This is a genomic window from Pyrodictium brockii (genome assembly GCF_055379715.1).
The window spans coordinates 952221-1065259 of record NZ_AP042401.1; the positions used below are offsets into that span (position 1 = coordinate 952221).

General features: G+C 60.3%; 119 protein-coding genes and 6 tRNA genes (2 of these 125 cut by a window edge). 60 read left to right on the forward strand and 65 right to left on the reverse strand.

The window, feature by feature from the left end:
• The 8 genes from ACZ42Y_RS05210 to ACZ42Y_RS05245 all read right to left on the reverse strand — a co-directional run.
• On the reverse strand, positions 1–385 hold the 5' portion of the coding sequence (locus ACZ42Y_RS05210) for a hypothetical protein (protein WP_464735213.1). Its footprint begins 200 nt before the window's first position; 385 of the gene's 585 nt are visible here — the first part of the coding sequence; its start codon is at positions 383–385; the stop codon falls past the left edge of the window.
• Positions 378–692 carry a hypothetical protein gene (locus ACZ42Y_RS05215; protein WP_058370951.1) on the reverse strand — a complete coding sequence of 105 codons (315 nt, stop codon included), beginning with the start codon at positions 690–692 and terminating at the stop codon, positions 378–380. The genes ACZ42Y_RS05210 and ACZ42Y_RS05215 overlap by 8 nt, the downstream gene beginning before the upstream one ends.
• 109 nt (positions 693–801) lie before the next feature.
• Positions 802–1209 (reverse strand): hypothetical protein, encoded by a 408-nt coding sequence (locus ACZ42Y_RS05220; RefSeq protein WP_058370950.1) that lies wholly within the window; start codon positions 1207–1209, stop codon positions 802–804.
• Between the two features lie 4 nt (positions 1210–1213).
• Positions 1214–1453 carry a hypothetical protein gene (locus ACZ42Y_RS05225; RefSeq protein ID WP_168371309.1) on the reverse strand — a complete coding sequence of 80 codons (240 nt, stop codon included), beginning with the start codon at positions 1451–1453 and terminating at the stop codon, positions 1214–1216.
• Between the two features lie 34 nt (positions 1454–1487).
• Complete coding sequence (locus ACZ42Y_RS05230) at positions 1488–1811, reverse strand: transcriptional regulator (protein WP_168371308.1); 324 nt, start codon at positions 1809–1811, stop codon at positions 1488–1490.
• Between the two features lie 68 nt (positions 1812–1879).
• Entirely contained in the window at positions 1880–2365 is a 486-nt protein-coding gene (locus ACZ42Y_RS05235) for a hypothetical protein (RefSeq protein ID WP_058370948.1), read from the reverse strand.
• Positions 2366–2486: 121 nt separating this feature from the next.
• The gene (locus tag ACZ42Y_RS05240; protein ID WP_464735214.1) at positions 2487–4760 is read right to left on the reverse strand and encodes an STT3 domain-containing protein; all 2274 of its coding nucleotides are present in this window, start codon (positions 4758–4760) and stop codon (positions 2487–2489) included.
• A gap of 5 nt (positions 4761–4765) precedes the next feature.
• Complete coding sequence (locus ACZ42Y_RS05245; protein ID WP_201783090.1) at positions 4766–5029, reverse strand: hypothetical protein; 264 nt, start codon at positions 5027–5029, stop codon at positions 4766–4768.
• 85 nt (positions 5030–5114) lie between these two features.
• Here ACZ42Y_RS05245 and ACZ42Y_RS05250 point away from each other — a divergent pair, with 85 nt between their 5' ends.
• Positions 5115–5468, forward strand: coding sequence for a hypothetical protein (locus ACZ42Y_RS05250; protein ID WP_058370946.1), 354 nt, complete (start codon positions 5115–5117; stop codon positions 5466–5468).
• Between the two features lie 5 nt (positions 5469–5473).
• Here the strand turns inward: ACZ42Y_RS05250 and argF are convergent, their stop codons facing one another.
• Positions 5474–6418, reverse strand: a complete 945-nt coding sequence (gene argF, locus ACZ42Y_RS05255) for an ornithine carbamoyltransferase (protein ID WP_058370945.1) — start codon at positions 6416–6418, stop codon at positions 5474–5476.
• A 159-nt stretch (positions 6419–6577) separates the two neighbouring features.
• Positions 6578–6913 (reverse strand): hypothetical protein, encoded by a 336-nt coding sequence (locus ACZ42Y_RS05260; RefSeq protein WP_168371307.1) that lies wholly within the window; start codon positions 6911–6913, stop codon positions 6578–6580.
• Between the two features lie 199 nt (positions 6914–7112).
• On the opposite strand from ACZ42Y_RS05260, the gene cyoE reads away from it, so the two are divergent.
• The gene (cyoE, locus tag ACZ42Y_RS05265) at positions 7113–8036 is read left to right on the forward strand and encodes a heme o synthase (protein WP_070807831.1); all 924 of its coding nucleotides are present in this window, start codon (positions 7113–7115) and stop codon (positions 8034–8036) included.
• Between the two features lie 35 nt (positions 8037–8071).
• Here cyoE and moaA read toward each other — a convergent pair whose 3' ends face one another.
• On the reverse strand, positions 8072–9184 hold the full coding sequence (gene moaA, locus ACZ42Y_RS05270; protein WP_464735215.1) for a GTP 3',8-cyclase MoaA: 1113 nt from the start codon (positions 9182–9184) through the stop codon (positions 8072–8074).
• A 247-nt stretch (positions 9185–9431) separates the two neighbouring features.
• Here moaA and ACZ42Y_RS05275 point away from each other — a divergent pair, with 247 nt between their 5' ends.
• The 3 genes from ACZ42Y_RS05275 (at position 9432) to ACZ42Y_RS05285 (ending at position 11943) form a co-directional block, all read left to right on the forward strand.
• A complete protein-coding gene (locus ACZ42Y_RS05275) occupies positions 9432–9641 on the forward strand; it encodes a hypothetical protein (protein WP_058370941.1) in 210 nt (69 codons plus the stop codon).
• 132 nt (positions 9642–9773) lie between these two features.
• Complete coding sequence (locus ACZ42Y_RS05280; RefSeq protein WP_464735216.1) at positions 9774–10394, forward strand: VIT1/CCC1 transporter family protein; 621 nt, start codon at positions 9774–9776, stop codon at positions 10392–10394.
• A gap of 265 nt (positions 10395–10659) precedes the next feature.
• A complete protein-coding gene (locus tag ACZ42Y_RS05285) occupies positions 10660–11943 on the forward strand; it encodes an alkaline phosphatase family protein (protein WP_058370939.1) in 1284 nt (427 codons plus the stop codon).
• Positions 11944–12197: 254 nt separating this feature from the next.
• Here ACZ42Y_RS05285 and ACZ42Y_RS05290 read toward each other — a convergent pair whose 3' ends face one another.
• Both ACZ42Y_RS05290 and glnA read right to left on the reverse strand, forming a co-directional pair.
• Positions 12198–12944 carry a hypothetical protein gene (locus ACZ42Y_RS05290; RefSeq protein WP_058370938.1) on the reverse strand — a complete coding sequence of 249 codons (747 nt, stop codon included), beginning with the start codon at positions 12942–12944 and terminating at the stop codon, positions 12198–12200.
• A 104-nt stretch (positions 12945–13048) separates the two neighbouring features.
• The gene (gene glnA / locus ACZ42Y_RS05295) at positions 13049–14440 is read right to left on the reverse strand and encodes a type I glutamate--ammonia ligase (RefSeq protein ID WP_058370937.1); all 1392 of its coding nucleotides are present in this window, start codon (positions 14438–14440) and stop codon (positions 13049–13051) included.
• Between the two features lie 116 nt (positions 14441–14556).
• Here glnA and ACZ42Y_RS05300 point away from each other — a divergent pair, with 116 nt between their 5' ends.
• Positions 14557–15579, forward strand: a complete 1023-nt coding sequence (locus tag ACZ42Y_RS05300) for a hypothetical protein (protein WP_168371305.1) — start codon at positions 14557–14559, stop codon at positions 15577–15579.
• Here the strand turns inward: ACZ42Y_RS05300 and ACZ42Y_RS05305 are convergent.
• From ACZ42Y_RS05305 to ACZ42Y_RS05325, 5 genes are all read right to left on the reverse strand, one after another.
• Entirely contained in the window at positions 15563–18313 is a 2751-nt protein-coding gene (locus ACZ42Y_RS05305) for an AAA family ATPase (protein ID WP_058370935.1), read from the reverse strand. The genes ACZ42Y_RS05300 and ACZ42Y_RS05305 overlap by 17 nt on opposite strands.
• Positions 18314–18316: 3 nt before the next feature.
• Positions 18317–19504 carry a metallophosphoesterase family protein gene (locus ACZ42Y_RS05310; protein WP_464735217.1) on the reverse strand — a complete coding sequence of 396 codons (1188 nt, stop codon included), beginning with the start codon at positions 19502–19504 and terminating at the stop codon, positions 18317–18319.
• 91 nt (positions 19505–19595) lie between these two features.
• The gene (locus ACZ42Y_RS05315; protein WP_464735218.1) at positions 19596–21137 is read right to left on the reverse strand and encodes a helicase HerA domain-containing protein; all 1542 of its coding nucleotides are present in this window, start codon (positions 21135–21137) and stop codon (positions 19596–19598) included.
• 86 nt (positions 21138–21223) lie between these two features.
• Positions 21224–21796, reverse strand: coding sequence for a THUMP domain-containing protein (locus tag ACZ42Y_RS05320; RefSeq protein ID WP_058370932.1), 573 nt, complete (start codon positions 21794–21796; stop codon positions 21224–21226).
• A gap of 96 nt (positions 21797–21892) precedes the next feature.
• Positions 21893–23041, reverse strand: a complete 1149-nt coding sequence (locus tag ACZ42Y_RS05325; protein ID WP_464735219.1) for a radical SAM protein — start codon at positions 23039–23041, stop codon at positions 21893–21895.
• A gap of 67 nt (positions 23042–23108) precedes the next feature.
• Here ACZ42Y_RS05325 and cysS point away from each other — a divergent pair, with 67 nt between their 5' ends.
• Positions 23109–24590 carry a cysteine--tRNA ligase gene (gene cysS, locus ACZ42Y_RS05330; RefSeq protein ID WP_464735220.1) on the forward strand — a complete coding sequence of 494 codons (1482 nt, stop codon included), beginning with the start codon at positions 23109–23111 and terminating at the stop codon, positions 24588–24590.
• Here the strand turns inward: cysS and ACZ42Y_RS05335 are convergent.
• The gene (locus tag ACZ42Y_RS05335) at positions 24587–25153 is read right to left on the reverse strand and encodes a class I SAM-dependent methyltransferase (protein ID WP_070807921.1); all 567 of its coding nucleotides are present in this window, start codon (positions 25151–25153) and stop codon (positions 24587–24589) included. The two genes, cysS and ACZ42Y_RS05335, sit on opposite strands and share 4 nt — an antisense overlap.
• A gap of 197 nt (positions 25154–25350) precedes the next feature.
• On the opposite strand from ACZ42Y_RS05335, the gene ACZ42Y_RS05340 reads away from it, so the two are divergent.
• From ACZ42Y_RS05340 to speD, 5 genes are all read left to right on the forward strand, one after another.
• Positions 25351–25653, forward strand: coding sequence for a TIGR00304 family membrane protein (locus tag ACZ42Y_RS05340; protein ID WP_058370930.1), 303 nt, complete (start codon positions 25351–25353; stop codon positions 25651–25653).
• Between the two features lie 38 nt (positions 25654–25691).
• The gene (locus tag ACZ42Y_RS05345) at positions 25692–26240 is read left to right on the forward strand and encodes a hypothetical protein (protein WP_464735221.1); all 549 of its coding nucleotides are present in this window, start codon (positions 25692–25694) and stop codon (positions 26238–26240) included.
• Positions 26241–26417: 177 nt separating this feature from the next.
• On the forward strand, positions 26418–26819 hold the full coding sequence (locus ACZ42Y_RS05350; protein ID WP_464735222.1) for a hypothetical protein: 402 nt from the start codon (positions 26418–26420) through the stop codon (positions 26817–26819).
• A gap of 111 nt (positions 26820–26930) precedes the next feature.
• Positions 26931–27152, forward strand: coding sequence for a hypothetical protein (locus tag ACZ42Y_RS05355; RefSeq protein WP_058370928.1), 222 nt, complete (start codon positions 26931–26933; stop codon positions 27150–27152).
• Positions 27153–27285: 133 nt separating this feature from the next.
• Positions 27286–27711: an adenosylmethionine decarboxylase gene (gene speD, locus ACZ42Y_RS05360; protein WP_058370927.1), complete on the forward strand. Its 426-nt coding sequence runs from the start codon at positions 27286–27288 to the stop codon at positions 27709–27711.
• Between the two features lie 216 nt (positions 27712–27927).
• Here speD and ACZ42Y_RS05365 read toward each other — a convergent pair whose 3' ends face one another.
• On the reverse strand, positions 27928–28155 hold the full coding sequence (locus tag ACZ42Y_RS05365) for a DUF2283 domain-containing protein (RefSeq protein WP_058370926.1): 228 nt from the start codon (positions 28153–28155) through the stop codon (positions 27928–27930).
• Between the two features lie 90 nt (positions 28156–28245).
• Positions 28246–29040, reverse strand: coding sequence for a CBS domain-containing protein (locus tag ACZ42Y_RS05370; protein WP_058370925.1), 795 nt, complete (start codon positions 29038–29040; stop codon positions 28246–28248).
• Positions 29041–29144: 104 nt separating this feature from the next.
• Between ACZ42Y_RS05370 and ACZ42Y_RS05375 the strand changes: the two genes are divergently transcribed.
• The 3 genes from ACZ42Y_RS05375 (at position 29145) to ACZ42Y_RS05385 (ending at position 31650) form a co-directional block, all read left to right on the forward strand.
• Positions 29145–29492 carry a DUF167 domain-containing protein gene (locus ACZ42Y_RS05375; protein ID WP_464735223.1) on the forward strand — a complete coding sequence of 116 codons (348 nt, stop codon included), beginning with the start codon at positions 29145–29147 and terminating at the stop codon, positions 29490–29492.
• A 53-nt stretch (positions 29493–29545) separates the two neighbouring features.
• A complete protein-coding gene (locus tag ACZ42Y_RS05380) occupies positions 29546–31543 on the forward strand; it encodes an arginine--tRNA ligase (RefSeq protein ID WP_464735224.1) in 1998 nt (665 codons plus the stop codon).
• Positions 31544–31572: 29 nt separating this feature from the next.
• Positions 31573–31650, forward strand: a tRNA-Arg gene (locus ACZ42Y_RS05385).
• A gap of 288 nt (positions 31651–31938) precedes the next feature.
• On the opposite strand, the gene ACZ42Y_RS05390 is transcribed toward ACZ42Y_RS05385, so the two are convergent.
• Positions 31939–32103, reverse strand: coding sequence for a hypothetical protein (locus ACZ42Y_RS05390; RefSeq protein ID WP_464735225.1), 165 nt, complete (start codon positions 32101–32103; stop codon positions 31939–31941).
• A 351-nt stretch (positions 32104–32454) separates the two neighbouring features.
• Between ACZ42Y_RS05390 and ACZ42Y_RS05395 the strand changes: the two genes are divergently transcribed.
• Positions 32455–33162 (forward strand): choice-of-anchor V domain-containing protein, encoded by a 708-nt coding sequence (locus ACZ42Y_RS05395; RefSeq protein ID WP_464735226.1) that lies wholly within the window; start codon positions 32455–32457, stop codon positions 33160–33162.
• Between the two features lie 238 nt (positions 33163–33400).
• Positions 33401–34396 (forward strand): ATP-binding protein, encoded by a 996-nt coding sequence (locus ACZ42Y_RS05400; RefSeq protein ID WP_464735227.1) that lies wholly within the window; start codon positions 33401–33403, stop codon positions 34394–34396.
• Here the strand turns inward: ACZ42Y_RS05400 and ACZ42Y_RS05405 are convergent.
• Positions 34393–35364, reverse strand: a complete 972-nt coding sequence (locus ACZ42Y_RS05405; RefSeq protein WP_464735228.1) for a hypothetical protein — start codon at positions 35362–35364, stop codon at positions 34393–34395. The two genes, ACZ42Y_RS05400 and ACZ42Y_RS05405, sit on opposite strands and share 4 nt — an antisense overlap.
• A 177-nt stretch (positions 35365–35541) precedes the next feature.
• Between ACZ42Y_RS05405 and ACZ42Y_RS05410 the strand changes: the two genes are divergently transcribed.
• The 5 genes from ACZ42Y_RS05410 (at position 35542) to ACZ42Y_RS05430 (ending at position 43651) form a co-directional block, all read left to right on the forward strand.
• Positions 35542–39288: a molybdopterin oxidoreductase family protein gene (locus tag ACZ42Y_RS05410; RefSeq protein ID WP_464735229.1), complete on the forward strand. Its 3747-nt coding sequence runs from the start codon at positions 35542–35544 to the stop codon at positions 39286–39288.
• Positions 39289–39477: 189 nt separating this feature from the next.
• Positions 39478–40467: a 4Fe-4S dicluster domain-containing protein gene (locus ACZ42Y_RS05415; RefSeq protein WP_464735230.1), complete on the forward strand. Its 990-nt coding sequence runs from the start codon at positions 39478–39480 to the stop codon at positions 40465–40467.
• Positions 40468–40502: 35 nt separating this feature from the next.
• Complete coding sequence (locus ACZ42Y_RS05420; protein ID WP_464735231.1) at positions 40503–41471, forward strand: 4Fe-4S binding protein; 969 nt, start codon at positions 40503–40505, stop codon at positions 41469–41471.
• 70 nt (positions 41472–41541) lie between these two features.
• Positions 41542–41907 carry a hypothetical protein gene (locus ACZ42Y_RS05425; RefSeq protein ID WP_464735232.1) on the forward strand — a complete coding sequence of 122 codons (366 nt, stop codon included), beginning with the start codon at positions 41542–41544 and terminating at the stop codon, positions 41905–41907.
• 73 nt (positions 41908–41980) lie between these two features.
• Positions 41981–43651 (forward strand): M28 family peptidase, encoded by a 1671-nt coding sequence (locus tag ACZ42Y_RS05430; protein WP_464735233.1) that lies wholly within the window; start codon positions 41981–41983, stop codon positions 43649–43651.
• Here ACZ42Y_RS05430 and ACZ42Y_RS05435 read toward each other — a convergent pair.
• From ACZ42Y_RS05435 to nucS, 4 genes are all read right to left on the reverse strand, one after another.
• A complete protein-coding gene (locus ACZ42Y_RS05435; protein WP_464735234.1) occupies positions 43648–44382 on the reverse strand; it encodes a polysaccharide deacetylase family protein in 735 nt (244 codons plus the stop codon). The two genes, ACZ42Y_RS05430 and ACZ42Y_RS05435, sit on opposite strands and share 4 nt — an antisense overlap.
• Positions 44379–45593 (reverse strand): glycosyltransferase family 4 protein, encoded by a 1215-nt coding sequence (locus ACZ42Y_RS05440; RefSeq protein ID WP_464735235.1) that lies wholly within the window; start codon positions 45591–45593, stop codon positions 44379–44381. Before ACZ42Y_RS05440 ends, ACZ42Y_RS05435 begins: the two co-directional genes overlap by 4 nt.
• The gene (locus ACZ42Y_RS05445; RefSeq protein ID WP_464735787.1) at positions 45533–46465 is read right to left on the reverse strand and encodes a lysylphosphatidylglycerol synthase transmembrane domain-containing protein; all 933 of its coding nucleotides are present in this window, start codon (positions 46463–46465) and stop codon (positions 45533–45535) included. Before ACZ42Y_RS05445 ends, ACZ42Y_RS05440 begins: the two co-directional genes overlap by 61 nt.
• 62 nt (positions 46466–46527) lie before the next feature.
• Positions 46528–47322, reverse strand: a complete 795-nt coding sequence (nucS, locus tag ACZ42Y_RS05450) for an endonuclease NucS (RefSeq protein WP_464735236.1) — start codon at positions 47320–47322, stop codon at positions 46528–46530.
• Positions 47323–47505: 183 nt separating this feature from the next.
• Here nucS and ACZ42Y_RS05455 point away from each other — a divergent pair, with 183 nt between their 5' ends.
• Positions 47506–48642 carry a hypothetical protein gene (locus ACZ42Y_RS05455; RefSeq protein ID WP_464735237.1) on the forward strand — a complete coding sequence of 379 codons (1137 nt, stop codon included), beginning with the start codon at positions 47506–47508 and terminating at the stop codon, positions 48640–48642.
• A 108-nt stretch (positions 48643–48750) separates the two neighbouring features.
• A complete protein-coding gene (locus tag ACZ42Y_RS05460; protein WP_058370917.1) occupies positions 48751–48999 on the forward strand; it encodes a winged helix-turn-helix transcriptional regulator in 249 nt (82 codons plus the stop codon).
• A 53-nt stretch (positions 49000–49052) separates the two neighbouring features.
• Here ACZ42Y_RS05460 and ACZ42Y_RS05465 read toward each other — a convergent pair whose 3' ends face one another.
• The gene (locus ACZ42Y_RS05465; protein WP_058370916.1) at positions 49053–49289 is read right to left on the reverse strand and encodes a 30S ribosomal protein S25e; all 237 of its coding nucleotides are present in this window, start codon (positions 49287–49289) and stop codon (positions 49053–49055) included.
• Positions 49290–49428: 139 nt separating this feature from the next.
• Here ACZ42Y_RS05465 and rqcH point away from each other — a divergent pair, with 139 nt between their 5' ends.
• Positions 49429–51456: a ribosome rescue protein RqcH gene (gene rqcH / locus ACZ42Y_RS05470; protein ID WP_464735238.1), complete on the forward strand. Its 2028-nt coding sequence runs from the start codon at positions 49429–49431 to the stop codon at positions 51454–51456.
• On the forward strand, positions 51401–51691 hold the full coding sequence (locus tag ACZ42Y_RS05475) for a hypothetical protein (protein ID WP_058370914.1): 291 nt from the start codon (positions 51401–51403) through the stop codon (positions 51689–51691). The genes rqcH and ACZ42Y_RS05475 overlap by 56 nt, the downstream gene beginning before the upstream one ends.
• Here ACZ42Y_RS05475 and ACZ42Y_RS05480 read toward each other — a convergent pair.
• From ACZ42Y_RS05480 to metG, 4 genes are all read right to left on the reverse strand, one after another.
• The gene (locus ACZ42Y_RS05480; RefSeq protein WP_083494524.1) at positions 51656–52357 is read right to left on the reverse strand and encodes an SAM-dependent methyltransferase; all 702 of its coding nucleotides are present in this window, start codon (positions 52355–52357) and stop codon (positions 51656–51658) included. The two genes, ACZ42Y_RS05475 and ACZ42Y_RS05480, sit on opposite strands and share 36 nt — an antisense overlap.
• Positions 52281–53183 (reverse strand): MBL fold metallo-hydrolase, encoded by a 903-nt coding sequence (locus tag ACZ42Y_RS05485; RefSeq protein WP_236698153.1) that lies wholly within the window; start codon positions 53181–53183, stop codon positions 52281–52283. The genes ACZ42Y_RS05480 and ACZ42Y_RS05485 overlap by 77 nt, the downstream gene beginning before the upstream one ends.
• Before the next feature lie 179 nt (positions 53184–53362).
• Positions 53363–53785 carry a UBP family nucleoid-associated protein gene (gene ubp, locus ACZ42Y_RS05490; RefSeq protein WP_070807829.1) on the reverse strand — a complete coding sequence of 141 codons (423 nt, stop codon included), beginning with the start codon at positions 53783–53785 and terminating at the stop codon, positions 53363–53365.
• 21 nt (positions 53786–53806) lie between these two features.
• A complete protein-coding gene (gene metG / locus ACZ42Y_RS05495) occupies positions 53807–55525 on the reverse strand; it encodes a methionine--tRNA ligase (protein ID WP_058371415.1) in 1719 nt (572 codons plus the stop codon).
• Positions 55526–55629: 104 nt separating this feature from the next.
• On the opposite strand from metG, the gene ACZ42Y_RS05500 reads away from it, so the two are divergent.
• Positions 55630–56586 (forward strand): PfkB family carbohydrate kinase, encoded by a 957-nt coding sequence (locus ACZ42Y_RS05500; RefSeq protein ID WP_058370911.1) that lies wholly within the window; start codon positions 55630–55632, stop codon positions 56584–56586.
• Complete coding sequence (locus ACZ42Y_RS05505; protein ID WP_058370910.1) at positions 56555–56962, forward strand: YkgJ family cysteine cluster protein; 408 nt, start codon at positions 56555–56557, stop codon at positions 56960–56962. Before ACZ42Y_RS05500 ends, ACZ42Y_RS05505 begins: the two co-directional genes overlap by 32 nt.
• On the opposite strand, the gene gcvPB is transcribed toward ACZ42Y_RS05505, so the two are convergent.
• From gcvPB to ACZ42Y_RS05535, 6 genes are all read right to left on the reverse strand, one after another.
• A complete protein-coding gene (gcvPB, locus tag ACZ42Y_RS05510; protein ID WP_058370909.1) occupies positions 56917–58515 on the reverse strand; it encodes an aminomethyl-transferring glycine dehydrogenase subunit GcvPB in 1599 nt (532 codons plus the stop codon). The two genes, ACZ42Y_RS05505 and gcvPB, sit on opposite strands and share 46 nt — an antisense overlap.
• Positions 58512–59894: an aminomethyl-transferring glycine dehydrogenase subunit GcvPA gene (gene gcvPA / locus ACZ42Y_RS05515; RefSeq protein ID WP_464735239.1), complete on the reverse strand. Its 1383-nt coding sequence runs from the start codon at positions 59892–59894 to the stop codon at positions 58512–58514. The genes gcvPB and gcvPA overlap by 4 nt, the downstream gene beginning before the upstream one ends.
• 307 nt (positions 59895–60201) lie before the next feature.
• Positions 60202–60501, reverse strand: coding sequence for a helicase HerA domain-containing protein (locus tag ACZ42Y_RS05520; protein WP_083494522.1), 300 nt, complete (start codon positions 60499–60501; stop codon positions 60202–60204).
• Positions 60502–60819: 318 nt separating this feature from the next.
• The gene (locus ACZ42Y_RS05525; protein WP_168371300.1) at positions 60820–61737 is read right to left on the reverse strand and encodes a hypothetical protein; all 918 of its coding nucleotides are present in this window, start codon (positions 61735–61737) and stop codon (positions 60820–60822) included.
• Positions 61738–61878: 141 nt separating this feature from the next.
• Positions 61879–62118, reverse strand: coding sequence for a hypothetical protein (locus tag ACZ42Y_RS05530; protein WP_236698150.1), 240 nt, complete (start codon positions 62116–62118; stop codon positions 61879–61881).
• Positions 62093–62248 carry an AbrB/MazE/SpoVT family DNA-binding domain-containing protein gene (locus ACZ42Y_RS05535; protein WP_168371299.1) on the reverse strand — a complete coding sequence of 52 codons (156 nt, stop codon included), beginning with the start codon at positions 62246–62248 and terminating at the stop codon, positions 62093–62095. Before ACZ42Y_RS05535 ends, ACZ42Y_RS05530 begins: the two co-directional genes overlap by 26 nt.
• A gap of 415 nt (positions 62249–62663) precedes the next feature.
• Between ACZ42Y_RS05535 and ACZ42Y_RS05540 the strand changes: the two genes are divergently transcribed.
• The gene (locus tag ACZ42Y_RS05540) at positions 62664–63749 is read left to right on the forward strand and encodes a hypothetical protein (RefSeq protein WP_464735240.1); all 1086 of its coding nucleotides are present in this window, start codon (positions 62664–62666) and stop codon (positions 63747–63749) included.
• Positions 63750–63921: 172 nt separating this feature from the next.
• Positions 63922–64236 (forward strand): TrbC/VirB2 family protein, encoded by a 315-nt coding sequence (locus ACZ42Y_RS05545; protein ID WP_058370906.1) that lies wholly within the window; start codon positions 63922–63924, stop codon positions 64234–64236.
• A gap of 612 nt (positions 64237–64848) precedes the next feature.
• Here ACZ42Y_RS05545 and ACZ42Y_RS05550 read toward each other — a convergent pair.
• Positions 64849–64960 (reverse strand) — tRNA-Thr (locus ACZ42Y_RS05550).
• 447 nt (positions 64961–65407) lie between these two features.
• Here ACZ42Y_RS05550 and ACZ42Y_RS05555 point away from each other — a divergent pair.
• Positions 65408–66154: a DUF2208 family protein gene (locus ACZ42Y_RS05555; RefSeq protein ID WP_464735241.1), complete on the forward strand. Its 747-nt coding sequence runs from the start codon at positions 65408–65410 to the stop codon at positions 66152–66154.
• Positions 66155–66174: 20 nt separating this feature from the next.
• Here ACZ42Y_RS05555 and twy1 read toward each other — a convergent pair whose 3' ends face one another.
• Both twy1 and ACZ42Y_RS05565 read right to left on the reverse strand, forming a co-directional pair.
• Positions 66175–67326 (reverse strand): 4-demethylwyosine synthase TYW1, encoded by a 1152-nt coding sequence (twy1, locus tag ACZ42Y_RS05560; RefSeq protein WP_464735242.1) that lies wholly within the window; start codon positions 67324–67326, stop codon positions 66175–66177.
• A gap of 391 nt (positions 67327–67717) precedes the next feature.
• Complete coding sequence (locus tag ACZ42Y_RS05565; protein ID WP_464735243.1) at positions 67718–68080, reverse strand: MGMT family protein; 363 nt, start codon at positions 68078–68080, stop codon at positions 67718–67720.
• 152 nt (positions 68081–68232) lie between these two features.
• Here ACZ42Y_RS05565 and ACZ42Y_RS05570 point away from each other — a divergent pair.
• Together ACZ42Y_RS05570 and ACZ42Y_RS05575 are read left to right on the forward strand one after the other, a co-directional pair.
• Positions 68233–68309: transfer RNA gene (locus tag ACZ42Y_RS05570), tRNA-Met, on the forward strand.
• A gap of 114 nt (positions 68310–68423) precedes the next feature.
• Positions 68424–70589 carry a hypothetical protein gene (locus tag ACZ42Y_RS05575; protein WP_464735244.1) on the forward strand — a complete coding sequence of 722 codons (2166 nt, stop codon included), beginning with the start codon at positions 68424–68426 and terminating at the stop codon, positions 70587–70589.
• Here the strand turns inward: ACZ42Y_RS05575 and ACZ42Y_RS05580 are convergent.
• Positions 70530–71747, reverse strand: coding sequence for a nicotinate phosphoribosyltransferase (locus ACZ42Y_RS05580; protein ID WP_464735245.1), 1218 nt, complete (start codon positions 71745–71747; stop codon positions 70530–70532). The two genes, ACZ42Y_RS05575 and ACZ42Y_RS05580, sit on opposite strands and share 60 nt — an antisense overlap.
• Before the next feature lie 5 nt (positions 71748–71752).
• A complete protein-coding gene (locus ACZ42Y_RS05585) occupies positions 71753–72163 on the reverse strand; it encodes a secondary thiamine-phosphate synthase enzyme YjbQ (RefSeq protein ID WP_058370900.1) in 411 nt (136 codons plus the stop codon).
• A gap of 138 nt (positions 72164–72301) precedes the next feature.
• On the opposite strand from ACZ42Y_RS05585, the gene ACZ42Y_RS05590 reads away from it, so the two are divergent.
• The 3 genes from ACZ42Y_RS05590 to ACZ42Y_RS05600 all read left to right on the forward strand — a co-directional run bounded on the left by ACZ42Y_RS05590 (position 72302) and on the right by ACZ42Y_RS05600 (position 74675).
• Positions 72302–72730, forward strand: coding sequence for a thioredoxin family protein (locus ACZ42Y_RS05590; RefSeq protein WP_464735246.1), 429 nt, complete (start codon positions 72302–72304; stop codon positions 72728–72730).
• Between the two features lie 238 nt (positions 72731–72968).
• Positions 72969–73805 carry a BtpA/SgcQ family protein gene (locus tag ACZ42Y_RS05595; protein WP_058370898.1) on the forward strand — a complete coding sequence of 279 codons (837 nt, stop codon included), beginning with the start codon at positions 72969–72971 and terminating at the stop codon, positions 73803–73805.
• Positions 73806–73937: 132 nt separating this feature from the next.
• The gene (locus ACZ42Y_RS05600) at positions 73938–74675 is read left to right on the forward strand and encodes a methylenetetrahydrofolate reductase (protein WP_058370897.1); all 738 of its coding nucleotides are present in this window, start codon (positions 73938–73940) and stop codon (positions 74673–74675) included.
• A gap of 6 nt (positions 74676–74681) precedes the next feature.
• Here ACZ42Y_RS05600 and gatC read toward each other — a convergent pair whose 3' ends face one another.
• The 10 genes from gatC to ACZ42Y_RS05650 all read right to left on the reverse strand — a co-directional run bounded on the left by gatC (position 74682) and on the right by ACZ42Y_RS05650 (position 82752).
• Positions 74682–74972, reverse strand: coding sequence for an Asp-tRNA(Asn)/Glu-tRNA(Gln) amidotransferase subunit GatC (gatC, locus tag ACZ42Y_RS05605; RefSeq protein WP_058370896.1), 291 nt, complete (start codon positions 74970–74972; stop codon positions 74682–74684).
• Positions 74962–76005 carry an MBL fold metallo-hydrolase gene (locus ACZ42Y_RS05610; protein WP_236698148.1) on the reverse strand — a complete coding sequence of 348 codons (1044 nt, stop codon included), beginning with the start codon at positions 76003–76005 and terminating at the stop codon, positions 74962–74964. Before ACZ42Y_RS05610 ends, gatC begins: the two co-directional genes overlap by 11 nt.
• A 183-nt stretch (positions 76006–76188) precedes the next feature.
• Positions 76189–77178: a hypothetical protein gene (locus tag ACZ42Y_RS05615; RefSeq protein WP_464735247.1), complete on the reverse strand. Its 990-nt coding sequence runs from the start codon at positions 77176–77178 to the stop codon at positions 76189–76191.
• A gap of 240 nt (positions 77179–77418) precedes the next feature.
• On the reverse strand, positions 77419–78246 hold the full coding sequence (locus tag ACZ42Y_RS05620) for a protein-tyrosine phosphatase family protein (RefSeq protein ID WP_464735248.1): 828 nt from the start codon (positions 78244–78246) through the stop codon (positions 77419–77421).
• Positions 78247–78251: 5 nt separating this feature from the next.
• Positions 78252–79448 (reverse strand): lactate utilization protein B, encoded by a 1197-nt coding sequence (locus ACZ42Y_RS05625; RefSeq protein WP_236698146.1) that lies wholly within the window; start codon positions 79446–79448, stop codon positions 78252–78254.
• Positions 79441–80418 carry a (Fe-S)-binding protein gene (locus tag ACZ42Y_RS05630; protein WP_464735249.1) on the reverse strand — a complete coding sequence of 326 codons (978 nt, stop codon included), beginning with the start codon at positions 80416–80418 and terminating at the stop codon, positions 79441–79443. The genes ACZ42Y_RS05625 and ACZ42Y_RS05630 overlap by 8 nt, the downstream gene beginning before the upstream one ends.
• A gap of 9 nt (positions 80419–80427) precedes the next feature.
• The gene (locus ACZ42Y_RS05635) at positions 80428–80766 is read right to left on the reverse strand and encodes a 4Fe-4S dicluster domain-containing protein (protein ID WP_236698145.1); all 339 of its coding nucleotides are present in this window, start codon (positions 80764–80766) and stop codon (positions 80428–80430) included.
• 2 nt (positions 80767–80768) lie between these two features.
• Positions 80769–82184, reverse strand: a complete 1416-nt coding sequence (locus ACZ42Y_RS05640) for an FAD-binding oxidoreductase (protein WP_464735250.1) — start codon at positions 82182–82184, stop codon at positions 80769–80771.
• Between the two features lie 232 nt (positions 82185–82416).
• Positions 82417–82492: transfer RNA gene (locus tag ACZ42Y_RS05645), tRNA-Asn, on the reverse strand.
• 183 nt (positions 82493–82675) lie between these two features.
• Positions 82676–82752: transfer RNA gene (locus tag ACZ42Y_RS05650), tRNA-Ile, on the reverse strand.
• 284 nt (positions 82753–83036) lie between these two features.
• On the opposite strand from ACZ42Y_RS05650, the gene ACZ42Y_RS05655 reads away from it, so the two are divergent.
• From ACZ42Y_RS05655 to ACZ42Y_RS05685, 7 genes are all read left to right on the forward strand, one after another.
• Positions 83037–83225 carry a chromatin protein Cren7 gene (locus tag ACZ42Y_RS05655; protein WP_058370641.1) on the forward strand — a complete coding sequence of 63 codons (189 nt, stop codon included), beginning with the start codon at positions 83037–83039 and terminating at the stop codon, positions 83223–83225.
• A gap of 191 nt (positions 83226–83416) precedes the next feature.
• Entirely contained in the window at positions 83417–83908 is a 492-nt protein-coding gene (locus ACZ42Y_RS05660; RefSeq protein WP_058370890.1) for a hypothetical protein, read from the forward strand.
• A gap of 105 nt (positions 83909–84013) precedes the next feature.
• Positions 84014–84149, forward strand: a tRNA-Trp gene (locus tag ACZ42Y_RS05665).
• Positions 84150–84347: 198 nt separating this feature from the next.
• Complete coding sequence (ahcY, locus tag ACZ42Y_RS05670; RefSeq protein ID WP_464735788.1) at positions 84348–85559, forward strand: adenosylhomocysteinase; 1212 nt, start codon at positions 84348–84350, stop codon at positions 85557–85559.
• A gap of 33 nt (positions 85560–85592) precedes the next feature.
• The gene (locus tag ACZ42Y_RS05675) at positions 85593–86195 is read left to right on the forward strand and encodes a MarC family protein (protein WP_464735251.1); all 603 of its coding nucleotides are present in this window, start codon (positions 85593–85595) and stop codon (positions 86193–86195) included.
• Between the two features lie 92 nt (positions 86196–86287).
• Positions 86288–86869, forward strand: coding sequence for an aldo/keto reductase (locus ACZ42Y_RS05680; protein ID WP_464735252.1), 582 nt, complete (start codon positions 86288–86290; stop codon positions 86867–86869).
• Between the two features lies 1 nt (position 86870).
• Positions 86871–87116 carry an aldo/keto reductase gene (locus ACZ42Y_RS05685; protein WP_464735253.1) on the forward strand — a complete coding sequence of 82 codons (246 nt, stop codon included), beginning with the start codon at positions 86871–86873 and terminating at the stop codon, positions 87114–87116.
• A gap of 48 nt (positions 87117–87164) precedes the next feature.
• Here ACZ42Y_RS05685 and ACZ42Y_RS05690 read toward each other — a convergent pair whose 3' ends face one another.
• Together ACZ42Y_RS05690 and ACZ42Y_RS05695 are read right to left on the reverse strand one after the other, a co-directional pair.
• On the reverse strand, positions 87165–87995 hold the full coding sequence (locus ACZ42Y_RS05690; protein WP_058370887.1) for a Snf7 family protein: 831 nt from the start codon (positions 87993–87995) through the stop codon (positions 87165–87167).
• A gap of 404 nt (positions 87996–88399) precedes the next feature.
• Positions 88400–89122, reverse strand: coding sequence for a CdvA-like protein (locus ACZ42Y_RS05695; RefSeq protein WP_058370886.1), 723 nt, complete (start codon positions 89120–89122; stop codon positions 88400–88402).
• A gap of 107 nt (positions 89123–89229) precedes the next feature.
• On the opposite strand from ACZ42Y_RS05695, the gene ACZ42Y_RS05700 reads away from it, so the two are divergent.
• The 3 genes from ACZ42Y_RS05700 to ACZ42Y_RS05710 all read left to right on the forward strand — a co-directional run bounded on the left by ACZ42Y_RS05700 (position 89230) and on the right by ACZ42Y_RS05710 (position 92215).
• Positions 89230–90174: a hypothetical protein gene (locus ACZ42Y_RS05700; RefSeq protein ID WP_464735254.1), complete on the forward strand. Its 945-nt coding sequence runs from the start codon at positions 89230–89232 to the stop codon at positions 90172–90174.
• Positions 90175–90282: 108 nt separating this feature from the next.
• Positions 90283–91158: an inositol monophosphatase family protein gene (locus ACZ42Y_RS05705; RefSeq protein ID WP_464735255.1), complete on the forward strand. Its 876-nt coding sequence runs from the start codon at positions 90283–90285 to the stop codon at positions 91156–91158.
• A 19-nt stretch (positions 91159–91177) separates the two neighbouring features.
• Positions 91178–92215 (forward strand): thiamine-phosphate kinase, encoded by a 1038-nt coding sequence (locus tag ACZ42Y_RS05710; protein ID WP_464735256.1) that lies wholly within the window; start codon positions 91178–91180, stop codon positions 92213–92215.
• A 163-nt stretch (positions 92216–92378) separates the two neighbouring features.
• Here the strand turns inward: ACZ42Y_RS05710 and ACZ42Y_RS05715 are convergent, their stop codons facing one another.
• The gene (locus tag ACZ42Y_RS05715; RefSeq protein WP_058370881.1) at positions 92379–92735 is read right to left on the reverse strand and encodes a hypothetical protein; all 357 of its coding nucleotides are present in this window, start codon (positions 92733–92735) and stop codon (positions 92379–92381) included.
• Positions 92736–93096: 361 nt separating this feature from the next.
• On the opposite strand from ACZ42Y_RS05715, the gene ACZ42Y_RS05720 reads away from it, so the two are divergent.
• Positions 93097–93708 carry a class II aldolase/adducin family protein gene (locus ACZ42Y_RS05720; protein WP_464735789.1) on the forward strand — a complete coding sequence of 204 codons (612 nt, stop codon included), beginning with the start codon at positions 93097–93099 and terminating at the stop codon, positions 93706–93708.
• On the opposite strand, the gene ACZ42Y_RS05725 is transcribed toward ACZ42Y_RS05720, so the two are convergent.
• The 5 genes from ACZ42Y_RS05725 to ACZ42Y_RS05745 all read right to left on the reverse strand — a co-directional run bounded on the left by ACZ42Y_RS05725 (position 93671) and on the right by ACZ42Y_RS05745 (position 98352).
• A complete protein-coding gene (locus ACZ42Y_RS05725; protein ID WP_058370879.1) occupies positions 93671–94606 on the reverse strand; it encodes a DMT family transporter in 936 nt (311 codons plus the stop codon). The two genes, ACZ42Y_RS05720 and ACZ42Y_RS05725, sit on opposite strands and share 38 nt — an antisense overlap.
• A gap of 108 nt (positions 94607–94714) precedes the next feature.
• Positions 94715–94981: a 4Fe-4S dicluster domain-containing protein gene (locus ACZ42Y_RS05730; RefSeq protein ID WP_058370878.1), complete on the reverse strand. Its 267-nt coding sequence runs from the start codon at positions 94979–94981 to the stop codon at positions 94715–94717.
• A gap of 32 nt (positions 94982–95013) precedes the next feature.
• A complete protein-coding gene (locus tag ACZ42Y_RS05735; protein ID WP_236698199.1) occupies positions 95014–96468 on the reverse strand; it encodes a Ni/Fe hydrogenase subunit alpha in 1455 nt (484 codons plus the stop codon).
• Positions 96455–97477, reverse strand: coding sequence for an NADH-quinone oxidoreductase subunit B family protein (locus tag ACZ42Y_RS05740; protein WP_058370876.1), 1023 nt, complete (start codon positions 97475–97477; stop codon positions 96455–96457). The genes ACZ42Y_RS05735 and ACZ42Y_RS05740 overlap by 14 nt, the downstream gene beginning before the upstream one ends.
• Positions 97474–98352, reverse strand: coding sequence for a hypothetical protein (locus ACZ42Y_RS05745; protein ID WP_058370875.1), 879 nt, complete (start codon positions 98350–98352; stop codon positions 97474–97476). The genes ACZ42Y_RS05740 and ACZ42Y_RS05745 overlap by 4 nt, the downstream gene beginning before the upstream one ends.
• A gap of 366 nt (positions 98353–98718) precedes the next feature.
• Here ACZ42Y_RS05745 and tatA (ACZ42Y_RS05750) point away from each other — a divergent pair, with 366 nt between their 5' ends.
• The 9 genes from tatA (ACZ42Y_RS05750) (at position 98719) to ACZ42Y_RS05790 (ending at position 108134) form a co-directional block, all read left to right on the forward strand.
• Complete coding sequence (tatA, locus tag ACZ42Y_RS05750; protein ID WP_058370874.1) at positions 98719–99072, forward strand: twin-arginine translocase TatA/TatE family subunit; 354 nt, start codon at positions 98719–98721, stop codon at positions 99070–99072.
• A gap of 191 nt (positions 99073–99263) precedes the next feature.
• On the forward strand, positions 99264–100124 hold the full coding sequence (tatC, locus tag ACZ42Y_RS05755; RefSeq protein ID WP_058370873.1) for a twin-arginine translocase subunit TatC: 861 nt from the start codon (positions 99264–99266) through the stop codon (positions 100122–100124).
• Positions 100125–100244: 120 nt separating this feature from the next.
• The gene (locus ACZ42Y_RS05760; RefSeq protein WP_464735257.1) at positions 100245–101390 is read left to right on the forward strand and encodes an MFS transporter; all 1146 of its coding nucleotides are present in this window, start codon (positions 100245–100247) and stop codon (positions 101388–101390) included.
• 107 nt (positions 101391–101497) lie between these two features.
• Positions 101498–102598, forward strand: coding sequence for a zinc metalloprotease HtpX (locus tag ACZ42Y_RS05765; protein WP_464735258.1), 1101 nt, complete (start codon positions 101498–101500; stop codon positions 102596–102598).
• Between the two features lie 240 nt (positions 102599–102838).
• Positions 102839–104200, forward strand: coding sequence for an ABC transporter substrate-binding protein (locus ACZ42Y_RS05770; protein WP_464735259.1), 1362 nt, complete (start codon positions 102839–102841; stop codon positions 104198–104200).
• Between the two features lie 309 nt (positions 104201–104509).
• Entirely contained in the window at positions 104510–105280 is a 771-nt protein-coding gene (locus tag ACZ42Y_RS05775; RefSeq protein ID WP_058370869.1) for an ABC transporter ATP-binding protein, read from the forward strand.
• Between the two features lie 13 nt (positions 105281–105293).
• Positions 105294–106025 carry an ABC transporter ATP-binding protein gene (locus tag ACZ42Y_RS05780; protein WP_464735260.1) on the forward strand — a complete coding sequence of 244 codons (732 nt, stop codon included), beginning with the start codon at positions 105294–105296 and terminating at the stop codon, positions 106023–106025.
• A gap of 12 nt (positions 106026–106037) precedes the next feature.
• Positions 106038–106982, forward strand: coding sequence for a branched-chain amino acid ABC transporter permease (locus tag ACZ42Y_RS05785; RefSeq protein WP_464735261.1), 945 nt, complete (start codon positions 106038–106040; stop codon positions 106980–106982).
• 3 nt (positions 106983–106985) lie between these two features.
• Positions 106986–108134: a branched-chain amino acid ABC transporter permease gene (locus ACZ42Y_RS05790; protein ID WP_464735262.1), complete on the forward strand. Its 1149-nt coding sequence runs from the start codon at positions 106986–106988 to the stop codon at positions 108132–108134.
• A 53-nt stretch (positions 108135–108187) separates the two neighbouring features.
• Here ACZ42Y_RS05790 and tatA (ACZ42Y_RS05795) read toward each other — a convergent pair whose 3' ends face one another.
• On the reverse strand, positions 108188–108580 hold the full coding sequence (tatA, locus tag ACZ42Y_RS05795) for a twin-arginine translocase TatA/TatE family subunit (protein ID WP_058370860.1): 393 nt from the start codon (positions 108578–108580) through the stop codon (positions 108188–108190).
• A gap of 325 nt (positions 108581–108905) precedes the next feature.
• On the opposite strand from tatA (ACZ42Y_RS05795), the gene ACZ42Y_RS05800 reads away from it, so the two are divergent.
• A complete protein-coding gene (locus ACZ42Y_RS05800) occupies positions 108906–109196 on the forward strand; it encodes a hypothetical protein (protein ID WP_168371293.1) in 291 nt (96 codons plus the stop codon).
• On the opposite strand, the gene ACZ42Y_RS05805 is transcribed toward ACZ42Y_RS05800, so the two are convergent.
• Entirely contained in the window at positions 109193–110725 is a 1533-nt protein-coding gene (locus ACZ42Y_RS05805) for an HD domain-containing protein (protein ID WP_058370858.1), read from the reverse strand. The genes ACZ42Y_RS05800 and ACZ42Y_RS05805 overlap by 4 nt on opposite strands.
• Positions 110726–110812: 87 nt before the next feature.
• Between ACZ42Y_RS05805 and ACZ42Y_RS05810 the strand changes: the two genes are divergently transcribed.
• Complete coding sequence (locus ACZ42Y_RS05810) at positions 110813–111103, forward strand: 30S ribosomal protein S26e (RefSeq protein ID WP_058370857.1); 291 nt, start codon at positions 110813–110815, stop codon at positions 111101–111103.
• A gap of 104 nt (positions 111104–111207) precedes the next feature.
• On the forward strand, positions 111208–111807 hold the full coding sequence (locus tag ACZ42Y_RS05815; protein ID WP_058370856.1) for a hypothetical protein: 600 nt from the start codon (positions 111208–111210) through the stop codon (positions 111805–111807).
• On the opposite strand, the gene ACZ42Y_RS05820 is transcribed toward ACZ42Y_RS05815, so the two are convergent.
• Positions 111797–112423 (reverse strand): class I SAM-dependent methyltransferase, encoded by a 627-nt coding sequence (locus tag ACZ42Y_RS05820; protein WP_464735263.1) that lies wholly within the window; start codon positions 112421–112423, stop codon positions 111797–111799. The genes ACZ42Y_RS05815 and ACZ42Y_RS05820 overlap by 11 nt on opposite strands.
• Before the next feature lie 275 nt (positions 112424–112698).
• Between ACZ42Y_RS05820 and ACZ42Y_RS05825 the strand changes: the two genes are divergently transcribed.
• Positions 112699–112911, forward strand: coding sequence for a hypothetical protein (locus ACZ42Y_RS05825; protein WP_168371292.1), 213 nt, complete (start codon positions 112699–112701; stop codon positions 112909–112911).
• Here ACZ42Y_RS05825 and proS read toward each other — a convergent pair.
• A protein-coding gene (gene proS / locus ACZ42Y_RS05830; RefSeq protein ID WP_058370854.1) for a proline--tRNA ligase crosses the window boundary here: on the reverse strand, positions 112841–113039 show its 3' end. 1253 nt of this gene lie beyond the right edge of the window; 199 of the gene's 1452 nt are visible here — the last part of the coding sequence; its start codon lies off the right edge, out of view; the stop codon is at positions 112841–112843. The two genes, ACZ42Y_RS05825 and proS, sit on opposite strands and share 71 nt — an antisense overlap.

A 113039-nucleotide genomic window follows, 5' to 3' on the forward strand; every position in this document is an offset into this window, starting at 1 on the left:
GGATGCGGGGCTCGGAGAGCGTTATCACTATTGCATCCCTTAAGGGGATTACAGACCTCTCTACATGCTCGCGGCTAACGTCGCTACAGGGGACTACAGCTATGGTGAAGCCATTCCTCCATAGACACCGGATGCCCCGGAGCAGCCTCCAGGCCTCCCCCGTCAGCCGAGCCCCAGCCCGGCTCACATCGACGAGCCCAGCTTCTCTCAGCTTCGCTACAATGTTTCTAGCGCGTTTGTCGCCGATACCTAGTATACGTGATATACTAGGCCTCCCTATGGGCTCCTCGTCAGCTATAAGGAGGAGCGCCGACAGCGCATCCAGGAGTGTCTGTGGGTCCCCGCTGCTTAGGCTCGCGGACAGCTCCCTAGCCTCTCTACACATCCTCCTCCCCTGAGGGGAGCCTTGGAACCTCGATGCCGACGCTATGGCTCTTAACTACTCTTATCCACTCCTTCTCATCTACCTTAATGCCCTCGGAGAGTAGGTACGCTGCAAGCTCCTGAGCTGTTACATCGTCGTTGTAGAGGATCTTCCGTTCGAGATCCCTCCAGCTGGGCTGGGCGCGTATGCCGGCTGCCTCGTAGAGCCAGCTGGCAAGCTGTGCTGGCTCCATGCCCGCCTCGCGGGCCCTGCGCAGAAGCATCTCCTTAAGCTTCCTCTCCACAAGCCTTCTACGCACGTAAGCCAAGGAGCGGCCTCCCCCGGTCCGTGAAGTCTACATCCCCCTAGAGCCCTATCTGGGGTTAGCCTGAGGCCCCGGTCATCGGCCGCGCGTCATCTACAGGGTTCCAGGGGCGTTAAGATGCCTCGCCGCCTAGATTCATGTTCTTGACGGGAAGCCGTAGGTAGTCGACCACCCCCTGCACTATCCAGGCGTAGCGTGGGTCGCCCCGGCTGTACCGGAGTTTGAGCCGGCGGTACACCGCGCGGTATAAGAGCTGGGCGTCATGGGAGTAGACCTCTATGTAGCCCTTCACGTGGCCCCTTAGGTTCTTCACGAGGTAGATGTAGACGAGGTACCAGCCAGGCGGCACAGCCACCGAGGCTATGTAGGCCGAGCCCCTACTGTAGAGCGGCCTCTCCTCCCTCACCATGCGGGGCCTCGGCTCTACTATCTGGCCGTCCTCTGATACCAGGAGGGCGAGGCTCCTAGCAGCATGCTTACCGCTACGGCTCTTGCTCCTCTCCATCCTGACATTAAGCAAGGTTTCATCCCCTGTAAGCCGGGGCTATTACAAGCAGTGCTCCCTGCTTAGAAGCCTTTGTCTCGCCATCGATCACGTACACTGCTATGCCTCCGTGGATTCCCGCGGGCAGCCTAGCCCTGGAACCGTCTATGACAACTGTCTTAATGCCGTCAAACACGTCTTCGGACACCCTTCTACCGTGATCATCGTAGACCACGCGTTTAACCTTCCTCTCAGCGCGTAGATGGAAGACCACGGTCACTGCCACGGCAGGGCCCCCGGGGGATTCACAGCCATCAGTCCACCTCTATATAGAACCTTGGCGGCTCTATGCGCTGGCTCCTGCACCTAGGACAGCGGCTAGGCTTCCTGGGCTCTCTCAGGTCCCGGAACACGTAGCCGCAGTCCCTGCACCTAGGAGGAATCATGTAGAGCACAGCCCTGCCGCCATAGGCGCGGCGGAGGGTCTTGGCGATATGTCTTAGATGCTCGTATACCTCACGCTCCCCCGTGACTGGGTCCAGGCCTACAAGCTCCGCTATCTCCCTGGCGGTGAGAGGCCCACGGCTCTCCATGAGCAGCCTTATAATACGCTTCCTGACCGTGTCCTCTACGTACAAGGCGTGGGCTATCCCAGTACCGGGAGCATGCACTACAACCCTAATAACAGGCTCCAGTCCCTGGGGAGTTACGCCGGCTTCTCGACAATCTCGGAGAGCCTCTGTTCGGCGACTACCGCGGCCTCCTCCATTATCCTCTTCACATGCTCATTTACAGTGGGGCTCTCCGCTAGCGGGAGCTCCATGCCAGTAATAGAGGCTATCGAGGACACCATGTTCTCGAGGTCGCTAAGCATGCTAGCAACCCCGGGGGCCACCATCCCGTAGGCTTGCCTAGCCTCGCCGATAACCCGCCGTATTATGGAGAGATCTTCTGCGCTGAAAGCACCTATATCAGCCATAGTCTCCAGCCGGACTGAGAGAACCTCCAGCACCGCCTGCAGGCGGAGAATGCTACGCAGCATAGTAAGGAGGGACCTGTCGTGGGTCCTCTCATAGCTACTCCTGAGCCTGGCGGCTAGCAGCCCAAGCCTGGATACTGCGTAGCGCGTGGCGACAGCGAGCTCGAGAAGCTTTATCCTCGGAGAGGAGGATTTACGCCGCCTGAACAGCATGATGCTTCGAGCCCCCAGGCAGCCCTAAGTGCACTCTTCGGGCCCCTTCCGGGCTTCTTAGCCCAGCGCCTCCATCGCGTGGGTTGAAGGCGTATGTGTGGGAAAGAAAAGCCCTGGGGCACTAGCCGGCCCACTCGTAGAGTATCAGCACTTGTACAAAGTAGTACGTGTGGCCGCCTGCAGCGAAGGCTAGCGGCCTCCCCCGGCTATCCATGTATAAGCCGAGTATTACTCGGTAGGGTTTGAAGTGCTTGAAGCTGTAGGGGCTGGTTTTCTCTCCAAACAGCTCTACGCTAGTTATGCGCTTGCCCTTCACATGTATGAGGTTTTGTGGGTATATCTCGCCCACCTTATCGAAATGGTAGGGTGCACTAGCGAACATTTTATATATGAGCGTCTGTCTATACTTGCTATTGCCTACTTCGAAGCCTTGTTCATCCTTCCCAGCTATATGAAGCATGGCCCACGACTTTGCTATATCTATGGAGGGCAGCCTTGCATCAATACTGTATACCAGGGACCCTGTTGCAGGATCGTACAGCGCGTTGTCGTGCACGAATATCAGGGTCTTGCCGGGCTTGAGGTGGAGCGCCTTGAGTATATTGACTGCCTCGTCTTCACTCGTTGAGGTGAAGAACTCGGCTAGCAGTCTTATCTGTGTGGCGTTTGTAGTGGCTCCGTCTGCCAGCGTTGGACGGTGAGCACCCACGCTAATCCAGTACCCGTAATCCCACCAGGCCACTATCACGGTGTCCTTGGAAGTAGCGTTCTCTATCTCCTTGAGCATGTGGAGCCAGTCATACTGCTGGACGTTGACGCTGTACCCCGTAATGCTTGCTATATGGCTTCTCATCATTGCATAGGCGGTCTTGGCGCCTACCACGGCTGCTGCGAGAACTATGATCACAAGTATAATCGTGGCTGCTAGCCTTAGCTCGTAACTACTCCTCTCCAAGCGCTTGGAGCGCGCCAGGCGCTTGGGGACACTGCGGCCTGACGGCGCCAGCATGCCCACAAGCGCTGCCACCGAGAGTATACCTACCACCGAGGAGGCTTGGAGGAAGTAGAGCATGCCCAGTACCGCGTAGTAGAGCCCTAGCGCTGCCAGTGAGAGTGGAAGGTGTTCTGGCTCCCTTCTCCGCAGTGACCGGTAGAGTAGGTAGAGTGAAGCCACGGGGGCTAGTAGGGCTGCTATGTTGCCCTCCCGGACGAATGTGAGGAAAAGCCCCCTGCTCATGAGCGGCGAGGAGTGCTCTGCCACGGTTTCCGCCAGCCTTGATAGGTGGATCTCGCCGGCGAGACGGAGAGGCCATGCCATGGCGAATAGGGCTCTACCTCTCACCCCTAATGCGGGTGCTGCAGCAATTCCCAGCACTAGGAGTGCAATGGCTACAATCCTGTATATAGCCTCGGGCCTCCTCCATGCTACTCCATGTACTTTTCTTCGCCCGGCTATTTCAAGTAGCTCAACCACTATGTAGGGTATCAGGGTGCCCAGGAGTACGGCTTCACCATACTTTATTGACGCGGGCCCATACCTTGATGCTACTGCGAGGATTGCTAGAAAGCCTATGCCCACCGCCACCCCGGCTCTTGCTATAGCCGGTGCATGCCTCCACTCTACTGCTGTGGGGGCAAGGAGCGAGGTAATAGCTATGAGTATTGCCGCTATCGCGTAGCCTCCCCAGATGAAGCCTATGAAACCCATAGCTATGCCGGCGGCGAATGCTACCGGCAGGCTACGCCGGCGTAGAGCCTCGCTGTAGAGCGCTAGCCCGGCTATGAAGAATGGCATAGCTATACCAATCTTCTCCACGAAACCGGCGAACGTCCTGCTGCATGATGCGGGGAGTATTGCTAGGAGAAGCGCGGCTGTAAGCCCGGCGAGCTCGCCGTAGAACCTTCTGATGTAGATATACGCTATAGGTACCATTAGCGCGCCGAAGATCGGGGGGATTAGCGAGATCCATCTTGCCGTGTCAAGCCCCCCGGGCGCTAAGGCCCCTACTACTGGGATGAAGGGGAACTCATCGTGGCTGAAGTCCCTGCCCCATGGATACCAGAATATGTGCGTATCCGGGTTATCCGTCGTAAGCCTCGTCCAGGACCCTATGCCGTGGCTCCTAAGGTATGATGCCAGCCAGTACTCTATCCAGGGGTCGTTGGCGTCTATAAACGCGAACTTGGCCTTGTCGCCTAGGCCCAGGCTGAGCGCCCTATGGTAGATGAGATTGTAGTTCTGGTATGGCAGCGCCCTGATGTAGAACGCTAGTATGGTGAGCAGCGCCACGATAGACGCTGCTGCTACCGCGAGGAACACCCGGTTCCCGAACAGCCTTGAGAGTAGCGGCTCTCTCCTCTCGGCCTTTCCGGCGCCCCTGACTGCTTTGGCCAATGTCTCTACTTCACCCCCGGCCTCTGGCTTGCCTCCGCCCTCAGCTTCAAGGCTCTAGCTATATTCGCTAATGCAAGTGCGGAGGCGAGGGCGTTGAGTAGGGTGAATATAGGGTCGCGTATTACAAAGGCGTAGATCGTGAGCAGGAGGCTTCCTATGAAGTAGAGGACGCTCAGCCGTAGCGGGGGTGTAGCCTGGAGTGAGGCAGCCCACCCGGCTATTATGAATAGCATGCCTGCTATGCCTATGGCGGCCTCCGCGCCGGCCACCAGGGCATCCTTGGAGGGCCCGCTTCTCTGTGAAGCAATAAAAAGGCTGGTCGCGGCGCCGGCTCCTCCGGGGTGCAGGGACGCCTTGACCCTGGCGGAGATAGTGTTCCAGAAGAGGAAGCTCGAGGAGAAGTACGGCATAGAGGGCAGGGTTGCCGGCCTGTACGTTGAGGCAGGCTACAGTGTCAGGATGTGGTTTAACACTGCTAAGGGCAGGCTGTCCTTCGTTGCCAGGAAGGAGGGCCGCGTGCTGGCGGTCGACGTGGTGGCGGAGTCCAAGATCCTCGGGCGCGAGGCTGTGGAGGCTCTCTCGGAGAAGGCTAGGTCGATAAACGCCTCGCCGGTGCTTGTGCTCTACGGGTCTGGGCCGAGGCTCTCCGAGGAGGCTAAAAAGGCGGCTCAGGAGCTGGGCGTGTCAGTCCGCCGGGTTAGGCCTTGAGGGCGCTAGGGGGAGAGTAGCAGGGCTAGCACGGCTTTTTGTACATGCAGCCTATTCTCAGCCTGGTCCCATACAATGCTCCAGGGGCCCTCTATTACCTCCTCCGTTACCTCCTCCCCACGGTGGGCTGGCAAGCAGTGCATGAACACTGCCCTGCTCGACGCTAGAGACATGAGCTGCTCGTTGACCTGGTAGCCTCTCAGCATCCTGCGTCTCTGCTCGGCCTCTCCCTCCTCCCCCATGCTTACCCATACGTCCGTGTATACTACATCAGCCCCTCGCACGGCCTCCCTGGGGTCCTCGAGGATCTCTATAGTTGCTCCGCTCTCCTCCGCGGCGGCCTGTGCAGCCTCCACCACGTCGCTGCGGGGCTGCAGCCCGGGCGGGGACGCTATAGCTATGTGGCCTCCCAGCTTCGCTACTACGAGCAGCAGGCTGTGGGCAACGTTGTTGCGCCCATCACCCACATAGGCAACCTTCACGCCCTTGACGCTGCCGAAGCGCTCCTCGATTGTGAGCGCGTCGGCCAGCGCCTGCAGAGGGTGCTCCAGATCACTCAGCATGTTTATCACTGGGACTGTGGAGTATGCTGCCAGCTCCTCTAGGCTCTTGTGGCTATACACCCTAGCCGCTATAGCGTCAACATAGCGCGAAAGAACCCTAGCAGTATCCTTGATGGGCTCTCCCCTGCTGAGTTGGGTCTCGCCCTTCCGGAGCACCAGCGGGTAGGCGCCGAGCTGGACCGCCGCAACCTCCATGCTGACCCGGGTTCGCGTACTGGGCTTCTCGAAGAGGAGCGCTATAGTCTTACCCTTGAGTACGGGTATCACACGCTCGCCGGCATAGTAGCGCTGCTTGAGCTGCTTAGCCGTGTCTAGTATTAGGCGGATCTCCTCGCGCGAGAGGTCGCGTATGGATAGGAGATCCCTCCCCTGGAGAGTGCCCGGCAAAACATATACACCCTGGCCTACCCCATGACAAAAGCCAGGGATAATAGGGTTCCCTTGTCGTAGAGGCGGGGAACGCCAGGGCTTCTAGCACGCTCAGCCCATGGGAGTGTCTTCATCCCCCCGGGGGGTCTGAGACCGCTAGTCCACATCACCGTCCTCCTAGGTGAGCATCAGCCCAACACCCCGGCACTCTGAGGCCAGGCTTTCCAGAAGCATCACAGACTCCACAACATCAGATGGCTCGCTGCATTCAACGACCACGCCGGCTTCATAGGAGGCGGGTATAGCGTGAAGCCCGGCACTAACCGGTTTCGGGGGCTTCATAGTGACGAGGCATGTCTTCCTGCTTGCTACGAGCCAGCCCGCCTTGGATCCCGGTGCGCAGTTGGACTCCTTGCACAGCTTCTCGCCGGCCCGTAGGAGGCACTCGAAAAGCAGTGAGGCATCCGGGGACACCAGCCTAAGGTCAACCCTGTGTACACAATACCCCGGCATAGACGCCCCGCGCCCTCCCGAAAGGCTGTAGCCCGCCGCGGCCCGAGTGTGCCGTCAGCCGGTCCCGGCGGGGGCATCTTATATTCCCGAGCGCCGCTGGGCTAGAATACTCGGGTTGAACACTCTAAACAGTGACCTACACGGTCTATCATGCCCAGGCTTATCCGCGGCTAGAACGGCTATCGGGGAATGATACGGGATGGCGGAACGCGGTCCAGGACTTAGGGCCCAGTACGCTGGGCGTTCAGGCGGACTCAGCAAGCTGGTAGCGGACATAGCTGCGCTCATAAAGCTGCGCCAGACGACGCTTCTAGCGTTCTCCATGTATACAGCCTTTATCCTTGGCGGGGGGTTCCATAAGCCTCTGCTGTTTCACTTGTTAGTAGTAGTGCTTGGCTACATCTCTATAGCGGCAGTCACAGCGCTAAACATGTACTTCGACCGCGACATAGACGCTGCAATGCCTAGGACCAAGGATAGGCCCCTGGCCGCTGGCAGGATGAACCCCCGCAGTGTACTTGCCGGTTCAAGCATACTACTCGCAGCATCCCTAGTAATAGCAGCTCTACACATAAACGTGTATTATAGCGTTGCAATATTGATCGGCTTCCTCTTCGACATAGTGGCCTACACTATCCTGTTAAAGCGTAAGACCCCGCTAAGCATTATAGCCGGAGCCATTGCCGGCGGCGCCCCCGCCCTAGGCGGATGGGCGGCCGCAACCGGGGTCATAGATGTAAACGGTCTTCTACTATCGCTGCTCGTGGTAGCCTGGGTGCCGGCCCACATATGGTTCCTGGCAACCTTCTACCGCGAGGACTATAGGAAGGCTAACGTTCCAATGCTGCCCGTCATAGCGGATCCCAACGTGACGGCCATGGGGATAGGCTTTGGGGCTATCGTTATGGGCTACGTGGTTGTGGGCCTATGGCTCAACGGTGCAATAGGCTTAGCCTCGCTAGCCTACGGGCTGTTGGCCTCAATACACGTATTCTCTATGGCAGTCAAGTACAGCATAATGAGCGGTGACGAGATCTACGCCAAGAGGGCCTTCAAGGTGACCAACATGCACCTGGGCATGCTCTACCTAGTAATGATACTGGAAAAGCTGGTCCTCCATTAACGCTGGCAGAGGGGAAGACGGCTCGTAGCCGGCAGTTATTTCAAGGCTGTGTAGTCTCCCCACTCCGCCAGCATTTTTCTAAGCAGCTGATCGCTACGCGGCCCCGTGAAGTGCAGTGAGCCACCCCTCTTGGGCAGCCCTATCCTAGCGGTCCGCCAGCGCCTCCGGGGCGGGACAAGCTTTGAGCCCAGAGGATAGAGGACATAGGGAGCCCGCAGCATGTTAGCCTCCTTTATAGCAGATATAACGGCCTCAACCTTCTCCTCGAAGCCCTTTAGGCCCTGGAGCCTGGGCCTCACCTCTACCGGCTTACCCCGCCAGTTAAGGCATGGAAGGAGCTTGAAGTCATAGGTTACCCTGATTCTCGTACAGCCAGCACAGAAGATGAAGTTACCGACAGGCCCCACCAGCTCTACCTTGACCCCATTGTCCAGTATTAGTACCGGCCGGTTGTGCAGGCCTATACGGTATTTTATCTCGGCCACCCTTCCCTCAAGCTTCTCCAGCACACGCCACCTTGGCAGATAGTGTTCATTGAACCTCCTTGCTGCCTTGCCTACCGGGTGAAGCTCTATGAACTGTACGCTTGCACCCATCTTGGCGGCTAGGTCTATCACCCCTGTTATGTCGTTCTCGTTTAGCCCTCGGAGTATCACGAAGTTTATTTTAACCGGTATACCATAGTCGTGGAGCAGTTTGAGGTTGCTGAGAACTCTCTCAAGCATGTTGGAGCCGGTTATGGCTTTGAACTTGCTAGCTGAGAGGGAGTGGAGGCTCACGTTCACATGATCTACTCCAGCGTCTGCTAGGCCGGGCATATGGTGGTGTATAAGCGACCCGTTAGTCGTTATAGAGACGTATGCCTTGCCCCTGCTCTTCAGTATTGATACTATCCTAGCGAGGTCCCTCCGGAGTGTTGGCTCGCCTCCGGTGAGCTTGAAGGCCCTAATATCGAGCCTGCGGGCGGCCTCGGCTATGAGCTCTATCTCGTCAAGCCTTAGCTCCTTCTCCTCCAGCTCCTGCTCCCTATAGCCCTCCATGTGGCAGAAGAAGCAGGAAAAGTTACACCGGCCCGTAACCATGATGCGGAGGTTTGTGAGAGGCCTACCGTAACGATCTATGAGTGGCGTAGTGAGGTCACCCGTCACTACGTGCCCTATAGTATCTGGCAGGTATTATACTGTGGCGTCGGCCACTATCCCCAACATCTAGATGGCCCCTCAGTGCGCGAGCTTAAATTATTACCCCGGGAGGCCGGTAACCCACCATCCTCGGGACTAGATGGAGACTATTATGCACAGGCTCGATGCTGGCAGCTAAACGCGATCACGATGCGGAGGTATCCCGGCCTTGGAGCCCTCTCGCGAGAGGACATGTCCAAGGTGTCGTACGCGCATGGAGTATCGCGTTGAGATAGAGTTCGGCAGCGACGGCGCCAAGAGGATAAGATACTACTACCGATGCCCGAGGTGCGGCTACCGCCTCCCGGACATGACTATAATAGTCAGGCCCGGCAGCAATGGGGGTATGGTAATTGAGACCGAGGAGTATAGGGAGAGGAGGCTGGCTGCTAGCAGAGTGGAGGCGAGAGCGGCTAGGGGCTGAAGGCGGCGGCCCGTTTTTAAGCCCATACGGCCTGGGCGGGCCCTCTCGGCTGCTGGGGCCCCTCTCTATGGAGGAGTTGAATCTACCTACTCAGCCTTCATCCCGGTGATGGGGGCCTGTGCAGCGGCCTTGTTGGGCAGGCTCCTCGGTCGAATCGCCAGGCTTTATCGCGATATAAAAGGGTATGTTAGGATCCTGGATGCAAAGAGCATTGCCAGGAGGATGTTTGTCACCAATAGCTTTGATGGACTGCTCTCAGCACTTGGCATCGTGCTGGGAAGCTTTATTGGAGGCGTTACAAACCCCATCAGTTATGTTGGTAGTGTAGTGGGAGCTTCATTCTCTATGGGGTTCTTCAGCGGGTTCGTAGCCACATACCTCTCCGAGCGTGCTGAGAGGCTTCGAGAGCTCCGCAAGACCGAGAGGGTGATGGCTCACCCGCTGCGTGGGAGCGTGTACGAGAAGGCTGCGAAAATGGTGCCGCTGTACGTGGCGCTCTGGAGCGGTATTGGTGCAATAGCCCTCCCAACAATAGGTATTTCTCCCTTCATTGTTGCAGCGTTCGCGGGTATAAAGGCCCCCATACCTATGCTTGTCTACGCGTCTGCAGCTATAATGGTGGCTGAGCTATTCATGCTGGGCGTGTACCTGGGGAAGGTGAGCGGCGAGAATGTATTGGTAAGCGGCGCCAGGCTGGCTCTGATAGGCCTCGCTGCAGTGGCGTTCTTCACCCTGGTATCGCTAGTCAGGTAGGAGGGCAGTGGGCAGGGGCCTCGGGACAGCGAAGAGGTCATCAACGCGGGCGGGTCTAGGAGAGGCCCCTGGTAGGGCCTCAGCTCCGCCGGAATACCTCATCGGTGCTCCTGGGTGTCGTGTAAGCTGCTGCTAGAGAATAAGCGTTGCACCGAGGCACTTGGAGCTGTGGATAAGTCTTTTCCCTCCACCGCGGGTCAGAGCCCAGCGGTGCATCCCAACCGGGCTAGGGCCCGGGCACAGGGGGCGGCATGGTGAATGCGGCGTGGCGCCGAGGCTCATACTGCTCATACTCGATGGTGCGGCCGATAGGCCGGTGGATGGTGTGACTCCTCTCTCCGAGGCGAGGACTCCGGGCCTAGATGCTCTGGCCGAGCATGCTGTCTGCGGCTTCCACTATCCCGTAGCTCCTGGAATAGCGCCGGAAAGCGATCTCGCAACTCTATCCCTGCTCGGCTACGAGCCCGAGAAGTACTATACTGGGAGGGGGCCGCTCGAGGCCCTGGGGATAGGTCTCAGCATAAAGGCCGGCTACGAGGTTGCCTTTAGAGCGAACTTCGCGACAATAGATCCTGCCACTAGGAGGATAATCGACCGCAGGGTCGGCAGGAGCCTTGGAAGCGAGGAGGCGAGAAGTCTTGCAGCAGCCCTCGACGGCATGGAGCTAGGCGAGAACGGCTACGCCCTGGTCAGGGCCACCGTGGGGCACCGCGCAGTAGTGGTCATAGGGAGCAGGGAAAGCCGTCTCAGCGCCGCCGTCTCCAATATAGATCCCGCCTACGTGAGGAAGGGCCTCATCTCGGAGGCTGTGAGCAGCCCAGAGATGATTCTCCCCAGGTGCAAGCCTCTAGAGGACACGGAGGAAGCTCGTCGCACCTGCAGGCTGGTAGACGAGTTCGTCGACAAGTCTATAGAGATTCTCGAGAACCACCCTGTCAACGCCGAGAGGGCTAGAAGGGGCCTGCTAAAGGCTAATGCAATGCTCCTGCGTGATGCCGGCGACAGGATACCCGAGATGCCCCCTATTACCAGCAGGTTCGGCTTCTCCAGTGCGGCCTCCGTAGCCGAGATGCCGGTAGAGATAGGCATAGCTAGAGCCGCTGGGATGAGGGCTTACAGGGTGTCTCCCCCCTCCGGTGACCTTGCCCGCGACCTGCCGGAGCGCCTGGAGGCTGCGGTAAAGGCTCTCGAGGAGGGCAGCCAATTCCTCTACGTCCATCTAAAAGGCCCCGACGAGCCAGGCCACGACGGCGACTTCGAGAGAAAGAAGAATGCTATAGAGCTTATAGACGAGTACTTTGTAAGGCCCTTGATAGAGAGGATAGACCTAGACGATGTAGCGGTGCTAGTGACTTCGGACCACGCGACGCCCTGGAGCCTCCGGAGCCACAGCGGCGACCCGGTACCCTGGATGCTATCCTGGCGCAGACTCCCCGGGGGCCCCGGCGAGTTCAACGAGATCGTCTGTGGGAAGCGCGGCTCCAAGACCTTAGAGCATGGCTGGCTCCTGCTGCCATACGTGGTCGACACAATCAGGAGGGCTCAGTAGCGCCCGAAGCATCATCACTTAGAGGAGCCCCTCTCCGCGTGTCTGGGGCTCCGAGGAATCAGCTCCGGTCCACCTCAGCACGGCCCCGGGGGGTAGCCACGTATACACCCAGGGAGGATTTAGGCTTCCCGTCTGGAAACCCTCCTAGCCCTCCAGGGGCTCTAGGGGCCGTGAAGAACCCGAAGATAGGGGAGGCCCCGCCCCCGAGCCGATGGCCTAGGCCTTCCTAGCGGAGCCCTCACGCCTCCCGAGTACTAGAGCACCTCAAAGGCCACGGTGCGCAGCCCGTTGAGGGCAGCCAGGCACTCCAGGTAGTCCTCGCTCTCCCTGGACCCCTTAACGCAGCCCGATACGCGCCTCAGCGTCCAATAGTCTTCCTCGCTGAGCGGGGCCAGGAGCCTCAGCGAGGACGTGCAGCTACGCGATACCAGGAACTCTGCCAGGCCTCCGGCTGCCAGGAAGTCGGCGGCGGAGCTAAGGTCCTGCGCAGAAGGGTAGCAGGAGAGACCCGGATGAGTGTGGGCGAACGCCACAGCAGGGATGAGGGGGAGGCGTATCTCGTACTCGCCCCCACGGCCATAGGCTATCTCGCCGTTCCAGCCTATGACGACGAAGTACTCTCTGCCGGTTACAGAGGCCTCCGAGAGCGGCTTATAGAACGTGTTGCTGAAGAGCCTTACAATCATGCTTGTTACTTGTGAGAACCCCGGGTACTCTCCCCCGAAGCCCTCAACACACTCCAAGGTGTAGCCCATGATGGGGGCGCCGAGTATCCTTGGAAGAGACCTCTTCAGCGCTTCGAGCGTGTCATCCACGCAGCTGGCAGCATGGATGACTATGCGCGGCTCCCCGCTGCAGAGGGGCTCCACGCCCGCATCGACGCCGGTGTCCTCGACGTAGTAGGAGAGGACGTGGAAGGAGAGACCGAGGCACGCTATCCGCCTGGCCGCCTCCCTCGCCTCCCTGGACTCAAGGGCTTCTAGCGGGCCTCGGGCCGGCATCCCCTTTTCCTCACTCGGCTCCTCGGAAAAGCCCGGAGCCCTCCTCACGGGCCGGGAGCGGGGGGAGAGAGGGCACAGGGGAGAAAAGAGCGTTGCAGGGCGCGCTAGAGGTTGAAGTACATGTAGACCTCCACCGGGTTGGGGTACTGGCGTAGCTCCATAGCCTCGCGGCGCTTCACATCAATGTAGGCCTCTAGGATATCCCTCGTGAATATCGGCTTTAGGAACTCGTTATCGCTCTCCAGCTCGTCCAGGGCCTCGTCGAGGCTACGCGGCAGCTGCTTTATACCAAGCCTCCGCCTCTCCTCCTCACCCATCTCGTAGACGTTGCGGTCCACGGGGTCGCCTGGCTCGATCTTCTTCTTAATCCCGTCAAGGCCGGCGGCCAGTATGGCCGCGAACGCCAGATACGGGTTGGCGGTTGGATCCGGGCTCCGGAACTCTATCCTCTTAGCCTTCTCTACACCCTTCTCGTAGAATGGTATACGTATCGCAGCGCTGCGGTTTGCCTTACCCCAGACCAGGTAGACCGGCGCCTCGTAGCCGGGTACCAGCCTACGGTAACTATTCACTGTGGGGGCAACGATGGCCGCCAGCGCCCTCCCGTGCTCCAGTATCCCGCCTATGAAGTACCTGGCTGTCTGGCTCAGCTCTGCGTACTCGTCGCTGGGGTCGTAGAAGAGGTTCCTACCGCTACTCCTATCCCAGAGGCTTACGTGGACGTGCATGCCGTTACCGTTGTCGCCGGCTACCAGCTTGGGCATGAAAGTAGCGGCCATGCCGTGCTTTGCCGCCACGTTGCGGGCAACGTACTTTAGGGTGACCACGCGGTCGGCGGTTGTCTTTAGATCGCCGAACCTAAAGTCTATCTCCACCTGGCCTAGTGCAGCAACCTCGTGGTGGTGGGACTCGACCCTAAAGCCAAAGTAGTCCTCCAGCACGCTGGCTATCTCATACCTTACAGCAGCCACCTTGTCTATGGGGGACGGGGTGTGGTAGGCCTTCTTAGTCCTCTGGAAACCTAGCTCCTCCTCATAGTCCATGTACTCGCGGGATACAACACGGTAGCCCAGCCCCTTTGTAGGCGTCTCAACGTCGAGGAAGAGGCCGTCCACTAGCATGAACTCTACCTCTGGGCCGAAGTAGGCTTCAAGACCCTGGGAGGCGAGGTACTCCATAGCACGGTCAGCTATGTAGCGGGGGTCCTTGGGGAATCTGCCCTCGGTGGAGTAGACGTCGGATATCATCCTACCGGTGTCCTTGGCCCAGGGGATCACGGCGAACGTCGACGGATCGGGGCGGAGACGGTAATCACTCTCATGTATGCCGGCGAAGCCCTCTACACTGCTCCCGTCGAGCAGGTTGAGCCCCTGCTTGAACGCCTTATCGTCAACCTCCCTGGAGGGCACTGCTACGCTGCGGAGGTGGCCGGCCACGTCCACGAAGTGGAGCTCCACCCAGCGTACCTTCTTGAGCTGCTCTCCTGCGGACTGCACAAGCGTTCACCGAGCCGGCGGAATCCCCGAACATGTAACTAAGTATTTCCACCATGAAGTGTGAACGCTGTTCAAGAGTTACATCTAATCTGTAGTTATGAAAGGAGAACGTGCTCTTGGAGGCCTCCCCTGGCCTAGCCGCTAGTAGTGTAGTTAAATCTTGTGGCCTCCTCCGGGTGCTGCCCGGGCGATTGCTGGTGGTGTGCAGCGTTAACGTATATGTAGACGCTACAGGGCCTGCGCCTATAGCCTCCTACGAGGCCACGTGCAGCATCCTCTACGTCTGCGGCGAGGTGCGGGTAGAGCCCGCTGAGAGTGCTGAGGTGGAGGTGCTAGGGGACACCGGGTGCTTTGTGGCCAGGAACAGGGGAGGGAGAATGAGCCTGCGGCTGGAGTACCGCAGCCTCCCAGAAACCATCCCGTCAAGGCCGGCACTGCCCCAGCCCTACCCTCCCTTCAGCGTCGTGGATGCATTCGTCGTGGTTGACTCCAGGCCGGGTCTGGAGCTCTACGGGCTCCCCTTCCGCAGGTCTGCAGTGGTTACGCTCACCCAGCGCACCCTCCTCGAGGGCCGTTCACCCCTCCAGCTGGTCGTGGTGGACGAGGCGCTCGACGAGCTGCACGGCCTATCAACTAGGCTGGGCCCCCTGGAAACCCTCTACCCGGTCCTATCCGGCGACGAGCAGGTAGACGGGATAAAGCTCTGCGAGGCTGCCCGCGGCTATGGACTCCAGGTATGGGGCGAGTGCGTGAACAAGCTAGGAGGAGTCAGGGTGTCCCCCTACCTCCAGCTGCTCCGTAGCACCCGCGCCCGGAGGCCAGTCTTCGAGGCGGTGGCTGCACGGCTCTACGCTGGCACGGCTGTCAACTCCCTCCTCGACCCGGCAGAGCTTGCCAGGAAGCTGTACGACATGGGGCTAGACACTCCCGTCTGGGCCCGCAGGAGTGGAGGCGGCTTGCGGCTTGAGGGCATAGAGGGGATTAGGGTATGGCTCCGGAGCCTGGTAGACGGGGTCGAGAAGATAGAGGGGCTCCGGATGGGCCGGGGGCCGGCCGTCCTCAGCGGGGAGTATAGCGAGATAGCCCTGGCCTGCAGGCAGTGCTGGGAGCCACTGGACTTCTTCATCCAGCAGGGCTAGCTGCCAGGCCGGCCTCCAGGGCGGTGCTCTCCCCGGGCGCCCGTATCCTCACAGTGCTCGCCCCGTCGATCTTAACGACCTCCACCACCTTGTCAGCCGCCTCCTCAACCTCCCTGTCGTGGGTAACCACTATGAGCTGTGCAAGCCCGCTTGCCTCCAGCCCATACCTTATAATGTCTACGAGCTCGCGCCTCTTCTCCTCGTCGAGGTGGATAGTAGGCTCATCCATTATCATCGACTCTATTTTCTCGCCCACCACGCGGGCGAGCGCAATCCTGTAAGCTATAGCCAGCGCTATCCTCTCGCCACCGCTTAGCATAGACACCGTCTTCTCGCCCTCGCGTGTTACAAGGACTACGCTGTAGTCGTCCTCGAGCCTTACATCGAGGAAGTCTATGTTGAACCTCATGAGCGTGTCGCGTAGATGGTACTCTAGTATATTCTTCAAGGCGTGCCTTATAGCGCGTGGCACGCCGTTAGGGCTCAGTGCGCGTCTTATCTTCTCTAGAGCAGCTATGGCGTTGCCGTAGCGCTGCAGCTCCTCCTGCAGCCTTTCAACCCTGCCGCGTAGCACCTCGATCTTCGACACTATAGCCTCGAGCTTTTCTTTTGCACCTTCCAGCCTAGCCACCTGGCTCCTCAGGTCCTTAAGCCTCTCCTCAAGCTCGCGCAGCCTTGTCTCAGCCTCTTGAAGCTCGGCCTCAACACTAGAAGCCTCCTCTACCTCCTTTCTGGTCTTCTCCAGCTCGGCCTCGAGCCTTGAGATCTCTGCTTCAAGCCTCTTCAGCCTGGCCTCCGCCTTGGGGAGCCTCTCAGCCTCACTCTTTAGCCCGGCGAGGTACTCGCGGTAGTGGCTAACCCTCTCTGCCGCCTCCCTCAATTCGTCCATACTCATATTCAGCTCGTCTAGAATCTCCGCCAGCCTCCTCTCATGCTCGGCAAGCCTTGACACTATCTCCTCCTCCTGCCGTTTCAGCTCCTCGTACTGCTCGGCTAGCGCCTGAAGCCTCTGGTACCTACTTACCAGCGGCTCCAGCTCCCGGAGCCGGTGGCGGGCCTCCTCGTACTCCTGGCGCTTCGCGAATAACTCCAGGTACTTTCTCTGCAGCTCTTCTATCTGCTTCTCCGCCTCCTCGGCCTCCTTTATCATGGTCTCAATGCTCTTTGCCTCCCCCTGCACCGTCCTGGCAAGCCTCTCCAGCAGCTTCTTCTTGTACTCCAGCTCGCTGTACTCGCGGCGCAGCATCACGGCCTGCGACTCGATCCTCCTAAGCTCTGCCTCTAGCCTCCTCTTCTGCTGCCTAAGCCTCGATATCAGCTGTATCCTATGCTCCTCGGTGAGGGGTCTGCCGCATAGCGGGCAGCGGCCCTGGGCCTCCGTAAGCTTCATCAGCTTCTCCTCTAAGTCGCGTATCTCGGAGCTCTTAGCTCCAGCCTCCTCTTTCAGCCTCTCGAGCTTAAGCCTTGTAGACTCCACGGCCTTGTCGAGGCTTGCTATTATAGACTCGAGCTTCTCCACTATCTTAGCGGGCTCCTTGGGGAGCTCCAGGGGTATGTCTGACCTAAGCCTGTCCATAAGCCTCCTCATCTTGGTATCAACTTCTTTTCTCAGCCTCTTAGCCCTAGCCTCAAGCTGCTCAATCCGGGTTCTAACCTCGTGGTAGCGCTTGTTATCCTCCTCCAGCTTCTCCACCTGTCTCCTGAGCCTCTCATACTCCTCCCAGGCTTGCCTAGCCTCCGGCAGCCCCTCCAGCTCCTTCTCGATCTTCTCTCTATTGTGGCGTAGTGCCTCCAGTACCTCCCTATTCTTATCAAGCTCCTCCAGGATCCTCGACGCCTCCTCTATAAGCTCTATGCTCTTCTCAATCCACCGGAGGCTCTCCAACTCCTCCTTAGCGTTCTTGGCCCGCGTGTACTCGGAGCGAGCCTCATCGTACTCCTCGCGGAGCTTCTGGAGGCTGCGTTCCAGCTCAGCCATCCTGGCTTTCAGGGCCTCCAGCCGCTGCGTGCGGGCCCGCAGCTCCTCTACCTTCTCCCTCAGCTCCTCATACTCCTTCTCCGTAGCTGCTAGGAGCGGCCGCAGCTCCTCCAGCTTCTTGGCCACCTTGTCGTATTCTTTGGCGCTCTCCTCCGCCTCTCTCAGCCTGGCCTCCTCGCTCCGGTACTGCTCCTCGAGCATTGTCTTCTTCGTCCGGAGGAGCCGTAGTATGGAGGCTAGGCGGTCATAGGTCTTCTCGATGGCTTTTAGCCTGAGTATAGTGTTTATTGTATCTATGCGCTTCTCCTTATCCACTAGTATCCTGTCTATCTCGCCCTGCCTGGTCACGAGGAGGAGGTCTGCGAGCGAGGGGTCTATGCCGAGTATCCTCCGCAGCTCTGCCTTCACGCTCTCCACTCCGCGGGCGATTAGCTTTGGGGAGCCGTCATCGAGCTGGTAGAGGAGCGCTTGCGTAGCGCCGGTGCGCTGTACCACCTTCTGGAGCCTATACCGGTTGCCTCCGGAGCTGAACTCTACAGCTATACGGGCTATATGGGCGCCGAGCCTTATCAGGTCGTGTTTACGGCTGCGTGTGCCGCGGCTATGTGAGCCGAACATGGCGTATGTTATAGCGTCTATTATGCTGCTCTTGCCGGCGCCGTTGGGCCCCACTATTGCTATAATGCCGCGGCCGAAGTCTATTCTCGTCCTTCTGTGGCTCAGCACGTTCTCCAGCTCGACACGCTCCACTATCACGGCTCAACGCCTCTCATTGAGCTTGAAGGCCTCTTCTATGATACGTATAGCCTCTGCCTCGGCGTGGCTCTGGGGGTCGGCCCCGAGAACGTCTATGAGCTTCGAGGCCAGCTCTGCCAGCTTCTCGTCGCCGAGAAAGTCCTTTAGAAGCCCTTCGAGCTTTATACTGGAGGATGCTTTCTGCACCGAGGGCGGGAGCTTAGACTCAACAGTGTCGACCCTCAGCCGGTAGGAGAGCACGTACCCCGACAGAACAGTCTCGACAGTCTTGTAGACGTTGGCCTTAGCGCTCCTCGGCACGTTGGATACGGTCAGGTGCAGGATGGGCTTCCGGCTCTCCGGGTAGCGGGCTAGACGGTCACGGAGCCTCAGCAGGGCGGAGCGGAGGGCGTCAAGCGAGTCAAATACTATCTCCTCAACTATCTGCGGCCTCGGAGTCTCTAGTGCAATCTTGTCTACCGACACGGTGCGGCCGGGGGCAAGCTCCACTAGGGATACGTAGCGCCGCGGCTGCGCGGATGCCTCGTCTACACGAAGAGCCTCTATCGAGCCAGGATAGACCGCCAGCGAGTCTCCAATAGCAAACCGGCGGTAGAGGTGTATGTGGCCTAGCGCATAGTACGAGTAGCCCTGGGGCAGCTCGCCCAGCTCAAGCTCATACTCGGGCGCCACCTCGTGGAGCGACTGGTGGAGCAGCAGCACGGAGGGCTCCCTCGGAGCCTTCGGGAGCCTAGCTAGGTGCTCTAGCAGCCTCTGCCTGGCCCCAACCCCCTTCTCGTTGCGCACCCCTGCAACAAGCAGCTCGCCGCTCCGCGTCCTAAGCCTATGGTGCTCCGGGCCCCGGAGCCCCAGCACGTGAACGTCCTCGAGCACCTCCTCGAGAATGAGGAGGGGCGGGAGCATTCTCCGCCGCGGCAGGTCATGATCCCCGGGTATCACTATGAATGGTATACCTGCCGTGTTGAGCCTCCGCAGTGACCTTATGGCACGGTGTATGGCTTGTGGCGGGGGCCGTGTTGTGTCGAAGAAGTCGCCTGCGTGAACCACTGCATCAACCTTCTCACGGATAGCAGTATCTATAATCTCGTCGAAGACGCGGTAGATATCCATCTCCCTCTCTATCAAGCCATATTGTCTATACCCGAGATGCGTGTCAGACACGTGTAGTACCCGTAGGTTATCCCCGGGCATTGCCAAGCACCTTTCACGCCTGCCTTCTCATGCTCGCAAGAGCCCGATAGAGTATGCGTGCCCCGCCCGGCCTCCTTCTCCCTCGGGCGTGTTACTGCATGAAGTCTGAGGTCAGCTCGTCCACTCCCCCGGCTTCAGCCTCCAGCCATGACATGCTCCTCCACTCGGCGACAACATCTATATCGGATCCGCCGAGCTTGCCGGGATACTTGTCTATTCTAACGAGGGCCGGTATCCGTATAAAGGGGCCTACCACCACGGCCTCCCCCGTGTTGAGCGAAGGTAGGTGGGCCACGAGATCATCGCTGAGGCTCTCGCTGGCAGCCTGCACGTAGCGTTGATCGCTCGGCTCGACGATCCGCAGCACGATCATGTTGTTGGCCTGGCTCAGTATCTCCGGGTCAAGCCCCTTGGGCCTCTGGCTCACAAGCATGAGGCCTAGGCCGAACTTGCGGCCCTCGCGAGCTATCCTTGTGAGCCAGTACTTGGAGAGGGTCTCCTCATCCCTTGGGGCCAGTATGTGGGCTTCCTCGACCACTACTAGCACGGGGTATGGCACCTGGCTCGAGCCGGTCAGCCGGTGCCGCTTCCTCTCGGCAAGGAGTATTCGGAGCACATGGCTGGCCACGGCGTCGGCCGCGTCGCGGTCAACACGGCTTAGATCAATTACATTGGCGTAGCCAGGCCTGATCCTTGAGACCGGGTCGACGGCATCGTCGCGTATAATGTCGCCGTACCGCTCCTGGAGCGACTCTATCTTGTTAACCACAGCTGCCGCCGCGCTAGTATCCTCGTTACGGCGCCGGCTCACGTGCTCAACTGCCCGGGCCAGTGTTTCTAGGAAGCCTCCCCGCTCCTCTTCACCGGTCTCCTGTACCTGCTTGAGGGCGCGGCGGAGGATACGCTCCTGCTTATAGTAGCGCTGCTCGACGCCCAGTAGCACCATAAGCTCCGAGGTGCTCAGCAGTCTGGGGTTGAGCACAGGCTCTATAATGTTGACGCGGCCTCCCAGGCTGGAGCCAAGGTACTCCCCGTGGAAGTCGAATATTACGACGGTACCGCCTATTCGGACGAGCCTGTCAACTACTACAGCCACAGTGTTGCTCTTACCCGCGCCGGTGACAGCCAGTATGGCTGTATGCCTGGTGACAAGCTTGTTTACATCAACGTAGACCGGCACATCGGGCCGGGAGGCTAGCACGCCCAGGCGGAGCCGGTAGGGCTCCTTTCCCCCGAACACGCGTTGAAGGAGCTCGCTGGGGGCCTGGTAGACACGGGCCCCGGGCAGTGGGGGGAGCCTGGGCATGCGGAGAGTGTCCACGTCTCCAAGCAGCCTGGCAGTGCACTCGAAGAACACGTCGTCCTCGCTCATCTCGCCGCTAAGCTTCTCGACAATAGCAGGGTCGTAAATCCCGGGCAGCGCGTTGAGAGTGATACTCCTCGTGCCCACCTGCTCAACCAGGCCCAGTAGGGCGCCGCCAGGATACTCTATAAGGACATAGTCGCCGACGGGGGGCGGGTTGGAGGAGACAAAGCGGGCCACGATGGGGGTGGAGTTGTCCACCACGAAGCCCAGCAGCCTGCCCGGGGCCGGCCTGCCGCGCTCCTCGTGCAGGGTCTTGCTTTCCTGCATAGCGGCTGCAGCCTCCGGGGGAGAGAAGGCCGCCCCTCTCTGAGAGCCGGGGCGTTTCCCGGGTCTAAGGGGGTTAGGGGCTAGCACTAATGGCCGGGCGTGCACACTCTCCGGCCACGTCGCGCCCTGGAGTATATACTGCATGGAGGCGCCACCATTATGGCCGCGTAGCTGAGGGAGCGGTGCACCCTCACAACCTTCACCAGCACGAGCAGGTCCGGCTCCTCGAGGTTTACGGGCAGGTCTATGCCATCGGCTATAGCCTCTATGGCGTCCCTCTTGTGTAGAAGCCTCCCCGTCTTGCGGTCGTAGAGCCTCCCTTCAAGCCTTATCGCGAAGGCGGAGCCCCCGCTTGACTTGGAGTAGAGTAGCTCCCTGGCAGCCTCGGCCACGTAGTCCACGTAGGGCGCTACCTCGAGGTCAACAGGTATAGCCCTCAGCACGACGCTGTCCTCGCTAAGCCCCCGGGCCAGCCTAGCCACAGCATCGTAAGGGTCGTCCACTTTAAGGAGCAGCAGCGACCTCGGCGCGTCAAATACTCGCACCCGTCCTAGAATGCCCTCTATCTCTCTCAGGGCCCTCCTCATAGAGTAGTAGCCGGGCTCGTGAGCCACTATCATGTTGAACAGCTTGTACCTGGGCACTCCCCCGTGCTCCATTACCTGGTCCTCCCCTGTAACACGCCCTGCCGGTGCCGCGGGCGTATAGAAAAGAGGAGCGGGCACCCGTTTTTCTAGAAGCGGGTTGCCCTGGGGTCACCGGCCCTGCCTGGCCACAGTCCTAAACTCGGTAATCGTCTCTATCCAGACTCTCGCTATATCTGCTAGGCGTCTGTCTCCATTACATACAAGGTATATTGTATTGCCCTTAACCGAGGCCCTAGCCCTCCTGCAGCCAAGAACCTCGGCGGCCTCGGCCACCTCGCCCTCCTGGGGGCGCGGAGGGGCATGGCCGCAGGGACCCCACTTACAGGCCCAGCAGCCCAGCCCATGGGAGACTATATTGGCGGAGCAGCTGCTTGGAAGCACTCTTAGCCCGTATCTTGCCGCAATCCTGGCGGCTAGCTCCTTGAGATCCGACTCCCTCAGCGTTACCTGGTCCCTCGAGCCCCGGGGGTTCCTAGGCAGCCTCTCCTCTATAGCCTTTATGTCAACTATCCCGGATGCCCCCAGCCTCCTGAGGATTCCGGGGGTGACCCGCAGGCTGCCCGGAACCATAGTCCTTATGCCCGCCTCACGGGCCCTCCGGATTATATCCTCGAGCTCGCGGTCAGTCACCCCCGGTACTATGGGGCGTAGGAAGAGTGTCACGCTAACCCCTCTCCTCGCCAGCTCGGCTGCGAAGCGGAGCCTCTCATCCGGGCTAGGAGCGCCGGGCTCAAGCATATGGGCGTACCGTAGGGTTGTTATCGTTATAAGCACGTTTATCCTAGGGTCGCTCGACTTTACGAAGCGCTCTAGCCTCTCCCCATCAAGCACGGATTTGGTCGATATCTGTTGAGGGTTGCGTAAGTGCCGCCAGGTCTCCTCCAGATACTCGAGGGCTCTATCCACGGTCTCGGGCATGAAGGGCTCGGTAACCGATCCGAATGCTAGCAGGGTCCCCCGGGGCCCCGGGACGAAGTAGGGGTTGTTGAGCAGCGCATAGACCAGTTGGAGGCCGCTGAGCGGATAGGGCCTGGGCTTGAGCGGGAACCCCATGTCTGGAACGTAGCAGTAGAGGCAGCCGAAGTTGCAGCCAACCCCCGTGTGTATGGTCATGCCGCAGGGTATCGGCCGGCGTCTCGCGTGGTGGTCCCGCCGGGCCTCCTCAGCCTCCCTCGGATCGAGCCTGGACTCTATGCTGGCCGCTAGCCTCTTCTTCTCCGCCAGCAGTCTTTCTACAAGGTTCGCAAACCTCTTCAACCGCCAGGCCCCCTAGCACGCCACCGAGCCCATTCCAGTCTATTAGGGCCGCGGGGGATGGACTATTGTGTCTCAAGGCTTCAGGGCGTTGAGGTGGCGTGGCAGGCCGCGAATACGCGTGAGGAACACTATGGGCCAGAGGCTCGAGGTCTTCGAGCCCCTTGAGCCCGGCATTGTCCGCATGTACGTCTGCGGCCCGACGGTGTACGACTACACCCACCTCGGCCACGCGCGCACCTATGTAGCCTTTGACGCCATAAAACGGTACCTGGCTCTCCGAGGCTACAGTGTCATCCATGTACAGAACATAACGGACATCGATGACAAGATTATCGACCGTGCCAGGCGCGAGGGGAGGGACTGGCGTGAAATAGTGGACACCTACAGCCGCGATTACTTCGAGATGCTGCAGAAGCTCAAAATAAGCGTCCACATTCACCCAAGGGTTACAGACCACATAAAGGAGATCATAGAATTCATCCAGGGTTTGATAGACAAGGGCTACGCCTACGTGGCCCCCAGCGGTAGCGTGTACTTCGACGTAGACGCCTTCCCCGGCTACGGCGAGCTGAGCGGCCGCTTCCACCCCGAGGAGTGGAGGCAGGAGGAGGACGTGCTCAGGGAGAAGAAGCATCCCTACGACTTCGCGCTCTGGAAGGCTTGGAAACCCGGCGAGCCCTACTGGGAGGCCCCCTGGGGCCGGGGAAGGCCCGGCTGGCACATAGAGTGCAGCGTGATGTCCTCCAAGTACCTCGGCGAGCAGTTCGATATCCACGGCGGGGGCCAGGACTTGGTCTTCCCCCACCACGAGAACGAGAGGGCCCAGAGCGAGGCCTTCTTCGGGAAGAAGCCCTGGGTACGCTACTGGCTCCACACGGGCTACCTAACCATACGCGGGGAGAAGATGAGCAAGAGCCTTGGCAACATCATACCCTTCCGGGAGGCCTCGAAGAAGTGGAGCCCGAGCGTGCTACGCCTCTGGCTGCTAAGCGCCCACTACCGTACTCAGCTCGACTTCAGCGAGGGTGCCCTCGAGCAGGCTGAGGCCAACCTGCGCCGGCTCCGGGGCGCGGTGTCAGACCTCGCCAGGATGCTGAGGGAGGCCGAGCCAAGGGGCAGGCTAAGCGACAAGGAGTTGAAGGCCCTGGGCGAGGTGGTTGACGCCTACTACGGGTTCCACGAGGCTATGAGTGATGACTTCAACACAGCCAGAGCCCTAGCAGCCGTCCTAAAGCTGACCAGGATAACCAATAGCACCCTTATACCCGGCGAGTACTACACGGCAGGGCTCCTCGCCCTCCGCGTCTACGAGGAGTTTAACACGGTATTCGCTGTGCTCGACGACGTGCTCCAGGGCGCCGGGGCGCCGGCGGCAGAGATGACTGAGAAGCTGGTCGAGATAATAGTATCTGTGCGCCAGGAGCTGAGGAAGAGAAGGCTATTCGACCTGGCAGACTCCATAAGATCGGAGCTAGCGCGGCTGGGGATAAGGCTCTACGACCATCCCGGCGGAAAAACGACGTGGCGTATAGAGCGTATGGGAGACTAGCCGCCCGGCATCTTTCTAATCCTCTCCATAGCTTGCTGGAGCAGCTTCTCCCTCTCAGAAGGCTCCATGCTCCGGTCTGACACGCCCTTGACGTAGACGTATAGCGTCTTCTGCCATGAACGCTGCAGCTCGAACGTGGTCACCGGGTTCCAGCCGGGTATAGGGAAGTCGAGCGTCACCACTATGGCGCCGGGCTTCAGCTCCTCCTCGAGCTTCGGCCTAAGCTTCTGATTCACGCTCGTCAGAAGGTACATATAGATTATGTCGGCATCGCGTAGGGGAGTCTTAAAGAAGTCAGCCTCTATAACCTCTACACGGCCTGTGAGATCCCGCTCTCTCACAGCCTGCCTAGCCCTTTCCGCAAGATCGCTCCTCAGCTCAATGCACTTAACACGTATATGGGGGAAAGCCTCTGCCAGTGCTACTGCTACGCGGCCGTCGCCACAGCCTACATCGTAGACCACGTCGCCCTCCTTGGGGTTGAGTATCGAAACCAGGCTGCGAATAACCTCGTCCCTTGTGGGCACCCAGGGCACCGAGGGCTGATAGTCAAACCCTATCATGACCCAGAGCCTCCCATAGTTTGGTTCGTGGGCGCCGGAGGCTATTATAGAGTTAGACTCGGGGTTGTATCCTGCGGGGTTTTGGACGACGCCGGGCAGGAGCCCTACCTATCCGTCTATGAGCATGCACCCCGCTGACGTCACCTTATTATAGAAGAGTCCCGAGATAGCGCCGGGCAGGAACCCGGGGGCTGGGGTTGAGCACCCCCGTCGAGGGCGGCGGCACGTTATCAAAGCTTGTGCCGGCGGGCATAGCGCTCATCTTCATAGGCGTCCTCCTCATCTTCATAGGTGTCTTCTATAGTATCATCCGCAGTGGTGGCAAAGGCGAGTACGGAGGGGTAGTGGTCATAGGCCCCTTCCCCATAGTGTTTGGCTCGGGCGGCGGGGCTGTAAAAATAGCAGTAATAGGCGCGATAATACTGATGATACTGGCACTAGTGATAATGCTGCTACCCCTCCTCCTGGCTAGGGGTGGGACTGTGGCCTGGAAGCCCTAGGCCAGGGCTCCCGAGGGCTACGGGATAGGTGCAGGATTGTGAGCGAGAGTATAGATGCTGGAGCGGAGGAAATACTCATAAGAGCCGATAGACGTGTACTGAAGACCCTGTCGCCGCATGCCCGCTGCGTGGTCCTGGTCCTGCGGCTCCTGGGCTCCGAGGAGATCAGCGTAGCCGACCTGGAGGCGCGGATAGAAAGCTTCGGCTTCAAATGCTCCAGGCTCGATGAGATAATAGACATGCTCTCCTACTACGATATGCTCGAGTGCAGGGAGACGCTCTGCAGGCTCAGTAGTGCTGGAAGAGAGCTTTCAGGCGCCCTCAACGAGTTTCTTCACGCGCTGAGGCGGCTCGTCTACGGTGCGGTAAGAGGATCTATAGACGAGGATATGGTTGCATCGAGCCTCGTAGCCACATTCGCCAGTACACTGGGCCTTATAGAGTCCTATGTGGAGGAGCCCAGTATGATGCCCCTCTATCTGCCGCTCCACCTCTACATAGCGGGGATTAGTACGGTTGTCCTAGCGCAGCTTGCTAGGGTTAGTGCCTCCGTGCTGGATGTTGTCAAGAGGTTTTGGCTAGACTAGCTGGCACCCTGCGTTGAATGCTCTACTGCATCATAATCTATTCCTAGGACTATCCCTAGGATGATGAAATATATTTAGTTCTCGATTTACACATCATATTGTTAACTTGTGAGATCACTGCATATGGTAATACTTATCAAGAACGCTTCGTGAACACTGGTTAATGGGTGGGAGCGTATGAGCCTAGACCTCAAGGTACTATACGAGGACGAGGAGCTCGTGGTGATGAAGGCTCCGACGGACGAGGAGCTGGTGGAGCTTGTCTACAAGTTCATAAGGAGCAAGGGCCGGCCGGTAACATGGAAGGAGCTGCGCGAGGCCTTCAGCGGCATAGCGGGCGAGGACAGGCTGCGGAGGGCGCTCAGTAGGCTCAAGATGCGCGGTGACATAGTGGAGCTGCGGGGAGGCCGCTACGGTACACCAGACATGCCGGGCGTCAGGGAGGAGATCGAGGAGAGGAAGCGCAGGAGAATGCTGCGCGAGGCCATGAGTCTCGAGTGGAGGCTCTATGGGCCGCCGGGTAGGCCCAGGAGGCGCTCCGGCCAGGCCGTTCATGAGCAGGCCGATCAGACCAACTAGCCGCGCGGTAGCCTCGAAGTACCGGCCTACGGTAAGCGCTGAGGGGGCTTGAGCTTTTTCTCCCCTCTATACCTCAATGTGTAAAATTCTCCACCCTGGGGCGCTACCGCCTTGCCTCAGAGGAGGCAGAGGTCCACATCGCCATCTGAGGTCATACTCCTCGCCAGGCCAAAGAAGCCTGTAGTCTTCCGCGCCGAGGTAAAGGAGGGTATCGTGATACTACGCGGCGAGGACGGCTCGGTCGCTGTCGTCCCGGAGGAGGAGGTTTGCGGGCTGGTGGAGAGGTTGAACCTGATAGTAGAGGGCTTCTCTTGTGGGAAGCGCGCCGGTTAGGGCAGGCAGATAAGCGTGGCGGGCGAGAAGCTCACGCGTAAGGGTGAAAAACCCGGACTGCAGGGCCCGGGGCTTGAAGAGCCCTGATGCGAGTAGGGTCTCCGCCGTGTAGGTGGATTCAGGGGTGTCAGCGATGGAGGCCGTCGGTAGGGAGGTTAGACAGACCGGTACCGCGCAGGAAGACTTCATAGTGGGCAAACACGTCTATGGCAACCTCTACGGTGTAGCCCGGGAAAAACTGTGGGACGAGGAGGGCCTAAAGCGTATTGTAGTCGAGGCTGCCAGGGTTGCTAACATGCATCTAGTCGACCTCAAGTCCTGGAAGTTCAGCGGCTACCATGGCGGCGTCTCCGTTATAGCTCTCGTGCTCGAGAGCCATATAGCCATACATACGTGGCCTGATTATGGCTATGCTACTGTAGACGTCTACACCTGCGGCGCCAACAGTGATCCCTGGAAGGCATTCAACTACATAGTGTCGAGCCTAAGGCCTAGGCACTACATAGTGCACTACGCGGATCGGAGCAGTATACCCGGGGCTACAGGGGAGCACGGGTAGCTAGAGAGAACCTGCGGTGCCTAGGCTTCGCAGCAGTATCGGCTGTCCGGCCCTCCTACGCCCCCTTCTCGGCCGGGCGTATTGCCGGCATACACCCGAGTTTATGGGCTGGGCGGAACCGGCAATAGGATAGAAGCCTCGGCCAGGGCCGTGGCGTCTTCATTGCAGGGCTGCTCGTTGAAACACGGCTCCTCATCGGGCCTTGGATAGCCTATGTCACTCAAGCCCCGCCTTCCGGGAAAAGTCCATTATACTCATTGTTAGGAGCTTCCCGCTTTTAACGCGGAACACTATATCGTTCTCGGTGAGTATAGCCTCCTCCGCCTCCTCGTCGATGTCTCCAAAGTGTATGTAGAGTATGTCGCTCTGTCTGTCATACTCTATCCATACTCTCTCGATGTCTTCGATGCAGTACCTCCTCTTCCTCGGCTCTTCCAGCTCCACTACGCCTCCCCTGGCTGCATAGCAGCCTGCCGAGGATAATGAAGCTCACTGCCACAGCAGCCAGGGCCGCCAGCACGGGCTCGGGGCTGGCTAGCATTCCCCCCTGCCCAGGTAGGCCCTAAGGAGGTCGCGCTCCGTGATTATAGCTCTAGCTAGCCTCTCGCCGTCCAGCAGCAGGAGGGCCCTCTCGTTGACTGAGAGGATTAGCTCGGCTACGTCAGACACCACGGCTGCCTCATAGTCTAGGACCGGCGCGGGGGCTGAACGGCTTGCAAGGGGCTCGAGGAGCGTGTCCTCGGACGGGCGCCGGGCTATAGCCATGAGTATGGACGTCATGGTAGCCAGATAGTACTCCTCGTCCACGTTAAGCGGAAGCCTCCTAAACCCCTTCTCGTACATATAGCCGAGAGCCTCTATCAGGGGCTCGCTTGGATCACCCATGACCAGGCTGTGGGTGGCATAGCACCGGGCGGGCTCGTTGCTCCCCAGCAGCTGCATAGCGTAGTCCAGCTCGGTGTAGGCCGAGATGAAGCGGCCGGACTCGTCGACTACAGGGAGAAAGCCTATCCCCCTCTGTATCATGATCTCCGCCGCCTCCCTTGGGCCCATCCTCTCCGCCACGTATGGAGGCTTATTGGCCACCTCGTAGACACTTGTCTCCAGCGCCGCCTTGAAATTGAACCTCTCCACAGCGCCGGCATCCTCAAAGACGTCCAGCAGGTGCCGTGCCAGATCCTTCACGGATACTACGCCTATGAGTAGGCCCTCGTCATCCACAACGGCTGCGTGGCTTATCCCACGGGTGCCGAGAAGCCGGATAGCCTTAGCAACCGTGGCGTCTGGCTCAATGGTCTCGTAGAAGCGTAGCAGCAGGGCTGACGGCACCCGGGTCTACTGGGAGGTGCGCGGCAGGCTGCTTAGAACCCTTTTTCTCCCTTAGCCCTCCCACGCTACCCTCCGGCCCAGCCCCGGGGAGGCGGCCCCGGGCTGTGGAGTGGAAGGGTGTCCATGCCGTGGAGGAGGCCATACGCGCCCACATAACAGAGGGGGATGGATACGTAGATATCCAGCTCTACGTGAAGCCCGATTCCTCCTTCACCGGGCTGAGGATGGAGGCCGGGGAGCTAGTATTCTACACCGAGGAGCCCCCGGTGCAGGGCCGCGCCAACGCTAGCCTCGTAAGGTTCTTCTCAAGGCTCTTCGGGGTCTCGAGCTCGATGGTGGATATAGTCTATGGGGCCAGGAGCCGGACCAAGCGGATACGCATCAAGGGGGTTACAGCCGACCAGGTGCTTGAGAAGCTGATAGAAGCGCTCCGGGAGAGCGAGAAGCGCTAGAGCCTACTTTACCCTAGCATGCAGCCAGGCTCCGCGCCTGGGTGCAGGGTGTTTTGCCCGACCAGCCCTCGAGGAGGGTGTACGAGGCCGCTCCCCAGAGGCTTCTCGCCCGTGCCGTGGCTGAAGCGCTGGAAAGGCAGGGTGCCAGCCTCTCCGAGGAGGAGAGGAGGCAGATAGAGTACACCGTGGCAGAGTCGCCCAACCCCGAGCTAGGGGACTACGGGATCCCGCTGGCTAGGTATGCAAGACGCTACCGCGCCGACATATCTAGGCTCTTTGAGGACGCCTTAAGCATACTCGCCGAGGAGCCGATTGTGTCCGAAGCCAAGCGTGCCGGGGCCTACCTGAACATCACCCTGAACGCGGTGGAGGCCGCCCGCCTGGTCTTCGACGCGGCTAGGCGGGAGGGCTTCGGGTACGGCCGCGTCAAGACGGATAAACCCATGAGGATAGTGGTGGAGCATACAAGCGCCAACCCTGTACACCCCCTCCACATAGGCCACGCGAGGAACGCTAGCCTCGGGGACACCCTGGCCAGGCTCCTCCGCGCCCGCGGCCACGTGGTGCAGACGCGCTTCTACATAAACGACATGGGCCGCCAGGTGGCGGTGCTGGCCTACGGCTACATCGCCGCAGGCCTCGGCGAGCCGCCCGAGGGGGTTAAGCCAGACCACTGGATAGGCCTCGTCTACGCCATAACGCATACGCTCGCGGATATAGAGGAGCTGAAGAAGAGGTTAGAGCGGCTCAGAAAGGAGGAGAGGTACGAGGAGTACCGCCAGCTCCTCCGCGAGCTCGACGAGCTGGTTGCAGACGCATCGAGGCTGAGGGAGCGGGACCCAGCCCTATTTGAGAGGATAGCCAAGGCCCTACAGGGCAGGAACCCCGAGGAGGAGATATCGGGGCTAATGCAGGACTACGAGTACCGCCGAGGCCCCGAGAAGGTAGAGAAGATCCGCCGAGTAGTGAATCTCTGCCTCCAGGGGTTCCGGGAGACACTCGGAAGGCTCGGCATAGTCATAGACAAGTGGGACTGGGAGAGCGAGCTGGCCTGGACAAGCATGGTCTCCAAGATACTCGAGCAGGCCCGCCGCAGCCCCTACGCCACAGTGCACAAGGGAGCCCTCGCACTCAACCTCCAGCCCCTCCTAAAGGACCCAGTGGTGCGCAAGCACCTGGGCGTACCCGAGAGCTACGAGGTGCCCCCGCTAATCCTCCAGAGGAGTGACGGCACCACACTCTACACCACGAGGGACATAGCATACAGCATAAAGAAGTTCAGGGAGTTCAACGCGGACAAGGTATTCAACGTGATAGCGGCTGAGCAGAGGCTCGAACAGCTACAGGTGAGGCTGGCGCTCATAGCCCTAGGCTACCGCCGCGAAGGCCTAAACATGATCCACTACACGTACGAGATGGTGAATCTCCCGGGGCAGAAGATGAGCGGCCGCCGGGGCCGCTACATAACCCTTGACGAGCTGCTAGACCAGGCCGTCGAGATGGCGCGGAGAGAGGTGGAGAAGAGAAGCCCAGACCTCCCCGAGGACGAGAAGAAGAGGATAGCAGAGGCGGTTGGTACGGCAGCGGTACGCTACACCCTCGTCTCAGTGTCAGCCTCTAAGCCCATGACCTTCAGCATAGAGGAGGCCCTCAACTTCGAGAGGAACAGCGCCCCCTACGTCCTCTACACACACGCCCGTGCGTCAAGCATACTGGCGAAGGCGAGAGAGCGCGGAATAAGCCTAGACTGGGACAGCATAGACTACACAGCTGCAGAGGAGAACCAGCTACGCCGCAGCCTCGTGCTGCAGGCGCTAATCTACCCCTACATATTCGCCAAGGCCGCTGACGAGCAGCGTCCAGAGCTCATAGTAGCCTACCTAAACAGGCTGGCAGACACGTTCAACAAGTGGTATACGAGCGGCGACAGCGCGGTAAACGAGCCTGATCCCGGCAAGAGGGTGTTCAAGCTAGCCCTGGTATACACGGTGAAACAGATACTGGCCAACGCCCTAGACCTGCTAGGCATAAAGGCAGTAGAGAGGATGTAAGATACACCCCGGCACCCCCGGGGGGAGGCGGGCCCGTAGCCTAGCCAGGATAGGGCGCCGGCCTTCGGAGCCGGTAGTCCGGGGTTCAAATCCCCGCGGGCCCGCCACCACACACAGACCCCTAGGGGCGTCCACATGACGGCTTTTGGAGATGCTGTTACTGCGCGGGGTCCGGGGCAGCGAGATAGGGCAATGAGGCTCACGGTTACCGACAATCCTTGGCCTCACCTTGGCCTTATGGGAAGGTGGATGCTTAGCCTCCAGCGTCTTCGGCAGGCATCCAGGTTCTGGCGAACGGCGTAGAAGCCCCGGGCAGCTGATAAATGGCGAGGCGAGGAAAAAGGTGGGAGCAGAGACGGGCTATGCGACTTGAGAGGCTCCCGGTGGCCGGGGGGTTAGTTGGCGCAGGCTACGGCTTGCGTGATCTCCACCATCTCTTTAGGCTGCTCTACCTGGGGCTCCCTCCTCTCCTCAGCTATCTTCTTCTGACTCTTGTTCTCCTGCTTTTTCTTCAGCTCCTCTAGTATTAGGTCGTACTCGTACTCATACTCGAAGCACATGAGCTCCACCTGCCTATTGTATGTGGTGTGCTTTCGAGGGCTGTGCGTATACGCTGTATTATTGTCGCCTTATTAGTACTACTGCCCGCATAACGTGGGACTGTCTTGCCTATTCGCGGGTCGCTGGGAGACCCCGGCTGCTGACTGAACATGAGGAGTATACAGAAGTCCTAAAGGCTCGGTATGGCGTGGTGTGGTCGTTAGGCTTTCTTTACTTTAATTGGTGCCGAATATCTGTGGCGCAATCATTAATTTGCGTAGATGATGCACTATATCTAAACGACAAATTAAGGTAGAATGACGTGGTGGCCTGTCGTGGGGCAGATAGGAAGGCTCATTCCTGTTGCAGGGGTGGTTCTGCTTATAGTGGCTATAGGCATATCGTCGCTGCACGCCAGCTCCATGAGTAATGGCGCCCCTAGGCTGGAGTGCATACAGTGCCACGTGGGTGCAGACAAGCACCCTGCCGGCTTCATAGTCGAGGGGCTTCCGAAGCAGTATGAGCCCGGCAAGACGTACAAGATAACGATAAGGATAACTGAAGGGCCCGACTGCAGCGGCGGCGTGGCCTGCGGCGGTTTCGCTGTAGAGGTGACAGGCGGCCAGCTAATAGTCGTTGATAGTGAGAACACATTCCTGGCAACACTACCCACCGGGGAGAAGATGCTAACCCACACAAAGGCCGGCTCTATGAAGCGGGAATGGACGTTTGAGTGGAAGGCCCCGGAGAAACCAGCTCCTGTAACCTTCAAGATATCCGTCCTAGCCGCCAACGGCGATGGCAGCTTCAACGGCGATGCATACGCCCACAAGGATATAACTATACAGCCCTCCACTGTCGGTGGGGCGCCAGCCCCCACAGTCACCGCTACGAAGCCTCCAGCAAGTACTACAGCGGCTACAACCACTAGCGTGGTAACCGAAACCACTACTAAGACTGTGGTTACCACCACCCCGGTGGGTACCAAGAAGGAGCATAACGCAGCCCTAGCGGCTGGCGTTGCAGCAATAATATTCATAGTAGTCGTGGCCGGCTACCTGGCCGCTGTCAGGAGGTAGGGCTTCCAGGGAAATCCCTGGGAAGCAGTGCAGCTTAGGCAGCCCAGGAACAGCTCCCGGGACCCCCCGCCCCGTTTTAGGCATAGTTGTAACACACTTCCTCAACGCAGTTTAAACCCTGTCGGTTAGGCCGTTAAGCAGCCCCGGAGGGACTCTAGAGGTTCTAGAGACCAACCCCTAAAGCTAGACCCTGGCTTCCATGCGGCTGCAAGTTCCCTGGTGTGGAGGATAAAGGGCTATGGGGGAGGGGCCCGGCAGCAGTGTGGAAGTGGCCTGCACTGGAGGCCTTGTATCCGATAAGTGTACCACCAGTATAGATGTACAAGTCTCCGATACCCGGGCTCTGCTGGAGGCCCTAGAGAGCATATGGTCCAGGGACCCGGAGCGCCCGGTGCTCCTGGTTACACCTTCCTTTAGGGGCTTCGACGCGCTTCTCGAAGAGCTTGAGGAGATGAGTAGAAACCCCTTCCTCGTGGAGGCTACTGGCGTACCGGAGACAATCCTCACGGGGCTCTCGGTCGAGGAGCTGATAGACTACTGGATTGGTATGCTCCGCTTAACCATGCGTGAAAGGGTGAGCGCTAGGAGGAGAAGCCCCAGGGTGTCCCGCAGGGAGCTACTCCGCCGCCTCTTCCTCGTGCCCCCGAGGTACGTGATCCTGCCGAGAGCCCGTTCTACCAGCGTCGCCTGCGGCGGCATCTGCCCCTTTGAGGCCCTCGGGGAGGGTAGGCTGGACGAGGATAAGTGTGAAGGATGCATGCTCTGCACGTGGCTCTGTCCCGGCGGTTTCGAGCCCCCGAGCTGGGCTGGGCCTTCAAGCCTCCTCTACGCCTATCGGTTCATAGACAAGTATGGGCTTGACGGGATCCTCTTCATATGCCGTAGGATGCTCGGGGCCCTTGACACGGCAGCGGTCGAGGCCAGCCCGGCCAGGCTAGCTCCCTTCCATATACCCTGTGTCAGCTGGCTCAATCCAAGGCTTCTCCAGGCGCTGGCAAGGCTAGGTGTATACGTGCACGTGTACGCTGGAGAGGAGGCTTGTAGCGGATGCAGGCTGGAGAAAGCGGTAACTAGGGCCCTGGAAGCTCTCAAGGAGGCAGGCGTCACTATTGCCACCAACCTGGCGTCAGCTGGCTCGGCAGCGTTCACGGGCTATACGAGGCCACGGAGGAGCCTGGAGGAGGTAGCGGGCATCCTCGCCTCCGAGCTGGAGCGGCAGCGGAGAGCACTCTAGCCGGCAGGGCTGGCCGTGGAGTGGAGCCCCGTCGAGATCCTTATGGACTCTATGCCGGCCTCCTTCAGCGGTATAAGCTTCGAGGCCTTCTCCACAGCGGCGACGCACTCGCGGCTCGGCTCCCCCTGGCTACCAGGCATGCAATAAACCAGCAGCTTGCTGCCACGCCTCTCCAGGTGGACCAGGTGGGGCTCCCCGGGCCCGAGAGCCTCTACCAGCGCTAGCAGCCGGGCCGCACCGGTCTGCAACAGGCTCACATAGTCCCTCAGCACCTCAAGTGCTCTCTTCTCCGGCCTGCCTAACACTGCCAGGAGCCGCTCCTCGCCTATGGCGTCGAGCCTCGCCTCCAGCAGCTTCCGCGGCTCTCCGGGACCCTCGGCCAGGAAGTGGAGTAGCCCTGCTAGCTGCGCCTCGCGGCCAGCGTTGAGGGCTGCCAGCCAGGACACATGCTCGCCGTAGTGGAGCCTCCCCCTTCCATACTCGTAGTTGGCGGCGAGTGATAGCAGTATGGAGAGCTTCTTAGCTGCCTCAGCGCCGCCTCCGAGAGCGTTAATCGACGCGTATATCCCCATGAGCCCCGTTACCCCCTGTACGCCGACCCGCGGCTCCTCTCCATAGAGCCGTGCCAGCAGCCGGGCGGCTCTTCTCAGAGCCTCCTCCGGGCCTAGGGAGTCCTTGTACACCATGTGGGCCGCTAATGCCAGGAGGCAGGTGTCTGGCTTGTCGCCGCACACCACGACGCCCGGCTCCCCCTCGAGGAGGAGTGCTGCTGCTAGAAGGCCTACGTAGTCCGCCCTACCGGCCTCTATGGTTTCCGCCAGGGCGTCGTACCCGAGGAACACGTAGTCTCCATACATATCTGCGTAGAAATCGTCTAGAAGCACTATCTTGCGGCCAGGCTCGAGCACCTCGTCGAGCCCAGGCCCGCGTATGAGAATATGCTGTCTATATTCCACGGTATCCGGCACAGCTTACACCCTTGCGGCTCTTTCCCATACTCTCCTACTATTCTCGGCCGTGAATACCCTGGAGCCCGAAACTCTATGGGCTACGCTAAAATACATGTTTGATAGGGTGAATATTCATGTGGAGTCTAAAAGTAATCCGCAAGAGCCCTATCCTGCAACTAATTGGGGTGTCATAAATTGCCGGATGAGACGCGTAGAGACGTGATCAAGGCCATAGCGCTGGGCGCAGCACTGGCGGCCGTGGGCGGCGTCGCAGTCTACTACGGCACTGGCAAGGAGAAGACGATCTACGAGAAAGTGACTAAGACACTCACAGAAACACTAACCAAGACCGTCACTGGTACAGCCCCTGGCACAACAACCGCCGGGGGAGCACAGGCTAAGCCCAAGCTAGCTGCCGTCCCCATAGGCCCCTGCAGATTCTGTGGTACCGGCTGCGGTGTGCAGGCTCAAGTTATACTCGACCCCCAGACCGGCATGGCAAAGGACATAATAGCCCTCATGGGCATACCCACCTACCCCGTCAACCGTGGAGCTCTGTGCACTAAGGCGTTCTACATACACAAAGCCATAGGCCGTGGCGGCAACAAGCAGGCCTATGAGGAGAGGCTCAAGAAGCCTCTAGTTATCAAGGACTGGATAATACCTGGGAAGAACAGGCCTCCTATAAAGCCCGAGGAGATACCCGAGGCCCCGCGCGTCAGGAACAGGCAGGTGAGCAAGAACTATGATGCGAGGCTAACCACTGTAGAGCACATAAGAAAGAACTACGTTGAAGTGGATTGGGACACGGCGGTAAAGTTCTTCACAGCAGTGTTCAAGTATGTACTCCAGAAGTATGGGCCTCACAGCTTCGCCTACTACGGCAGCGGCCAGCTCGGCACAGAGGAGAGCTATGTTATAAACAAGCTCACCAAGGGGGGCATACACACCAACAACCTTGATGGAAACCCGCGTATGTGCATGGTCAGCGCGGTGGGAGGCTACATAACTAGCTACGGCGCCGACGAGCCCGAGGTAAGCTACGACTATATCGACATACCCGAGCCCGACACCGGTGTTCACGCAGACACGTTCCTTCTAATAGGCACTAACACCGCCGAGGCCCACCCCATAGTATTCGGTCGCATAGCCCAGGTCAAGCAGAAGAACCCAGACAAGGTCAAGGTGATACTAGCCGACCCTCGTAAGACCAGAAGCGGCAGCATAGCAGACCTATGGCTCCCTCTACGCTGGAGCATGGATGTCGCGTTCCTCCACACACTAGCTCACATAGTAGCGTTTGAGCTAGATAAATGCAGAGTAGTAGATGTCGGCGCTGGTAAGGTTGAGTGCAGTGGCAAGTACATAGACTTGAAGTGGTTGAAGCGCCACGCCGATTTCGCCATACCGGTGGACACGGCTAAGACATGGGCACTGAAAAGCTACAACACTAGGTACAACAATCTCGGGGGCCTCAACAAGGTATGGGATATGGGCACAACGGCCAGCAGCGCCGCCAACTATAAGCTATACCCAAGCATAGGTAAGGAGTACAGGAGCGAGGACGAGATAGAGAGGGACTGGTGGAGGGGTTTCGCCCTCTACTTGAAGTTCCTCGAGCTTTACAAGCCCGAGATAATGGTTAAGATACTCTTTGGCGATGAGAAGCCGCTAATTAACAGGAAGACTGCCGAGAAGCTGATAAAGACCGGCGAGCTCAGCCCCAGTAAGGTAAACATGTCCAGCAACACACCCTTTGTCGAAATAGACCCGCTTGAGGCTATGAGGCTCGCCGCGAAGTGGATGGCTGAGGGCCGCCTACTAGTATTCTGGACAATGGGCATAAACCAGAAGATACAGGGAGTCCACGCCGTAAACGCTATCATAAACTTCCTAGCCCTTACGGGCAAGATAGGTAAGTGGGGCTCCGGCTCCTTCAGCCTTACCGGCCAGCCCAACGCTTGTGGAGGCATCCGCGACCAGGGCGGCCTAGCCCACGTCCTGCCCTACGGCAGGCTAATAGCGAAGAAGGCTGCCAGAGAAGAGGTAGAGAACATCTGGAAGAAACTCACCGAGGACTACCTGAGAGAGCGCGGCTACCCGCCGGACTTGATCAAGAAGGAGGTTTCAAAGGTCTACATACACCCAGTGCCCGGCCCGCACGTTGTAGAGATGTTCCGCCGTGTCAACGCCGGTCAGCTGAAGGTTGTCTGGATTGCAGAGACCAATCCTGGCCAGAGCCTCCCGAATGTATACAAGTTCCGCGCTGGCATGGCGAAGCCTCATGACGATGACCCGGCGTTCCCGTTCATAGTAGTCAGCGACATCTACCCGACCAGGACAACCGACGTGGCCGACCTGGTGCTGCCCGCTGCGGCATGGGGCGAGAAGGAGTTCAAGTATGGCTGTAGCGAGCGCCGCTATAGCATAGCAAGGTACACCGTGCCGCCTCCCGGCGAGGCGGTAGGCGACCACATAATCTTCGCGATGCTCGGCAAGGCCTGGGAGGACGAGGGCCTAGTACCCAAGGGCATTGTCAGCGGCTTCTTCCCCGAGGACGTCGATAAGGCTGCCAAGGCTGCCGGCAAGAGCTGGATACAGTACGTAGTGGAGAAGAGCAAGGACAAGAAGTGGCAGGAGGAGTTCCTAAACAGGCTGTGGGATCGCGACATACTGAGCCTCGCGAAGAACACCTACTACGACTTTAGCTACGTGAAGCGCGAGCTGTTCAGGAAGCTGATAAGCGGGTTCCGCTGGCCATGGCCCGAGCAGTATGCTACCAACCCGAGCGTGAAGATGCGCTATGACAAGTACCACTCAGCCGGCAGGTACGTGCATCCATACGACCCACTGATGCCGGATCCCGAGGTGATAAAGAAGATATACAACGATATAAAGGGCATGAATGATCCCAATCAGATAGCAGCATACATAGAGAAGCTTGACCCCAATATTGTGCACCCGATACACAAGAAGAAGTGGCTGGGCGAGCTATCCCACAATCCCGTGCTAATGAAGTGGGTGCTCAAACACATAGTGGAGGAGATAGATGATCTAGACTACAAGAAGGTCAGCATGGAGCCCGCCAACTGGTACGTGGTCTTCTACGCTAAGCCTACCGGCAGAATGACCATCTGGGCCAGGCCCTGGCTACCAGTGAAGATGGACCACCAGACGGGCGAGGTTAAGATAAATAAGACCGTTATAATAACCTGGGAGCAGCTGGATGCCGACGCAGCGTTCAAGGGCAAGATATCAGTGTTCGCGGAGCCCAAGGGCCCGTTCAAGATTGTAGAGAAGCATACAGCAGTGCCTGCCAGCGGTGACCCCGAGAAAGGCCTCCAGGTGCTAGCCGCTAAGAGCTGGAGCGAAGCACTGAAGACCAACTACGGCGACGTGGAGGCGATATTCGAGATAGCGCTAGCGCCGGCCGAGGCGCCCGGGTTCACACTGAAGTACCGGCTAGACAATGGCCAGGTGCTCACGGTGAGGGATGCCAAGGGCTACCAGATGGTGGCCACAACTGGCCGTGTAATAGAGCACTGGCACACCTGCACCATGACCTGCCGCGTGCCCGAGCTGAGACGCGTCAAACCTGCCGCATACGTGGAGATACGCAGGGAGCTCGCAGAGAAGCTGGGCATAAAGGATGGCGACTGGGTCACTGTGGAGAGCCCGCGTGGAAAGGTAACGCTGAAGGCCGTAGTGCTAGACCCGAAGACGGGCCTCGGCGGCCCGAGAATGGACTACATGTTCATACCATGGTTCGACGAGAACAAGCTAGCTAATGCGCTGACGCTGGACAACTATGATGTGCAGCCATACTTCTTCCAGCCAGACTTCAAGACGTGCGCTGCTAAGGTCAGGAAGGCTACGCCCGACGAGATACCGAAGAGCGAGAAGGAGCAGACATCGAAACCCAAGTACAGCATAAGGTTCTAGCATCCCCCATGCCGGCCCTCCCCTTCACCGTTATTTTTAAATATCATGCAGTTCCGGGTGGACACCCCTTGCTGCCATTATCGCTTCAAGCTCTACAGCCGCCCAGCATGAATAACCCGACTACCTCCACACATTGCCAGGCTCGTGCAAGGAGTCTTCAGGCTGACCAGTGAGTAGGGGCTAGGCATAATGCCTAGGAGAAGCAGCAGGAGGGGTGTGACCAGGAGGGAATTCCTGCAGGCAGGCATAGCTGTAGCGGCTGCCTCCTCTATCCCCGGGCTCCTCGTGGGCGTGGAGGCTGCATTAGGACGGCGGAGCCGGGAGGGGGAGATCTACTACGAGTACTTTGTGATAGATAATGACCCGCAGCGCCTCCAGTACTATAGCTTGCTCGGGCTTATAGCCGTGGAGAATGGTAGAAAATGCGTCGCAAACCCTCTGCTACCGGACCGCTGCATCGCGTATACCAAGCCCTATCAGGAGGACCGGTTCCCCCTCCACCCTCCAGGCGCCTCCAAGGACTTCTATCAGCGGTGTATACGCTGTGGCCTCTGCTACTTTGCCTGCAGCTACATGGGATACCATGCTATAAGGCTGGCCGGCCTCGGGGAGGGCCTCGGCAAGCTCGGAACCCCAGTGGTGGACAACCAGATAAAGTATCCATGCACACTATGCATGGAGTGCGCCAAGGTCTGCCCTACCGGAGCCCTCATGGAGATACCGAAAGAAGAGGTCAGGATGGGAGTGGCGCTGATAGACCCAGACCTCTGCTGGGCCTGGAACGGCGGCGACTGCAAGAGCTGCGCCAAAGCCTGCCCCTACGGCTCGGAGGTCTTCGAGTTCACATTCAACGAGTGGGGCGTGCACACGCGCGTGAGGCCAGACCGCTGCAAAGGATGCGGCCTCTGCGTCCAGGCCTGCCCGATAGACGGTGCGGCCATCCACGTCCTCCCCCTAGAGGAGTATAGGAAGAGAACCAGCAACTACAAGAACACAGGCATGAGCTACGACGAGTACCTTAAACTCATACTCGAGACCGAGGCGAAAGACCCGGTCAAAGCCACCCAGCGCTCCGCGATAAATACCGACTACATACAGAACATGAGGGGCCTCGAGGAGAAGAAGATTGCCAGAGAGCTATCCCCGCAGAGGGGAGGCACTACCAGCAGGCGTAGCTAGTTTCTTCAGCTATGGCGGCCGATGTGGGGTCGGAAGTGACTAAGGTGAGACGCGGCAAACTATACACCAAGATAAGGCTCCTGGTCCGGGGAACCCCGCCCCGCGGCAAGTACACTCTGGCGAGGAGGCTCCTCCAGATAACGATGCTAGTACTCTTTAGTATTCAGCTCTTAATATCCGGGGCCATACTCGAGGGGAGCCTGGCATCAAGCAGGATACTCCATACCATACCTCTCATGGATGTATTCGCCTGGCTCGAGCATGCAGCCGCGACCCACAGCCCCACGCTCGAGTCGGTTATAGCGGTCCTCATAGTGTTTGTCATCTACAGTGTGTTGGGCCGCTTCTTCTGCGGCTGGGTATGCCCTATGGATCTGTTGTTTAGCCTCTTTGAGCGTAAACTCTCAACGCCCCGGTCGCCCCGCTTCACTAGGCCGCATCACGCAGGACCGGTGGAGAAGGCTATCCCAGGCATAATGATGCTAGTCTACCTTGCCCTATCAGTGGCTCTCGGGAGGCCATTCTTCACCACCATATCCCCGGTGGCGGGCCTGACAAAGCTGGGGTCCATGCTTGTGGGGGTGCTCTACAACATACCTGACGCCACGATAGGATTAGTCATGGCTTGGTCGACGATAACCGGTGTAGCGCTCATAGCTAACATAGTAGCAGAGTACGTCTTCGGCGTCAAGAGGTTCTGGTGCCGTTATGTGTGCCCTATAGGCAACATATACGGCTACATTATGAACCGCTATAGCCCGCTCCGCGTCAAGGTGACCAGGGTAGAGAAGTGTATAGGCTGCAACATATGCAGCATGGTATGCCCCATGAGTATTGATATTCTCAAATACGTTAGAGATGGTAGAGACGTCATCGACTACCGGTGCTTCCACTGCGGCCGCTGCGTGGAAGCATGCCCTCATGGCGTGTTGAGGCTGGGCTTCAGGCTTGGGAGCGGTGGGCCTGGCCGCGGAGGATCCGCGCCTAGGCAGCAGGGCCCTTGAGCGGGTTGTGCGTCGTGTATAAGAGTGCTACCTTTCTAGTGGAACCGGCTAGCTGGAGGGATGGGCTGGATTGGCTTTCGCCTCTGGATTCTTCCTCCTAACAGCAGGGTACCGCGAGGAGCCCGGGAGGAGCGAGGTGAAGGAGTACCTGCAGAAGCTGGGCTTCGAACTTTACGAGGTAGGTAAGCCCTCGTTCATAGTATTCTATGTCGAGGCCCCCGACGTCAAGTCCCTGGAGGATGTGATTAAGAGTGCCGAAGAGCATCCAGGCGTGGCTAAAGCCTATATAGCCTATGGCTTCATGGCCGATAACAGGGTGAAGGAGTGGATAAACGAAGCTCTAGCGGCCGGCGAGCTGGAGATAGACGAGTCTACGAGAGAGTACATAAGGACCATTCTCTCCAGGATAGCTCCGAAGGAGCGGAAGGCGGGTTGAAGCCCGCTGCTGCGCCCAGGCTCTTTCAACCCCCGGCGTCTCGGGGCCTGGGACCTATCCCCTGGGGCGCGGCGTGGTGGGCGTTTCAAGCCTGGTGCGTGAAGCCCTCAGCAGGGTGGATGGCCTCCGCGCGTTTGAGCTGGCCTCACTCCTCTCTAGGCTGCACCGCGTCCAGGGCTCCCAGGAGGTGACGGTTGCAGCCGAGCATCTGGCCCAGCTGCTTGAGGAAGCAGGCGTAGATGCTAGGCTGGAGGTTCTTCACGGCCCTCTAGGGCTCTACGAGCACTGGGGCTTCTGGGAGCCCCGTGGCTGGCGCTTATACTCTGCCAGGCTTGAGAGGAGGCGCAGCGACGGCTCCTGGGAGGTGGTTGCGTCCACCGCTGACACCCCGCTCGTGGCGGTTGCTCACAGCCCGCCGGGGACTGTGGAGGGGGAGGCGAGGCTTGTGGGCAGCCCGGAGAGCCACCGGGACGAGCGGGTTCCGGTGGTGTCTAGCCTCGCCTGGGAGGCCTACTACAGGCTTGTCGAGGCCGGCGCCGAGGCGGTGGTAGCGTTCCATGAGGGACCCGGGGTGAGGTACTGGGGCATCTACCCCCCGTTCTTCATGGAGCCCCCGAAGGCTCCCGGGGTCAGCGTTGAGCTGGAGAAGGCGCTCCAGCTGAACAGGGAGAAGGTTAGGGTCACTGTTGAGGCCGAGCTTCATGCTATGCCGGAGACGCCGGTGCTGGTGGCGCGCCTGGGCCCGGAGGAGCCGCTCCAGGTGCTCCTCACCGCGCACATATGCCATCCTAGCCCCGGGGCCCACGACAATGCTAGCGGCGTCGCCGTCCTAGCGGAGGCCCTTATAGCCCTAAAGGAGGTGGAGCCTCTGCTCCGCGAGGCCGGGGTCTCTATAGCCGCCGTGGCTGCCCCCGAGTGGACCGGGCTGGCAGCCGCCTTCGCTCAGGGCCTCCTCGAGCCCCGTGGCGTGCTGGCAGCCGTAAGCCTTGACATGGTTGGCGCGAGCCCCGAGGCCACGGGGGGCCTGCCCCGCCTGGTCTCCAGCATGCCTCCCCTAGCCTCGCCAATCGAGCCCTTCCTCGACGCCGCGCTCAGGGAGGCGCTCCCCGGCTACACAGGGCTCAAGGGCTACGAGTGGGGGAGCGACCACGACGTGGCAATAGGCTCGGGCGTGCCCAGCTCGCTTGTAAACGAGTGGCCCGACCGCTTCTACCACACCAGCCTCGACACGCCGGATCACCTCTCGCCCCAGCTCCTGGCCCGCGCAGCCGCGGCAGTCGCAGCGGCTGTGGTGGCCCTCGCGAGGGGAGGGCTAGAGAGGGGGGTCGCGGCGGCCATGGAGGCGGCGGGGCTCCAGGTCTACGGCCTGCAGGCCTCCCTGGCCCCCCGTGCCTCTGTCGAAGCTGCCCGGGAGCTGGCGGGGCACTCGAGAAGGTTCCTCGACGCGCTCCGCCGAGGCATACGGAGAGGCGCTGTGGAGCCCCCCTGGAGCCTTGACCTCGAAGTTAGGGTAAGGCCGCCTTTCACCCGCAGCTACCTCTACCTCCGGGGCGGTGATGCGGGCAGACGGCTGCTTGGCCTGGAGGGCGTGGAGAAGGAGGCAGCCAAGGCTATGCTCATAGCGGCGGCCTCCACGGGCAGCATGGAGGTTGCCCGCCTCCACTACGTTCTCCGCAGCGGCAAGGAGCCGCCCGGATGGGTGGAGGAGGCGGTGCGGAGCCTCGTCGAGAGGAGGGCCGGCTAGCACTCCACATCGTGGCCGAGCATGCGTACAGCCTCGCACAGCGTCGCCAGCATGTAGCCCTCGCCGCGGAGGAAGCGTATGAGGCGCCGTAGAAGCTCGAGCGCCGGCTCCCCAGTGTTGAATCTACAGTCCAGCCTAACCGGCTTCCTTGACATATCCACGTACTCCCAGGGATGGGAGAAGTACACGCGCGGCGGGGCAAGCGCCCCATGCAGGGGGCGCTGGAGCCTCCAGGGGAGCCGGAGCACAGAGGAGGTCACCGACACCGGTACACGCACCAGCGGCCCGTGCTTCTCGACGCGCCGGGGGAAGGGCGGCTTATACCTAGCCGTGGAGGAGTCCACCCTGTAGCCGAGCTTGGCCAGTACCGGCAGCAGGTTCTCCGGCAGCTTCAGGTTGGGGGCCCGGAACACCTTCACCTCGCCGTAGCCGCGGAGGATGCTAGTGGACCTCTCGAGCACTCTCGCAGCCTCGCTGCGGGGCAGCCGGTCTAGCCTCTCATGGCGGTAGCCGTGGGAGCCCAGCTCGTGGCCCTCGTCCACAACCCTCCGGGCTAGCCGCGGGAACCTCCTAGCCATCTCTGCAGTGAAGAAGAATGTGGCCCGGACCCTCTCCTCGGCCAGCAGCTCGAGTATCCTCGGAAGCCCCTCCTCCACGCCACGGGCCGAGTCCAGGTAGGGCGGACAGTCCTGCTCCACATCGAAGCTTATCACCGCCACCCGGGGGGTCATCCCTTGATCCACCGCCAGAGCCGGTAGAGCAGGTAGCGTTTATCGCTGCCAGCAGCGGCCTCCATAGTGGCCCGGTATATCTCCACTATGCTCCGGCCAACCTTCTCCCAGGAGAAGTGCTGCGCTATATGGAGAGGCGCCCTATGCTCCATCCTAGCCCTAAGATCCTCGTCGAGTGCTAGCAGGGCCGCCTTCTCAGCCGCCTCCTCGTCGCTATCCACGAGGAACCCCGTAGAGCCGTCCTCTATGACATCGCTTATGCCGCTCTCCCTGAAGCCTATGACCGGGACGCCGCACGCCATAGCCTCCAGGGCGGTTATGGAGAATGCCTCCAGCCTCGCCGGCACGACTAGGAGGTCGGAGGCCCAGTATATCTCGCGCAGCCTCTCCCTCTCAACAAAGCCCAGAATCATCACCCTAACCTCCCCCGAGTACCTCCTAGCCTCCTCGGCCACGAGGTCGGCGAGAGGCCCATCGCCGACGATAACCAGGTTGATAGCTCGCCCGGTCTTCCTAGCCGCCTCAGCCACTATGCGTGGTACCACGTGGATCCTCTTCCTCCTAGTGAACCTGCCCACGGTGGCCACGGTAAACGACTCCTCTGGGATGCCGAGAGCACGCCTAGCCCTGGCCCTCTCTTCGTCCTCTGCCGGCCTCCAGAAGGATGGGTCAACAGCGTTAGGCACTATATAGAGCGGGTGCCCGTCTAGCCGCAGGAGCCTCCGCGAATCCTCTGCGACCTTCCGGCTCACGGCTATGAAGGCGTCCACCCGCCGGAGAAAATGCCGTATCACATAGACTAGGGGGAGGGTCGCGCGGCGCCAGAGGAAGAGAGAATGATTAGTCGCGACTACAGGCACTCCACGGATGCCGCGGGAAAGGTTAGCCATTGCCACGGCAAGGGGCGAGTATATGCTGTGTACATGGGTTATATCAAATCCCACCTTCTTGTATATATTGTTCGCCTCCATCAGCGCCCCAGGCCCGAGGCTGACATGCGCTGACTTGATGTAGAATCTCCCTCTAAGCCTATGCACAGGGTAGGGGAACGAGTCACGGTAGGGCCCAAAGGCCCTATAGTCGTGGGTGAACACGTGAGGCTCGTGCCCCATCCTCTGCAGCGTAAGAGCAAGCTCATGTATATGGGTCTCTATGCCCCCAATCTTGGGGTAAAACCAGTCCGACGCCAGCGCGACTTTAAGAGGGTCCAAGCCCTCCCTCCCCCGCCGATGAGAGTGACCACAAGCCCCAGTACCGAGGCTATCACGTACGAGATCAGCCTCTCTATTATGGTTATAGCCAGGGCCTGCTTGGGCTCCGCACCTAGAGCTATGAATGTGGCCGCCAGCCCGCCTTCAACTATCCCGACCCCGCCAGGGGTTACGGCTACCAGGCCGATTATAAGATATAGGAAGGATGCCGTGACAAAGTGCCCGAGCGGCGCCCTCCAGCCCACCGCCAGCGCTTCCAGGTAGAGCCTAAGTATATCCATAACCCATACAGCAGCGCCGAGAGCGGCTGCCACCGTCAACAGCCGCCGGTCCCTCAGGAGCCTCTGCAAGGCTGCTTCGGAGCCGGGATCATAGCTGAAGCCCAGCCTCCCCGAGGCCATCTCGAGCAGCCTATCCCAGTACTTCGCGCCGAGGCCTATCGCTGCAAGCATTAGGGCAACACCGATTATGAGCCCGCGAGCCCTGCCGCCGGAGAGCAGAACCTCCACGAGGGCTGCTACAGCTATAGCGACCACCGGCACGGCCTCGCTTATGCGCTCAAAGACAACACTGTTAAGCAGCTTGGCCGGCGCCGCCCCCGTCTTCACATAGGCGTATGCTATCCTCATGAGCTCGCCGCCGGCCCTAGCAGAGGGGGTTATGTTGTTCACCAGTATGCCGGCCAGGTACGCCTCAACCGCGTCTCGGAGCCTGAGCCGGACCCCAGCCCTGCGCAGCACTATAACCCAGCGTAGACCGTACACTGCTACGGACGCCATGTAGACAGCTAAGGCTAGGAGAATGTACAGCTTGTTAGCCGACTGCACGGTATGCAGCGTCTCGCTCAGCCACTCGGCTATCCTAGGATTCAGGGCCTATCCACCATCGCCCGCCCTGCCAGCCGCTGGCAGGCTCCTGGGGCGTGGCACGCGCGCTAGGAGCGTTTTATAAAGTCGAGCAGCGAGGCTACCCGGCTTCTAGGCTTCTCCCTCTTGGCCTCCCGGTGCAGCTTGGCCACGTCTATCCGGCGGTACTCGAGACCTAGGCTCGAGAGCAGGCTCAGAGCCTCCTTGGTGGCGGCCGGAGCGGCTAGTATGCCCCTAACCTTGGCTCCCGGGTTGTTCTTGCGCAGGCCCTCCACGTAGCGGTGGAGCTGCTTGACTGCCTCCACTCCGGCTGTAACCCTCTTGACCTCTATGACCACGTAGCGTCCCTCCCGGTCTACTGCAACTATGTCGGCGTAGCCGCTCTCCAGGGGCCTCTCCCTACGTATTACCCGGAGGCCCTCCTCTATCACCTCCGGGTGCCGCGACAGGTAGTCCGCTATCTCGCCCTCGTCGAGATACTCTATGAACTCTGCCTCGTCGACGAGCCCGTGAATCGCTACTGCGAAGTAGAGCCTCGATATCCTTACTACTAGCACTTCCCGCGGCCTCTTCCTCACGCTCCGCAGTACTATGAAGCCGTTATGGGCCTCCACTGTTATCACATGGCTGTCCGGCTGCCAGTTCACTGGCGAGTAGCCTGTAGGCCTGTGGACCAGGACGGCGCCGTCGGGCTTCACTATTAGCAGCCGGTCCCCCTCGCCGAGCCTGCTGGCCCCGCGGCCCTCGTACTCGACACTACACCTCGCCACTGCGACGACTAGGTCGCGGCGCGCCACTGCCTCGTTGAGGAAGCGGTAGCCCTCTTCAAGTCCGGGGCTGGCCACGTGCCTCACGGGCGCCATGGAGCCACGCCCGCCTGGAGCGCTGGAGCTAGGGCATCCTCCATAACAGCCTGGACGTTATGCCGGCTATCTGTGCTCCGGGCCCTCTGCCGCCTCCGGCCCCAAAGCCTAGAAGGTGTTCTCATCCCAGCTAGAGGCTCTAGGGGCCTAGGCCCCCGGCAAGCCACGGGGTAAGGATAGGCTATGAGCCATGCTGTCCCCGCCGTGATAGATACCAGGCTCTATCCCTTCCTTGCAGACCCCGTAGCCGTCGCGCGGAGGAGGTTTGGCGTAGGCCCGCTAGAGGTGGCGCGGCTGAGGAGGGAGTACCTGGAGAGGGCCCAGTATAGACTAGAGAGGGCCATCCGCAGCGCCCAGGCCCCGGGGCCCTGGAGGAGCCTCGAGGAGGAGGTCCTCTCCTTCTACTATGCTGCCCTGGCCGCGAGCCTCTCCGGGAACCGCTGGCTAGTCTCAAGGCTCGCCCTTGCTGAGGCCAACCGGGCCTACAAGCTTCTCAGCGACGAGAAGGACGAGGCTGTGGCTCATCTCGGCCGTCTAGTGGGGCTGCGCAGCCTCTCATACGGGAACGGCTATAGAGAGCCCGTTGCGCTCGTGCAGGGGGTTCCTGTCTACAAGGTCTACCCGTACTCAATGAGCCTCCTGGAGTACCTGCATGCAGCTAAGAGGCTTGTAGGCGACGACGCCTGGAAGCCGATAAACCTCCCCGTTAAGAAGGGGCGAGTATATCTTGAGAAGCAGAGCGTGGTCCGCGTAGTAAAGGAGGCTGTCACGGAGTATGTTGAGAGGAGGATACTCGCCCTCGGCGAGGAGGCGGGGCCTGAGGCTGCGGAGGCTCTCTCCAGCCTCCTGGACCATGTGAAGAAGCTGCTCTCGGAGCGTCAGAGGCCAAGGACTCGTGGGGGCCGTGTAGAGCTCCCCCGGGGCGTCGTGGTCGAGGAGGCGTTCCCGCCGTGCATAGCTGACCTGGCTGCCAGGGCCCGTGGAGGCGAGCACTTGAGTCACCACGAGCGATTCGCGTTAGCCACCTTCCTCCTCAATATAGGGGCGGATGTAGACTATGTGGTGGGCTACTTCCGGAACATGCCTGACTTCAACGAGAGGATCACCAGGTACCAGGTGGAGCACCTGGCGGGGCTGCGCGGCTCCGGCAAGAAGTATAGGGTGTACAGCTGCGAGAAGATGAAGACGCTTGGCATATGTAAGGCAGACTGTGGCACCCGCAGCCCGGTCGCGGCCTACTATCAGCGGCTGCGCGCTCTGGCCAGGAAGGGTGGGCTAGGCGCCAGCCGGCCCGGACATGATATCCAGGGTAAGTCTTAAGCTGAAGGGTTTAAATCGGGGATACTAAGCTACTGCAATCCTAGAACCGGGGTGTGGGAGTCCGGGTCCAGGCCTCCCGGGTCTCGGGGGCTCCCGGGGGTGGCCCTCATGCCCTCCAGGCACTCGGGGCTTGACGAGATAGACCTTGCCATACTACGCGCGCTCAAGGAGATAGGAGGCCCCGCCAGGCCCAAGGAGATAGCTGAGAGGGCTGGCCTCGACGCGCGTAGAGTGGCGGCCAAGATGAGGAAGCTCGTGAGGCTAGGCCTGGTGGAGAGGACCGGTGAAGGCCTCTACAGCATAACGGAGGAGGGTGCCAGGCAGGCGGAAGCCGAGGCCCCCGAGATGAGCGCTTGAATAACCAAAGAACGCCTTATTGCGGGTGCCTTTTTTGAAGCGCTGCCTAGACCCTACTTGCCCTCCTTGACTATGTATATCGGAGCCCTTCTGTTGGGAGCGTAGAGCTCCACTATGCCCTCCTTCTCGAGCCTCCTCAGCACCTGCTTGGCCAGGCTGACGGTCATGTCGTACTTCTCCGACAGCATGTAGGGGGTTACATACTTCTCCCTCCTAATCTCCCTGCTTATCCTCTTGTAGAGGCTCTCGGGGATGAAGGCGGTGTACTCGTGGCCACTGCGCTCCGACACTGCGCTCCCCCCGGGGGAGGGCAGGGCTCCTGGGCTCCAGGGTATAAGTGCTAACACCCTCCCACTGATGGGCCCTTGGGGGAGGCGCTATAGCCGCTCCGCCGTCTCCGCACAGAGGCCCGAGGGAAGGGGGAAGGCTTTGATCAAGCGCAAGAGGTCTATGACGAGCTTCGATGTGGCGGCTGTCGTGAGGGAGATGGCGGGTCTCCGGGGCCTGAGGCTTAACAACATCTACTATGTAGACGGTCTGGTGCTGCTTAGGCTGAAAGGGGCAGGCAGGGATGCAAGGATAGCGGTGGTGCCGGGTGAGCGTGTACACATAACATCGTTCGATATAACCGGTAAGGGGATGCCGCCACCCTTCATAATGGGTATGAGGAAGTACATCCGTGGCGCAGGCCTGGTGGATGTGAAGCAGCAGGGGTTCGACAGGATAGTAGAGATGGTCTTCGATGCCGCGGGGCGCAGGTACCGGCTTATAGCGGAGGTGCTCCCCCGAGGCGTGGCAGTGCTGACCGACGAGGAGGGTACGATACTGCAGCTCGACGAGCAGAGGGTGATGAAGGATCGTGTGCTGAGGCGCGGCGCCCGCTACGCGCCCCCACCCGGCTCCAGCATCCATCCCCTCGACCTCGCCGAGGAACATGTGGCGAAGGCGATAAAGGCGGGCGGTGAGGCGGCCCGCAGCCTCGCCAGAAGCCTCGGCTACCCGGGCGAGGTCGTTGAGGAGGCTCTTGCAAGGCTTGGAGTAGAGCCCGGTGATAGTGTTGAGGCTCTCCGGGGTCGCGAGGGCGAGGTGGTGGAGACGCTCCGCAGTATATACCGTGAGAGCCTGGAGCCCGGCGCCTACCTGCTCTACACGCCGGAGGGAGAGCCCCTAACGGTGGTTCCCTTCGAGCCCCGCGGCCTCGCAGAGAGATACGGGTTTAGGATTGCCTCCAGGCATAGCATTAGTGAGGCCCTCGACCAGTACTTCGTGGAGGAGCTGAAGAGGGCTGAAGAGGCGGAAGCCATCAGGGAGATAGAGGCTGAGCGCCGCCGCCTCCTAGCCTCCCTGGAGCGGGCTAGGAGGAACCTGGAGGATCTTGAGGAGAAGCTGAAGAGCCTCGAGTCTAAGGCGCAGCTCCTAGCGGAGCACATGGCGGAGGCCTATGAGGCCCTCGAGTGCGCCAGGAGAATGCGGAAGAGCAGCGGCTGGGAGTACATAGTCGGCAACTGCCCCCACGTGGTGGATGTACAGCCCTCCCGCGGCATCATCGTTGTCCAGATTTCGGGGGAGCCGGTGGAGCTGGATATACGCTCCGACCCGAGCAGGATGGTTGTAGAGCTCTACAAGCGGGCGGGCGAGATACGCTCTAAGATTGAGAGGGGGCGCCGCGCGGTTGCCGAGGTTGAGCAGAGGCTGGCCGAGCTCGAGAATAAGGCGGCTATGAGGGCCAGGAGGGCCCGCGCGGTTGTGCGGAGGCGTGAATGGTACGAGCGCTACCACTGGCTCATTACGAGCAGCGGCCTCCTCGCCATAGGCGGGAGGGATGCGAGCCAGAACGAGTCGGTGGTCAAGAGGTACCTGAACGAGAAGAGGATATTCATGCACGCCAATATACATGGGGCGCCCGCGGTGGTGGTGTTTGCTGAGGGCCGCGAGCCGCCGGAGAGGGATCTCCGCGAGGCAGCGCTCCTCACAGCAGCCTACTCCAAGGCATGGAAGGCCGGCATGGGCTCGATCGACGTCTACTGGGTGTGGGGGAGCCAGGTCTCCAAATCCCCTCCGCCCGGCGAGTACCTGGCCCGCGGAGCCTTCATGGTGTATGGGAAGAGAAACTACGTGCGCAACGTGGAGCTAAGGCTGGCGCTCGGCATCGGCCTCGAGAACGAGGCCCCCGTGGTCATAGTGGGGCCTCCAGAGCTGGTTAAAAGGCGCAGCATAGTCTACGCCGTGCTTGTGCCGGGGGACGAGGACCCCTCTAAACTCGCCCAGCGGCTCCGAAGGCTGCTTGCGAACAAGGCGGAGGAGGAGCAGCGGCCGGCGGTGGAGGCGGTGAGCCACGAGGAGATAAGAGAGAGGGTGCCCGGCCGCTCCCGAGTAGTCTACGTGGACAGGGGCGAGGCCGTTGAGCCGCCGCGGCCCCTTAGAGAGCTACGTGGAGAAGAGGATACAGAAGTTTAAGCTATCCCTGGCCAAGATCCTGCTAGGCTTTGCCGCCGGGCTATTGGCCGCTGTGCTCCCAAGCGGGTGCCTAGCCAGCCTCGCCCTCTATACGGCTCTGCTCCTAGCTGTCAGCGGCTACGCCGAGAGGAGACTCCGGCTGCTCGAAGGCCTGGAACCCTACACCACCGGGCTGGTGAGCGGGCTAGCCGCCTACCTGCTAGGAGTCTTCTTCGCCTCCGCCCTCGCGTCCTAGGCCCCGGAGCATCTCCCGCGCCTCCTCGTAGCCCAGGCCGCTGGCCAGAAGCTCCTCTAGCCCAGGGGCGAAGAGCGGCCTCCCACCGACTAGGGGGTAGGCGAAGGGTAGCTCGACCTCTACCGTCAGCAGGCCGTCCAGCTCCACCTCCAGCCGGGGCCGGCGGACTAGAGGCACGCTGGAGGGGTGCACGCCCTCTAGCGCCTTGAGGGCAAGGTAGACGGCGCCGTCTATGCTGAGCTGGTCCCCGCCGAGGCTCCTAGCGGCCATGCCGCGCGCCCGCCGGGTCAGCATCTCCCAGGTGCGCCGCCTGGGCGGGTGGTCGCCTAGTATGCCGCCCACAACTATCGCCTCGGCTTCAGCGGCCTCCTCTGGGCTGAGCATGGCCTCCGCGGAGGGGTCCAGGATTATCACGCGGCCCCGCTCCCTGTAGAGGACGCCCTCCAGCTCTACCACGCTCTCCCGGTAGCATGGCGCTATCCTGCTCAGCCTGCCGCAGTACTCTCTACCGTTGGTGAAGACCAGGCGGCTCCTAGCCAAGCTACGGCTATGCTGGTACTCGAGGAGCAGCCAGCGCGATAGGTGGTCCTCAAGATGCTCTATCACTATCAGCGGCTTCGGGGCTCCGCCTCCAGAGATCCCTGCGGAGGGCCTCGAAGGGCTCATACTCCACACCCATGAACTCGGCGGCCGAGAGCACTCTCCCGCCCCGGGACCGTATATCCTCAAGGTAGCTCGGGTACTCGAGGTCGCGGGCGAAATGGTGGTCCGCCACTACAGCCTCGCGGGCTGCACGAGCCAGCTCCTCTAGGTGTCTAAGCCCCTGCGCCACGCTCTCCTCATCCACCTTGTAGCCCTCGAAGTAGGTTGGCGGCCCGCTTATGAAAACAAGCTCCGGGCTCCAGCGCTGCAGGATCTCCATCGCCCGCGCCGATATGGGGCCCTGCACATCCGAGCCATGGACGAAGCGGTAGCCGCAACACTCTACGAGCACCATCACCACGTAGCCCAGCTTGGTTCCGTCGGGCCCGTGGGGGACGGGAGGAGAACCCCTTATCTCAAGCCCCTGGTCCACCCTGTACGTGCTGCCGTCAAGGTATATGACCTGCCTCGCAAGCTCGGCTACCCTGTTGCCCTTGAGGAGGCGGTGTGCCCGTATACGCTGGCTAACATTAATGCTCCTCGTTGGATGCTTGACCAGGAGCACCTTGCCCCGGTAAAGCTCAGCTTCCTCGCCGCGGTAGAGGTAGTGGTCGTAGTGGTAATGTGTTATCACCACTATATCCGTGTCCTCCAGCTCCTTGTATATCCTCTCCTTGATCTCCTCGAGCCTCCTTATCTCCAGGGGATGCGGCGGCAGCCCATAGCGGCGGGGCGCGTAGCTCACACCAGGGTCTATGAATATCTTGACGCCGCCGGCCTCAACCACGGTGGCCATGGAGCGGGAGCCGAAGCTGTCGGCCCCTATAATCCTGACCCGCAGCTCCGGCAAGGTGCGCTACACCACTCGCCTAGAGCGGCCCTGGAGGCCGGAAGGGTATTCGGTGGCGGCCGCCACTCCCCAGGCTCCTCACCGGGGCCCCAGGGGAGCCTCGGCTGAGGGGAAGGCTCCACACCCGCGCTCAGAGCCCAGCCTGGGCCGCCTATCTTGGTAGCGCTGGCCCTGGAGGGCTACTCCGGCTCCTCCACGGCCTCGTAGCCCTCGAAAACCCAGCGGTACTTCTCATAGACCCGCCTGTCAAGAATAATATCGCGCCCCTCCACAGTGAACCGGAGCCCCGCCACGGGATGCTCCGGGGGGTCGGGATAGCCCTCCAGCTCTCTAGGCTTCTCCCTGCCGACATAGATCCACTTTACACGCGAGGTGCTGCCCGACTTGCCCTGATAGAGAACGCGCCACCAGTACCTGCCGATGTAGTAGTAGGTCCTCTTGCCCTCCGGCGTGTTCTTGGTCACTATATGCATGGGCTTGAGGTAGAAACCGGTACCGCGTATAAGGCTGTTGTAGCGGTAGATACGCCGCCTATACTCCTCGAGCAGCCTCTCCACGGCCTCTAGGCCGTTAATCACCCTTACGCGTCTCCGCCGCGGCATGGCTGCATCAGGGCCCGCCGGCTACCAGCGTAGCAGCGGCGGCCTCTTCTCCATCACCTTCTTCCTGGCCTCCTCTAGGATCTCCTTGACCTTCTCTGGGAAGTCGTTGGCCAGCTTCCGGAACAGCGGCTCTGGCTCCCCTATCTCGTGGCCTGGCTCCACGAGGGGCCTGGATGCCTCCCTCCAGCGGCCGGGCTCGTGCACCGAGCCCCGCATGTTGAGCATCCTCCACAGCCTCTCCGCAGCATCTGGAGTGAAGGGTGCCAGCATCACAGCCAGTGTCGCCACAGCGTTGGCCGCCACATACATTGTTGTAGCGGCATCGCTGGGCTCCGTCTTTATCTTGTCCCAGGGCGCCTTTGCATTGAGGTACTGGTTGCCGTGCCGAGCCAGCTCCACGACCTCGTCTAGCGCCTGCTTCAGTCTGAATGAGTCCAGGTAGCTCCCAACCCTCTCAGGGGCCTTGAGCGTGTAATCCAGGTAGTCCCGGTCTAGCTCCTTCATCTCTCCCGGCTCTGGCACCCTGCCGCCAAACCTAGACTTTATGAACTTGAGTACCCGGTGAACGAAGTTGCCTATATCGTCGTTCATGTCGCTGTTAACTATTCTCGTGAACTCCTTCCAGGTGAAGTTGGTGTCCCTGGTTTCCGGCCTCATCTTTATCAGTGCGAAGCGCCAGTAGTCGGCGGGAAGTATCTCAAGCGCCTCATCTATCCATATACCCCAGCGCCTACTCTTGGAGAACTGCTCGCCCTCATACATCAGGTACTCGGTCGAGGCTATATACCATGGGAGTGTGTAGGGGTCACCGCTGGCCATGAGCATCGCCGGGAATATTATGGCGTGGAAGGGTATGTTGTCCTTGCCTATGAAGTATACAGTCCTCGTTTCCTTGTCGAACCAGTATCTCTTCCAGAGGCTCTCGTCCCCCTTTTTCAAGCCATACTCCTTGGTTGCAGATATGTAGCCAAGGAGAGCGTCAAACCATACATAGATTGTCTTACCCTCGGCCCCGGGGAAGGGGGCCGGTATGCCCCACTTGTTGTCGCGGGTCACGCTACGCGGCTTGAGGCCCTCCCTGACCCAGTTTAGCGCATAGTTCTTCACGTTGGGCGGGAGGTTCGACTCCTCGAGCCACTTGAGCAGCCTATCCTGAAGCTTGGACAGGTCGAAGAACCAGTGCTTGCTCTTCCTGAACTCCACGGGGCCGCCGCATATAGCGCAGCGCGGGTTCTTAAGCTCGGTCGGGTGCAGGAGCCTGCCACAGTTGTCGCACTGGTCTCCATGGGCGTAGGGGTAGCCGCAGTAGGGGCATGTGCCTACCACGAACCTGTCGGGTAGGAACATCTTGTCGCGGGGGCAGTAGGGCAATATATCGTCCTGCTCGAATATGTAGCCATTCTCGTAGAGCTTCATCATGAACTCGCGGACGAACTCCCTGTGTACCGGGCTCTCGGTGCGTGTGTAGTTGTCAAAGCTTATCCGGAACTCCCTGAAGAGCCTGGACACGTACTCGTGGGCCTGGTCAGTGAGCTGCCTCGGGTGGACCCCTCGCTTTATCGCCTCGATCTCTATCGGTGTACCGTGCTCATCGCTCCCGCTCACGAACACGACGTCCTCGCCGCGCAGCCGGAGATAGCGGGCGAACACGTCGGCAGAGAGCACTGAGCCGATAAGGTTGCCTAGGTGCGGCACGTTGTTGACGTAGGGCCATGCAGACGCTACTACCCAGCGTGCCACGGCTACCTGGCCCTCCGGAGCCTGGGCCTCCCCGAGGTGCATGCGGCCCGCCCCTTGTTATTTTAGGCGCTCCCTCATCCAGGCGCGGCTCCGGGGCCGGTGAATTGCCTGCCCGGGACCCCCCGCTGCACCTGGCAGTTGGTAACATCAACGTTGACGTCTACCTCCTGGTTGACTACTTGCCGGGCCCGGACGATAACGTGGTGGCTCGTGAGGCCTACCTCGGGCCTGGCGGCGCGGCGTCGAACTACTCGGTTGCGGTATCCAGGCTCGGGCACCGGGCAGCCATAGTAGGCCACACGGGGAGGCTCGCAAAGCAACTAGGAGTTCTGGCCGGGCTCGAGGCTGCGGGTGTAGACACCTCCTTTGTGAAGATACACGAGGACGAGATGCCCGGGATAGTGATTGTCCTCGTCACTCCCGGCGGCGAGAGGACGATGATATCTATGAGGGGTGCTAACAACCTCCTCCGCGGCGATGAGGCCAGGGGCGCTGTTGCCGACGTGCTGCACGTGGCTAGCCGCGGCGTGGAGGTGCTGGAGCGTGCAGCTTCCAGCACGCGCCCCGGCATAGTGTCCTATGACCCTGGCAGCTCGGTGGCTAGGAGGGAGGGGGGCCTGATCCTTGAGGCTGCCCGGAGGTATGTGGACATACTGGTTCTCAACAGGGTGGAGTACCAGCTTGTGGCCGGTAATAGAGGCATCGAGGAGGCTCGTGGCCTGCTCGGCGGGAGGCTCCGTTACATTATAGTCAAAAGGGGGTCTGAGGGCGCGGTGCTCGTGGCCAGGGATGGTGTATGGCATGTTGAAGCCCTTCGCCTCGGCGAGCCCGTCGACACCACTGGGGCTGGCGATGTATTTATAGCTGCATTCAACACGTACTTGGTAGAGAGAGGTGACCCGCTGGAGGCTTTACAAGCGGCCTCGGCCGCGGCGGGCATTAAGGTTACACGCCGGGGTGCCCAGAGTGCGCCTAGCAGAGAGGAGGTCGAGAAAATCCTCCGCGAGAACCCGCCGAGGATACGGGAGTATGGGCGAGGAGCCTCCCGAGCTCAGGGTTGACTGTAGGCTCCCCGACGGCAGGTTGTGCGCCCTCTGCTGCTACAACACTGAGATGCCCCTCACTAAGGAGGATATTGAGAGGATAGCGTCCCTGGGCTACAGTGTGGAAAGCTTCGTAGAGTATGTGGACGGCATTCCGCGCCTAAGGAATGTCGACGGGCACTGCGTGTTCCTCGACCCCTCAACCGGGAGGTGTAGAATATACCCATACAGGCCGATGGGCTGCCGCCTCTATCCGCTCGTCTACGTCCCCGGAGAGGGCGTTACTGTTGATCCTGAGTGTCCTAGGGCATACATGATTAGCGGAAAAACTGTGGAGAGGCTGGCGCCCTATGTGGCGAGGCTCGTGGAGAAGATATACGGGAGGCTAGAGTGAGAGCTCTCTCCCGCAAGCCTCCTCCTGAGCACCCGGTGGCTCGGCGTCACGCTGCGCGGGTGGTTGGCGTACACGTTATCTAGCCTGCCCACAGCGGTGTTGCGGGGCGCCCGCTTCACAGCCTCCGGGTCCCGGTAGGCCTCTTCCACTATCTCTCGGAGCGCTCTTGCATACTCCTCGATCGAGCGGCGGGGCTCTGACTCAGTGAACTCTATCATGAGCGCCTCATCCACTATGAGCGGGAAGTACATCGTTGGGGCGTGTAGCCCTCGGTCTAGCAGCGCCTTAGCCACATCCTCGGCCGTCACGCCTGTATCCCTCTTCAGAGGCTTTGCCGAGAGCACCAGCTCGTGCTTCCTGGGGCGATCCGGGTCATAGGGCAGCTCGTAGCCCCTGACGCCCCTCATCAGCGCTATGAAGTAGTTTGTGTTGATCACGCTCTGTATGGCCGTTTCCCGGAGCCCCTCGCCGCCAAGCATGGCTATGTATATGAACGTCTTCACGAGGGGCAGTATGTTGCCGTAGAACATTCTTATCCTGCCTATGCACTTCTTGCACTCGTAGTCCCAGTAGTAGCGGCCGTTCTTTCTCGCTATTAGGGGCCTGGGCAGGTAGTCTACAAGCTCGCCGCGTGCGCAGACAACGCCGGCTCCAGGCCCGCCGCCGCCGTGGGGTGCGGAGAAGGTCTTGTGGACGTTAAGGTGCACGATGTCGAAGCCCATGTCGCCGGGCCGGACTATCCCCATTATGCCGTTGAGGTTCGCGCCATCGTAGTAGAGGAGCGCCCCCCGGCTGTGGAGCTTCTCGGCGACCTCGAGTATCCGGTCTTCGAACAGGCCGAGCGTATTGGGGTTTGTCAGCATTATGCCCGCCGTGCGCTCGGAGAGTGCGGCCTCAAGGGCCTCCATGTCCAGGGTGCCGTGCTCAGAGGTCGGTATTCTCACCACCCGGAACCCTGCCATGGCGGCGCTGGCCGGGTTGGTGCCGTGGGCCGAGTCTGGGATCAGCATCTCGTCCCTCTCCTCGCCACGGTCCGTGAAGTACTTGCGTATCATCAGCGCCCCTGTCAGCTCTCCTGCAGCGCCGGCCGGGGGCTGGAAGCTGCACCTATCCATGCCGGTGAGCTCTGCCAGCCAGCGCTCGAGGAGGTAGAGGATCTCCAGCAGCCCCTGCACGGTCTCCTCGTCCTGGTAGGGGTGTAGGTAGCGTATCCGCGGGTCTCTGGCCAGCTCCTCGCTTATCTTGGGATTGTACTTCATTGTGCAGGAGCCCAGGGGGACAGGGCCCGTGTCGACGCCGTAGCTCATCTGGCTGAGCCTCGTGAAGTGGCGTACCACCTCAACCTCGCTCAGCCCCGGCACCCTGGGTGCTTCCCTCCTCAGCATTCTGCCGAGCCGCTCCTCGGGCGCCCCGACAAGCCGCTCTAGCTTCTCGTCTTCATCGCTGTAGGGGTGGACGAACCAGGTGTTATCGTAGCTGCCGAGGTCGTAGATGAGGGGCTCGCTCCACTTAGCCTGCCTCCAGCCCTTCCTCAGCTCGAGCCCGCCGCTCATAGGGCCTCACCCACCGCCTCTACGAGCTTGTCTATATCACTCATGCTATGGGCCTCGGTGACGCAGAAGAGGGCGGAGCGCTCGTCCTGGAGCGGGGGCCTCTCCGCGAGGGGTAGACCGCCCAGGATCCCTTTCTCCAGCAGGGCGCTGTGCACCTCCCTGTAGGGCTTGGGAAACCTGGCCACAAACTCCTTGAAGAACTCGCCTTTGAAGAGAGGGGCTTCAACACCCTCTAGCTCGCCTAGCCTCTTGGCGGCGTAGTGGCTGCGGAGCCAGATGCTCCTGGCTAGCTCGCGCAGCCCCTGGCCGCCCAGCAGGGAGAGGTAGGCGGCAGCCGCCACAGCCAGGAGGGCCTCGTTGCTGGTTATGTTTGAGGTAGCCTTCTCCCTGCGTATGTGCTGCTCGCGGGTCTGGAGTATCATAGTGAACCCGTACTCCTCGCCGTCGACGGCTCTCGTGAGCCCTATGAGGCGGCCGGGCATCTGCCTAACTAGCCTCCGGTCCCAGCGGGTGGCGAAGACGCCGAGGTAGGGGCCTCCATAGTTGAGCCCCAGGCCGAGGGGCTGGGCGTCTCCGACAGCTATGTCTGCCCCGTAGCTCCCAGGGGGCCTTACTATGCCTAGGCTGAGCGGCTCTACACCAGCTATCAGCAGTGCCCCTCTCCGGTGGGCTGCATCTGCTATAGCCTCTATCTCGTCCTCTATCACTCCCAGGAAGTTGGGCGTCTCTACATAGACCGCGGCCGTGCCGGCGTCTATCCTGCTCTCTGCATCCTCTAGGCTGGTCTTCCCCGTCTCCCCGTCGAAGCCTAGGATCTCCAGGGTGGCGTCCTTGCCCAGCAGCCAGGTCTTCATAACCTCTAGGCGCTCCGGGTGTATATTACCCGCTACCACTATCTTCCTTCTCCTCGTAACGCGCATGGCCGCCAGCGCCGCCTCTGCCGCGGCGGTGCTCCAGTCGTACATGGATAGGTTGACTACATCCATCTCGAGCAGGTCAGCCATTAGGCTCTGGTACTCGAAGAAGGCCTGGAGGAGGCCCTGGTTTATCTCCGGCTGGTATGGCGTATAGGCTGTATAGAACTCGCTCCTGGAAACTATGGCCTCCACAGCCGCCGGGACCACGTGCATGCAGGCACCGCCGCCCATGAAGGGCGGCGGGTCCAGGAACACACGGTTCCTGGCGAGAAGCCGGTCGATGATCCTCCTTATCTCCCACTCGGAGAGCTGGCGGCCGAACCCCACACGCGGGGGCTCCCGGAGTATAATCTCCCTCGGTATATCCCGGTATAGCTCCATCACGCCTTTAACTCCAATACGCTCGAGCATTTCTCTACGGTCTTTGCTATTCGCCGCAGGGGCCCAGGGGAGTTTCGGCACACCCATGTCACCCCGGGTAGGCAGGGCTCGGGCCCTAGCCGAGGCTCTGGGGAGAAGGGGATTTCGGAGGCCCCCAGGCTCCCGGCGCTCCGGGGCTGTGACGAGAGTCATGCCTGCCGAGCGCTAGGGATGACGCCAGCTACCCTGGGGTAGCTGAGCCCCTGCACCCCATCCTTCAATGAGGAGAGCGGGCTCCCGGGGGCCCTGGAGAGGCTGGGGGAGAAGGGGCGTTGAGCCGGGAGGCTGCTCTAGAATAGTGTACACACAGTTCCTAAGTATGTGCTCGAGACGGGGACCCCAGAAATCCCTAGAATAATTTTTGAAGGGCTGATATAAACGATTCACCAACACGCTCCAACTCCTGCACATCGCGGTACTCGAGGAAATTAATCCTAACAGTACTGCCATACACGCTGGCTGTTACAGGGTCAATGTATACAAGCCTATCAATCTTGTCCTCAGGTATAAGCATGACAATCTCAAGTGCAAGGTCTCCATGAGGGTCGAGAAGAGTGAAGCCCTCGCCGAGATCAATGTGTTGCTTTATCAGAAACTTCAACAATGTAGACTTACCAGTACCAGACTCACCAAATATAGCAATATGCACCTATCGTCCTTATAGATACCATATGCTTTATTATTGAATAAACCCAGATACACTACTTCCTCAAGGCGTTTTAGTTTGATCAAAGCCATCACCTAATAACGCATAGTATGTAGGAATATAGTTACGGATGCTGATTAATCCCATAAAATCTTTCAACTCAAATTATATTTTTAGAACACTTCATGAAGCCACAAGAAGGGCCTATTGAATATGTAGAGCTATTTAGTTACGAGACCTTCATCCTTCTTTTATGATAGGAGCTGTCAGTTCTAAAGGTTTCTTCTAGGATAAAAAAAGTAAGTTATTTTTCAGACCATTTTATTTCTTTGAATGTCCTATGAGAGCTCCGACAATACCTGGCAGGATATGAATAGCTCCCACCATGGCCAGTCCAAACATTGCCAGCTTCTTTAAGGCTTCAAAGAATTCTAGACGTCTTTTTGTCTCAATCCACTCCCTGAAGCCGGGCATTATTGTGGCTAATTTTGTTCTTAGTTCATCGAGTTTATAGGGGTTAAATTCTATTATTGGCGCATTTCCATATCTTGTCAGGTAGGAAGGTAGTCCTCCCAATGATACTCTTTCATCCTTAATTATTAGCATGGGTTTATTCAAACCGTAGGCTATTCCTGTCTCACTATAGAGCCACTCTAGTGTTCTCCAGAGCCCTGTCAAAGCATCAAGATGCCTTGGTGTCGCTATTGCTATTACAGCATCGGATCTCGCTATTTCTCTTCTTACCGCCTGAGGAACTTCCTCCTCTCTAACCTTTACTTCTACGCCTATTGTAACCGTTTCGAATCCCCACTCCTTTATCATTTCCACTATGGGATCGCCAATAACTCTATCCTCAGTACGCAAGCCTCTAGAGACGAATACCCTGTATAATGGCTGCGGATATATACTTAAGAAATACCTCCTCTCATACTCCACAATACCTCTATCAACCCATGTATTGCTAAAGTACTCGTAGACACGGTGCCTTATTAGAAATATTTTTCTGCCAACAACATTTTTAGGCAACAATATTCTCGCGGTACCCAAGTACATATTGCTCCTAGGGGGAATAGCTCCTGCCACAGTATTGATCCTGTATTTTCCGAAGTCGAACTCTATTTCAAAATCACTAAAATATAGATAATTATCGCCAGTATTTTCAACCCAGAAGCTCACAGTAGCTGTGTCTCCTGGCGAGTACGTAGACTTGTCAAATGCCCACCTTAGGATCCAGCTCATTTTAGATCCCCTGTTAATTTGTTCTTAATAAGAATGTAATAAATATTATATAGCTTTGAAGATAATTCTTCAACTTATACCATAGATCAGGAGCAAACCTGATCTCCCCCTCCCTGCTCACACAAGTCACCTACAATGCTTTTATATTTTTATAACTTTTTCTCCGCCTAGGACATATTCTAATAGAGTAGTAAACTCTGATACTTTACCATGAGGGCTTATGCCATAGTAGTAGTTGAATTCGCTACGGCATTTGGGGCATTCAAGTATTCTAACCGTGTAAAATCTAAACCTCCGCGGCTCTTTTAACAGTTTAAACTTGGAGATGTCTACTTCGTATCCACAGTATGGGCATTTAACCATGGCTCCCAGCCTTCCCAACAACTATTCTTCCTTCTTCGAAAACCCATTCTATTTCATCATTCTCATGAAGGTCTAGAAGCTTCCTTACTTCACGTGGAACAGTGGTTCTATAGTATTTACCGATACGTGTAACGGATAATATAGGCATAAACACTATATCACCTCCTATGAGAGAATATAGTGGTAATACTTTATAAAACCAGCCAGAATAATGTCTCTAAGCAATATATACTACCAGCTTCTTCCATAATCCCATAGCGGAATAGTCTTAGAGAGCCTTATAGTTGGGGAGGAAACTACTCGCCTTCTCCATGCTCATGGAGACTTGTATCATAGATGAGAACTCCCCGGTTCTCAGCCTTCCTAAGGGGGCTGGGAGGAGCTGTGAAGCCTCCCCTAAACAATAAGGAGTATAGAGAGGGTTTCCTTTGGTTGGGGGTTCAAGATGCGTTGGAGCCCCCTAAACAGTTGAGCCACAAATTTGTGGTGAGGATGGTCGGGGGCTTTCGTGCTATTTCAGCCCCTGCAAATAAAAATAATAGGGGAACCGGGGTTCCCCTAAAATGCAGTGGGCGATGGAGTTGGAATCACCTAAGATTACCTCTACCAACGTGGAACCCTGCAGAGACACAATAGCTCCATGCCTCATGTTTAATGTCCGTGTTGAAGGATTTGATGCTGGTAGAGGGATTTATATTCCAGTAGATGGCGCACTATATTCTGATGATGAAAAATTTCTGACACGAATCATTCTTGACAAGGTTTCATTCAGCGGTACATCATTTCCTCCACAAATAATAGTAGATTACGGGGAGAAGTATCCCAGAGATCTCAAGCATACTCTGATCCTCGGAGGCAAAGCATTACTAGATCCTAAATCTATAAACTATATTGAGGAGAGGAGGAGAATAAACAAGTATCATAGAGTTGAATTGAAGCTTAAAATAAGATTTATAGTACTTTACAGTACGGTTCATCATCCAGACGACATATATAGGGTGGGAAAGGATTTTCGTTTAGCCGGGCTCCCAAATGATGCTGTAATGTTAAAAGCCGGAAAACCATTACTGGGTATAAACAAATTAAAATTACTGGGTATAAACAATACTGTATATAGCGAATATGAGACACCTATTACAATTGAGGGTCCTAGATGGGTTAGAGATTTTGCCCCCGCACTAGGACTTGGAAACTATGTATTGCTAGAGCTCCCATTACCAGGGCCATTACCAGAGCCGGAGGAGTCCTTACAGCGCTTTATTAATGCTATTAAGTCGCTAAAGCGAGCTAGAGAGGCTATATATGAGACTCTTAGTATTGGACCACCATTAACAGCTCTTAGGAATGCCCTCATAGAAGCCTGCTATGCGTTGGAACCCTTAAAACTCGCTACTAGGAGCCAAAATGGAGGATGCATGCTAGTTAAGGAAAAGCTTAAAGAACTATTCCAAGGAAACGAGCTATTAGCTAAGCTCGTGACAGAAGTTTTTACCAATGTCAAGACAATTTCAACAAGAGGCCCTGAACCCACACAACCCCATCTAGCACCCGGTCCAGCACTAACACTATATCAAGTAGAATCACTTATAGGACTGGCAACATTCATACTCAAACTTCTACTAGATACACTCAAGTATAGACGCATATGAAAACACAATCCCAGCCAATTGCTCGTTTTAAAATGTAAACCTCTACTCATCAAAGAGCCCAGATAACTTTCTAAGAAAGATAAACGCTTCTTCATTTATATGTAACTATGTTTTACCACGTGTTTCTTTGTGGTGTTAGATATGTGTTTAATTTACCGGGTTTAGCAGGCGGATGCGCGCTATTGCCAAGCTTTTTCCGGTATGGCTATCTGTGATTCTGCCTAGTATAGTGTATGCTCAGGATGAGACTCAGCCGCCTGAGGAGCTTGTTACAATGGTTGACAAGATCCTAGGGCTCCTGCAGTATCTAGGCATAGCAGTTTTAATAGGCGGAATGATCTGCACCGGGATCCAGCTTGCCACAGCGGATACACCAGAAGAACAGGCTAGGGCTAAGAAGAGGCTTGGGCTAATAATCTTGGCAGGAGCAATAATGGCTCAAGCAACTCTTTCCGAGTTAAACCGTTTGCCTCAGCTATTTGTTTAAGCCTGTGGCTTTTCTCCAATACTTCTTCGGGAGTGCTGGGAGAGAATGTGTCTGTGAAGGGATCCCATTTGAATACTTCTATGTAACTTAATGGTATAGGCTTCCTAGACCCCAGATCTAGTCCTGTAACCTCCCACACATTAGCCAGCTCCTCGGCTAATCCTAGGCCTATGCCTGCCTGTAAGAAACACTAGAAACTGTTTCTCGGGAAGCACTGATTTAACAGGCTTTTTCGCAATACCCAGACCTACGAAGCCTGATACAAGCACGATAACAGCTACTTCCCCAAACCTCAACCCGCCACCTATCGATAGTGATGCTGATATAATGATGAAACAATGATTAGCAACTGCCTAGCGCTCAGGCCTCCAATAAACGGGAAGCTGAAGAGAGGCTGCATCCACCAAGACCTATCCTCAACAGCTAAAACCCTAACCTCCCTAACCATTACATCATCCCATGAAAAGAGGGGAGGAGAACATAGTAACGGATATACATTATAAACGTTATTATCCTAGGTTAGCGAATTATCAATAAAGTGTTAGGAAAATTAGGGAGGGACATGAACATGAGGGTATGGAGCCGGATGGTGGGTTGGGGAAGGCCCGCGACTGGAGCCGCCGCCGGGATTCGAACCCGGGACCCCCGGCTCCCTCGGAACCCGCGGCTCCTGGACCCCAGCGGGGCTTACGAGGCCGGTGCTCTACCGCTGAGCTACGGCGGCACCATGTAGTATGGCTAGGAGGCCCGGCGGGCGGCTTTATAGGGTTATCGTAGTGTCTAGCCTCTAGCGGCCGATGATGCGTCACGCAGGCCTAGTGAACCCCGCCCACCCTCCGGGGCGGGGGATGCCAGGGCCCGTCCACGCTTGAGGCCTCGTCTCGAGCCTCCCCGGGGAGGGTGGTCAGCGCTCAGCCTTCTCCTCATAGCCCTCGGCGTAGGACGCCTACATCACCTGCAAGGCTTTCGAGAGCGTGGCCCTCAGCTCCAGGTTCCTCGCCAGCGGGCTCGGCCCGGCTCTATTCATCACGTCGGAGGCCTTCCCGTGTTGGGTAGCCACAGTCCCCTGGCCTTATTAGGGGCCCACTTCTCGTAGCCCGGGTGGATCAAGGGGGCTCATACCGACTTCATGGGTGAAGCCTGTAGCCCGAGGTAATAAAGGTGGGTGGGTTTGCTCTCGGAGCGTGCCATGATGCTCATAGGCCAGCTTTATCTAGCAGTGCTCTCCCTAGTCATAGCCATAGCGCCTCACTACTACTGGCTTGTATTCATAGTCTACATAGTGGCCATAATGGCGCTGGGCATGTATTCAGCCCGGGGGGTCTCCGGCAAGGTACCGAGAGAGGAGGTGGTGAAGGCGAGGACTCTTATGAAGGAGGATAAGGCCTTTGAGATAGCGATGGAGGATGAGGACCTCATAAGGCTCTACGCCGGCCAGGCTAAGTCAATGATGATAATGCTCCTACTACTCCCCATCTACTACATCCTCTTCAGGGCGGCGGCAGCGTATCATGATGAGGCAGTTGCTAACCTAAACTCTATTGGCATACACGGGGTTCTCGCAGGCTTCGTCTTCTGGCTACTAGTATTCGAGGCGATGTTCCTGCTGAGCCAGGCCTCCAGAAAGCTCATGGTGGGAGGCGGTGTGAAGCAGCCACCGCTAGTGCCTCACGGTTTCCGCGTGACAGAGAAGGGTATAGTTATGAAGGGCTCCATGGGCCAGGTCATCGGGTTCCCCCTGCCGGAGGGAAGCGAGGTCAAGCTGAACGAGTCAAAGAACTATGTCGAGATAAGGTATCCTAAGGGCAGCAGGGTGAGGCTCTATACGCGCAAGGCGCGTAAGCTCTACGAATACATAGTGCGTTACGGTCTTGCAGGCAGGGTTGAGGGTAAGGAGGCTAGTAAGGAGCCCGCCTAGAAACCATTGGGGGTTGTGGGTTAAATCTTCTGTTCGAGGACCATCCGGTACTCGGTCTCGTCGAGGCTTGGGTTCTTCTTTAGCGCCTCTAGCATCTCCTCTAGCCGGTCCTTCTCCTTCTCTATCTCGCCTTGGCAGCCCTTGCCAAGCCTTATCGGCTTGTCGATCCTCGATAGGAGAACCACTCTACTCTCTATCTGCTGTGATATTACTTTGTAGCCTGTCATATCGGCGAACTTCTTGGCGAAGGCTAGGATCTCCAAGTGGCGCAGCATATCAGTACGGCTGAGCCTGTTCCTGGCCGCGCCGACATGCATGTAGGACTTGAACTCCACATAGGTGGGCTGCGCTATCTCAACCATCTTAGCCCAGGCCTTCAAGGCATCTTCATGCATATTGAAGCTCCTAACTAGCGTGAACCTTATCACAGTGGGGCTTGAGAAGCTTGGCAGGAGCTCTAGCGTCTTGAGTGTTAGCTCCCAGGCTCTGGGTACAAGAGGCTTGTTAAACTTGTTATAGCTGCTCTTGTCCCAGGCCTCTATGCTTATGTAGAGCTGGGAGGGCTCCTCCTCCAGGTTTGCAAGAACGTCGGGGCGGACTCCACGTGTGACGAGGAATGTCGTCATGCCACGTTTGTGGTACTCTTGTATAAGCTCGCCGAGCCTCGGGTAGAGGGCAGGCTCGCCGGTGAGGCTTATGGCCACGTGTACAGGGTTCATTGCCTCCTCAAGCATGCGCTTCATTCTCTCGTTGAACTTTGGATGGCCCCAGTAGCCCATGAGCGACTCGCGGTGTGCCTCAATGCTGCCCTCGGCTATGAGGTCGGGGTCATCCACCCATGGCAGCTTGGTGTCGTCCCATTTGAGGGTGTCGGTGGGCCTCAGCCTCCAGCAGTGTAGGCATGCGTTCCAGCACCATAGCGCTGCAGGGCTCATCTGTACGTCCCGGTGGCTTTCGATGCCATAGAACTTGCACTTGTAGCAGAACCTGTTCTCCACTAGAGCCGCATGGGTCCAGTGGCACTTCTTGACGACGCTGTGGCGCCCGACTATAATGTAGCCCTGCCTTTCGAGTATCCTGTAGAGCGTGCGGTAGGGCTCTGGGAAGTCGTCTATCCTGTACTTCCACCTCTTGCCGCGTACTGTCCTGGGCTTGAACTCTAGCTGTGCCATTTCTAGCCCCCGTAGGCTGGGGTTTGATCGACTTCTGCTACTCTAATAGGCTTAGCTGGACAGGCAAACCCCTGGGCGGCTATTCTTTAAATGGCGGGTCCGGGGTGCTTCTAGTCTCCGCCGTGGGGGATGTGGTGCACACCCTTTGACCGAGTTGGCGGTGAGGGAAGTGGCCAGGGCCGAACCCCTCCTAGTCTGGATCAGTGCTCCGCCAGCCTCTTCACCCCCCAGGCCTAGTGGACTGCCTGCTAAGGGGGGTCGGGCCCAAAGGTCGTCATCATCGCTATGCTGAGCCAACACCTAGCTGACCATGCCTGGAGCATGATGAGTTCCCTGTGGTCTGAGGAGGGAGGTCCAGCGCACGGCCCCTGACGCTCTGTACCTTTACCCTTCATGGGTCATCAAGGTCTACTTCAATGCCTCTCCCATGCTTCTCTGCAACCTGCCAGAACTCGCTGGGCGAGTCTATAACGTTCCTGGGCCGGGCTTTCCCGTCAAGTGCGCCCTCTATTTTTAGGAGTTTCTTCTTGAAGTCGATGCCCTTGCTGAATCCACCCAGCCTCCTCTTCGCTACTACGCGGTGGCAGGGCACTACTATGAGGTCCCTATTTGCCCTCATATATGCTCCCACAGCCCTGGGTGAGGTACCTAACAACTGGGCTAGAGCATTATAGGTTATCGTGTAGCCTGGAGGGACTATTGTCAGGAGTAGGTATGCAATGTCCCTGCGGGTTGTGGGGTCCTTCCAGCTCACCCTCTCCCCACCTATGGGTCGGCCCTGCTGCGGGGAGGCCAGTCATCCCCTCCCGGGTGCAGTGGCTGCCGGGCTAACAAGGTAAGCCCGTAAAGCTTATAAGTAGAGCGGGGACCCGTGAAGAAGTAACATGGCGGATGGCGGGGTAGCATAGCGGGGTAGGGTAGCCTGGTAGCCCGCGGGGCTCATAACCCCGAGGTCGGTGGTTCAAATCCACCCCCCGCTACCACAGCCCGCAGAGAGCGGGCCCCCGCCGCCACTCCTTCTACACCGGCCAACCTCCCCCTAGCAGATCCCCACAGTCCTGCCGGCCTGCCTTAGCTCCGGCCAACCCCCTCTAACGGTGACCGGCCAGGGCTACGCGAGAAACCAGGGGTCTATGGACACTAGAAGATACTACATGCTGGTTATGCCCTTTGCCATTAGGAGCATATCCATTGGAGGGCAGCATAACAGCTTTGGTAACCTGCAGCGGTGTATTCCACAGAGGCTAGTAGTTGTAGGCGGCAACGAGAGGCTCCTCAAACTAAGCTGCAATAACAATGACAGCGTGCTGGTCCCCCTAATAGATGGGCAGACGGTCTCCATTGGAGATAGCTTTAGTGGCTGTAGGCCGGGCGATAGCGAGTCTAAAGTTATAGCGGAGGGCCCTCACGCCATAATATATGAGCGTAGAGGACTCTTTAGTCAAAATCTCCTGGTCCTCTTCCGTGCAAGCGGATGTAAAAGATGGGATAGCATAAGCAAGGCCAACGTTGTGACCCAGGGATCTGATCTAGTATCAAGCTTTGTGCTCTATAAGCGTGCGGGCGAGTACCTCCTCATACTCGACACACTTAGCTCGTTTATGCATTTGAGAATAGGCGAGAAACCGGGCCTCGTGAAATATAGGAATGGCGTGGTAGCGTTATTCTTCCAGGATTATGTGCGCCTCGTAAATCCCGCGGCAGGCTTTGTCGACGTGCCCTCGGTGGAGCGCAGCTTAGAGCCCCTAGGCTACAGCATGGATGGTGATGTGCTCCTCTACAATACTAACGATAATGTTGTATATCTTGTGGATAAGCTGGGCGGCATAAAGCCGCTCGTGCGCTGCCGAGATGCCTCCCCCATACCCTCCTATGAGGGGTACAGCATACTTGACTGTGATGGGCGTATAATGGGCGGGTCTAGCGCTCTAGCATCATACGCGCTGAATCTCGTCAAGAGGGCGCTGGCTCTCCATAAGGCTGTTGTCGTGTTTCCCTACGTGGTCGTAACGAGGGATAATGAGGTCTCTATTATAGAGCTGGGTAGGGTCTCGTCAATACTGTTTGAGGTTTCCCCCAGCTCACGGCGGCTTAGCAGGGCTGTGGGTGCAGGAAAGCTGGGAGAGAGCGGCGTCAGCAACCTAGTTTCTATAATGGAGAGTGAGATCTTTGGTAAATTGGTTGATGCTGAGATTAGGCTTGAGGGAGCGAGGCTATGGACAACTAATAGCGGAACTCTCTGCCTAAGAGAGAATTATTGCGGGCAATCAATACTCGAGGCTTGGGGCAAACTAGTGGGAATAGATAGTGTAGAGAGCATAGAGCTGCTGGTGGGAGACAATAGGGTAGAGCCACTAACGCTCCATGAGGACAATAATTTATTTCATGTAGTCTATGTGCTCGGGTTTAGGCCAAACGCTTCCAGGATTGCTCTGCGGGAAAACGCCACTGGAGCCCTGGCAGAGATCGAGAGAATACGTGAGCACCAGTTATCCCTAGAAGTTACAGTGATGGAGGTTGTTCCACGCGGTCTAGACATTGTCGAGGTTGTGTTTAGGGTTGATACTAACATGGAGCTCTACAAGCTGCTAGTGCTTCCCCGGTTTGTAAAGGCTAGAGTAAAGTCTGCACAGAAGCATGCCAGGCTCTACAGCGCCTTGGTCCCGGTGGAGGATCTAGTCAACAGTGATAATATAGGAGTAGTTGGTGTAAACGACAACGGCATATTGCTCAAGACGGAAGCGCGGCTTGTCAAGCCATTGGAGGATGTACTAGGATCCATAGAGAGGTTCGACATAGATATTAGAAGGGGCCGCTTGTATATAGTGATGGAGCTTAGCAGGCCTGGCTACCTTGCAGCCAGAGTTAATGGATTGGATGTGGTTGTTGAAGCGGGGCCTAGACTCCCTCTGCGTGTACCTGGGGGGCCGGTGGAGCTTACACTGAGAGACGCTAGGGGCGTGAGGAACCTAAGGCTCTTTGGGCCTACCGAGAGTAAGGTAAACGTAGGCCTCCTAGATAGGAAGCGCATGTATCTAGGATGCAGCTATGAGTGCATAGTGCTATGCTATGGTAAACCACTCAACAGCGGTACAGTTGTCATCGATATAGAGAGATTGCTTGATAGCGGTAACGGTGCATGCAAGGTCATTAATATAGGATATGGGTTCGTGAGGGAGCACAGGCTGGACGCAATTAGGGCCCTAATGCTGCTTGGTGCTAGGGCTGGTATAGCTCTCGCCCAGCTCCTTAAGCTGCGATAGTACATAGTTCCTTATCTCATCAAGGCTCGGTACCTCTGTCAGCAGCTCGCCTTTCTCCATGATCTTCTCTAGGAGCGGTTTAGGCTCAGATCCATCGCCGCAGTTTTTCTCCGGCTTCTGCCCCCAGGGCACTATGGTATCATTGAGCGGCTTGCAGCGGTATACCTGCTTCATTCCAGGTAGCTTACCGCGTTTCGTTATGGGTATCCACTTGTCGCCCCTCTTAACCTCTACAATGTCCATGCTTATATCTATGCTGGGCGGGAAGGCTATTGAGGTGCCTACGCCGAAGCCGTCGGCTACATCCCTAAGCTCTATTATATCGTTTTCATCGAGGCCACCGCTGACGATTATTTTAACATTGTTGTAGCCATGTAGATTGAGCGTCCAGCGCACCTCCTCAACGATACGCCGCATGTTGCCCCTCCTGCTGCTCGGCGTGTCAAGCCTCACGCCGAACAACTTATCTCCGAGAGTCTTAGCTGCTAGCAGTGCCTCATACCTCTCATCGTAGAATGTGTCGACTAGAGCTATCCTGGGCACCTCGGGCTCAACGATCTCGTCAAAAGCCTTCCAGGCCTTTACAGGGTCCCCGAAGACTATGATGAGTGCATGGGGCATGGTTCCCTTAGGCTCTAGGCCGAGCATCTCGCGCGATATGGTTCCAGATACTGCGTCACAGCCGCCTATGTAGGCGGCTCTATCAAGCATTGGAGCCAGAGCCGGGTGTGCGGAGCGCAGGCCGAAGAAGAGTAGAGCCTTGTCCCCCGCAGCCAGCCGGAGCCTGGCAGCCTTGGTGGCTACACTAGACTCGTGCCTAAGAACGCCTAGTATAGCGGTCTCCAGCTCTGCGAACTCGCAGTAGGGGCCTTCAACAACCATAATGGGCTCTACGGGCTTGAAGAGCGTACCCTCCCTCATGGCGTAGACGTCCACATTCCTGCCTTCAAGTATGGCAAGTGCCTCCTCGAGCCCAGCCAGCACCGCCCATTCATAGCCCTTAGGGAGGCTGTAGGCGTGGAACTCTGCCCTGACAAGCGTGTCGCAGAGACCCTTAGCCTCCAGGATCCTCTTTGTCCGCGTGAAGTAGATGTCGGTCACACGGCCTTCACGTATATCCCTTGGATCCGCGACATATAGTTGGGGCCTCCGGGGCAATGATCCTACTCCCCCAGCACCTCTACGATAACCCTCCTGCTCCTAGGGCCATCGAGCTCGAGTAGAAGGATGTTCTGCCAGGTGCCGCGGACAAGCCTCCCGCCGGCAACCGGGAATACCCTTGAGGGGCCTATCACGGCGGCTGCGAGGTGCGCATGGGCATTATTATCTATCCGGTTATGCCTCCACTTGTAGTCCGGCTTAAAGAGCTGCTTAACAAGGTCTATATAGTCTTCGAGAAGCCCGGGCTCGGCCTCGTTAGCTATTATGGCAGCCGTAGCATGAGGTACGAAAACCATACACATGCCGTTCCTTATCCCAGACTTAGAGACAATGCGCTCAACCTCAGACGTTATGTCAACCGCTTCAAAACGCTGCCTCGTAGACACAACAAGTTCGTCCACAAAGACCCGCATCCCAAACGCCCCCGTGCCTTAGACTCGCCGCACCATAAGCTGCCCGGGAGACTTCAAAATAAGATAGCCCGCATTGACCGCCACTGCAGCACAATTAAACGTAGGCCCCGCCAGCAAAGGATGCGCGGGTGGCACCGGATGAGCAGCGTAGACGAGGTAGCTGCAGAGCTGCGGAAGCTTGTAGAGCAGAAGATAAGACGCATAGAGCAGGATCTGGGAGACCCCCTCTACTACATAGAGAAGGACTTTGATAAGGTGATAGAGAGGTATCCAGTAGCCGTGGTAGAGTTCTCCGCGCCCTGGTGCAACCCCTGCAAGGCCTACACTCCAGTCTTCCGGCGCGTGGCACGCCGCCTTATAGAGGAGTACAACGGCAAGGTACTCTTCGCATACCTTGACACAGACAAGCTACCCGAGATAGCTGACCGCTACAATGTCGAAAACATACCTACAACAATAATATTCGTAAACGGCCACGTGGCCGACGTGATAATGGGGGCTACAACCGAGTCGAGACTCGAAGACAAGGTCAGATCAATACTCAAGGAGGTTGTCGGGGGCAAGTAGCATAGCGGGGACGAGACTAACAACCGGCCCTGGCTCCGGCAACCAGTAACCACTTTTATTGGGAGGTTTCGGCAAAGGGGGAGGCCTGTCATCCTTTCAACGGTCCCATTGGGGACAGCGCATCCACATCCCTAGGCCACTATAGGGGGTTCAGGGACACCGAGCCTCCTTATATATTTAGAGCCCATTAGAGCCTATAGCAACGTGCTGTGATGAAAAAGGTCGAGGGCCGAAAACCGTGCGGAGAGAGGATGGCGCTGAGCCGCTCAAAATACCTGTACTCGGCTTCAAGCCGCTGATAGGAGTAGTGCATCTACCCGCAACACCCTCCTCGCCCAGGGGCCATGGCGATGTCGAGAGGCTGGTCGAGTACACGGTTAACGAGGCAGGCAAACTCGAAGAGGCAGGCTTCGATGCAGTTATAATAGAGAATTACGGCGATAAGCCCTTCGCGGTGGCAGGCCGTGATGACGTGCTGACCGCTGTCCTCAGTGTCGTGGCAAGGGAGGTGGTGAGATCAACAAAGCTCCCCGTAGGATTGAGCGTGCTGCGAAACAACGCCTCCATAGCCCTTGCTGTGGCCTATGCCACCGGCGCCAGGTTCATCAGGCTTAACGCCTACTGCGACACCAGGCTCTCGCCAGAGGGGCTTCTGGCCCCAGCGGCGAGGGAGGTGGAGCAGATGAGAAAACAGCTTGATAGACACATAATGGTCTTCGCAGACATAGATGTAAAGCATAGCTACCCTCTCGGAAGCTATGACCTCGGCGCTGTCCTTAGCGACTGTGTGGAGAGAGGCTATATGGATGCAGTTATAGCAAGCGGGCAGGCCACCTCAAGGCCCCCAGATCCCGGGTATGTTGCCTTCATAAAGCGGGGCTCGCCGAAGCCAGTCCTCCTTGGAAGCGGGCTGAGGCAGGAGAATCTACAGCTATACTGGAACATAGTGGACGGGTTCATAGTAGGCTCGTCAATAAAGTATGGTGGCAGGACAGCTAACCCCATAGACCCGGAGAAGGCCAAGAGACTGGCAGAGGCTGTTAGAGAGCTTAGAGACAGAGCCAGGCTGGCCTAGGTGCTGCGCCAGCCCCGGTGGAAGATATAAGGAGGCTAATGCCGGCTAGATTCTCGCTAGAGCAGGACCAATGCGGCTGCGGGCCAGGGACAGTGCCTGGGCTGCATCGAGCCATCAGGAGGCGAGGGGTACATGCGTCTGCTGGGAGAGCTTGAACCCACGAAGAACCCCGACAAGCTAGCGCTTCGCGTAGAGAAGCTCGCTCAGGCAGTGGACGCTATAGACATACCTGAGGCCCCCATGGGAAGGCCTATAGCGAGTGCAGCAGTGCTAGCAGCCTACATAAAGGCTAAGTACTTCATCGATGTAGTTCCCCACGTGCGGATAGTGGATGTCAACACTGTAGGGCTGCTGAGCATACTTGGCGGCCTAAGGGCCGCCGGTGTAGAGGAGGCTGTACTGCTTCGCGGTGACAGACCAGCCCTAGGGGGCACTGTAGAGGAGCTGACTGTCGAGGAGGCTGCAAGTATAGCAGCCAAGAGGCTGCATGGATCCCCGAGGCTTGGTGCCATGCTTAGCTTGCGATACCCCATGGAGGCCATCCGCTCGCGGCTCGAGGCCCCTCTCAGCTTCTACCTAGTGCTCCGTGCAAACTACTCGATAGAGAGGCTGGCCGAGGTTAGCAAGCTCGCCAGGAGCCTGGGGAAAACGCTCTACCCATACGTGATAGTGGCTAGTAAGAAGAACTACGAGAAGCTCAAGATGATGCTGGCAGACCAGCCGATATATAGCCTGGACGAGGCTATAAGGTTTGCAGAGAAGGTAAAGAGCTACGTGGACGGCCTGCTCATATCGAGCCCCGGAGACATGGACACCGTTGCCGAGGCGGCACGCGAGATAAAGAGGAGGCTTGGCCTCCCGAGGGGTTAGGCCCCCTCACTCCTCAACAGTTCTCGGAGCTACCACGAACCCCTTCTCCACCCTGGCAGCGTTAAGGAGCGCCCTCTCCCGGTCCAGGCTCCCAGATGGCTTGTCCTCACGGAGGAGCCCCTCGCTGCCGGTAGAGTGGTAGAGAGGCTCAACACCCTCCAACCTGGCCTCTAGAAGCTTGTCTATCAGCCTCCTGGCCCTCTCTATACGCCTCCTAAGCTCCTCAGCCTCCTCCCCGAGGCTTATGCGGGAAAGCCAAGCCAGCTTCTCCAGGCTCATATCCTCCCTAGACGCCATCGACTCCACCCCCTGGCAGAGCCACGGCTGGTATTCCGAGACGCTTAGACACGTAGGAGGCGAAATAAGCGGCAGCCCTACCCCCACGATAGCTGTCAGCGACAAGCAGCCGCGGCCGGGCCTCCTCCACGTAGCTTACCAGCTGCCTGAAGTCAGCATGGTCGCTGAACGATACTACCAACTCCCGCGGGCCCAGCCTCCGGAAAGGCTCCCTAAACTCCCAGCCGGTTAGCAGTACGTGGACAGGCCTCGCGCCGTTCTCTCCAGGCAGCGATCTACGCCTACGCCAGCTACTATAGTGGCGAAAGCCTATGTACCAGCCGCTACGCTTAACCTCCACGGCCTCCCGGGTACCCTCCACCACCACGTCGCCCACGCGGTACCCATGACGTTCGAGAACCTCGACGCTGCGGCCAACACGCTGGTTCACAAGGAAGGGTGCGTCAACCCCTTGGTTGCGGAGCAGCAGCATTATCTCCTCGATCTTCCCATAGTAGCCATAGAGGTATACGGGGCCGTGGGAGAGCCCCTCCCGGACCACATCGGCTAACAGCAGGTCGATCTCCTCCTGCCACGGTCTGACCCAGTCCTCGAGCCCGTACGTGGCATCTATGACAAGCACGTCTAGATCGCTCAGCACCTCGGTACCGGGCAGCTTGAAGTCACCGGTATAGCCCACCCGTACCCCGTTCTCCAGCTCCACCAAGACCTCAGCGGCTCCAGGCACATGGTTAGCCCTTCTTAGAGAAAGCACATCGCCCTCCACGGACACCTGGACCCGGTAAGGTAGGGAAAGCCTCTTGCTAGGCGGTATCCTGTAGCCAGCAGCCTCGAGCAGGTCCAGTGTGAGCGGGGTGGCAGCTATCAGCGATGCCTCCCGTATGCTCCTCCTCAGCCCCAGAATATGGTCCTGGTGTATGTGCGTCACAACCCTAACACCATAGCCCGGCGCATGACCATCGACAGCAACCCGGCTTCCAAGCACTATCGCCCCGGTCTCCGTCACAGCGGCGAGATCCAGCAGGCTCCGCAAGGATAAGCGCTCCCTGGGATAGCGGGAAGGAGGCGAAGGTATTACAATTAAGCTTTGAGCCAACTCCGCGAGATCCAGCCCAATAAGGGGATAAGCGCCCTAGACATTGAGCCCCGGGACAGCCGGGGCATGGAACTATAAAACAAGAGAGGGGAGGCTGCGCCAGGCCCGCTGTCCTGGACCTCACTGGCTGCCCTGCTTGGCGAAGCCGAAGGTTAGGTTGAAGAGCTGGTCCAGCTCAGCCTTTATCTCATCCCTCTTCTCCTTCACGGCCTTTACTATGGCTTCTAGCGCGTTATAGGCCCTGCTCGGTATCTTGCCGCGGAACCAGCTCACATCCTTAGCCATGCCGACGCCTATGCTATCATACTTCACCCCAGTCAGCGGGTCCTCCTCGCGCTCGTTGATTAGCTTGTCTATCTCCAGCACCAGGGTACCCCTGGCAAGCATGTAGTCGCCGTAGGGGTCTACGAGCTTCAGCACCTGCTTCTTTATCTTGCTAAGGATCCTTATGCCAAGTATCTTCTCCGGGGACGGCCTTATCTTGGCAGCCTGCAGTGCACCCAGCAGCGCCACTATGCCGCTGAGATCGCTGAAGGGCTCGTACCATGGCCTGCCCCTGCCGCCGGCAAGCATCTGCTCGGCGCTCGCACGGAGAAGTACCTGGCCGCTCAGCACAGTGTTGTAGGCGCTGGCACTCCTGAACTTCTCGTCAAGAGCTATGTCGATTATGCTCTCTGCATTGCTGCCTACGAATAGTGTGTGGCGGGCGGGTGTGTCAAACACCACGCCCATGTAGAAGCCGAACATCACGGCAGCCTCTGGCCTGTCGGCAGCCTTGAACACCGTGTCGCCTAGAAGCGTCCTCTGAAGTGCAACGTCGCTTAGCCTCCTCGGGGCCTCGCTGTAGGCGATAACCCTCACCAGGCCGAAGCTCTGCATCATACGTAGGTAGTAGAGCAGGTCGTTCATACCGAAGTTCTTGAGCGCTACGTACTTCTCTCCCAGCATCTCCACCCTTACAATACCGCCGACTATGTCGCTGACCTTCTTCGGAGGCTGCCCTGGCTCGGCGGCCCCCGAGAGCATATCCTTATAGAATTTTATTAGCCCGGATATGCCGCCTAGCTTGCCCTGCGCAGCTGCGGCTAGCTCCTTGAACCTACGCGGCACTCTAGCCTCTAGGGTCAGAGGGGGTAACAGCATACTCCCACCGCTCCACGTACAGCTATACATTGGACCAGGAGTTAAAAATTGCCCTCTTCAGCCCTGTATGCCAGCCATCAGCGGCTAGCATGTTTAACGTATATTAGCTGATTGCAAGGTCGGTATTACTGCAGCTTGCACGGGCTACCTGCATCCAGCCCCGTGGGACCGCAAGGAAGCAGCTAAGGATTGACTAGGCTGCAGAGCTTACTCATAGGAAACCTCGACGTGGAGAGCAGCCTTAAGCAGCCCCGATAGGGCGGTACGCACATCCTCCGCCAGAAGGTCGCAGAACTCTGTATAGCTGGTGCAGCGTAGGTAGAGGGTGTACCCCTCCTCGTCCTCTACTATATCTATCTCGGCAAAGGCCTTAGAGGAGTCTAGAACCGAGAGCAGCTTTCCAACCAGTGTAGCTGCACGGCCCGAGCCGGCCCCAGCCCTCCCCGCCGCTAGAGCAGCCTCCACGACCTCCAGGGCTAGCCCCATGGAGCCGAGGCCGCTGGCTGTGATAGCCTCCGCCGCCTGGCCCGCCAGCCGGAGCAGATCCCCGGCCACCCCGTCCCCGTAGAACGGCTCAAGCCTCTCCTCCCCCACGGTAAGCGCGGCCTCGAAGGCTCTCAGCACACCCCTCTGCCACGCCGACTCGACAGCCCCCGGCCGTATCCTCCTAACCGTCATGATAGCGCGGCGGGCGGAGAAGCCGTAGCGGTAGACGAGGTAGCCTGCTGCCAGCGTGGCGCTCCTACCTCTACCGCCCATGCAGTGGATGAGGACCCTCTTCCCCTCCTCGGCCATCTTCGTAGCAGTTTTTGCAGCATAGTAGAGCTGCCAGAGGCTCGGCCCCATGTAGTCGGGTACCGGGAGGTGGATGAACCTCTCAACCCGCAGCTCCCGCGGGTCGTATGCCAGCTCGTGCTTCTCGACAGCGGCTATAACCACGTCGAAGCTCTTGGATATGTATGGTAGGTCCCAGGGTCCAGGCATTGAGGAGAAGGCGACGTACTCGTCTACACTGAACACCCTGCTAGGCCGCACGAGGGTCACCCGGATAGCCCCATCCTCCTGGTGTACTGCCTTTTCAGCCAAGCCGCTATCCTCGACAAGGGTATCTCCATGGGGCAGACTAGGTCGCACCTCATACAGCCGAGGCAGAGCATTGCAGCCTCGGCAGCCACCTCAAGGCTCTCGGTTACGGCGGTCCAGCCGAGCCCCATAGGGCCTCCATAGACCCTTCCTCCCCAGTGGTTCGCAGACTGCTGCCATACCGGGCACTCCAGCTGGCACCTGCCGCAGCGGATGCAGCGCAGCTGCTCCGAGAGAACCGGATGCCTTGCAGCCCTCCTCCTGCCATTGTCAACTAGCACTACGTGAACCTCCCTTGGCCCCTGGGCGCCATAGACACGGTGGAGCTCAATGTCGGCAGTGCTGCTGGGTCCAGCGGTGACGTTCACGTAGGTCGGCGGGTAGAGGCCAGCATAGGCAGCCTGCACCAGGACAGCCTTGAAAGCATCCAGTATGGTTGGCATTATCTTGTCGACGCCCGTAACTACTACGTGCTTCCTGGAGAGGCCGGATACAATCCTAATGTTGCCCTCGTTCTCCACTAGGAACACGGCGCCCGTGTCGGCGGCCACCGCGTTAGCGCCGGTAATACCCACGTCTGCATGCACCAGCTTCTCCCGGAGAAACCGGCGCACAGCCTCAACGATCTCCTCAGGGCTGCCGGAAGATAGCTCAAGCCCGAGCCGCTCAGAGACCAGTCTCGCCGCCTCCACGCGGCTAATGTGGACCGCCGGGGCGATCGTGTGCATGGGCCTACCGTTCTCAAGCTGCACGAGCAGCTGCCCCAGGTCCGTCTCCCAGACCCTGTTGCCAAGGGCTTCCAGGTGCTCCCGGAGCCTTAGCTCCTCGGCAACCATGCTCTTAGACATAACCACTAGCTTCCCGCGCCCAACTATGCCGGCAACTATCTCCCTAGCCTCCTCCGGGGTCTCGGCAAGGTACGGCCTGGCCCCGACACGCCGCAGGCTCTCCATAGCCTTATCTATATAGTAGTCTAGCCTCTCGATAACGCTCTTCTTGGCCTCTTCAACCTCTCTGGCTAGGTGCTCTACCTCCGGGTGCCTCTCCAGCACCCTGGCCACGTTCCTCTCATTATTCTCCGCCGCTCTCTCCAGGGCCCTCCTCAGCGAATCGTCCTCGAGAGCCTCCTCGACCTCGCGGAGGACTCTACTCACCAGCTGCAGCACCCCCATCGACGCCGAGGAAGCCCTTGGCAAGCACCAGCGCTATATCCACTATAGTCTCGTCCCTGGCCACCCTCGAGAGGTTAGCATAGCAGATGGGGCATAAGGTGACCACCCTCTCCGACTTCTCCCTAAGCTCCCGGAGCCTTGCCTCAGCGATCCTCCGCGCTAGCCTGGGGGAGAGGGCCTCGACAGGCCCCCCGCAGCAGTAGGTCATTCTCCCACTTCTCCTCGGCTCGAGAACCTCCACCCCGGCAGCCTTCAGGAGGCGCCTAGGCTGCTCTACTATGCCCAGCGCCCTGGCGTAGAGGCAGGGATCGTGAATGACCATGGCGCCTAGGCTGCCAGGCGCTCGGGCCGGCTTGGAGCCGAGCCTCTCGGCAAGCAGCTCCAGGTAGTTAACCACCTCTATGCTGAAGCCCTCCACGTACTCCGGGTAGACGCTGCGCATAACATAGGTGGTGTGAGGGTCCACCGTTATCAGCTTCTCGGCGCCCCTCCTCCTCAACGCTTCATAGACTCTCGCCGCGTGCTTCCTGAACGCCTCCTCGAGCCCGAGGTCGTAGAGAAGCACCCCGCTATACAAGTCGTCCTCGTAGAGATAGGCGTACTCGACCCCAGCCCTCGAGAGGAGCCGGGCTATCGAGGAGAGTATCCCCTCCACAAGCTCGCTCTCCCGCCTATCGGGCCTCACCACCCTTGCTGCCAGCTCTGCCAGCCTCGTGGAGGCGAGCTTCGCGAGCCTAGAGCCCCCCTTGCCGAGCTGCTCGAGCAGCGAGACGTAGGCCTTTATGTAGGGGACTAGCTGGTAGAGGGCTCCGGTGTAGAGGTATACCCGGCCGTTACGCGGCAGGCCCAGGGGCTGGGCCCACCGGTACACAGCCTCCCGAGGCGCTGGCACCGGCAGCCCGGTGCGTAGAGTGGTCTCAGCTATGGCTGAGAGCACAGAGCGGAGATCCAACCCCGGGGCTCACCCCCTAACCCGTATCTCCACCTGCCGCTCGCCCTCCAGCCCTCCAGAGCTGTAGAGGACACGTACAACACGCATTATATCAGCCACATCTATGGAGACGGGGCACCTCAGGGTACAGGCCCTGCAGAGGAGGCAGGAGTAGATAGAGGCAAGGGCCTCCCCAGAAGCCCTCCCTCCGGCCAAGAGCCGCGCCGCCACAGCCAGGCGGCCACGGGGCCCGTAGCCCCGGTGAGGGCCGTGGCTGAGGGTCGGGCACACCGCCTCGCAGAAGCCGCAGTAGAGGCACATCTCGGCCTCCTGCCGCGCGGCCTCGCGCAGCTTCTCCAGGTCCGGCACACCTACACCACCTTGCCAGGGTTCAGTATCCCCTTCGGATCAAAGACCCGCTTAATCGCCTTCATGATCTCCAGCGCTTTCAGGGAGCCTAGGGCCTCCAGCTCCATCCTGAGCCCCTCCTTCTTCAGCACACCTATCCCGTGCTCAGCGCTGACAGTGCCGCCCAGCTCCACAGCGAGCCTCATGACATCGTGGAACCAGGTCCAAACTCTCCTCCTAGCCTCAGGGTCCCCGGGGTCAAAGCCCACGGCAGGGTGAAGGTTGCCGTCACCTATATGACCGCCGAGCATCATGGGGAGCCTGTACTTCTCCTCCAGCTCCAGGAGCCTCTCCACAGCCTCTGCAAGCCTCGAGGGCGGCACAGCTATATCCTCCACATAGACCTGCACCCTCTCGGAGCCGAGAAGCCTCCTAGACAGCTCAACCTGCGCGGGGAAGAGGCTCCTACGGAGCTGGAAGAGCCCCTTCTTCTCAGCCTCCTCCAGGCTCCTAGCCGTATAGACTAGGCCCGCTCCATTACCCCTGGCCACCCTCTCCAGCCATGCTAGAACCCGGCTGGCAGCCTCGCGGTTAACGTCAACACTCACCAGGAGCATGTGGCCTCTCAGCTTGCCGTGCCAGCCTAGGAAGCCGGCTGCCTGCTCCACGGTGCGCCGCTCCATGAACTCCATTATTAGAGGCTGCACGCCCTCCGACCTTATCTCGACCACGGTATCCAGTAGCCCCTGGAGATCATCGAAGAAGGCGAGCAGTGTGACAGCGGCCTCAGGGAGCGGAGCTATGCGCAGCGTCGCCTCGGTGACTACGGCAAGCGTGCCCTCACTGCCCACAATAAGCCTAACCAGGTCGTAGCCCTGCCGGCACTTCACAGTCCTACAGCCAATCCGCATAACCGTACCCTCCTCGTCGGGAAGCACCACCTCGAGCCCGAGTACCCAGTCCCTCATTGTACCATACTTGGCTCCCCGTAGCCCTCCAGCACCCGTGTTGACGGCACCGCCGACAGTGGCCACGGAGGAGCTGGCAGGGTCGACGGGGAACATGTACCCATACCTAGCGAGCTCTATATTGAGATCATCTATCCGGACCCCGGGCTCCGCCACGGCAACACCATCAACAACGTTCACCTCCTTTATGCGCCTCATACGCTCAAGGCTGAGCACCACACCGCCGGAGGGCAGCGCGGAGCCCGAGAGGCTGGACGCGGACCCCTGCGGGTACACGGGGATCCCGTAACGGTAGGCGAAAGCCAGCAGCTTCGACACGTCCGCGGCGCTCTCCGCGAATACAAGAGCCTCCGGGAGCGTGTCCGCGTTGAGCCCCGTAGCCTCTCTAGAGTAAAGCTCTATTATAATGGGGTCGGTGACCACCTTGTCGCTGCCCAGTATCTCCCTCAGCCTATCCCCTAGCCGGCTCAACGCTCTACTGCCCCGCAGAGGCTGACCCGGGAGAACCCTGCGCCACAGCAGCCGGTAAACCGGTAGCACACAAGCAAACCATAAATGCCTTTAAATAACTTTTTCAGTAAGAAGAATCGTTGAGGGAGCCCGCCTCCAGGCACAAACCATCGCGGCGGGGCGGCACCCCCCGGGGGGTAGGAAGAACGGGGCATGCGCCCGGGGGCCTCTAGTAGAGGGATAACAGGATGCGTGGCGCCGCCGGGTGGATTCGAACCACCGACCACCGGGTTAACAGCCCGGCGCTCTACCCGCTGAGCTACGGCGGCATCCCTGCCCGGCGGCCGTTACGACAGCCACCCCGGCTGGAGGTTTTATCAACTTTACGCGGTTTATCCGCTATAGCGCCGGCGCCGAGCAGATGCTTGCCGGCGCGGCTTGACACGTGTACTGGGAGGAGACCGGTCTAAGGGAGGGATGCAGCAGCGCCCATAGGCAGGAGCCGGAGAAGGTGGTGGGCCCGGGGGGATTCGAACCCCCGACCACCCGGTTATGAGCCGGGCGCTCTGCCGGGCTGAGCTACGGGCCCAGACTCCATGGTTAGGAATCCGGGCTGCTCGCGGGATTTATCAAGTTATCGCTCGGCGGCTCCCCCGACACCCAGCGTATTACCAGGCCATGTGCTCTAGGCCGGCCCCGCTCATGTATCATAGCCTCTCTGATTGCGTCTTGGGCATACACGGGCTTGCCGCGGCAAGGCAGGGCGAGAACCTTTGCATGTAGATCGGCGTGTACTCTGAATGGATACATTCAACTGTATGCAAGTCCCGCCACTACTACCGGAGTAAGGGGAGTTAGTGGGGGTGTTTGTGCTTGGCGTGTGAGAAGGCTGTGAGGGTTCGTGACCCCACGACCGGCAAGGAGGCGGAGCTGGTGCCGATCAAGGTGTGGCAGCTAGCCCCCAGGGGGAGGAAGGGAGTAAAGATAGGCCTATTCAAGAGCCCCGAGACAGGCAAGTACTTCCGCGCCAAGGTCCCAGACGACTACCCGATATGCAGCTAGCACCAAGGCAGCGCTGGGGGTGCGGGCTGTCTAGCTTAACCTTCTAGTTTTTATCTAGCTTTTCTCTAGTTTTCTCTGGAGCCCGGGGGCCGGCCCTCCAGCTCTCCTCTCGTGTGCTATGATAATAAAGGGGCCGACGGGGGCTCTCTCCCGGGTGTGGGCTCCCGCCTCCTTGGGGTGGCAGGGGCTCCATGGGTCTAGAGTGGCTCCTGCCTATCCTCTTCCTAGCCTACACGAGGCAGGGGCTTGACAGGCGCACCCTCGCCGGGCTGCTTGGCGTGCCGGGCTCCACGGTCCGGAGACTGCTCTGGGCTGCAGCGCGCCGAGGCCTCGTGACGGTTAACGGGTCCTCTATAGAGGTTACCGAGCGCGGCGCCGGCCTGGTAGGCCGGGTATACTATGCTGCAAGGGCTCCTAACAAGTTCGTGCTATTGACGCCCGGGCGCCTGGTCTTGGTCGCCGTGAGGCCTAGGAGGGGCCTCCGGGGCTATACGGTGCCGCTGAGCCTTGCCTGCTGGGTCTACAGGGCGGTGCTGGAGGGAGCTGCAGCCCCTAGGGAGGCTGCCGCGAGGCTGGGCATCCATCCCAAGACCGCGTCGCTAGCCATGAGGGCGCTCCGCGTCCTAGGCTGCCCCGGCGCGGGCTGCGTGCTGGCCGAGGCCTGCAGAGACGGTAAGGAATAAACCCCTCCAGCTGCCCCCTAGCCTCGTGGGTTGAACCCCCGGCTGACCCGCGCTCCACCGAGGCGCGGGGATGAGCGTCATGGTGGGCCCTGAGACTGCCTGGATGGGCCCGTAGCTCAGCCAGGCAGAGCGCCGGGCTCCAGACCCCTTAGCTCCGGTCCACAGGCGCCGGGTCTGTCGAGCCCACGGATGAGAGGGAGAGACCCGGAGGTCGGGGGTTCAAATCCCCCCGGGCCCACCATGCCCCAGCAACCCCAACACTGGTCCTAGGCCCCTGCAGCCTCTGGCGGCCCTCCACCTCCACGGAGTCAGCCTCTCAAGCTTCTGGACGGCTATAGCCCGTGGAGGCATCATTCTTTAGCCTGGGGTCCCCCTCGGCCCTAGTGGGCTGGGTGGGTTGGCGAGCAAGATCCGGGACCCCTGGCTAGCGGACAAGGGCATGCTCCAGATAGAATGGGCAGAGATGCACATGCCTGTAGTGGCGAGGTTTATCAGGGAGAGGTTTGAGCGGGAGAAGCCGTTGAAGGATGTGCGTGTCGGCGCCACGCTCCACGTAACCAAGGAGACTGCGGCGCTGGTCCGCACTCTCGTCGCAGGGGGCGCGGAGGTCCGGCTCGCCGCGAGCAACCCCCTAAGCACCCAGGACGAGGTTGCGGCGGCGCTGGCGAGGCATGATGGCGTGGAGGTCTGCGCCTGGCGGGGCATGAGCGAAGACGAGTACTTCTCCTGCATCCGCTGGGTGGCGGAGTGGGAGCCCAACATAGTTATAGATGATGGAGGCGATCTTCACGCCACCCTTCACAAGGAGTACCCCGACGTGGCCGGCAGGGTGTGGGGCGGCACGGAGGAGACAACGACCGGGGTGATAAGGCTCCGCGCCATGGAGAAGGAGGGTGTCCTCCGCTACCCGGCTATAGCGGTTAACGACGCAAAGACCAAGACGATGTTCGACAACCGCTACGGCACGGGCCAGAGCACCATAGATGGGATACTACGGGCCACCAACATCCTCCTGGCGGGCAAGATAGTGGTTGTTGCAGGCTACGGCTGGGTTGGCCGCGGTATAGCGAACCGCGCTAGGGGTATGGGCGCCCGCGTCATAGTAACCGAGGTCGACCCTATAAAGGCCCTCGAGGCCGTTATGGACGGGTTCGACGTAATGCCGATGATGGAGGCGGCTCGCCGCGGAGACGTCTTCATAACAGCCACGGGGAACAAGAAGGTTATACGCAGGGAGCACATAGAGGTCATGAAGGATGGTGCCATACTGGCAAACGCGGGCCACTTCAACGTGGAGATATGGGTCCCCGACCTGGAGGAGATGGCTGTATCCAAGCGCGTGATAAGGCCTAATGTCACTGAGTACAGGCTCCCCGACGGCCGCAGGATATACCTCCTAGCCGAGGGCCGCCTAGTGAACCTTGTAGCAGCGGAGGGCCACCCCAGCGAGGTCATGGACATGAGCTTCGCCAACCAGGCTCTCTCCGTAGAGTATCTTGTGAAGAACCGCGGCAAGCTGGAGCCGAGGCTCTATATGGTGCCAAGGGAAGTAGACGAGGAGGTGGCACGGCTCAAGCTAAGAGCCCTGGGGATAGAGATTGATAGGTTGACGGAGGAGCAGAAGGAGTACCTCTCCAGCTGGCAGCTCTAGCCTAGCCCCCCGGGGGAGGGTGTAGCCACCCTCATGACCGGCGTGGGGGCGCTGGGCGAGTTCGTCACCTACTACGCCACCCTCGTCTTTATAATGAACCCCTTCGGCGCCGCGCCCATATTCCTCGACATAGCTGGCAAGCTCCACCCCTGGGAGAGGAGGAGGCTTGCAAACCTAGTAGCAGCCGCCACGGCCATCCTGCTGCTCCTCGTAGCCCTGACAGGGGACCTCCTGCTCAGACTCTACATGATAAACCTTGATGAGTTCAGGCTGGCAGGCGGGATCGTCCTAATAGCCATAGCTCTCCATAGGCTTGAGGGCGAGTCCAGGACCATGGCTCCCGACCCCAGGGATGCGGCCCTCGTGCCCCTGGCCATGCCCCTGCTGGTCGGCCCAGCAACCATGACCTATGTCATAGTATTCTCCAGCCAGGGTGGCGGAGCAGCACTGTTCGCAGCCATACTGGCTGCCGTGGGCACGGTGTGGGCTATCCTCGTCGCCTCAGAGGCAATGCTCCGCGTCCTAGGCTGGAGCACCATGAGGATCCTCACCAGGATAACATCACTATTCGTGGCAGGCGTGGGGGCGGCTATGGTTCACACAGCCCTGCTCCACTGGGGGATAGCAGTAAAATAGCCCAACCAGCGCGTCTATGTCCACCACTCATTTCCCGCGGCAGGGGTAATAATGAGCCCCGGCGCCCCAGGCCCCGGGCGAGGCTGAGGACTATGCCCCTCTTCCCGGTGGATAACGGCGATAGGAAGCCTATAGGCGGCGACACGGTCTCAGCCATAGGGCTTGGCACCTGGGCTATACGCAACCCTCGCAGAGCCTTCGAGGCCCTTGTAGAGGCCATTGAGACGGGGCTGGTGGATAACATAGACACAGCCGAGATGTACGGGGAGGGCACTGCCGAGGAGCTTGTCGGAGAGGTCCTTAGGAAGGTTGGCAGGGAGAGAGTGTTCGTAACCACTAAGGTGCTGCCCTGGAGGCTCCGCAGCTTCGAGGAGCTTGAGAAGGCCATAAGGGCTAGCCTCCGGAGGCTCGGCGTCGAGACCGTGGATCTGATCCTCATCCACTGGCCTCTCGAGGGTATGCCGGTCTCGGAGCAGGTTAGGAGGCTGGAGAAGATCGCTATAGGGAAGGGCTACGCCCGCTACATAGGGGTGAGCAACTTTGACGACCGGGAGCTCGAGGAGGCCCTCCACGCCACCGCTAGCGCGGAGATAGTTGTAGACCAGGTTCACTACAGCGTGCTTCACCGCCGCTGGGTGGAGGAGAAGCTCCTCCCCCCTAGCGCTCCGGAATAATGTGACCATACAAGCCTATACACCGCTTGAGAGAGGCAGGGTTGCAGAGCACCCAGTGGTGAGGAGGATCGCCGAGCGGGTCGGCAGGACGCCGATCCAGGTGGCGCTAAACTACTTGATATCCAGGCCGAGGGTGGTGGCTATACCCAAGACCGAGAACCGGGAGCATCTGCGCGAGATACTAGGCGCCATGGGCTGGAGGCTCACGGAGGACGCTATAGAAGAGCTAGAAAGAATCGGAGAGTAAAGCGGCGCCCCAGCAGAGGCCCCAGGGCCGGGAGAAAGGAGAGTGGTCTCAGGCAAGTGCTACTAGACCCTTCTCGGCCAGCCTATGTAGCGCCTGAAGCACCTCGCTCTTAGTCACCCCGTACCTGGCGCTGAAGTCGCGTATGTCCAGGAAGCCGTTATGCTCCATTATGTAGTCCAGCACCAGCCTCTCCAGCTCCTCGCCCCTGGGCCTCCCAACGGCCGCCCCGGCGCCGCCGGTAGGGGCCCCCAGCGCCACCAGCTGCCTCCCCGCCGTCTGAAGCCTTATCACGGGCTCCACAGGGGGCTCCGGGAACTCGCTCTTTATCCTCTCCTCAGCCTTCTTCATGGCCTCCTGGAGTACCTCGATAGCACTGCTGCTTATCACCGCCGGGTCTATGTCGCCTACAGCATCTATGCTGGTCTCCACTATCATGCTCTTGACGCTCCTGGATAGCTCCTCGAATGCTATGTTAAGGTTCGGGTATATCGCGCGCACCTGGTCCTTCACCTCCTCGAGCGCGGTGCCGAACACCATGAGGGTCTGGCCTAGCTCGCGCACATCCCTCACGGTCTTAAGCCTCTCCTTGGTCATTGTTACTAGGTTCTCAACCGCGATAACCATCTTCAGTATATTCCTCACCTGGCTTACCTCTCCCGCATATATAGCGGCCCGGCTCTTCTCGCCGCGGCGGAGTAGGGAGACCACTTTCTCAAAGAGCTCGCGGCTCCTCTGCTCGAACTTATACCGAAGCTCCGCCACATTATCCTCTATAAGCTCGAGCTTCACTATGACCTCGTCTATCCTCTCCTTTATACTGGGCTCCCGGCCGCCTCCCAGCCCCAGGGCCTGGAGTAAGCGTGAAACTAGAGCCGCCATGGTGGGTCACCCCTGCTTTACCTCTACCATCTACTCTGCTATCGCGCCCGGTCACAGTCTTCCCGTTGACTCGGTTAGCTAGCCCTTCCACCCTGCTAACACAGAGAGAGTACCAGAAGCGCGGGCCACAGCGCTGCAGAGGATATGCCGCCGCTATAGCAGGCGCTAATACCCCGGTGGTACTGGTGGAGACGCACGCTGCCTGGGAGGGGGCCGGCTGATACCAGAGAACATGGAGAAGAATAGTGAGAGAGTGATAGGGGCCAGTGAAGCTAACCGACTCTGATGAGGTATGGGGTGCCCGGGGCGGACAAGAAGCTTCGGTGTATTGTAGGCTTGGCACGGCAAAAACCCGGGAGGCACGGCTATGGGTAGGGAATGGGCAGGCTTGGGTGTCTCCGAGGCTAGCCCTCTATCACCTTCACTGGTATAGGCTGGAGGCCCTGCACCGTTGCGGGGGCTGTATTCTTCTCCTTCTCGGCCTTGGCCTCGCTCTTGGTCTTAGCCAGCTCTATAGCTCCGTTCTCGAGGGCCTCAATCCTGCCCTTCGTGTTCTTCAGGTCCTCTAGCTCCCTGGTATTGCTGTCCTTAGCGCCGCGGAGGCGCTCTATAGCGGTCTTGTAGGCCTTCTCCCCTATCTCGCCGGCCATGTAGGATACTTTGAGATTCGCTATGGCGCGGTCAAGCTTGAGGTTGTTATCCTCTATCTCGTGCATTCTCCTGTTGATAATTTCGCGCAGCTTCTTAGCCTCCTCCTTCAGCTTTGAGAGGCTGTCGTTCAGCCTCTTCCTCATCTCGTGGTAGACCACGCTCGGTATCTCATTCCTGCTGTATATGTCCTCAAGCCCCTTTAGCCTCTTGAGGGCCCTCTGGTAGCTCGCTGTAACCTTGTAGGCTATTGTCTTCCACTCGGGCCAGACTATTATCCGGCCGTCCTTGATCTCCACGGCCTCGGCGGGTATGAAGCGTACATCCCTATCCTCGGTCTCGACCACCACGTTCTGCACTAGGCCGTCCACGTCGCTCTCGAAGCTCACAAGCCTCCCGGCAACGCGGCCGTAGGGATCGTAGACTGTCTCGCCGATAAACTCCTGCACCTTGTCAACGGTGAGAGGAGGCCTAGCCATGTCCTGGGTTCACCGCTGGGTACTCTTCCAGACCCAGCCATTGACGGGTATTTAAGCCGGGGGGCTTGAGGCTGCGGGGGACCCCGCGGCCCCGGGGGGCTGCAGCAGTGCCGGTAATACGCGCAGTAATCTTCGAGCATGAAAGGCTCGGCTCCTACAGGGCGGAGGCGCGGGGCGCCGGGCTGGACTCCTGGCTCGGAGGCGGCCGCAGGGTCGAGGTGGTCCTCGAGGTCCTGAGGATCACCAGGCCCGGGCTCCTCGTCCAGGAGCCGCCTAGCCGGAGCGTGGAGCCCGTTTGGGAGCCGCTGCTGAGAATAATGCACATAGGGGTCATGCTCTGCAGGTTCCACGAGGGCCCCAGGGGAGAGCCGGCCAAGCACCGCTACTGTGTGAACCCGGCTGAGACCAGGGACGGGTACTGCAGACTCCACCGCGGCAGCTGGAAGGCCCTCTACGAGCGCTGCGCCCAGGGTATTGACAGCGCCTGCATCGAGGCCCAGAGGCTGAACCCGGGAGAGAAGTACAGCGTCTACGTCCTCGACTACGGCGGGGCCCGGGCGAAGGTGGGACTCACCCAGTCCTGGAGGCTGCTCTGGAGGATAGCAGAGCAGCCCCACGTCGCGGCGGCCATGGTCTACACCGGGGGCCTGCTCGACGCCCGGGAGACGGAGAAGAAGCTGGGACGCTCCAGGCTCGGCACCGAGGGCGCCGGGGCTAGGCTCGGGGAGAGGCTCCGGCTCGCGGTGGCCGAGATCGAGAGGAGGCTCGCAAGCTCCGGGGAGTGGGCCAGGGTGGCTGAGAGGCTCGCAAGCCTCATAGCGGGCCTCGGGCTCCAGGGCCGGTTCAGCGCCTACACCGTTCTCCCCAGGGAGCCCGGCTGGCTGGCCCGGGCGAGGAGGCTCCGAGAGCCCGGCGAGCTGCTGGGGAGGAGGCTCCGCCTCGTAGACTACTGGGCCGGCCTCCTGGCCCTCCGCGACGAGGAGACCGGGGAGCTGCTGGCCCTCGACAGGGGCCTGGTGCAGCACCGGGTGCTCCAGGGAAAAGTCGGGTAGAACGGCGGCCAGGGCCCCCGGGGGCAGGGGTATCACGTCTCCCGGGCCTCGCGACCAGCGGAACCCCGATAAGCGGGCCGGAGGGCCCCCGGGCCTCCAGGGAGTCTGGTGGAGCCTCTCCTCGCCAGCAGCCGGGAGCTGGAGGACCTCCGCAGGCTCGTGGCCCGTGTAGCCGGGGAGGCCGCAGCCTACCTCCGCGACCGCTTCGGCCTCGAAGAGCTCTTGAGCGTGGTCTCCGTCCACGAGCATGACAGCGACGAGGGAATGAGGATAGACGTTGAGAGCGAGCGCAACATCATCGAGCTGCTGAGGGCTGAGGGGCTGCAGGGCCTCTTCCTCGGCGAGGAGAGCGGCCTCGTAAAGCTGGGCGATGACCCCTACATAGTGGTGGCGGACCCGCTAGACGGGAGCAAGAACTACGCGGGCCTAGTGCCCTGGAGCGCGGTCAGCATAGCGGTAGCCCCGCTCCCCAAGGGCCGGGATCCCTGGCTCACCGACGTGGCCGCCGGCGCAGTGGCCCCAGTGTTCCCCTGGCCCGTGCTCAGCTTCGCACGGGGCCTCGGAGCCTACGAGGGCGGGGCGAGGGCGACGGTCGAGAGGGGGAGGAAGCCCCGCCTCCTCCTAGCCTATGTGGAGAAGCCCGACCAGGCGTCGGTTGTCCACGAGTACCTCCGGCTGGCCGGGGGCAGGAGGAGCGTCCGCGCCCTCGGAAGCGCGAGCCTCGAGATAGCCTGGGCTGGGCTTGGCCGCGCCGAGGCCTTCATAGACGTACGCGGCAGGCTCCGCGTGGTGGACGTGGCGGCCGCTGTCTGGCTCGCCAGGGAGGCCGGCGCCAGGGTTGCCGTGGAGAGGCGCAGCGCCTCCCTAACCAGGGTGGAGAGGGTCGGCAGCGTGGCAGTAGCATCCACGGAGGAGGCCTGGAGGAGGATAGACGCCGCCCTACGCAACTGCGGTCATCCGGGCCTCGAGGGCCTAGACCTCTAGGGCCCCGGTGCCAGCGGGCTTGCAGCGGAGCCCCAGCCTCCGGGAGCTAGGCGAGCACAGGGCGGTGGAGAGGCTTATAGAGCTGCTCTCGAAGGGCTGGCGCTGCCCAAGCCTAGGGCCCGGCGATGACGCGGCCTGCACCGGGCCCGGGCACCCCAGGCTCCTGGTCAAGATAGACGGCGGCGGCATAGAGTCGAACCTCGCGCCCTGGATGAGCCTCGGGGACCTGGGCTGGCTCCAGGTGGCGTCCGCCGCGAGCGACCTCGCAGCCAAGGCCGCCAGGCCCCTCGCCTTCGTCCTGTCACTGGGCCTGGAGCCGGAGAGGAGCATAAGGGATCTGGAGGAGATAGCAGAGGGCGCCGCCGAGGCCGCGAGAGCCCACGGGGCATGGCTCGCCGGCGGCGACCTCAACAGCTGCCGCGGCAGGGGCTGCGGCTGGGTAGACGTGGCTGCGGTGGGCCTCGCGCCCGGGGAGCCGGTGCCCCGCAGGCCTAGGCCCGGCGACCTCGTCTACGCGACCACCGGCCGCCTAGGCCTCGGGGGCCTCGTCTTCCACTCGCTTGCCGAGGGCTCTTGGAGGAGCGCGGCGGCCAGGTACCCCAGGGCCTTCAGGGTGATGGCTAGGCCGCTGGCCCGGCTAGGCTTCGTGGAGCTGGCCTCAAGGCTCCCCAGGGGCTGCATAACAGGCTCCACCGATACGAGCGACGGGCTAGCCTACAGCCTCTGGCTCCTCTCCCGCTCCGCGGGCGCGCCGCTGGAGGTGCTAGAGGCCCCTGTCGAGGAGGAGGCGCTCCGCTACGCGGAGGAGAAGGGCCTCGACCCACTCAGCCTAGCCCTCTACGGTGGCCAGGAGCTGGAGATAGTCTTCACCGTCCGCCCCCGCTGCAGCCGGCTAGCGGAAGAGGAAGCCGAGGCGCTCGGGCTCCAGGTGGCCCGGGTGGGCAGGATACTAGGGGAGACCGGCGGACCGCTCCTGCTCCATAAGGGGAGAAGCCTAGAGCCCCGGGGGTGGGACAACTTCCTGGGCTGGAGCAGCATGCAGGGCCAGAGCCGTTGAGAGCCTCCTCGGGCCGCCGGCTATACGCTAGGCCCAGCGGCAGGCGCGGCGCTCCTATAGGGCGCCTCCGGGCTCGTTACCCCGGAGGGCGATGACGACTGTAGCCTGCTCCGACGCCCCGCGCGTCCCGGGGGTGTGGGGAGCCTCGATCCCGTTGGAGCCCCTAGGCCTCGGCCTCCACTGGCCTCGTGCCGCTGGAGGAGGGGACCCTCTCCTCCAGGGCTGTGTGGAGGCGGGTGCTGCGCCTTATCTCAGCCAGGTAGCGCTCGATGCTCCTAAAGCCTATCCTCATGCTGCGCTTAGCCTCCTCCAGCACGGCTAGCAGCTCCTGAGGCCCGTTCGGCTTTATGACTATATCGTTGAGGCTGGGCCGGCCCAGGGGGCTGCCGCAGCGGGGGCAGATGCCGCCGAACTGGCTTGCGAGCTCGCTCGGGGTGGGGAGACCGTAGCTGTTCTGGCCGACCCTCACGAAGACATGGAGTATGAACCCGCACACGCGGCAGCGGTAGACCACCGGCACGGAGGGGCGCACCCGGTTAGTCGGAAGTACAGCGCCGCGCCCCCACCCAACGGGGTTAGCCCCTCGCGAGCGGGAGGGGTCTCGTAACACGCTTAACGAGACCGTGTTAACGCGATGTGGATCGTACTAGGGACTTGTTAGATCGCCCACACGGTAGTATTGACACTATCTATCATATAGATAATACGTGGCGGAGAAGCCCTGCCCCCAAACGCCTGCAGCAAGTGGCAGGCCAAGCGGGAGGAGTGGGGGAAGGAGGCCCCGGGGGGACGCGGGCCGCCGCACAGCATACATACCAGAGCCTGATCGCCCCGTCTAGTGGCCCCAGCCGCGTGGAGGAGCGCGTGGTGCCGCGCCATTGGTGCCACAGCCTGGCTATGAGATCCGGCGGGCCCTCGTCGATGCCATGAGGATCCTCCACGACAGGGGGCTTCTCAACCTCCGCGGGGGTAATGCGAGCGCTGTGCTCGAGCTCCCCGATGGCACGAGGTTCATCTACATAACTCCGAGCGGCGCCGTGAAGACCAGGATGAGGCCCGAGGATATAGCAGTAATGAGCCCCGACGGCTACGTCTACGAGGGGAGGCCGAGCAGCGAGTACCGCCTCCACCTCGCGGTTTACAACGCCAGGAGCGACGTCAGGGCGGTGGTGCACGCCCATAACCCCTACGCTGTGCTCGCCCGCCGCCTGGGCCTGGAGCTTAGGACCGAGGTTCTGGGGGTTGAGGCCAGGTACTACCTCGGCCGCTGCGTTGCAGCCGTGCCCGAGGCGCCTCCTGGCACCGAGGAGCTGGCCCAGCTGGCAGCAAGCGCGCTCAGGAGATGCGACGTAGCGGTCATGGAGGGCCATGGCGCGGTGGCGGTGGGGACGTCGAGGGACCCGGTCTACGCGGTGTACGAGGCCGTGGACCGGCTGGAGGCCCTCGAGGACCTCGCTAGGGCCGCCGTCCTCGAGGCAGTGCTCCGCCGCTGACCGCTAGCCAGGCGCCCACAACGCTAAGCGCTATGCCCGGCAGGCTCGCCGGCGGGGGCTTCTCCCCCAGGAGGAGCCAGGCGAGCAGGCTGGCTCCATAGGGCTCTAGCAGCGCCACCCCGGTCACAACACTGGCAGGGTAGTAGCCGAGCGCGTAGTTCAGCATACTGTGCCCAGCGAGCATCGGCACGAGGCCCAGCGCTATGAGGTAGGGTAGGCTCCCGGGCCTGGGCCTCCAGGGCTCCAGTCCGGCTGCAAGAGTGTAGACGGTTATCGCTATGAAGGCGGAGGTGTAGGCGCTAGAGGTGTACTCCAGCGTGGAGACGCCCGCTGCCCGGATCCTCCGGCCGGCCAGGAAGTAGGCCGCGGCCGCCAGGGCGGCGGCGAGGGAGAGGAGGGCGCCCCTCGGCGTGGCCCCGGCCCAGGGCGTGGAGAGCACAGCCACGCCTAGGAATCCCAGGGCCGCGCCCGCCACGCTGCGGCGCGGGGCCTGGCGCCTCGCAGCCTCGTAGAGGGCTACGAACACCGGGTAGGAGACCACTATCCCCGTCGAGGAGGCTACGCTGGCGTAGCGTAGGCTCTCAAGCCAGAGCGCTAGGTGGGCTGCGAGGAGCACCCCGCCCGGAAGGCTCGCCACCGTCACGCCCGGCGCTGGGAGCCTGCCTGCAAGGGCTGCAGCGGCTAGTGAGGCCCCTCCGCCTACGAGGAGCCTCCACCAGGCTGCCGTGGCCCCGTCGACGCCGGCCAGCCTGGCCAGGGGGGCTGCCGTAGATATCCCGGCCAGAGCTATTACTAGCGACAGCCAGGGCGGCAGCGGCCTATGTCTAGCCACAGCCTCGCCCCCTAGCAGCCGGCCCGCCGAGCCCCTGAGGGAGAGCTGGGGCTTATCACAACCCAAGTTAGCCCTACTGTATAAGGTGGAGCAGCGAATGGTACTGTTCGACTAGAGCGCCTCTAAGGCCCCACAAGGCCCCGTAGCGGCTAACACACCGGGCTGGAGAAAGGGTTATACCATGTTCCGGTAGCGCTCTGCCATCGCCTCGTCCGGGTTTATTATAACCGTCTCCCGGTAGTTCTCGTGCACTATAGCGTTGGTTGGGCACACCGTGTGGCAGATGAGGCACTCCACGCACTCCTCCGGCCTAGCCACTACCGGGTAGCCGTCGGGGCCCTCCTCGTAGACGCCATCAAACGCTGTGCAGGCCCTCACGCAGTTGAGGCACTGCTTGCACCTGTCCGTCAGTATCCTTATCCTCACCCTGGCCTCCGCCATGGAGGCTCGCCCCCGGCTTCTCCAGCCCGCTCCTACCCCGGTTTTATGACGCGTAAGGGTTTCCAGTTCTCGTCGGCCACTACTATGCGGAGCGGTGGGCTGCCGTGAGCCGTATGGGTGGCGCACGCCATGCAGGGGTCATAGCTCCTGGCTATCGCTACAGCGCTTGCGTAGACATCGCGGTCCCTCATCTCGTCGAGCTTCTCTCCAACGAAGTAGTCGCGGAGGTCCGCCTCGATGGCGGCAGCGTTTATGGCCGTCGGTGTTATTATGTTGACGAACGCCGTCCTGCCCTCCTCGCCGCGGTAGTGGTGTATCAGAGTGCCGCGGGGCGCCTCTATGATCCCAACGCCCTCTCCGGTATCCCTCTCCGGCTCCCTGTATATCTTGTCGCCGAGCGGCTTCTCGAGCTCCCTCTCTATGATCTCGTAGAGGGCCACCGTCTCGACCACGCGAAGGTAGGTGGCTAGGAGGGGCAGGGTTACCGGCCGCCCCCACTCCTCGAACAGCCTATCCCTCAGCTCGTCGGCCCACTCGACCCCATAGCTCTTCACGAGGTTGGCGCGGGCGAGGGCGCTGGTGTGTATCGTGCCCTCCCTTGGGCTCCTAGCCTTCCACTTAGTGGTCACCATTCTTATGTAGCTGTAGGGCACGCTGTACTCGTAGAGGTAGTCGAGATACTCTGTAGTGCGGTCGCCGAACTCCGCCACAACTGAGCCCGTCCTGGCGTCGAGAAGCCTCACCCTCCCATTAACGATGTCATACTCCCTGTTCTCACCGGCCAGGGCCAGCATGTAGTTGAACCCGGGCTTGTATTCCCCAATCTTATGCTTGGCATCCTCCATTATCTTGATAGCAGTCTTCACGAATACCTCTAGATCGCCGCGGTGCTTGGCGAAGAGGCTCTTCAGCCTATCTATCTCCGCGCTTGGGGGCTTCCGCGCCACACCCCCAGCTATAGCGTTAATCGGGTGTATGTCTCTACCGCCATAGACCGCTACAACCCTATGGCCCAGCTCGGCTAGCATCACGCCCGCGCGCACGGCCTCCGGGTACCTCTTCGACAGCGCCATCACGCTCCGCTTGCCCTCCTCGTCGGGCGGCAGGAAGTCGGGGAGGCCGAAGACCAGCGGGTGCAGCACCTGGTTGTTGAGGTGTATACCATAGTTTATCATGTACCTTATCCTCCAGGCATCCTCCGGAGCCTCCGCCTTCCGGACCCCGTCGAGCGCCTTCACGCTAGCCACGTGATGGGTGGCGCTGCACACGCCGCAGATCATCGGGGTTACCCTAGGCAGCTCGTCTATAGACATACCTATCCACATTGTCTCGAACATTCTTGTATCTACTCCCTCAAACAGCACATCCTCTACCCGGCCGTCTTCACCGGTCTTAAAGACCACGTACGCGTGGCCCTCTATCAGTGTTACGAGCAGCTTACGCAGCTTCCTCCTCCGCTCCTCGCTCTTCCTCTCAACCTGATCCACCAAGGCTCTCCTCCCCTCTTTCACTCGGCTTAGGGTTCACAAACCGGATCCGCTCCTCGAGCCTCTTGAGGAAAACAGGGTCCTGTCTAGAGGAGGCCAGTGCCTGGACGGCGTAGCCGTGGGGCTTGTTGCGCAGCACCTGGGAGCCGAAGGTGAATACGTAGAAGCGGCGGGGCCCGTAAACCTCCAGCAGCTTCTTAACCACCTTGTCTAGGTCCCTAACCGGGTCGAGGCCTGCGAGCGTAGCGATCTTCCTGGCGAGCGCGGTCACAATATCCATGTCGCGCCTCTGCGCTATCTCCTGGTGGGGGCCGCCGCAGCCGAAGCACGGTATACCATGCCTGGGGCAAGGTGCTCCGCAGCCTACGCTGGTCACAGGGCCTAGGCAGAGATAGCCCTGGCTGAGGAAGCACGTCTCGGTGTCCGCGTCGGGGCCGGGGAGCCCTGGCTTGAACTCGAGCTTCTCTATGGGCTTCATCTTGCGGGGGCACTGACTGCAGACAGTGCTGTCTACCGCCTTGACACTCTTGCCCTCGGCTATGGCGCGGAGGGTCACGACTATATGCTCTATCGGGGGTGGGCACCTGGATATCACATAGTCAACCGGCACCAGGTCGGCGACCGCGAAGACACGTGGCAGTAGCTCGCTGCTCTCCTCCAGCCTCTCCCTCCCATATATCGCCTTCATGCTGAGCCACGGGTTGAAGGAGTCCGCGTTACCCACTATGCCTCCCCAGGCTGCGCAGCTCCCAAGGGCTATGAGCCTGCGGCTCCGGAGCCTAGCCTCACGCAGCATCTCCAGGTTCTCCCTGGTCCTCACCAGCCCCTCTACTATAGTCACGTCTATCTCGCTGGGCAGCCTGGTCTCCTCGAGAACCATGGGCCAGTATATCACCTCGTAGCGCTCCTGCAGGTCTGGGTGCAGCGCCAGCGCCCGGAGCACCTGCACCTCGCAGCCGCCGCAGCCCGTGAGGGGTACCACGGCGAGGCTCAGCTTCCCCCTGCTCACAGCTGCATCACCTGGTATACCCTCTCCTCGCCGGTGGAGCGGAGCTCTATCCTACGGCCTAGAAGGATCTCGAGGACGCCTGCAATGAAGCCCTGGACAGTCCTATGTATGAACTCTGGGTGCTCGATTTTCTCCCTCTCAACTATCTTGTGGAAGACGCTCTTCTCGAGAACGAGCCTCTCACCCTCAAGCCGCACCCTAACCATACCATGGAGGCCCTGGTTCATAATCTCCACCGCCTCGCCGAGGCTGGAGGCCTCATAGCCCTCGGCGAGGATCGCGGCGCCAACCTGACGGCCGTAGCTCTTCCCAGCCCTATAGCTCATCGCCGGGTTACCGGCGAGCGTCATGTAGAGCGCCCGGGCCAGCCCATGAAGCATGGTGGAGAGCATCTCGTGTAGCAGTCTCAGGTACTCATCCCTGCTGGGCGGGCTGCTCCTAACCTCCAGGTCATCTGGAGGCGGGCTGCCGGAGAGGACAACGCCACGGAGGAGGCATGCGTTGGGCCCGGCCCTCACCGGCTCCACGCGGTAGCGGCCGCCCAGCCGGCCGGCGAGCAGCCTCTCAAGATAGCTGCACATGATCCGGCAGAGGCTCCTTCCCGCAGGCAGGTCCTCGAGGTAGAGTATTTGCCTCACAGGGCACTCACGTGCTATCAGGTAGAACGCCTTGGAGCCCTCCTCATCCCGTACTAGGCGGCCGCCGGCACGGTAGGTGTCCAGCCTGAACACAGTGTTCCGGTTAAGCCACTCGAAGGCGTCCTGAAGACTGCCTCCGGGCGGCTGGTAGGTGTTCATGATCTCCCTTGCGAGCAGGTTGGCGAAGCCCCCGGAGGCTCTGACGCCTATTGCATCCTCAAGGCCCACAACAACCATTGCTATAAGCCGTGAGTACGCCTCAACCCCCCATACTTCCTTACTACCACCTACGTTGCCTATGCCAGGCAGCCTCTGGAGAATGGTGTTGCCCGCCTCCCCCAGCCGGGTCTCTATGGTTATCCCCCGCGTTGATCAGATCTTCCGATAATATCCATAGTACATTCTATCCGAAGATTATAAATAGTTTGAATGATTAACATATGTTAGATTTCATGTGTTAAGCATGGCAATGAATGGCTAGCGGCCCATAGATAAGTTGCTAAGTGAACTGTCTAAGTGAAGCGTGTAGACTTGAGGCGAAAGCCATAATAACATGTAAATCTACATCAACTTCCCAGGCAGAGCGGGGGAAGTGATCAGAATATGTTCTCCCAGTTCCAGGGCATGGAGTGGGTGATTATCCTCCTGGTTATACTGTTGATCTTCGGGCCCAGCAAGCTGCCCCAGCTTGCCCGCGGCCTCGGCCAGGCAATACACGAGTTCCGTAAGGCGAGTCAGGGGGTCATTGAGGATTCAGGAGGAGAGAAGAAGTCCAGGAAGGCGGAGAAGAGCCTAGCCAGTATCGACGATGAGACTCTTAGGAGGCTTGCTGAGAGGCTTGGCGTGAAGGATGCTGATAAGAAGGATAGGGGCAAGCTGATAGAGGAGATAGTAGCGGAGGCGAAGAAGAAAGGACTACTAGACGAGATAAAGACGGAGGAGGCCACGGCACAGTAGCATCCAAGCAGGCTCAAGCCAGGCTCCGAGGCAGCTTCGGCAGAGCAGCTGCCCGACAGCCGCTACTCCCGGGGTCCTCGGTGCCGGTTGACATCTTTGCCCCCCTTGCCCTGCCGGGCGTCGCGCTGATGAGGTACATGTTATAGCCAGGGATCCGGGGTTAACTCAGCCTACCGAGGCTTGATGGGGCTTTGGCCGAGCCGAGGCCGCCGGGCGATAGGGAGGCTACTATATGGGAGCACCTGGAGGAGCTCGCTGTTAGGCTGCGGAGGATAGTGATAGCGTTCATAGTGTCGGCTGCGGTCTTCTCTGCCCTGCCGGCCGGCGGCCATGGCGGCAGCCTCTACGTTCCGCTCATTAGCAGGCTCCCCGTCATCATATTCTCTCACGCTGTTCCAAGCCAGATAAAGGCGTTCGACGGCAAGGTCTATAATGTTACTATAATACCGTCTCACACGTTCGAGTCGATAGACATTATAATGTACTCGGCCATGCTTCTCGGGGCTATAGGTGCTGCGCCGGTAGCTGCCAGAGAGATATGGGCTTATGTGGAGCCTGCTCTATACCCCCACGAGAAGGCGTTTGCCAGGAAGTTCGTAGCCCTCTTTGTGGCTGCCTTCATATTCGGCGTGGTATTCGCGATTTACATCGTGGCCCCTCTGATAATAACTATGATGCTTAAGATGTACCCGTTCTTCGTGCCGCCTAGCTACGGCTTGATAATAACCGTCAATATTAGTGATACCGTGGACTTTACGCTGAAGCTTGCTGTGGCCTTCGGCCTGCTCTTCGAGCTGCCGCTGGTTGTATACCTGCTGCTAGCCTACGGCATAATCGACCCCGAGATGATAAATAAGGATACGCTGAAGTACATCCTCCTGGGCTCTATGATAGTCGGCGCCATTATATCGCCCGACCCCAGCGGGCTTGGCATGGTGCTGATAGGTATCAGCCTCTACTTGCCCATGCATATAGCTATCACGCTGGGCAAGAAGAAGGGCCTCGAGAGGAGGGCGCTTGAGGAGATCAAGGCCCTGGCCAGCTACGCGTGACGCCCCTGGGGCTCTTTCCAGCGCCCCATCCTCTCCCACGGAGCCCCTCTGCTAGGCCTCTCTCTAACGCATAGTTAACTCGGGGCGGCGGGGCTGCTCCGCCGCCCCGGGCTGCTAGGGGTGGCTGGGCTCTATGCTCTGCTAGTGGCGGTGCTGCTATTCTTCACCTCTATCTCGTCGCTCGGCTCCATAGTGTCGAGGTACATGAGGGACCTGGGTGCCGGCGTCGCCGTCTCGGGGCAGGTATATGCTGTGGCGCCTCTCGTGGCGGCCATCCTCCGTATCCCGGTGGGCATCGCGGCCGACCGGGTTGGCAGCCGGCTCTTCCTTGTAGCGGGCGCAGCGGTAGCAGCGGCTGCCGGGCTCCTCGCGGCTGCTGCCGCGGGTGCCGCAGCCCTGGCCGCCGCCCGGGGGCTGCAGGGCGCCGCGCTCGCCTTCTTCGTGGCGCCCTCGATAGCCGCTGCGGCTGCGCTGGGGGGTGAGATGGCTGTGAGGGCTATCTCGCTCCGGGCTGTAGCCGTCTCGGCCGCCATGGTGCTGGGGCCCATGCTGGCGGGCGTGGTGGCGGACCACGCCGGCAGCCGGGCTGCCTTCCTTCTCTCAGCGGCTGCCGGTGCTTCAGCCGCGGCAGCGGCCGCATGGGTGCGTATGTCCTCCAGGCCAGTGTTCGGCGGCCCCTCTCCCGGGCTGCGGGACGCACTGACCCCGGTCGTGGCGCTGGCGGTGGCGCTCGCCGTCGTCGACGGCATGGGGTTCTTCGCAGTCCAGTCCCTCTCCCAGATGAGCCTCCGCGACCTGGGCTACGGGGCCTCTGCGTCGGGGGCGTTCCAGAGCATCCTGGCCGCCTCCGGGCTGGCTGCCCGGGGGCTCTCGAGCAGGGTCTACGCCAAGCTAGGGCCCCGGAGGATGCTAGCCATGGGCTTCGCGCTCGAGGCGCTAGGCCTCTCCCTGCTGGCCAGCCGCCCCGAGCCGCCAACCGCCTACCTGGCGGCCGCCCTCCAGGGCTTCGGCTCCGGCACCTCGATACCCGGGGAGCAGATACTGGTCAGCATCTCCGCTCCCCGCGGCGCTGGGAACAGGGCTGCGAGCCTCTACACCCTGGGCTTCGATGTGGGTGGGGCTCTCGGGGTGTTCGCACTCTCCGGGCTCGCCGGGAGCGCGGGCTACGCCGCTGCCTACACGGCCGCGGCGGCCGCCGCTGTAGCCGCCGGCACCCTCTCCTTGGCTGCTGGAGGCAGGCTGCAGCGCCCCCGGGGCAAGGTATAAGAGCCGGGGCCGCGGGCCAGGCTGGAATACGAATACGAATAAGGGGCGTGAAGGGAGGGGTTTCCCTGTACAGGGGTGCTAGGCTTCCTCGGCAGGGTGCTTGGGGCATGGTGTGGCTGTTCTGGTTCTACGACCCCGTTACCATGCTCGCGCTAACCCTGGCCTATATAGCCGGGTTCCTGGTGCTGCAGCTGCTGGCCATCAAGGTGGCGCCTAGGGTTGCGGCGAGCCTCTCGGGGAGGCTGAGCCTCTACACAGCGATGCTGCTTACAGCCCTGCTCATCCTCGGTGGAGGCGTCCTAGCCTCCTACGGGCTCTACTACGCCGCCGCCAGCGCCGGCTACCCGCTGCCCCTCGGCTGGCTGGTAGCCTTCATACTCGCGGCCAACCTGCTCAGCTACCTCGCGGCGCCGTACATGATAAACATGGCCTACGACGCCAGGCCTAGCCCCGAGCTGCAGGAGATAGTCGACGAGGCGGCCGCCCGGGCCGGGATGAAGCCCCCGAAGGCCGTGCTGGTGGAGGGGCCGCCTAACGCCTTTGCATACGGCAACTTCCTCTCGGGCCGCTACGTGGCGGTCACCAGGAGCCTATACGAGATGCTGCCCCGCGACGAGCTGCTGGCCGTGGTGGGCCACGAGCTGGGCCACCACCGGCACCGGGACACGGTGGTCATAATGCTGCTCGGCCTCGTGCCGAGCATCCTATACTACCTTGGGGTCTGGCTTATACGCGCCGGGCTCTGGGCCGGCGCCGCCGGCGGCAGGGACAGGGAGGAGGGCGGGAGCGGCCTCTACCTAGCCCTCCTAGGGGTACTGGGCGTGGCGCTCAGCTTCGTCATGCAGGTGGCCGTGCTCGCCTTCAGCAGGCTCCGCGAGTACTACGCCGACTCCCACGGCGCCTCGGTGGCTGGCGTGAGGCCGATGCAGAGGGCGCTGGCAAGGCTCCACCTCTACTACCGCGGGGGCGGCGCCCGGGAGATGGTGGAGAAGAGCAGCCTCAAGGCACTATTCATATACGCTCTCCTGGACGCCGCTGCCAGCCCCTTCTACAGCGGCTGGGCCGGGGGCCTCGCCGGCGACATAGACGAGGTGGTTGAGAGCCTCAAGCGCGAGCCTGTGAACCCCGCGGAGGAGGTGCTCAGCGACCACCCGCCGGTGCCCAAGAGGCTCCGCTTCCTAGACAGCCTAGCGGCCGCCGCTCGCTAGCGCCCCGCGCCTCTAGGCCTGGTCCCGGCGCACGTTTGATCAATTTTGATTATTAACAAAAATATTTTATACCGAACTAGTTGCTGCCTTCATCCGCGCGGTCTTAGCCCCAATACGGCCTAGCCCTGGCTCCAGGCGCGTTCCCGGTCCTCTACGCCCCGGGTCTGCTGCCGGCCTGGAGCCGGGGGCTGGGCCGCAGGAGAGCCGTAGAGAGCCCTTCCCGGGCAGGGGTGCTCCGTCGTGGCCGGCACGGGTGCACGTGTAGCGGGTATAGCAATAGCTGTAATAATAGTGGCCATCGCGGCCTACCTGGCAGCCACATCGGGCGGGCATCCGTCCACAGGAACACCGTCACCAGCACCGGCTGCTACTGTAACACAGACTGCAACGCAGCCGGCGCAGCCCACCACCACGGCCACTGTGACGCACACGACGAGCACTATGCAGGCCACCGGCACCGCTAAGGGCCTCCCCAAGGAGATCCCCATAGGCCTCGCCATAGCTGTTAGCGGCGGCTACGCGGTGGACGGCCCCAGGAGGCTCAAGGCAGCCCTGCTGGCGATAGAGGAGATGAACAAGCTCCTGGAGCAGGCCGGCTCACCCTACAGGTTCAGGCCAATACACGAGGACACCAAGGCTGACCCCCAGGAGGCCGTGAACGTGATAAAGAGGTTCGCCAGCGAGGGTATACAGATAGTCGTAGGCCCCCTATCCACGAGCGAGACCAGGGCAGTGATGCCGATAGCCAACCAGCTCCACATAGTGGTAATAAGCCCCAGTAGCACTGGTAAGGCCGCCGCCTTCCCCGATGACTACGTGTTCCGCGTAGCACCACCCGATGTCGTCCAGGGCCCCGTGCTAGCCAAGCTGATACACAGCCTGGGCTACACGAAGCTGGTAATAATAGCTCGCAACGATGACTACGGCCGCGGCCTCGCAGAGCTGGTGAAGCAGACCTTCGAGAAGCTCGGCGGCACAGTGGAGGAGATACTCTACCAGCCCGATAAGCCCGATCTAACCAACGAGGTCAACCAGCTCGCAGTCAAGGTGGAGCAGTTCGGCGCCGATGAGCATACCGCCGTACTGATAATAGCATTCGACAACGATGGCACGAAGATACTGGAGCAGGCCGCCAAGACGCCGATACTGAGCCGGGTGCAGTGGTTCGGCTCCGACAGCATGGCCCGCAAGACGTTCCTCGAGAAGCCCGAGATAGCGAAGTTCCTGGAGGGGGTGCACTTCATAGCAACGGCGCCCGCCATACCGAAGAACCCGGTGGCCAAGCACTTCGAGGAGCTGTATAAGCAGAAGTACGGTGAGGCGCCAACCACCTACGCCTACTACACCTACGACGCTACATGGATAGCCATGCTTAGCGTGCTGACAGCGGGCACGTACGACGGCAGGGCTATCAAGGCGGTACTGCCGACCGTGGCGTTCCACTTCATGGGCGCTACGGGCCACAAGATGCTGGACAAGAACGGTGACGCGGCCCTAGCAGACTACTCGATACTCGCCGTGAAGGACGGCAAGTTCGTGGAGATAGGTGTCTGGCACGGCTCCACCGACAGCGCTGAGTGGTATCAGAAGCCCACGGCTTGAAGGCTCCCGGCAGGCCTTTTTCCACCTGCCAGCCAATTGTCTCTTTAGGCCTTCCCTTTCTTCCCAGCGTCTTGCTCGTCAGCTTAGCGCCCGTGACGGGAAACCCTTATTTACACCGATACTGGTGCGTGTCCACGGATCCCCACCGCCCCTGGCTCCGGCTGAGCCCTCTTACATCCCCCCGGTGCTCCGCCCCCTGCCTGGGCTCATGCTGTGATCCCCCGGAGGAGCCCCCGGCGGCTCCCCCGGGGTTTTGCGTCGCTGCAAGGGGGGCTCGTGGCATAGCAGTCCCTGGGAGGTACCACGGAGTTGGCGGGTGTCGAGGCGCTCAGGACCGTTGATCTCCACAAACGGTTCGGCGGTATCCGAGCGCTGGACGGCGTCTCTATATCCATCCGGGATGGTGAGTTTGTCGGGCTGATAGGGCCCAATGGCAGCGGTAAGACCACGCTCTTCAACGTGATCTCGGGGATTTATCGCCCGGATAAGGGCGACGTATACCTCTACGGCGAGAAAGTCACCGGGCTCCCGCCCCATGAGCTCTACCGGCTGGGCCTGGTCCGGGGCTTCCAGGTGCCCCGCCTCTGGCACAGGATGACCGTTGTGGAGAATGACGCCACGGCTGCACGTGATAGGAAGGGCTCCGGCCCTCTTGCAGCGCTGCTGAGGAGGAGCGAGTGGCTGAGCTGGGAGCGTAGTAGCCTGGCTAAGCGGGTTGTGGATGTGCTGCACCGCCTCTCGCTGGCTAGGGTGGCGCTTAACCGCGCCTCGGAGCTTAGCGGCGGCCAGATGAAGCTTACAGATATATCGAGGGCGTTGATGGGTGAGGCCCGCGTCCTCCTCCTCGACGAGCCGACCGCCGGCGTAGCGCCTAGGCTGGCCCAGGACCTGTTCAAGGTACTCGAGAGGCTCAACCGGGAGGGCTTGACAATATTCGTTATAGAGCATAGGCTCGAGGTGCTCTTCAACCACGTAGAACGCGTCATAGTCATGCACGAGGGCCGCGTCCTCACCGAGGGGCCGCCGGAGAAGGTGGCCGAGGACCCGCGCGTGCTCGACGCCTACCTAGGCTCGGTCTAGGGGGTTGGTTGCTTTGGCAGGCTCGACGGTGCTAGCTACCCGCGATCTCGAGGGCGGCTATGGGAAGATGGTCATAGTCCAGGGCGTCAGCATCTACGTGGATCGAGGGGAGATAGTGGCGCTCGTGGGCCCCAACGGTAGCGGCAAGAGCACGCTGCTGAAGACCATCTACGGGGTCGCCAGGGTGTTCGGGGGCCAGGTCCTCTTTGAGGGCCGTGATGTCACCTGGCTGGCCCCCGAGGCTAAGACCAGGCTGGGCATGGGCTACGTTCCCCAGACGAATAACGTATTCCCCGACCTGACTGTGGAAGAGAACCTGGAGATGGGGGCCTACCTCGTCCAGGACGAGGAGAAGGTGAGGGAGGCGATGGAGATGGTCTTCAACATATTCCCCGTGCTCAGGGGGCTCCGTAAAACGCTGGCAGGAGCCCTCAGCGGGGGGCAACGCCAGATGCTGGCCGTGGGCCGCGCCCTCATGACAAGGCCCAGGCTGCTTCTCCTCGACGAGCCCACTGCGGGCCTGGCGCCGAAGGTGGCGATAGAGCTGCTCAACTCGCTGAGAGAGATAAGGGAGGAGGCGGGCGCGTCGATACTCATAGTGGAGCAGCATGCCCGCCGTGCCCTGGAGCTGGCGGACCGGGGCTATGTGCTCGTAGCCGGCAGGGTAGCCGCCGAGGGCACGGGGCGCGAGATACTCTCCCGCCGCGACCTCCAGGAGCTCTTCCTAGGCATACACCATGGCTAGGGGTGGTCCTGGTTGGCTGGCTCGGCCATCCTCTACGGGCTCCTCGGCGCGGTTATTGACGGGCTCCGCGCCGGCAGCCTCTACGGGCTAATGGGGCTCGGCCTCACCCTCATATTCAGGGTCGCCAAGGTGCCTAATTTCGCCTACGCGGAGTACGTCACCTACGGGGCCTACGCCGCCTACCTGGCCGCAGCAGCCTCCGGCGCCGGCGCGGCGGGCCTCCTAGCAGGGCTGGCTGCGGCCCTGGCCGTCGGGGCGCTCGCGGCGCTGGTGAGCGACGAGGCCGCCTTCAAGCCGCTCTGGAGGAGGGGTGCCACCCCCCTCCACCTGCTGGTCGCGAGCATAGGTGTGAGCCTCGTGCTCCGCTACACCCTGCTAGCTGTTTCCGCCTCGACCGCCGGGCTACTCCAGGTGGCTCTCCCGGAGCGGAGCAGCGTGGTCGCAACAATGGGCGGTATCGTGTCGCTTGAGACGAGCCACCTCCTCGCCATAGGCTCCGCTGCCGTGCTCGCCCTGGCGCTCCACTGGCTCTTCACGCGCACCAGGACTGGTAAGGCCATGAGGGCTACTGCCAGCAACCCCGTGCTTGCCAGGGTCTCCGGGATCAACATATACAATGTGAGAAGACTGGCCTGGCTCATAGGCGGCGGGCTCGCCGGGCTCTCGGGGTTCATCTACTCCTACTACTACTACGTGGACCCGGAGACCGGCTGGTTCATGCTCCTCTGGATATTCGCCGCCGCCACGATGGGCGGCTTCACGTTCTACGGCTCGATTATATCGGGGATAATACTCGGCCTGGCTGAGCAGGTGGTGAGCTTCCTGGCCAACACGTACCTGGGGCTCAGCACCGCCTATGCACCGGTTATAGCCCTCGCAGCACTCATACTCGTGCTCATGTACCGGCCCGAGGGCGTGATAAGGCTAGAGGCGCTCGCGCTCAAGAAGAGGGTGTGAGCCATGGCAGGGGTTGAGGGTATAATAGCCCAGTGGCTGGTAATGTTCGGCGTCTACGCGATAGCGGCCCTAAGCTTCAACATAGAGTACGGCTACGGCGGCATACCCAACTTCGGCAAGGTAATGTTTATGGCCGTGGGCGCCTTCACCGCCGGCGCCCTCGCCGCCTGGCTGGGGCTCAGCTGGGCAGCGGCAGGGGGTGCCGTAGCGGCCAGCGGGGGGCCAGCCTACTGTACGCCAGAGGCCTACAACATACTCTCCAGCGCCGCCTCTCAGCACCTGCTCAGCCCGGGCCAGTACCTGCTAATCTTCATGGTAGCTGTCCTGGCGGCTGCAGTGCTTGGCGCAGTCTCGGGGGCCCTGGCCAGCTATCCCACACTACGCCTCGGCGGGGACTTCCTCGCCATAACACTGCTGGCGATAGGCGAGGTCGTGAGGCTAGTAGCCTACAACGAGCAGTGGCCGGTCTGCGGCTTCAACGGGCTCACCGCAATACCCACGCCGCTCGCGTGGTACAGCAACAAGTCCGCGATAGACGTCATATACGCGGTCATAGTGGTGGTGTTCGCGCTGGCCTTCTACCTGTACACGGAAATGGTCACCAACAGCCCCTGGGGCCGCGCCCTCAAGGCGATGAGGGACGACGAGCTGGCCGCCCAGGTGTACGGCTACGATATAGCCAGGCTGAGGCTCCAAGCCCTCATAGTAGGCTCAGCGATGGCAGCGGTGGCGGGAGCCCTGCTAGTCTTCTACTCCGGCAGCGTCCAGGCTAACACCTTCAAGCCCGAGAGGACCTTCGAGGTTATAGTTGCAGTCATGCTCGGCGGCGCCGCCAACAACCTAGGCGCGCTCCTCGGAGCAGCCATGGTGGCCGGGATAAACGTGTTCCTCAACACCTCAGCGCTGGAAACCCTCGGGATAAGCGTGCCCGGCCCCGTAGCTGCCGCGCTCCCCTACCTGCGCTACGTTATAATGGGCGCGCTCATCATACTAGTGCTCCTCTACCGGCCTCAGGGCCTGGTGCCGGAGAAGCCTGTGCGCACGCCGGTACTCGAAGTAGTCATGGAGAGGCTGCAGAGCCTCTCCGGGAGCAGCGAGACCGGCAGCCTTCCAGCCGACACCCAGGGCAGGGTGGAAAAGGGAAGGGGCTAGGTAGGAGGCTCCCTGGGCTGGGGCGGCTCCACCCCGGTGGCGCGGGCTACCCACTACCCTGATCCCTGCTGGGCCTCCGTCTTTATCTCGTCTAGTAGTCCTTTCTTCTTCGCCTCCGCTACTATCTCCTCTATCAGCTTGCCCCTATCCTTCTTATCAGCATCCTTCACGCCAAGCCTCTCAGCAAGCCTCCTAAGAGTCTCATCGTCGATATTGGAGAGGGCGCTGCCCTGGCCGCCGGATTTGCTCCCGGAGACGCCTCCAGCGCTCTTCTGCGGGGGCTTGCCTCCCTGATCCTCCTCGAGGAGTCCCTGGCTTGCTCTGCGGAACTCGTAGACGGCCTGGCCGAGGCCGCGGGCAAGCTGGGGCAGCTTGCTGGGCCCGAAGATTAACAGTATAACCAGGAGGATAATCACCCACTCCATGCCCTGGAAGGCGTCGAACATGGATTACCACTTCCCCCGGGGTCCTCACTTGATGTATCCGAGGCTCGGCCTGATATTAGTTTTACCACGCACATTCCCCGGTATGGCCTAGTGGGGCCGAGCAGCATCGGCATACCGGGCTGCGGTGCATAGTATATCATAGTTGCACTGCTCTGCTGTATAGCTCTCCAGCCGGGTGTGTGCTGGAGATACCCCGGTGGCTCAGTCCTCAACGCCGTTCATACGGTATTCTCTACGGTTTCTTTCAGTCTGCAGTGGGCCCGTGTCCCCGCCTAGGAGCCGTGCATCTTAGATGGTGATACCACCCCTAAGCAACAGCCCGGGGGTGCTAGGCCTCTTGGCTATGGGCTACACGTCTGTCAGATACATCAGCCTGATGGAGGCTGTGGAGAGGGTTCTCCGCGACCTGGGCGGCAGCGCTGACCTCGACACCCTGCTCAGGGAGGTGTGGCGCCGCTACGTGGAGCACGGGGACGGCGAGAAGGTGGTTATGAGGCTCTACCGGCACCCCAGCGGCCGCCTCTGGAGCCCCGACGCGGAGGAGGCCCTCCGCGTGCTCGAGGCAGCGGGCGTTATCGTGAAGAGGGGCCGGTGGGTCGCGCTCCGCGGCGCCTAGGCCCTCTCTGCCTTCTCTTCCTCCTTCTCCAGGCTCTCCAGGAGCTTCGACGCCTTCTCCGCCTCCTCCTCGTGCTCCCTAGTGGTGAACACGGCTATCCTGTAGAGCCCCAGCTCGGGGCCTAGGCCGGTGAACCTCTTTAGCCTGGCTAGCTCGTGGTCACGCTCTCTCTCGTCGTCTAGCTTGAGGGGCGCTCCGAGCCTGCGGCTGTAGACGCCCAGGTGCTCGAGGCTTATCAGGTCCACGCGGAGGGGCCTTATCATGAGTAGCGGGTTTTCGCGCTGCATCTCTAGAAGCTCTTCTAGGAGGGGCTTGGCCCAGGGGGGTGCGTTGGCCTCCTCCAGGTAGCGTGTGTAGAGGCCCCATAGGCTCCCAGACTCTATCACCCGGTAGACCCGTGGGTGGCGGCGCTCGACGAGCATTGCTGCCAGCCTCCTGGCCTCCTCGCCGGCCTTAACCTTGCCGTTGTAGACGCTGCGTATTAGCATCCACATAGCCGTGTCGTCGAGACTCCTCCAGGCCATGAGGGCCTCCTCTCTGCCCTGTGCGAGGGACTGGGGAGTAGGTATGTCTAGCTCGCAGCCCTGCTCCACGCATATCAAGCCATCGCGGGCTAGGAGGCTGAAGAGCCTTGAGTAGACTGAGTTGTAGGCCTCCACTACGCGGTGGAGATAAACCTCGCTGAACATGTAGAGCCTCGCCAGGAGGAAGGCCTCGACCACGCTCACCCCCTTGTCCAGGACCATGACGCGGCAGGCGTTCCTGCTCAGCCGGGAGGCGGCGTCGCTCCTGTCGCGGAGCAGGGGCGTGGCCAGTAGCACCCTTATGAGCCGGTCTACGTCGAACACCCCGTAGCGGACTCCCGCGTATAGGCTGTCGCGTATAAGGTAGTCCATCCTATCCACGTCGAGGCCGCCTGCTATGAGCTGGTGGAGTATGCTCGCTGTGCACTCGCTGAGCATGTCCCTAGCTCCGGGCTGGGCTGCGGAGCCCTTGAGTATTAGAGTAAGGTCGCTGGCCACGCTGCCGGTGAACACCGGCTCTATCCCCGCCTCCTCCGCGTCCCTGGCCACATGGGGTAGGAGGCTGTACGTGTACTCTTCGTGGCGGAGGGGGAGCCTGTCGAACCCCTTCAGCCGGTAGAGGAGCCTAGCATCCGCTATCCCGGTCTCGCTCGAGTGGCTGTAGGGCAGGTGGCCTATGTCGTGGACGAGGGCTGCTAGCTGGAACACCTCCTGGGCACGGAGCAGGTAGCCGGCCAGCTCGGGGCCCCCGGCGCTCCAGTAGTATATCCTCGTGTTCCCTGCGAGGAAGTGGAGCACCTCCCTGGCAAGGTGGGCGGAGCCCAGGCTGTGGTTGAACCTACTATGCTCCATCCCATGGTAGACGAGGTAGGCGAAGGCCGTCTGCCTTATGCCCCGGAGCCTCTGAACGGGCCAGGTGTCCACAACCTCGGCGACCCTGCTGCAGAGGTCCACGTACCCGTGGACGGGGTCCTTGAAGCTCTTTATCTCTGTACAGACGGCCATAGTACGGGCTTCCCCAGGGCCCCGGTCCACGGCGGGGTGGGTAGCTAAAAATAGGAGGCTCCGGCCCTAGTGGCACCGGGTGCCGGGATGCCCAAGAAGAGGCAGAACAGAGGCAGGCATAAGGGGTCGAAGGGCCGGACCCGCGTGGTCCAGTGCGATAACTGCGGCAGGCTAATCCCCAGGGACAAGGCCATCTGCATCACCAAGTGGTACACCCCGGTGGACCCGCAGCTGGCCAGGGAGCTGGAGAAGAAGGGCGCAATCATAATGAAGTATCCCGTCGAGAAGTGCTACTGTGTCAGCTGCGCAGTCCACTACGGCATCGTCAAGGTGAGGCCGGAGGAGGAGCGCAAGGCCGTGAGAACTCCTACGGTATAGCCCTCCCCGTGTTTTTGCGCGCGGAGAGGAGCGCCTTCCTCCCCGCGGTAGGCCTGGGCAGCTCTGGGCCCCTTCTCCCTCCGGGGGCTCTGGCGTGGGGAGTCTTGGCCAGGGCGGCTGCGCGGCTCCTAGGCCCCCTCGGGCTCACGAGGGAGAGGCTCGACACGCTCTGGATAGCCTACGGCGAGCGGCCTCCGGGGCCCCCGCCCAGGCGGTGGAGGGGGCTCACGGGGTACGGGAGGCTCGACATAGCCGCCCGGGTGCTGCTCGCAGCCCTCTACCCCCGGGGCAGGCTGGAGGAGGATAGTGGGCTACTAGTCTACCTGGGCTCCGAGAGGCCGGCGGCGCTCTCTCTCCTCCCCAGCTGCCTCCCCGGGGAGATGGAGTACGAGCACGAGTCCGCCGAGCTGCTTCTCCGCGTCCTGCGGGGCGAGGCCTGCAGGCTGCTCGACCCCGCGCCTCCCCTGGTGGAGCTGCTCCGGGCGCTCCGCGCCAGGGGCTACCGGGTGGTGCTGCTCACCGAGCGGGGTGGGAGGCTCCGCCGCCACCGGCGGGGCACGGCCTACGTCCTCGGGCTCCGCGTGGACCCGCCACGGGGGCTCCCCGTGGATGAGGAGGCTAGTGTCGGGCCCTGCAGCTACCTGGCCAGCCACGTGACGGCCTATGTTAATGCCCTCCGCCTCCTCGGCGGGGCTAGGGCTTGACAGCCTTCACGCATACAAAGCCTCCCCGGGGGCTGGGCTCGGGCTCCTCCTCCACCGGCTTCCCCCAGGGCGGGAAGCGCAGGACGGAGCTGTAGGCATCAATCATCAGCCCCGCCTCCCTCATCATATCCTCCACCTCCGAGACGGTGTAGAACCTGGCAACCCTGTAGAAGGGGCTCTCGGTCCTCCGCTCCATGTAGTAGCGGCCCCAGGCGCTATCCCTTGGCACTATGCACGCCGCTACAGAGCCTCCCCTCCTAGCAACCCGCGCAGCCTCCTCCACGACCGCCGCGGGGTCGTCGACGAAGCAGAGGGTAACTATGAGGAGCACGTAGTCCATTGAGCCGCTCCGTAGGGGAAGAGCCTCTCCTACCCCCTGCACCGCCTCAACTCCACGGCGCCTGGCGACCCGGAGCATGGCGGTGCTCGGCTCGACGCCGTACTCGACGCCTAGCCTCGAGGCGAACCAGCCGGTCCCGACTCCCACCTCGACGCCCCTGCCCCGGAGGCCGAGGCCCTGGACAGCTCTGAGCTCATTCTCGGCTATCACTCGGTTCCTCTCGTACCATCTATCGTACCGGCTCCACAGCCTCTCGAACACCATGGCGGTGGACAACTGGCCGGGGACACCTCCCGACGAGGGTGTAATTACAGGCCTACAAGCCCCGGGTACCCCCTGGGAGGGCTGGTGACGAGGGTTAAAAGCGGCCATAGGCCCCTCCCGGGGCCGATGGGCTGAGCCAGGCCGCTGAAGCCCCTCACACCTACTCCCTGCCGGGCGCGTGCTACCAACAGCTCCGGGAGAGGCCATACTGGATACCTGTCAGGCTGTGGGGCTACCAGCTTCTAAAGGTAGCACCCGCTACCCCAGATAGGCGGGGGTCCGGGGCCGTGCCCGGGAAGGTGCTCGTGGCCGTGGCGCTCAGCGAGGAGGAGGCGGCGGCCCTTGAGAGGGCCGCCGAGAGGGAGGGCCATGGGGACCTAGGGAGGGTGCTTGAGAAGGCCCTCCGCCTCTACCTGGAGCATGAGGAGGCTAGTAGGTCTTCGCAAGCCTTATACTCGTCACAGCGGGCCGGCCGCATACGGGGCACCGTTTGCCCCTAACCCACTCCGGCCTCTCCAGCGGCGAGCCCAGCACCGCCGCGTCGACCTCCTCCTCGAGCCTCTTGCCGCACTCCTCGTTGCCGCACCAGGGCAGCTCGACTATCCCCCTCTCCTCCTCGATAGCCCTC

Bases quoted from the DNA above. Each gene is read 5' to 3' on its own strand.
- ACZ42Y_RS05505 (WP_058370910.1), top strand. From the start codon at position 56,555: ATGGGCGAGGAGCCTCCCGAGCTCAGGGTTGACTGTAGGCTCCCCGAC.
- ahcY (WP_464735788.1), top strand. From the start codon at position 84,348: ATGCTCCAGATAGAATGGGCAGAGATGCACATGCCTGTAGTGGCGAGG.
- ACZ42Y_RS05260 (WP_168371307.1), bottom strand. From the start codon at position 6,913: ATGCCGGGGTATTGTGTACACAGGGTTGACCTTAGGCTGGTGTCCCCG.
- ACZ42Y_RS05680 (WP_464735252.1), top strand. From the start codon at position 86,288: ATGCCCCTCTTCCCGGTGGATAACGGCGATAGGAAGCCTATAGGCGGC.
- ACZ42Y_RS05690 (WP_058370887.1), bottom strand. From the start codon at position 87,995: ATGGCGGCTCTAGTTTCACGCTTACTCCAGGCCCTGGGGCTGGGAGGC.
- ACZ42Y_RS05590 (WP_464735246.1), top strand. From the start codon at position 72,302: ATGAGCAGCGTAGACGAGGTAGCTGCAGAGCTGCGGAAGCTTGTAGAG.
- ACZ42Y_RS05810 (WP_058370857.1), top strand. From the start codon at position 110,813: ATGCCCAAGAAGAGGCAGAACAGAGGCAGGCATAAGGGGTCGAAGGGC.
- ACZ42Y_RS05600 (WP_058370897.1), top strand. From the start codon at position 73,938: ATGCGTCTGCTGGGAGAGCTTGAACCCACGAAGAACCCCGACAAGCTA.
- ACZ42Y_RS05290 (WP_058370938.1), bottom strand. From the start codon at position 12,944: ATGCCGGCCCGAGGCCCGCTAGAAGCCCTTGAGTCCAGGGAGGCGAGG.
- ACZ42Y_RS05310 (WP_464735217.1), bottom strand. From the start codon at position 19,504: ATGCCCGGGGATAACCTACGGGTACTACACGTGTCTGACACGCATCTC.
- ACZ42Y_RS05275 (WP_058370941.1), top strand. From the start codon at position 9,432: ATGGAGTATCGCGTTGAGATAGAGTTCGGCAGCGACGGCGCCAAGAGG.
- ACZ42Y_RS05805 (WP_058370858.1), bottom strand. From the start codon at position 110,725: ATGGCCGTCTGTACAGAGATAAAGAGCTTCAAGGACCCCGTCCACGGG.
- ACZ42Y_RS05585 (WP_058370900.1), bottom strand. From the start codon at position 72,163: ATGCGGGTCTTTGTGGACGAACTTGTTGTGTCTACGAGGCAGCGTTTT.
- cyoE (WP_070807831.1), top strand. From the start codon at position 7,113: ATGGCGGAACGCGGTCCAGGACTTAGGGCCCAGTACGCTGGGCGTTCA.
- nucS (WP_464735236.1), bottom strand. From the start codon at position 47,322: ATGGCGCCCGTGAGGCACGTGGCCAGCCCCGGACTTGAAGAGGGCTAC.
- ACZ42Y_RS05435 (WP_464735234.1), bottom strand. From the start codon at position 44,382: ATGACCCCCCGGGTGGCGGTGATAAGCTTCGATGTGGAGCAGGACTGT.
- ACZ42Y_RS05790 (WP_464735262.1), top strand. From the start codon at position 106,986: ATGGCAGGGGTTGAGGGTATAATAGCCCAGTGGCTGGTAATGTTCGGC.
- ACZ42Y_RS05545 (WP_058370906.1), top strand. From the start codon at position 63,922: ATGCGCGCTATTGCCAAGCTTTTTCCGGTATGGCTATCTGTGATTCTG.
- ACZ42Y_RS05540 (WP_464735240.1), top strand. From the start codon at position 62,664: ATGCAGTGGGCGATGGAGTTGGAATCACCTAAGATTACCTCTACCAAC.
- ACZ42Y_RS05320 (WP_058370932.1), bottom strand. From the start codon at position 21,796: ATGGAGCACGGGGGAGTGCCCAGGTACAAGCTGTTCAACATGATAGTG.
- ACZ42Y_RS05660 (WP_058370890.1), top strand. From the start codon at position 83,417: ATGGGTCTAGAGTGGCTCCTGCCTATCCTCTTCCTAGCCTACACGAGG.
- ACZ42Y_RS05535 (WP_168371299.1), bottom strand. From the start codon at position 62,248: ATGCCTATATTATCCGTTACACGTATCGGTAAATACTATAGAACCACT.
- ACZ42Y_RS05745 (WP_058370875.1), bottom strand. From the start codon at position 98,352: ATGGTTGTTGTGGGCCTTGAGGATGCAATAGGCGTCAGAGCCTCCGGG.
- ACZ42Y_RS05675 (WP_464735251.1), top strand. From the start codon at position 85,593: ATGACCGGCGTGGGGGCGCTGGGCGAGTTCGTCACCTACTACGCCACC.
- ACZ42Y_RS05390 (WP_464735225.1), bottom strand. From the start codon at position 32,103: ATGTGCTTCGAGTATGAGTACGAGTACGACCTAATACTAGAGGAGCTG.
- ACZ42Y_RS05730 (WP_058370878.1), bottom strand. From the start codon at position 94,981: ATGGCGGAGGCCAGGGTGAGGATAAGGATACTGACGGACAGGTGCAAG.
- ACZ42Y_RS05480 (WP_083494524.1), bottom strand. From the start codon at position 52,357: ATGAGCCCTTCGAGGCCCTCCGCAGGGATCTCTGGAGGCGGAGCCCCG.
- ACZ42Y_RS05335 (WP_070807921.1), bottom strand. From the start codon at position 25,153: ATGATAGGGTTTGACTATCAGCCCTCGGTGCCCTGGGTGCCCACAAGG.
- ACZ42Y_RS05765 (WP_464735258.1), top strand. From the start codon at position 101,498: ATGGTGTGGCTGTTCTGGTTCTACGACCCCGTTACCATGCTCGCGCTA.
- twy1 (WP_464735242.1), bottom strand. From the start codon at position 67,326: ATGGCACAGCTAGAGTTCAAGCCCAGGACAGTACGCGGCAAGAGGTGG.
- ACZ42Y_RS05400 (WP_464735227.1), top strand. From the start codon at position 33,401: ATGGGGGAGGGGCCCGGCAGCAGTGTGGAAGTGGCCTGCACTGGAGGC.
- ACZ42Y_RS05350 (WP_464735222.1), top strand. From the start codon at position 26,418: ATGAGCCTAGACCTCAAGGTACTATACGAGGACGAGGAGCTCGTGGTG.
- tatA (WP_058370874.1), top strand. From the start codon at position 98,719: ATGTTCTCCCAGTTCCAGGGCATGGAGTGGGTGATTATCCTCCTGGTT.
- ACZ42Y_RS05460 (WP_058370917.1), top strand. From the start codon at position 48,751: ATGCCCTCCAGGCACTCGGGGCTTGACGAGATAGACCTTGCCATACTA.
- ACZ42Y_RS05525 (WP_168371300.1), bottom strand. From the start codon at position 61,737: ATGAGCTGGATCCTAAGGTGGGCATTTGACAAGTCTACGTACTCGCCA.
- tatA (WP_058370860.1), bottom strand. From the start codon at position 108,580: ATGTTCGACGCCTTCCAGGGCATGGAGTGGGTGATTATCCTCCTGGTT.
- ACZ42Y_RS05695 (WP_058370886.1), bottom strand. From the start codon at position 89,122: ATGGCTAGGCCTCCTCTCACCGTTGACAAGGTGCAGGAGTTTATCGGC.
- gatC (WP_058370896.1), bottom strand. From the start codon at position 74,972: ATGGCGTCTAGGGAGGATATGAGCCTGGAGAAGCTGGCTTGGCTTTCC.
- gcvPB (WP_058370909.1), bottom strand. From the start codon at position 58,515: ATGAGCGGCGGGCTCGAGCTGAGGAAGGGCTGGAGGCAGGCTAAGTGG.
- ubp (WP_070807829.1), bottom strand. From the start codon at position 53,785: ATGCCGCGGCGGAGACGCGTAAGGGTGATTAACGGCCTAGAGGCCGTG.
- ACZ42Y_RS05235 (WP_058370948.1), bottom strand. From the start codon at position 2,365: ATGCTGTTCAGGCGGCGTAAATCCTCCTCTCCGAGGATAAAGCTTCTC.
- ACZ42Y_RS05315 (WP_464735218.1), bottom strand. From the start codon at position 21,137: ATGCAGGAAAGCAAGACCCTGCACGAGGAGCGCGGCAGGCCGGCCCCG.
- ACZ42Y_RS05455 (WP_464735237.1), top strand. From the start codon at position 47,506: ATGAGCCATGCTGTCCCCGCCGTGATAGATACCAGGCTCTATCCCTTC.
- ACZ42Y_RS05415 (WP_464735230.1), top strand. From the start codon at position 39,478: ATGCCTAGGAGAAGCAGCAGGAGGGGTGTGACCAGGAGGGAATTCCTG.
- speD (WP_058370927.1), top strand. From the start codon at position 27,286: ATGGAGGCCGTCGGTAGGGAGGTTAGACAGACCGGTACCGCGCAGGAA.